Raw genomic sequence first — 110,565 nt, forward strand, 5'->3', positions numbered from 1 at the left:
TGAAGAGAGCGAAGAAGGCGGCGGCGGTCGCGAACTGGGTGACGGCGAGGACGTCGCGGATGCTCAACCAGGTCTGGACTCTGGTGCTCAAGGCCGCGCCGAGTAGATAGCCGGCGCCGAGCCCCGAGATCAGATAGCCGAGCACATAGCCGGGTGCGTGCAGGCGATCGACGGTGAACGGGACGAGCAGGGCGGTCAGGCCGGCGTTCGCGGTGAGGAAGATCGTCTGGCCGAGCAGGATCCCGCGCAGTACTCGGTTGCGGGCGACGTACTGGAAACCGGCGAGCGGGCTGTCGCTGGTGCTTGGGGTGGTCGCGTGGCGATGGGTGCGGACCGTCGCGATGACTGCAGCGGAGATCAGGTAGCTGGCGATGTCGACGACCAGGACGAACTTGATGCCGGGCCCGGCGAGGAGAAGGGCGCCGAGCGGTGGGGCGGCCAGGCGGATCGCACTGCCTGTGAAGGCATTCAGCGCGTTGGCCGCCGCGAGTTCGTCGCCGGTGCCGACGACGGCGGGAAGCAAAGCCCGCGAGGCCGGGCGGAACACCATCGTCGCGACATTCTCGGCGAGGATCGCCAGGTAGATCGGCCAGAGGCGATCCGTGTCGGCGAACAGAATCAGCGCGACCGCGGCGGCGCTGACCAGATCCGCGATCCACATCGCGCGGGTGAGATCCCAGCGGTCGAGCAACGCCCCTGCCCACGGCCCGAGGACCAGCGCGGGGAGTGCCTCCAGGGCGAGCGCGAGGCCGGTCGCGACCGTGGAGCCGGTCAGGTCGAACACGTAGAACGGGATGGCGACGATCAGCAACCACGAGCCGATGCCGGACACGCCGCCGCTGATCCACAGCCGGCGGAAGTCACGGTTCCCCAGAGTCTTCATGGAGCGAGACGCTATCTTGTGAAGATAGATTCGAGCAAGAGTGTTTTCTCAGAATATGTCTTCTGGGAATAGAGTGGCGGGTGTGGAACTGGGTGAAGTCCTCCGCGAGCGTCGCAAGGCGGCCGGCCGCACGATCGCGTCGGTCGCCGTCGACGCCGGTCTGTCCGTGCCGTACATCGCCAACCTGGAGAACGGTCGCGGCAATCCGACGGTCGCTGCTCTGGACCGGCTGGCCACCGCTCTGGGTGCTCGGCTCGAGGTCGGCATCGCCGACGAACCGGTGGCAGAGCCGCCCTCGATCGGCGCCGGGTTGCTGAGCGGGTCTGATCGATCCGCGCAGGTCATCAACACCCTTGCCGCCGCTCAGTCCCGATCCCGGCCCGCCGTTCGGGCCGACGTGATCCGGACTCTCGACGCGTTGGCCGGCGCGCTGGGTCGCGCGCCGGTGGATGCCGATCTCGGCCGGCTGCTGGATCTTCTGCTGCTCGCCGAAACCGGGTCCAGTGCGACGCGCGCACCGTAGGGTCCGATCATGGACATTGGGGCGCGGATCGCGCGGGCGCAGTTGGCGGGTCGGGCGGCATCGCGGCGGCAGATCGTCGCGGGACCGTTGACCGGACTGCTGCACGACGACGACACCTGGTACCTGTCGGGAATGGTCGCCACCGAACCCGGTGAGCCGTTCGATCAGGACGCCGTACCGGAAGCGCTGGCGATCATTCGCAGGGCGTTCGCGGCCGAGGGGCGGTGGCTGAGCGCTGAGTTGATCGACGAGGCCAGTCCCGGCCTGGCCGACGTACTCGAGGCCAACGGCATGACGATCGCCTCGCGGCCTCCACTGCTGGCCGTGGAGCCGGCCGGTCTTCTGGAACCTGACCTTCCGGACGTCGTCGTGTCCGTGGTGAGCTCCGAGGAGGAGCAGGCTGAGGCGAACGCCGTCTCCGTCGAGGCCTACGAGTCCGAGGACGCCGCGGTCGCCTTCGAGCCCGATCCTGCGGGCGGTGGGTGGATCCTGCTGCGCGTCGACGGTGTTCCCGTGGCGAGTGCATCCTGGGGCGCAGTCTCGGACGGCGTCACCGAGATCGCCGGTGTCAGCACGATCCACAGTCATCGCCGCCGGGGTCTCGGCGCGATCGTGACGGCGTACGCGACTCGGCAGTCCTTCGAGTTGGGCGGCGCCACTCTCGCTTGGCTCACCCCCGGCGACGACGGCTCGGACCGCATCTACCGCCGCCTCGGCTTCACGCCCAGGGCCACCGCCGTCCACCTCGGCGACCCCGGCGGCCACCTCGCCGATCTCCGCTGATCCACGATGCAACCTCGGTGGACCCCGGCTCCGTACTGAGGAGGCCTCGAACATCGCGCGGATCCGGATCGCACCGGCAGGCAGCCGCAACTTCCATGAGATCACGGTCAAGGACGGCTGGTACGCACTGTCGTGGTTCGACCCGGACCCGCACGGCACCGGCAAGTACACGCTCACGGAGTACGACAAGGCGGGCGCGGTGCTGAAAACCGTCCACAACTGACGACCTCAGCCTGGCTGCAGGAGGCGTACGGCGCTGGCTCGGAGGGCGGCGGTGGCTTTCCGGGCCGGCAGCCGGTTGGTGGCTACTGCCTCACCCGCCGTGTGGCCGAGGGCGATCAATGCCGCGACCAGCCAGTTGAGCGGCAGGTCGCGGGTGATCTCGCCGGCGCGCTGACCGCGGCGGATCAGCCGTTCGAGCCGTTCCACGACCGGATCGTGGCGCTCGTCCTGGCCGGCGGACTGCGGTAGGTGAAGGAGCAACGGATGTTTCTCGAAGCTCCGCCAGCCGAGGTCGATCAGGTCGAGCAGCGTGTCCAGTGCCGGTCCGTGGCCGAGATCGAGAGCGTCGATCGCCGCCATCGTCTCCCGGGTGAGTTCGTCGATGACGGCGTCGAGCAGGACGTCGCGGGACGCGAAGTGGGCGTAGACGGTCTGCCGGGTGACGCCGGCGGTCGAAGCGACGGCTTCCATCCCCGCGTCGGGCCGCTGGTCCAGCAGCGTGATGGCGGCCGTCAGGATCGCGGTCCGGCTCCGATCCGCGTCCGCGCGGCGCCTGCGTCGTACCGGCTCTTTGTTTGACACCTTGTCAAGGTTAGTGGATGCGATTATCTTTGACAGCATGTCAGAGTTAAGCGCACGAGAGTTCGTCGCGGACTTCTTCGACTCGTTCACGCGCGAGGTCGTGGCGGGCGGTGACGCCGAGGCGGCGGTGGATCGTTACTACACGCCCGACGTGGAGCAGACCGCCGACGGTGTCACGCTGGACCGGCAGCGGCTGGTCGCGCACCTGCGCCCGATCCGGAAGAACCTGCTGACCTGGGAGTACGACGTCCACGAGGCGATCCGGACCGCTGACCGGCTGGCGGCGCGGTTCACGATCCATGCCCAGCTGCGACAGGGCCGGACGATCTCGACCGAGGTCTACCTGTTCGGGGAACTCGCACCCGACGGCCGGATGCGCCGTACGACGCAAGCGACCCGGGACGTGACAGCTCGATGAGCACGCAGGAATTCCGGGTGCTGGGGATGAGCTGCGGTCACTGTGTGAACTTCGTGACCGACGAGCTGAAGACGTTGCCTGGTGTGGTTTCCGTACTGGTCGATCTGCCGACGGAGACCGTCACGATCACCAGCGATCAGGCCCTCCAGCCGGCCGCCATCCGAACTGCGATAGAGGCGGCCGGCTACGAGCTCGCCGACGCTCGCGGTCCCAGGGAGGCCCGCGCCTGCTGATCCGCTGGCGGGTTGTGTGGTCACTAGCGGCATATAGCCGGTCAGCGGGCAAACAACCCGCCAGTGGGCAAACCTGCCAGTGAGCAACCTAGCTTGTGGGCGCGGATCAGGCGCCGCTGATGTACAGCCGCCAGTAGTAGCGAGGCGGCCAGCCGCTGGCCTCGAACTCGCACCAGGCGCCGGTGGAGCCGTCGCGGATCTCTGCCGCACGTGCCTCGCACCTGTCGTAGGTACTGAAGGTCTCGTTGGTCGGTCCAGCGGATGCGGTCAGCGGAGCGCTCACGAAGAAGCCGGCTGCTGCAACCGCGGCCAGTCCGGTCATGATCAGTCTTCTCTTGGCTCTGGTCATGTCATCGACCCTAAGCAGAAAGGGGCCGACGGCACCGACCTTTCGGTTCTCGTGAAAAGGCTGTGATCACTCCGTACGACGGTTGATCATCTGCGTCGCCCGCCTCCACCACGCCGTCCACTGTGATGTTCTGGGTGACGACCAGTTCGCGCATCAGCTCTCCTCGTAGGTTCAGCTGGTACGTCGGAACCGGTCGCCACCCCTCGGCATCGGGAGCTCAGCGGACGGTGAAGCCCGCCTTGCGGAACGCATCGGCGAGGGACGTCTCGTCCATCGGGGTGTCGGCCTTGGAGCCGCCGCGGTCCTGACCGCCCCTGTTCCGGTCGCCCTGACCACGTCCACCCTGTCCGCGTCCGCCGCCCTGACCGCCGGCCCCGCGTCCGCCCTGACCGTCGCCCTGACCGCCAGGCCCGCGTCCGCCCTGACCGCCGGGCCCGCGTCCGCCCTGACCGCCACCCGCCCCGCGTCCGCCGCCCTGGCCGCCAGGCCCGCGTCCACCTTGACCGCGGTTGCCCTGGTTGGCGCCGGCGCCGCGGTTGCCCTGGCCGCCGGACGTGCGGGGGCCGCTGCCGACCTCGTCGTCGAGGCGGAGCGTTAGCGAGATCCGCTTGCGGGGAATGTCGACCTCGAGGACCTTGACCGTGACGATGTCGCCGGGCTTGACCACCTCGCGCGGGTCCTTGACGTAGTTCTTCGACAGCGCGGACACATGGGCGAGCCCGTCCTGGTGTACGCCGATGTCGATGAACGCACCGAACGCGGCCACGTTGGTGACCTGGCCCTCCAGCCGCATCCCCGGCTTCAGGTCGGCGATCTTGTCGACGCCCTCGGCGAAGACCGCGGTCTTGAACGCCGGCCGCGGATCCCGCCCGGGCTTCTCCAGCTCGGCCAGGATGTCCGTCACCGTCGGCAGCCCGAACATGTCGTCGACGAAGTCCGCCGCCTTCAGCCGCTTCAACTCCGACGACCCGATCAGCGACTTCACGTCCGCCCCGGTCGCGTCCAGGATCCGCCGTACGACGGGGTAGGCCTCGGGGTGCACGCTGGACGCGTCCAGCGGGTCGTCGCCGTCGGGGATCCGGAGGAATCCGGCCGCCTGCTCGAACGCCTTCGGCCCGAGCCGCGGCACCTCCTTCAGCGCCGTCCGGGACGTGAACGGCCCGTTCTGATCGCGATGCAGGACGATGTTGTCGGCCAGCCCCTGGGTGATGCCGGAGACGCGGGTGAGCAGCGGCGCCGACGCGGTGTTGAGGTCGACACCGACCGCGTTCACACAGTCCTCGACCACCGCGTCGAGCGAACGGGACAGCGAGTTCTCGGCCAGGTCGTGCTGGTACTGCCCGACGCCGATCGACTTCGGATCGATCTTCACCAACTCGGCCAGCGGGTCCTGCAGCCGGCGCGCGATCGAGACCGCGCCGCGCAGCGACACGTCCATCCCGGGCAGTTCCTGGGAGGCGAACGCCGACGCCGAGTACACCGATGCGCCGGCCTCGGACACAACCGCCTTGGTGAGCTTGAGCTCGGGGTGCTTGGTGATCAGCTCCGCGGCCAGCTTGTCCGTCTCGCGCGACGCCGTACCGTTGCCGATGGCAATCAGATCGACGTTGTGCGCGGCGGCCAGCGCGGCCAGCGTGGCGATCGACTTGTCCCACTGGTTCTGCGGGACGTGCGGGTAGATGACGCCGGTGTTGACCACCTTGCCGGTGGCGTCGACGACGGCGACCTTCACGCCGGTCCGGAAGCCCGGGTCCAGGCCCATCGTCGCGCGGGTGCCGGCCGGAGCGGCCAGGAGCAGGTCACGCAGGTTGGCCGCGAACACCCGGATCGCCTCGTCCTCGGCGAGCTGCCGCAGGCGCATCCGCAGGTCGATGCCGAGGTGGACCAGGATCTTCGTCCGCCAGGCCCAGCGGACCGTCTCGACCAGCCATTTGTCGGCCGGGCGGCCCTGGTTCTCCACGCCGACCTTGCGGGCGACGGTGGTCTCGTACTCGGTCGGGCCGTCGGCCTCGACACCGGCGGGCAGCGGCTCGACCGTCAGCGTCAGTACGTCTTCCTTCTCGCCGCGGAACATCGCGAGGATCCGGTGTGACGGCATCTTCGTGAACGGCTCGTCGAAGTCGAAGTAGTCCGAGAACTTCGCGCCGTCGGTCTCCTTGCCCTCGCGCACCGCCGACGCGAGCCGGCCCTGCGTCCACAGCCGCTCACGCAGCTCGCCGATCAGGTCGGCGTCCTCGGCGAACCGCTCGACCAGGATCGCGCGGGCACCGTCCAGCGCCGCCTGCGGGTCCGGGACCTCCGCGTTGACGAACACGGCGGCCGCGGCGAACGGCTCGACGTCCGGGTCGGCCATCAGCCCGTCGGCGAGCGGCTCGAGGCCGTTCTCCCGGGCGATCATCGCCTTGGTCCGCCGCTTCGGCTTGAACGGCAGGTAGATGTCCTCGAGCCGGGACTTGGTGTCGGCCGCGAGGATCGACGCCTTCAGCGCGTCGTCGAGCTTGCCCTGGCTCTCGATCGACTCGAGCACCGTCTGGCGGCGTTCCTCCAGCTCACGCAGGTAGCGCAGGCGTTCCTCGATCGTGCGCAACTGCGCGTCGTCGAGCATCCCGGTGACCTCTTTGCGGTACCGCGCGATGAACGGGACCGTCGACCCTTCGTCCAGCAGCGTCACCGCTGCCCGCACCTGGTTCTCGCCGACCTCCAGTTCCCCGGCGATCCGCTGCTCCACCGACTGCACGACCACTGTCCGATTCCCCTCTACCGATCAACTGACCGACGAGCATCCACCGCCCCGTCGGCCCATATCCTTCCCCATCCCACCCCCCACCCCGAAACCCCCGTCCCACCCCCTGTGGACAAGCCCCGGGACCCCAGTACGCCGAACTCCCCGCGACCGGGGTGGTCGCGGGGAGTTCGGCGTACGTTGTCAGGCGGCGTCGAGGACCAGGTCGTCAGTCTCGGTCTCGGTCTCCTCGGCCTGCTTGGCGGGGCGCATCAGCGTGTAGGCGATGGCCACGGCAGCGGCGACGATCGCGGCAGCGATGGCGAACGACAGGTGGTAGCCGTCGGTCAGGGCCTCCAGCGCCGGCTTGGTCGAAGCGACCGCCTCGGTGCGGGTTGCGGACAGCGTGGCCAGGACGGCCAGGCCCAGGGCGGCGCCAACCTCGGCGGTGGTACCGATCAGACCGGAGGCCAGCCCCGCGTCCTCAGGCTTCACGTCAGCCATCGACAGCCCCATCAGAGCCGGGAAGCAGACGCCGCCACCCAGGCCCAGCAGCACCAGCACCGGCAGCACGTGGACGAAGTAGTTGCCACCGACCGGAGCCTGCGTGAAGAGCAGCAGTCCGACCACGATCAGCGTCAGTCCGGCGATCAGCGGACGACGGGGGCCGAATCGCATGACCAGCTTCTCGGAGTACCTCACCGACAGCAGCCCCATCACCACAGTGGCCGGCAGGAACGCCAGTCCGATCTCCAGAGCGGAGTACCCGAGCACCCGCTGCAGGTAGAGCGAGCCGAGGAAGAAGATGCCGAACATGCCCGAGCTGGACAGCGCCTGGACCAGGTTCGCACCGGTCAGGTTGCGGGAGCGGAAGATCCGCAGCGGCACCAGCGGGTTCGCGGCGGTCGCCTCACGGACGATGAAAGCGGCCAGCAGGGTCAGCGTCACCAGGCCCAGTACGACGGTCCGCGGTGCGGTCCAGCCCAGCTCGGCGGCCGGCTTGACGATGGTGAACACGCCGACCATCAGCGCGGCAGTGATCAGGACGGCGCCCGGTACGTCGGTGCCGCGGCCCAGGCCGAGGCCCTTGTCCTTGTCGATCAGCTTGACGGCCAGTACGGCGGTCAGCGCGCCGATCGGCAGGTTGACGAAGAAGATCCAGTGCCAGTTGATCGCCTGGGTCAGCACCCCACCGGCCAGCAGACCGATCGAGCCACCGGCCGACGCGACGAAGGCGTAGACGCCGATCGCCTTGGCCTGGTCCCGCGGCTCGGGGAACAGGGTCACGATCATGCCCAGGATCACCGCGGAGGTCAGTGCGCCGCCGACACCCTGGACGAACCGGGCGATGACGAGCACCTCCTGGGACTGGGCCAGTCCGCACAGCACCGAGGCGGCGGTGAAGATGACCAGGCCGGCGGTGAAGATGTTGCGGCGGCCGAGCAGGTCGCCGAGCCGGCCGGCCAGCAGGAGCAGGCCGCCGAATGCGATCAGGTAGGCGTTCACCACCCACGCCAGCGAGGAACTGGTGAAGCCGAGGTCGTCCTGGATGGCCGGCAGGGCCACGTTCACCACGGTGACGTCGAGCACGATCATCAACATGCCCGCGCACAGCGTGTAGAGGGCCAGCCAGCGCGAGCGGCCGCCCTGCGCGGCCGGCGAAGTCGCCAGGGTTTCGGTCGTCGCGTACATCTTGGGGTCTCCTTGAGTCCTTGTGAGGGCCTTTACACCCTTACGTCGGACCAGGAGGGCTCAGATTGACACGTCCCCAGAATCTTTTTTCGAGCCCGTGTGACCAACCCGGGACAACCAGTACCCGACCAGGGCCGGAACCAGGCCGGAACCGACCACCAGCAGCGTCGGGAGCTGGGAGGCGAGCGCGAACCAGGTGAGCAGGACGATCACGCCGCCGGCCACCGGGAGTGAGCGGCGGAGCAGGAAGAGGTTCGCCGACCGGAAGAGCGTCTTCATGGTCGTGTCGTCGTCCGCCTCGGGCAGCAGCGCGAGCGCGCTCAGGTAGAGCCCGAGGATCATCCCGGTGAGCGGGATCAGCACCGCGAGGGCGAAGACCCGCGCCCCGCCGCCGGAGTACGCCCAGAACGCGATCCCGAAGGCGAGCAGCAGCCCGCCGAGGTAGAGCCCGAGCCCGGTCAGCCAGAACCGCCGGAACGCCCAGCCGAACTCCTTGAAGAACCGCCGCAGCAGCGACGGCCGGTCCTGACTGATCGCGTCCGGCAGCACCCGCTGCAGCGCGAACGCCGCCGGGAACAGCGTGACAATGCCGAACGAGAGCACCAGGAAGACCAGCTGCAGCATCAGCAGGTCGCCGATGATCGACAGCTTGGACAGCACAGTGCTGGTCCGGCCGGCGCCTTCCACCGATTGCCTCCTCGTTCCGTGTGAGCGTGCCTGATCGTATGATCACGAACAATCACGCGCCACATACTGCGCCAGACTGGGCCACAGCACAGGGGACCGCATGCTTGCACCGGAGCGCCACGAGCTGATCCTGCGGGGCCTGCACCGGCACGGCCGGCTCCGGGTGGCCGAGCTGGTCGCCGAGCTCGGCGTTTCCGCGATCACAGTACGCCGGGATCTCGCCGAACTGGATTCGGCCGGACTCCTCCGCCGGGTCCACGGCGGCGCTCTCGGCATCACCTCGGCCGACCACACCGCCGGCGGCCGGCCCACGATCGGGATCGTCGTACCGAGTGCGGCGACGTACTACTCCGACGTGATCCGCGGCGCCCAGGCGATGGCGGACCGGCATGGCGCCCGCCTGGTGCTCGGGGTGTCGAGCTACGACGCGACGATCGAGCAGGAGCGGATCGACAAAGTGCTGGGGGTCGGGGTGACCGGTCTGCTGCTCAGCACTGCGCTCGGCGACGCGGACGCCGACAAGGTCGGCTCGCGCCTGGACGACATCGAAGTACCGCTGGTGCTGATGGAGCGGGCGTTCGGATTCCCGCAGGTGGCGCGCGAGTACGACTACGTCCGGACCGACCACGAGTACGGCGCGATGCTGGCGCTGCGTCACTTCGCGGCCCTCGGGCACCGGCGGATCGCGGTCAACCTGCAGGCGACGGTGACGGCGTACTGGCTGCGGCGTGGGATCGAGGCGGCCGCGTCGACGCTCGGGGTCGAGCTGTTCCTGTCGCCGGTCGACCTGCCGATGGAGGGGAAGGATGCGGCCACGCTCGCGCAGCTCGACGCGTTCCTGGCCGAGTGCGAGTCGTTCGGCACCCGCGCGGTCCTGATCCACTCCGACGAGCACGCCGCGCGGCTGGTCGAGCGGGCGATGGAGCTCGGGCTGCGGGTTCCGGAGGATCTGGCCGTGATCGCGTACAACGACGTGACCGCCGCGCTGGCCGTCGTACCGCTGACCGCTGTCAGCCCGGCCAAGTTCATCCTCGGCGGCACCGCCTGCGAGCTGCTGCTCCGCCGCCTCGAGGCCGGCGCGCCCCGTCCGGCCGCGGTCCAGCACCTCAGCCTGCTCCCGGAACTGCGGATCCGATCCTCCTGTGGAGCGCTCCAACCGGCCCTGCACTGATCGGTCCGGTTCCGGATTTGATCGAATGTGATCATTCGAGCGTCAAGGTATTGACGAGGAAAGCCCTTTCCCATACTTTCGCTGCACCTGGTGCTGGCCCGGCCCCCCGGACCCGCCCGAAACAGGTTCGGCAGCGAAGGAGTTCCCCTGTGAGACGTGGTGTGGGACTGACCTTGCTGGCGGCGGCGCTCAGCGTCGTGGTCAGCAGTTGTGGCAACGGGGTGATCGACAAGAGCACGGACGGGGTCCCTCCGGCCGAGGCCACCGGCACCCTGCGGATACTGCTTCCGTCCTTCCCGCCCAGTACCAAGGGCCGGGAGGAGTTCCAGAAGGTCGTCGACGATTTCCACCAGGCCTATCCGAAGATGAAGGTCGAGCCGGACTTCGCGACGTACAAGAATCTGAACGAGAAGCTGTCCACCTCGATCGCGGCCGGCATCCCGTACGACGTGATGGTCACCGGCGTCGGCTGGGTCCAGCCGTTCGCGTCGAAGCGGATCTTCGAGGATCTCGGCAAGTACGGCGTGACCCCGGACGTGATCAAGCAGAAGAGCCTCGGGGCGCTGATCCCGGCGGCGACGTACGACAACAAGCTGTACGCCTTTCCGTTGATCGCCGACACCCGCGCGGTCGCGTTGCGCAAGAGTGCGTTCCGTGAAGCCGGCCTGGACCCGGACAAGCCGCCGACCTCGCTGGCCGACATCAAGACCGCGGCCGAGAAGCTGACCAAGCGGGACAAGAACGGGAACATCACCCGCAGCGGCTTCGACCTCGCGTCGGCCACCGGCTTCCGGCAGTCGTTCACCACCTTCCTGGCCTCCACCGGTACGCCGCTCTACGTGGGCGGCGAACCGAACTTCAACAACAAGGCGGGCCTGGACACCTTGTTGTGGATCAAGTCGATGATCAACAACGTCCAGCCGTACGGCCAGGCGAACGCCGCCCAGCAACCCCTCGTGCTCACCGGTGAGGCCGCGATGGGGATCGTCAACGGCGGCGTCGACTGCTCGGACAAGGGCATCGGCCAGAAGAACTGCGACGACCTGAAGTTCTTCCGTTTCAACAGCGGCAAGGAGATCGAGTACGTCGGTGGCGACCTGGCGTCGATCGGATCACGCGCGCGGCACAAGGACGCGGCCTGGACCTTCATCCAGACCCTGACCAAGAAGGACACGCTGGACGCGCTGGCCAAGCTGAACAAGAAGATCCCGGCCTACCCGGACGCGAGCAACTCGCCGCAGGCGAAATCGAACCCGTTGAGCCAGTTCGTCGCCGACGGCCTGCAGTACGCCGTCAACGAGAACGAGGTGCCGTCCAACTGGCTCGAGATGCGCGGCAACTTCGACATCCAGCTCACCCAGGCGGTCCTCGGACAGAAGGATCCCGCCAAGGCGCTGGCCGACCTGGCAGGACAGTCCCGATGAGCACAACACTTGAACGTCCAGCACTGGACACCCCGCGCAAGGTAGCTCCGGCCAAGGACAGCGGCACGCTGCTCCGCAGTCAGGTCCGGACCGGCTGGGCCCTGCTGACCCCGGCCCTGCTCCACTCCAGCATCTTCATCGTCATCCCGGTCGTCGCCGTACTGGTGCTGAGTCTGACCGACTACAGCTTCGGTGATACCTGGTCCTGGGTCGGTTTCGGCAACTACTCCGAACTGTTCCGCGACGTCGACTTCCAGGCGTCGCTGTGGCACACGGTCCTGTACGCGATCGTGGTGATCCCGATCTCGATGGCGATCTCGCTCGCGGTGGCGATCGGGCTGAACCAGAAGATGAAGGGACTCGGGTTCTTCCGGACCGCGTTCTACATCCCGACCGTGACCGCGACGGTCGCGGTGGCCACGATCTGGCTGTGGATCTACAACCCCGGCTCCGGGCTGGCGAACGGGTTCCTCAGTCTGTTCGGGTTCGCGCCGAACCGCTGGCTGGCCGACCCGGCGACCGCGCTGCCGTCACTGATGGTGGTCGGCATCTGGCAGGGCCTCGGGACCAAGGTGATCATCTACCTGGCCGCGCTGCAGGGCGTCTCCCGCGACCTGCTCGAGTCGGCCGAGCTGGACGGCGCCAACCGCTGGCAGAAGTTCGCCAACGTGACCTGGCCGGCGATCGGTCCGGTGCAGTTCTTCGTGCTGATCACCTCGATCGTCGGCACGTTCCAGGTGTTCGACCTGGTCTACGTGATGACGCAGGGCGGTCCGGGTTCGGAGACCCGGGTATTGGTGATGGACATCTATCAGAACGCGTTCCAGGACCTGAAACTCGGCTACGCGTCCGCCGAGACCGTGATCATGATGCTCGTGATCGCGGCCTTCATCAGCGTCGGGCGCCTGATCCAGAGGGCGGATGCCAATGACTAGCGTTACGTTGCCGGCAGTGGATTCCCGCAAGCCGTCGGCGTTCCGGCCCGGCCGGATCCTGCTGTACGTCGTGCTGCTGGTCGGCGCGATCCTGATGATCACGCCATTCGTCTGGATGCTGCTGACCGCGTTCAAGAACAATCTGGAGATCGCCACGTTCAGCTGGCTGCCCAAAGAGCTGCGCTGGCGCAACTTCACCGAGGCGATGCAGACCGCGCCGTTCCTGCGCTACTTCCGCAACAGCCTGTTCATCGCGGTCGGCGAGACCGCCTTCACCCTCGCGGTGTGTACGACGGCCGGCTACGCGCTGGCCAAGATGCCGCTGCGCGGCGGCAAGATGCTGCTGAACTACTTCATCCTGCTGCTGCTGGTGCCGTTCCAGATCATCCTGGTGCCGCTGTTCCTGATCGTGAAGTCGATCCCGCTGTTCGGCGGGAACAACATCCTCGGCCAGGGCGGCATCGGCTGGCTGAACTCGTGGTGGGGCCTGATCATCCCGCTCGGCGCGGCGCCGCTGTTCACCTTCCTGGCCCGGCAGTTCTACGTCTCGCTGCCGGACGAACTGGCCCAGGCGGCCCGGGTGGACGGGCTCGGTGAGTTCGGCATCTTCTGGCGGATCATGACGCCGCTGATCAAGCCGGCCCTGATCACGATCTGCGTGTTCCAGATCGAGGCGGCCTGGAACGGGTTCCTCTGGCCGCTGATGATCACCACGTCGGACACGATGCGCCCGCTGCAACTGGGGCTGGCGATCTTCTCGCAGAACCCGGCCGAGATCCAGTGGCCGTACCTGATGGCGGGTACGGCGCTCGCGACGCTGCCGATGATCGTGCTGTTCGTCTTCGCCCAGAAGCGGTTCGTCGAAGGAATGGCGAACGTTGGCATCAAGGGCTAGCAGCCCTGGTCCTCGAACAGGTGCTCACCCCGCCCCGGGTGAGCACCTGCGAGGCCCCCCAACACATGCGGTGGTCCCGAAGAAACACCGGAGCTTCCCCCAAGTGGCCCCCCACCAGGTCGCTCACCCGTTTATCGGCACAGTGTGGCCGCCGTTACATCATTCGTGCGGTTTTTTCGTGGACTCCCCGCACGATTTCTGTAGGTCCCTGCTAAATTCCCACCAAATGTGACCTGCCGCGTCACCGCGGTGACACTAGGTGAGAACCGTGACGGAGAATGATGGACATCAGCACCGATCCGGTCCAGCGATCCGCGCTCGTCACCGGCGCCAACAAGGGCATCGGTCTGGCTGTTGCCGAAGGATTGCTCAAGCTGGGGATGACCGTCTTCCTCGGTGCCCGGGACGTCGACCGCGGTACGGCGTCTGTGGCGGCACTGACGGCACTCGGGCTCGACGCACGGTTCGTCCAGTTGGACGTCACGGACCAGAGGTCGGTCGATGCGGCGTCGGCCACGATCGCTGACGACGCCGGAGCGCTCGACATCCTGGTCAACAACGCGGGCACCCTCGTCACCCCGATCCGCCCGCCGAGTGCGACGTCGCTCGACGAGATCCGGCGAACCTACGAGACCAACGTGTTCGGCGTGGTCGCGGTCACGAACGCGATGCTGCCACTGCTCCGCAGGTCGGCTGCCGCGCGGATCGTGAACCTCACCAGCGACCTCGGTTCGCTGACCCTGGCGTCGGCCGACGAGAACTTCCCGCAACTGCTGGCCTACAACTCCTCGAAGACCGCCCTGAACGCCGTCACCGTCGCGTACGCCAACGAACTGCGTTCCGAGGGAATCCTTGTCAACGCCGTCTCACCTGGATCGGTCGCAACGGACCAGAACGGGCACGCCGGCGTGCTGACCACCGAGCAAGGCGCGCGGTTGCCGATCCGGATGGCGACGCTGGCTTCGGGCGGTCCGACCGGGATCGCGGTCACGGCGGACGAAGACCTCGACCACCATCTGCTGGCCTGGTAGCGGTCTGTCAGCCGAGGTGAACGTGGACCACGTGGCGCACCATCGGGGTGAGGTCGGTGGTGGCGAGGAGGTCCAGGGCTCGGGTGGCTCGGAGGGTTGCGAGGCCGTGGATGTTGGTCCAGAGGGCGATGGCGCGGTCGCGGGCATCGTCGGGGTCAACCTGGGCAACCAGGTCGATGAAGACCTGGAAGAGCGGGAGTGATTGCTGGCGGAGATTCCCGCCGGCACCTTCCAGCAGGTCGTGCCTGAACAGCAGGTCGAACATGCCCGGCCGCTCGGCGGCGAACTCCAGGTAGCGCCTGGCTGCGGCGACCAGCAGCTCCTCAGGCGACTCACGGCGTACGCCGGCGGTTTGGAGACGACTCGCGAGATCGGTCAGGCCGGTGGCGGCGATGGCCGCGAGCAGTGAGTTGTGGGTGGGGAAGTAGCGCCGAGGAGCGCCGTGCGAGACGCCCGTACGCCGGGTGATGGCGCGCAACGAAAGGTTCGCCAGGCCGTCTTCCTCGAGCAACTCGACGCCGGCTTGAACGAGCCGATCACGCAACGGGACACCAGTCACGTAGACATTGTCTAGCATTCACCCTTCTCCTGCCGTACCTGAGGGTTGCCTCTTGCGTTGCCGGGTGGCAGCGGGATAGGAGGTCCTCATGTACGCCGAGGCCCTGGAGGCTGGTCGGGCTGCCCTTTCGCAGGGTGCCTGGCCGGTCGCCCGCGCGCGGTTCGAAGGAGCTCTCGAGGTTTCGGCAACCCCGGAAGCCTTTGAAGGACTGAGCTGGGCTACCTGGTGGCTCGAGGACGCGGCGGCTTGTCTGGATGCGCGTGAGCAGGCGTACCGGTTGTACCGCCAGGCGGGTGATATGCGGGGTGCGGCCAGGATGGCGTTGTGGCTGGGCGATGACCACAACGAGTTCTACGGGGCAGGGGCGGTTGCCGAGGGATGGTTCAACCGAGCCGCGCGGCTGCTCGACGAGCTGGAGTCCTGTCCGGAGCTTGGCTGGCTTCGGGTGTTCGACGCACACGCCGCGCTCGGGCGCCACGACACCGAGCGCGCGCGTGAACTCGCTGGTGAAGCACGCGAGCTCGGCCGGAGGCATCGCGCGGTGGATCTGGAGATGTTCAGCCTGGCCACCGAGGGGCTTGCGCTGGTGGAAGACGGGGCCGTCGAGCAGGGGATGCGGTGTCTCGACGAGGCGACGGCGGCCGCGCTCGGCGGAGAGTACGAGAATCTCGCGCCGGCCGCGTGGACGTGTTGCCGGCTGATGTCCGCCTGCGAGGAGATCCGCGACTACGAGCGCGGCGCCCAGTGGTGCCGGCAGATCGAGGAGTTCAGCCGGCGGATGGAGGCCCGGTTCGTCACCGGTGTCTGCCGGGCGCACTACGCGGCGATCCTCGGCTGGCACGGTCGATGGAGCGAGGCGGAGCTGGAGCTGATCGGTGCTCGCGAAGACCTCACCGCGAAACGCCCGTTCTGGCGGGCCGAGGCCGTCGTACGCCTTGGCGAGCTGCGACGCCGGCAAGGGCGGACGGCTGAGGCAGCAGCGTTGTTCGAGGAGGTCGCGTCCCATCCGCTCGCCCGTCGCGGCGTGGCCGAGCTCTGCCTCGATCGGGACGACCCGGCCGCCGCGCGGGACGTGCTGCACCGGATGCTGCGGCGGATTCCGGCAGGATCGGTTGCTCGTGCCTGGCCGCTCGAGCTTCTCGTCCGGGCCGAGACGGCCTTGGGTGACAACGAGTCGGCGGCGATCCACCTGGCGGAGTTCGGCGCGATCGCCGCGACAGTGGCCACGCCGCCGTTGCGTGCGGCGGCACGGTTCGGCGAGGGACTTCAGGCGGCCGCGGCCGGCGATCACGCGAAGGCGTGCCGCTGCTTCGAGGATGCGGTCGACCTGTTCGACGGCATGGCTCCCTTCGAGGCAGGGCATGCCCGGCTGGAGCTCGCGCGGAGTCTGCTGGCCCTCGGCCGCACCGATGCTGCTCGTCGAGAGGCCCGTACGGCGCTTGCAGCGGTCGCCGTACCGAGGCGGGACCAGGCCGAGTTGCTGACCTCTCTCGGTCTGCAGGGCACGGTGCTGAGTTTGCGGCAGGTCGAGGTACTGCGTCTGATCGCGGGCGGCCTCGGGGATCGGGAGATCGCCGGCCGCCTGGTGATCAGCGAGCACACCGTGCACCGGCACGTGGCGAACATCTACACCCGGCTGGACTGCTCGACCCGCGCCGCGGCCGTCTCCCGAGCGACCCAGCTGGGCCTGCTGTAGATGGCCTGAACAGGTGAAGCGCTCGCGGCATCGGGTGGTCGATGCTGCTGAGCATGGAGCTGCTGACGCAGTACAAGGAATCGGTGCGGGACACCTGGTCCACCGGGGACTACGACGCGATGCTGCGGGAAGAAGGGCTGTACGAGGCAGGAGCGCGCCTGGTGCGGACCGTCGCCGTTCAGCCTGGTGAGGATGTCCTCGACGTGGCCTGTGGGACCGGGAACGCCACGATTCCGGCCGCGGCGGCGGGAGCGCGGGTCACCGGGCTGGATCTGACTCCCGCGATGCTCGCGATCGCGCGCGAACGTGCCGGGGATCGCGACATCGAATGGGTCGAGGGAGACGCCGAGGATCTGCCCTTCCCGGATGAGCATTTCGACGTCGTACTGTCCACGTTCGGGTGCATGTTCGCGCCCCGGCACGAGGTCGTCGCCGACGAGATCGCCCGGGTACTTCGGCCGGGCGGCCGGATCGGACTGTGCGCCTGGACGCCGGAAGGGTCGATCGGCGAGTTCTTCCGGATGGTCGGTGGGTATGTCCCACCCGCGCCGGAGTTCGTCGATCCGCCACTGGCCTGGGGCGATGAGGACCACGTCCGGGAGCTGTTCGAGGGCACCGGGATCGAGCTCGAGTTCAGCCGTGAGCTCGCCGGGCTCCATCACGAGTCGCCGGAGGCCGCGGCTGATTGCTACGGGACGAAGTTCGGCCCGGTCATGCTGGCGCGGCAGGCATTGGGCGATCGATGGCCGGCTCTTCGGAACGACCTGATCGACCTGTTCACCCGGGACGGCAGGCCGAGCGGGACTGGCGTCGTACTGCCGTCCGAGTACCTCGTGATCCAGGGGCGGAAGTCAGGCGGGGCGGTGAGCCAGTAGGGAGTAGGAATTCGGAAGCCGGCCGGACCAGGCGGCCGCCTTGGTGCCGTCGGAGGGTCGCCAGAACGGTTCGGCGTACTCCTCGAGTACGTCGAGGCGCAGGCCGGCCGCAGTGATCGCGGTGACGACGTGGCCGAGATTCCATTGCCATTCGCGGGCGCCGTTGCCGGGGAACGTGTCGTTGACGTTCGTCTCGGCGAAGTAGCCGCGGTCCGGCCGGATCCGCGGCTCGTCCTCGTCCCAGGTCCACAGTGGAACCGTCGGATGCGCCTCGTACACGAACAGGCTCCCGCTCGGCCGCAGCACCCGAGCCACGTCCCGCGCCCACGCACCGATGTCGCGCATCCAGATCAACGCACCCTTGCCGGTGTAGACGAGATCGATCGACCCGTCCTTCACCGGTACGCCGGGAACCTCGGCGACGACGTACCGGCAGGCAACCCCCAGCTCGACCGCCCGCCGCTGAGCCGCCCCCGCCGCGACCGAGCTGTAGTCCACCCCGATCACCCGCGATGCCCCACCGTTCACGAGCGCGACGTCGTCCAGTCCATGCCCACTCTGAAAGTGCACCACCACAGGCTGATCGGCGAGCAACGGCCCCAGCAACTCCATCTCGCGCGGAAAGAAGTGCCCCCCATCCCGAGCCTCCGCCAACAGCTCGTCGTACTCCCGAACATGCTTGCCCGAAGCCCGTTCCCACACGACCTGATTACCCCGCACCACCTCATCCATCCGAAGAGTCTCCCAGGATTTCGTAACGCAGGCTGAGAATTCCGTCTGGGCTGGGGTCGGCGGTGATGAGGCGGAGTTGGGTGGGTAGTTGATCGAGCGTGAGTTCGGGGCCGTCGAAGATGGTGGGGACTCCCTGGCCGCCGATGGCGGTGGGGAGGAGGACGAGGTGGAGTTCGTCGATCAGGTCGGCGCGGAGGAGGGCGCCGTTCAGCGTGCCGCCGGCTTCTGAGACGACATGGGTGACGCCGAGGACGTCTCGCATGCGGTGGAGTGCGAGCGCGAGGTCGACGCGGTCGTTGCCGGCGACCAGATAGGGGATGGTTTCGCGGCGGAGAAACGCGAGGTACGACGGTGGGGTCGCGCGAGCGACGAGGAGCAGGAGATCAATGCCTTCCCCGCCCTTCTGATCCCAGTGCACGCGGCCGCGACCGTCCACGACCGTGAACCACTTCCGGTGGTCCGGATGGTCCACGACCTCTGGCGGCAGATAGTCCTCGAACAGCCCGTCGTCGTCCGCCGGTGGAAGCTCCAGCGGCGCGGCATCCTCGGTGACGAAGGTGCCGCTGCCCTCGAGGATCGCGGTCGGCGCGTACAACTCCTCGAGCAGAGCCATCCGCGCCGCATACACCGCGCCCGCGCCATCCGGCTGCATCGAGTGCCAGACGCGGCCGGCCTCCTCGGACAGCAGCAGCCGATCGCGCCCGAGTGTCACCCGGCCGTCCACCGACGCCGTCACGGATACCACCACACGCGCCCGAGCAGTCATGCCTGACTTCTATCAACGGCCGCCGACAGTTACTCGTTGTGCAGCACCTCGGCGATCGTCGCCCGGGCAGCCGACCGGGCCGGGAGCAGCGCGCCGAGGCCGGCGATGACGATGCCGGCCAGGACCAGCAGCGCGAGGAGTTGCGGCGGATAGACGTCGAGCATGAAATCGGGTACTTCGACCTGCGCGCCGTTCGCCATCGCCGGAACGACGAGCCGGTGAGCGACAACTCCGAGCGGGATCCCCAGCAATCCCCCGATCGCTCCGAGCGCGGCCATCGAGGTGACCACCATCAGCGTCACCTGGGCCGGCGTCATACCGATCGACTTGAGCATGCCGAGGTCGCGGCGCCGCTCGCGGGTGTTCAGTACGACGGTGTTGAACACGCCCAGCGCGGCCACGGTCCCGAGCATCAAGGTCAGCAGGATGACGGTCACCAGGACGACCGTGACGAAGGTGCCTGCGTCCTGACCTGGCGTCTGCTCCAGCCCCGGATCGCCGGCCTGCACGGCCTTGACGTAGGTGTCGATATCAGTGCCCGGCTGGAGCTGGACCTCGTACAACTGGGCCCGCGTCCCAGGTGCGACGAGCTGCAGTGTCGCCCAGTTGGACAGCACCTCGTCGCCGGAGTTGTAGAGGGCCTTGCCGACAATCTGCACCTGCATGCTCTTGCCCTGCGAGTCCAGCGTGATCGTGTCGCCGACCGCAAGCGCCCGCTGCCGCAGGAACCGCTCGGATACGACCACCTGGCCCGGTCCGTCGAACCACTGCCCTTCCAGCAGCCGGTAGCCAAGGTGCTCGAAATCCCCACGATAGAAGGACACTCGGAGGTCCTGACTCGTCCCGGCCAGCCGCATCGGGAGGTCCGCGCTCGCCGTCACGTACTGCACTCCGGGCGTGGACCGCAGCAGCGCCTCGTCCTCCGGATCGCTCAACTTCGCGACCGGCGGCCCGTCCTCCGACGGCGACTGCGGTCCCGTACCCGCGAACATCGTCAGGTCGACCGCACCCACGCGACTGGCGGCCGTCTGGTAGTCGGTCAACGACGTCCCGAGTCCCACCGCCAGCGTCACGCTTGTCACCCCGAGTACGACGGCAGCCAGCGTCAGCGCACTGCGCGCCGGGCGGGCGAACGGCAGACCGAGCCCGAGGCTGACCGACCGCGGCAGTCGGGTACCGCTCAGCCAGCGCTGCGCACGCAGACCGCGACCGGCACGCGGCGCACTGCCCGCGCTGATCGCCTGCGCGGCCGACAAGCTACGAGCGCGCAGTGCGGGCACCAGAGCGGACAATGCGACCAGGACAGGTACACCGACCATCGCAGCCACGTCGACCCACAGCGGTACGCCGACCCCACCGGCGCCGTAGTTCTCGAAAGCCCTTGTCAGCAAGGACTCCGCTAGCAGATTGCCCGCGACAACCCCTAGTGCACACCCGACGATCGCTGGGATCGAGACCATCGCCAGATAGACCGTCATCACCTGTGTGGGCGTGAAACCGAGCGCCTTGAGTACGCCGATGTGCCGGAAGCCGGCCACCACCGCACCACTGACCACGTTGACCACGATCAGCGCGGCCACCGCCAGTCCGAGCCAACCGAACACCATCAGGAACGGCACGAACGTGTTCGGCTCACCGGTAGCGAGTGCCTTCAAAGCAAGGTACGACTGCGTCCCCAGCAGAGCCCCGGACGGCAGGCCGGTCGTCACGGCGGTCTGGCCGGCGGTGATCTGCTCGTTCGTCGCGGCATCGGCGAAGCGATACAACATCTGGCTCGCCGTCGGATGCAACGCCGTCATCTGCTCCGGAACGACCCAGGCATCGGCCGACATGCTCACGCTGTAGGCGAACCCGACAACCGTCAGGGTCGGTCCACCGTCGGCGATGGCGAGCTTGGAGTCGAGAGTCATGGCCCCCGGGCCGTTGCTCGACTCGACCGGGTTCCGGTTCAGCACGATCTCGCCGGGCTTGTCCGCCCACCGGCCGTTCCACACGTTCAGCCGGTCGACCGGCCCACCGGCATCCCCCCGCCCGACTGTCACCAGCGAGTCGGGCTGACCGGGCTGCTGCCCCGAGCCAAGCGCCACTGTCGCCATGGCGAACGGGCCGGCCACTGCCTCGGCCGACTTGCTCGCTTCGGTGAGCTGCGAGTCCGTGACCTTGGTCCGGTCGTACGACGCGGCCAGGTGGGCACCGCTTTGCCGGTTGTACGCCTGGTCGAACGGACCACTCGATGCGGCCAGGAGTCCGAGTGCCACCACGATCATCGTTGTCGACAATGCGACAACGACACCGATCACGATCGTCTGCAGCCGCCGTCGTCGTACTGCTGCTCGCGACACCGGCCAGACGGCGCTCACGGCGTACGCTCCAAGGCGCGCTCGCCGGCGATCTGCCCGTCGACGACCTCGATCACGCGGCTGGCGCAGCGGGTCGCGAGTTGCTGGTCGTGCGTGACCAGCAGCAGGGTCTGACCGATCTGGTTGAGGTCGAGCAGCAGGTCCATCACCTGCTCGCCGGCGCGGGTGTCGAGTGCGCCGGTCGGTTCGTCGGCGAGCAGGACGGCGGGACGGTTCATCAGCGCCCTGGCGACGGCGACCCGTTGCCGCTCGCCACCACTGAGCTGGGCCGGATAGGTGTTGCGGCGACCGGCGATGCCGAGTTCCTCGAAGAGTTCGAGGGCCCGTTTGCGGGCCTGCGAGGCCGACGTCCCGGTCAGCTGCGCGGCCAGCGCGACGTTGTCGAGGGCGGACAGATCGTCGAGCAGGTTGAAGAACTGGAAGATCATGCCGATCCGGCGGCGCCGGTAGAGCGCGAGGCCCTTCTCGTTCAGCGCGCCCAGGTCCTCGCCGTGCACCGTGACCGTCCCCGAGGTCGGACGGTCGAGGCCGGCGACCATGCTGAGCAGCGTGGACTTGCCGCTGCCGGACGGTCCCATCACTGCCACAGCCTCGCCAGAGTGGATCTCTAGCGAAACCCCGTCGAGCGCGACGGATTCGCCGTACTCCTTGCGTACGGCGGTGAGCCGTACGACCGCCTGTCCGTTGCCTTCGTCATCGGTCATGGGTTCACGCTAGGAGCACCGGTGCCTGCCGGGCGTCAGCCTGCGGAGGTAACGTCCGCGGCGGGTCATCCTGCAGATGTACGCGTGCGGATGATGCGGAACCCGGACCGCCACTGGGACAGTGGTCCTTGTGTGGAACATCGTCTGGCTGATCGTTGCGGTGGTGGCGGTGCTCGCCGCCGGACTGCTCGCGGTCGCGTTGATCCGGGCCCAGCGGGCGCACGTCCGGGCGCTGGAGGAACGCGGCTGGCTGCTGGAACGCGAACGGGAGACGGCCGCGCGAAACGCGGTCGACGCCGAACGGGCCCGGATCGCCCAGGACCTGCACGACATCGTCAGCCACAACGTGAGCGTGATGGTGATCCAGGCCGGTGCTGCCCGCCACGTACTCGCGACCGAACCGGCCGATGCCGAGGCCGCGTTGCTGGCGGTCGAAGCGGCCGGCCGCGACACGATGAAGGAGCTCCGGCACCTGCTCGGCCTGCTCGTGCCGTCGGCCGACGGCGCGGACGAGACACTGGCCCCGCAACCGAGTCTGAGCCGGCTCAGTCCGTTGATCGACCGGATCGCGTTCGCCGGACTGCCGGTCGACGTACGGATCTCCGGGGAGCCGCGACCGCTTCCGGCCGGCGTCGACGTCACGGCGTACCGGATCATCCAGGAGGCGCTGACGAACGCGCTCAAGCACGGCGACGGCGTACAGGCACAGGTGACAGTCCGGTATGCCGACCACGCGCTGCGGATCGAGATCCTGAACTCCGGGCCGAGCGTGCTGTCCGGCGGACGTCCACCGGGGCCGGACGGCGAGGGGCGCGGGCTGCTCGGGTTACGACAGCGCGTGGCGGTGTACGGCGGGGACCTCGATGCTCGGCGTCGACTCGGTGGTGGGTTCCGTGTGCGGGCCAAGATCCCGTTGGAGCGCCCATGAGCGCGCCGCGGGTTGTGATCGCGGACGATCAGGCTCTGGTGCGGACCGGGTTCCGGATGATCCTGACCGCGCGGGGCATCGAGGTCGCCGGTGAGGCGGCCGACGGCGGCGAGGCCGTCGACGCGGTCCGGCGGCTGCAGCCTGACGTCGTCTTGATGGACATCCGCATGCCGTCGATGGACGGTCTGGAGGCGACCCGGCGCATCCTCGCCGAGTCGCCTGACTGCCGGGTGCTGATCCTCACCACGTTCGACCTGGACCGCTACGTGTACGCCGCTCTGGCCGCCGGAGCCAGCGGATTCCTGCTGAAGGACGTCACGCCCGAGCACCTCGCGGCCGCCGTCCGCCTGGTCAACACCGGTGATGCGCTGCTCGCTCCGTCGATCACGCGACGGCTGGTCGAACGGTTCGCGACCGGTGATTCGGTGTCGACGCCACCCGCCGTACATCGGGCCCTGGCCGCGCTGACGCCACGGGAGCTCGAGGTACTGACGCTGATGGGACACGGCCTGTCCAACGCTGAGCTCGCCTCCGAGTTGACCCTCAGCGAGGCGACAGTGAAGACTCACGTCGCCAGGATCTTCGCCAAGTTGTCGCTCCGCGATCGCGCCCAGGCCGTCGTACTCGCGTACGAAACGGGTCTGGTGGCCCCCGGAGCCTCGACGTGACGACGGTCTGCACTGGGGTTTGGGACATAAGGGGAATTGGTTGATGAGCGACGGACCGAGCGTCTGCATTCTGTGTGCCGAGAAGGGACCGTTCCGGCGGCGCGGGGAGAAGGGCGGCTACGGGATCGAGGAGTGCCCTGCCTGCGGGCTCGTGCAGCTCGTGCCCACACCGACGCCCGAGACCCTGCGAGCCCTCTACGAGGGCGACACGTACTTCGACGGCGAGGCAGGGACCGGGTACTCGGAGTACGAGGACCAGGAGGAGGAGTACCTGGCGACGTTCCGTGAGGACGTGCGCCGGATCGGTGAGTTCATCCCCAGCGGCCGGATCCTCGAGGTCGGCTGCGGGTACGGCTACTTCCTGCAGGCCGCGGAAGAGGCCGGGTACGACGCGTACGGGATCGACCTCTCGCCGATGGCCGTCGAGTGGGCCGCGAAGCGCCACCCGGACCGCGTGTTCCTCGGTCTGCTCGACGAAGTGCCCGAGATCCAGGACCAGAAGTACGACGTGATCTTCGGGTCGCACCTGATCGAGCACCTGACCGAGCCGGCCGACTTCCTCCGCCAGGCCGGCAAACTGCTCCGCCCCGGCGGCCTGGTCGTCATGGTCACCCCGAACATCAAGAGCCTGCTGTCCCGCGTCTCCGGCTCCCGCTGGGTCTCCTACAAGATCCCGGAGCACGTCAGCTACTACGACCCGGGAACCATCACCACCCTGCTGAACCGCACCGGCTACACGGTCCGCAGCGTCGACAGTGCGTACCAGTACTACGCCCTGCCGTTCATCGGCACTCGCGTCCGCGAACTCCTGAACCCGGTCTCCCGCCTGGTCCCACCGGTGGAGCGTCTGGCCGCCCTCCGCGACCGCAAGATCCGGGTCACCAGCGGTTCCATGCGCGTTCTGGCCGCCTGGGACGGCGACTGAGAATGACCCGTGCCGCGGAGAGAATCGCGGCATGCGTCTCGTCCTGACGATGGCGAAGAGGCTGCCGGACCAGGCCGTCGCCACGCTGGTCGACGAGGTCAAGCGTGGATTCGACGGGCACGACGAGGACTACTACAACAGCATCGAACTGGCCATCGACGACTACCGTGCCCGGTTCTCGCCGTCGACGAGGGCGGTGCGGGATCCCGATCTGGAGCGAGTGCTCTGGCTGCGCAAGGACGGCCGTGCCAAGGCGTCGACGTACGGCTCGTCGGGTCTGATCGTGACGGCGCCGGCGTCCGCGGTGGCTGCGGTGGCCGTTGGGTTCGATCAGGCCGCGCAGAGCGACGACGGCCGGCGTACGCACCGGGTCGAGTCGACGGATCGGCAGGTCGTCGTCGAGTGGACCGACAGTCCCGGCCTCGGTTTCCGGCTCGATCGCGTGGCGACGCAGCAGCTCGCCGACCTTCAGGCGAAGTACCCGGGGCTGACCGGGTGGATCCAGGGGCCGGACCGGCTGGCCGGCATCTACTTCGCGGCGGCGGACATCGAGTTGGACGCGCTGCTCACGGACCTGCCGAAGCTCGTGACGACTGAGCAGTTCAAGAAGCTCGAGCTCGGCTGGGGACCCGTCCGGGCACCCCAGGCGATTTTCGCCCAGGCGTTCACGCCGCAGATCCGGACGCTGATCGGGCCGCTGATGCAGGTCCCCGGCGTGACGCGGATCGACATCCGCGACGACGACGGCGTACCGAAACCGGAGTCGGTCACCGTCAAGGACCGCGCCGGGTACGTCGTCACCGTCGCGAGCCTCCGCACGGTCTGGGACTCGTACCTGTCGATCCAGCTGATCAGGAGACCGTCCAAGTACGTCGGGCAACCGGGCCACTGGGTCTTCCGGGGCTCGCTCTTCGACGCCGGCCCGGAGTACCGGATCCACACCGCGCTCGCCGACGTCGCCGGCGTGACTCAGGTGCAGGTCGGACCGGAGTCCGCCAACCTGACCATCGCGAAGGACATCACCGACCAGGACCTCGCTCGGGCCTTCAAGGCGATGGCCGGGCTTCCGGCCACGCACACGATCGATCTGGCGGTGAGTGGTGATCCGGAGACCCTCGACATCACACTGATCGGACGCGTGACCAGTCGCAAGTACGCCGCTCCGAGTCCCGCGCCGGCCGAAATCGATCCGGCCTTGCTCTCCCGGGTGTCGACCGCCTGGGCCCCCGCCGCCGACTGAAGATCTGCCGGGTGGGTACCCGGAACAGATCAGTTGGGAGGTCCGGGATGACGACGACGATAGGTAACCTGCCCGAGGTCGTCTCGCCAGAGGAGTGGCTCGCCGCCCGGCGGCAGCTGCTGGCGAAGGAGAAGCTGCACGAGCTGCTCCTCGGCCGCGGACGGATCGGCGACGTGCGGCAACTCGGCGTCTAGGACCGTCTTGCCAGGTGGAGCGTCAGGTCGGAGATCAGGGTCACCTCGTCCGGGAGCACCGTGGCGATCCGCTCGAAGACCTGCTCCCGGGTCGTGCTGCGGAGCAGCAGGTACGCCGAGAGCGTCGACAAGTGCCCGATGTAGCCCGCTGCCGTCAACGTCGTTCGCCGTTCGACGGAGGTCCGGCGTACGTCCGTGAAGCGGTCCGAGCGACGCAGTTCCGTCCCGGGCCACTCCTCCGAGGTGCCATCGGGTGGCGGAATGCCGTCGTCCTCCAGGAACTCCGACCTGGCGACGCGGACAGCCTCGTCGAGATCCTTGTCCGCGAGATACAGCGGTCTGTTGAAGGACACGAAGATCCCGCCAGGGTTGAGCAGCGCAGACACGCGCGTCCAGCGATCGGTCGGGTCGGTCCAATGCAGTGACGCTGCTGCGAAGACCAGGTCGAACGTGGAAGTCAGCGGGAGATCCTCGAACGCGCCCTGAACCGCGGTGACACTCGACGGCACATGCTTGCGCAACTGCTCCAGCATCGCCGCATCCGGCTCTGTGGCCGTCACCGCGATCCCCGTCGCGGCAAACACCCGGGTGGCCTTTCCGGTCCCTGCCCCGATCTCCAATGCGGTGTTCACCGTCCGACCGGCGTACTCCAGCACCTTGTCCACGAGCTCGTCCGGATACCCCGTCCGGAACCGCTCGTACGCCGCAGCCGCAGCCCCGAAACTCAACGCCCGCTCAACCATGCCTTGATGCTTCACCGTCCCGGCGTATGGCGCACCTGAGTTAGCTCACGAAGTGCGTCCGGGACTTTGAGAGGGGCGCCTCCCGTCTCTCGACCTGCAAGTGCCCGACGCAGCAGACCGACGTCCAGCGATGCCGGGTCGACGGCCGTGAGAGTCGCCCGCAATCTGTCGGGCTGGTCGCGGAAGATCATGGTCGCGAGCTGAACTTCAACGGGTACGACGGGGATCTGTGTCCCGTTCCAGTCGAGGACTGACCGCTCGCTCCACACTGCTCCGGCGGGGGTTTCGACCAGCAGATCTGTCGGCGCCGGACTATCGATGTACGCCAGCTCAACGGTGAACCCGGCCAGCGTCCACCGGCCGAATGTCCAGCGGGCCTGGCCGGGGTCGTCGAACGTCAAGGTCGGTTCGTCCAGGCTGCTGAACCAGAGGGGATCGGCCGGGCTCGATCGATCCGTCCGGCTTGGAAGCACGGTCGCCGCCGTACGGACGCCAGCGGATGTCGACACCGCAACATCGATGTCACCCGGCTCGATGGCTGCGCCGTGGAGTGCCGTCGCTGCGCTGCCAACCAGCATCCAGTCCACGTCGGTCCCCGCCAGCCGCACGGCAAGCTCCCGAAGCGCGTCCGACCATCCACCGTCCATGCGCCGACACTGCCACCCACCACCGACAACGCGGAATGTGATTGCTCGGGTGGGGGCGGTTTGGCACGATGCCGGCCATGCGTGGTGTGGAAGCGCCTGCGTGCTTGCTGGTGACGGGCATGCCTGGGGCTGGGAAGTCGACGGTGACCCAGCTGGTTGCCGAGCGGCTGCCGCGGTCGGCTCGGCTTGGTGGCGATGAGGTCAACCAGATGATCGTGAACGGGTTCGTCTGGGCGTTGGGTGAGCCAGCCGACGAAGCGGCGCGCCAGGTGGAGCTGCTGCATCGCAACCTGTGCGCGCTGGCCGGCAACTTTGCCGACGCCGGCTTCACGCCGCTGATCGACGCGATGATCCCGTCCCGCGCGAAGCTCGACTTCTTCCTCGACCTGCTCTCGCCTCGCCGGCTCCTGTTCGTCGTCCTCGCGCCGGGCATCGAGGTGTGCCGGCATCGCAACGAGATCAGGGATCCTGCCGAGCGGTTCGACTTCGACGGGTACGACGCCCTGGAAGCCGACATGCACCGCGAGTTCGGTGACGCCGGCTGGTGGATCGACACCTCGGCCATCACCCCCGCCCAGACCGCCGACCGCATCATCGCCGAAGCCCACCACCGCGCCCGCGTGAACTGATACCGGCCGCGCTCGACCTGGGTTTCAACAACGGCAACGGTCGCAAGGACGAACTCAACGAGAACCGCGGTGCGGTCGGTTGGGGAGAGGCGTACGTCCTGCAGTCCTACCTACTCATGTGGGAGGCCTACCGGGACCTGTACTACCTCGACAAGACGATCGATCACGCCGACCACATGCTCGCCACCCGCGACTCCGTGCGCGGCGTGACCGACTGGCGAGGCCTGTCGCTGCCCGCGTGGCGCATCTACTGGCCGTACTCCGCGGGCGGGTTGGCTCTCGCCGACGTGCTGGGACGCCCGTCGCTGCGGCTCCGGACCGCGTGGACGTTCGCGGAGAGCCTTGGCGTCACCGTGTCCGCCGGGACCAATCCGGGCACCTTCAAGATCACGACGTACCACCGCGACAACCATGTCGGCCGGACCCACGACAACCTGACGATGGACCCCACTTCGGCCGACTTCGCCGTACCCGGATCAACGCGGCCTTCGACGGCCGGGTCGATCTGCTGACAGCCAAGGACCTGCGGCCGTCGCCGGACGTCACCAGCGACGACCTGACCCAGCTGTGCCGCACGTTCAGTCAACGGGTCTTGGTCACGACACCGGATGGGAGGCCGACGGTCACCACGAACGTGGACGGGAGCGGGCCGTTGTCCAACCCGGCGTACGAGACGATCATCCCGGCCTGGCTCGGCGTGGCGTCGTTCGGCGACACCCAGGCACTGGTCCGCGCTGCCGCCGAGCGGTTGGCGGTCAACAATCCGGCGCCCGACGTCGTCCCCATGTTCTCGACGGCCTACCTGAACTGGGCCGCTCGCACCGGCGCCCGCCTGCGCTGAGCCCAGTAGGTGGGTGATGCTTCAGATGCCCTCGGCGAACGCGCTCCGGATGCTGTCCCCGTACGCATCGTCCGCGAGCGCGGGTAGGTGCGCCTGGCCCAGTTCGAAGTGCCGACGAGCGGTGGCATCATCACCGAGGCGTCGGTAGTCCACGGCCAAGTTCAGATGGAGGGACGGCAGGAGGGCGTTCTTGCCGCCAGGATTGCCTCTCTCGATGGCTCGCTGGTCGGTCAGTTCGTCCATCAGAGCGAGCGCCCGGAGGTCCCACGCGAGTTCGTCCTCGGGGTTCTCCTGCACATCAGCCAGCGAGTGAGCAAGGAAGACCTTGGCGAACGCATCGTCTCCGCTGTCAACCTCAGCAACCAGGGGCTCCATGAGGGCCTTCGCTTCAGGCGAGCGACCCTGTTCGCGAAGGGCAATCCCCGCACGAATAGTTGCGTACGCAGACAACTCGGGCGGCGTAGTCATGCTGCGTAGCCTATGGGTATGGCTGAGGTGATTCCGATTGCGCGTAGTCGTCCCATCTCGCGTGGGTCCGAGCGAGCGATGTTGGAGAGCATGCTCGACTTCTACCGGGCCACTGTGGTCAACAAGGTGGCGGGGCTGACGGATGATCAGGCGTTCACGGCGGTGGTTTCGCCGTCGAGCCTGACGCCGGCGACCGTGGTGAAGCATCTGGCTGGGACCGAGCGGTTCTGGTTCAGCATCGACTTCGCGAATCTCGACGTGGAATGGCCGTGGCTGGAGGAAGATCTGCACGGCAACTTCCGGATCGAGCCTGGCGACACGTTGGCTGCGATCGTCGATGACTATGTCCGGGAGTGCGAGAACTCTCGACGCGCGATCACGGACGCTGACCTCGAGGAGTCCGCCCGCGGTGAGGACATGGACTTCACGCTGCGGTTCGCGATGATCCACATGATCGAGGAGACCGCCCGCCACTGCGGTCACCTGGACCTGTTGCGCGAGGCAACAGACGGCACCGTTGGCACGTAGCCGTAGGTGCATGTCCGCACGCCCCGCTGGTCGGTATCGGTGCGCGCTAGCCCTCGGAGAGCGCTTCGATCACGTCCTTGGAATGGGTCAGCGGCACCCTGCTGCCCTCGAGCTCGATCCGCGAGTCGCTCTCGGAATGGATCAGCTCGAGCACCCTGACGTTCACTCGCTGGTGAACCTTCACCTCCAGCCCCGCCCTTGCGACGTTGAAGACCATCGCACCGGGCTCCTTGCTGCGCGACCGGCCCGCGAAGCCGTAAACCCCGTCGGCGGTCACGCCGACCAACATGTACTCGGGCATCCCGTGGGCGGCCGCGTTCACGCGCATGCCACCGATCACGCCCGCGAAGTCACCGACGGCCTCACCGACCGAGCCACCGACTCCGCCCAAGGTGCCGCCCGCCAAACCGCCGGCGAAGAGCGAGCCGGTCTGGCCGCGGGGGTTGAACTGGCCTGCGGCGATCACCTCATCGGCGATCCCCTCGCGCGTCAGAGCCTGCTGAACCGCGCGCTCGATCGTTTCCTCGGACATCGCTCCTCCTGGCGCTCGGTTGACCAGCCGTAGCGCTCCCAGACTCGCAGGTATAGCTCCGAGTTGACAGGACGCCCGTTGACGGCGCCGGGGATGCGCTGTGGAGCCCCTGAACGAGAGGAGGCCGGCCGCGGATGCGACCGGCCTTCTTCCTTGCTCATCCCTGTAGAGCCCAAACCACGGTCTGACCTGCGGTTTCCTGACTCCGGGGAGTGGCGGAGGATACGAGATTCGAACTCGTGAGGGGTTGCCCCCAACACGCTTTCCCATTCCTCGGGTGCCGTGTCCGGGCAGGGCCTCTGGCGAGGTCAGGCATCTCACCCACCCGGGGTGACGCAATCCGACCCACCCACGGCGAGACTCACCAGGGACATCGGGTGGCGGGGCCCGCGCCCGCGGAGGTACCGATGCCTGGCCGGCGGTACGGGCGGGGGGATCATGAGCGACAACCAACCGAACATCGTGTTCTTCTTCTGGGACAACTTCGGGTGGGGTGAGCTCGGCTGCTATGGCGGTGGAGTGCTGCGGGGTGCGCCTACTCCGCGGATCGACGCGCTGGCCGATGAGGGCCTGAAGTTGTTGAACTTCAACGTCGAGGCGCAGTGCACGCCGAGCCGGTCGGCCTTGCTGACCGGGCGTCATGCGATCCGCTCGGGTACCCAGACCGTGGATGTCACCGGCGGGCCCGACGGGATGACCCGGTGGGAGGTGACGATCGCCCAGGCGCTGTCCGACGCCGGCTACTCCACCGGGATGTGGGGCAAGTGGCACCTGGGCAGCGATCCCGAGGAGCGCAGCCCGGTGGACTTCGGCTTCGACGAGGCGGTGTGGAGCCCGCGCACCGCCGATGAGGTGCTCTGGACTATGCAGTCGTACTTCCCGAACGGTCCGGTGACCGCCACCCCGTATGCCGGACAGACGCAGATCCCGCTCGTCCCGGAGCCGATCTACTCGCGGAGGAAAGGCGAGACCGCTGAGGTCGTCTCGACCTACGACGCGGAGTTCCGGGCCGGGTTCGACCGCAAGATCACGGACTGGGCCTGCGACTTCATGGCGCGCTCACACGAGGCGGACAAGCCCTTCTATGTCTACCTGCCCTACACCCAGGTGCACATTCCGCCGATCCCGGACCCGGAGTACGCGGGCAAGACCAAACGCGGGAACTGGGCCGACATCCTCACCCAGATGGACGACTTCACCGCAACGATCCTCGACAAGCTCGACGAGCTGGGCATCGCCGGGGACACGATCGTGGTGTGGGCCTCCGACAACGGCGCCGACACCACGTTCCGCTTCCCGGCGATCGACCCGGACCCGGCCGGCGGCCAATGGCACGGCTTCTCCGGGCCCTGGCGGGGCGGGCTGTTCACCGCGTTGGAGGGCTCCAACCGGACACCGTGCCTGGTCCGCTGGCCCGGCAACGTCCCCGCCGGCAGGGTCAGCAACGAGATCGTGCACGAGGTCGACTTCTTCACCACGCTGGTGAAAGCCGGTGGCGGCGCAGTGCCGGGTGACCGGCAGATCGACGGCATGGACATGTCCGGCTTCCTGCTGGGTGATGCCGAGGAGTCCGGCCGCGACATGGTCCTGTGCCTGCAGGGCAACCGGCTGCAGGCGGCGAAATGGCACCAGTGGAAGGTCCACCTCTTCCAACAGGACGACTTCTACTCCACGTGGGTGCCGTACAACGTGCCGATCCTCTACAACCTGGAATGGGATCCATCGGAGGAGCACCCGGTCGACTTCCCGCACGCCTGGGTTCTGCACCCGATTGCCGCAGCGGCCGGAGCCTTCCTGAAATCGCTCGTGGCGGAGCCGCCCATCAAACCGGGTACACCCGACCCCTACGAGCCACCCACGCCCGGTGAGCTCCGTCCGGAAACGCACCTGCAGATCGGGCCGATCATGCAGTACATCACCACGCTGGTCAGATCTCATGACGAGCTTCCCGACCCGCGCACCGGTATCGAGCACTCTTCCGGATGAGCGAGGGCACGGCAGGCACTCCGGCACGGGCACCGAAGGACGAGGGCGCGGTCACCGACCTGTGCATTCTGTTCGCCTGCTTTGCGGGACGATCGCAGGCGGCGAAGACCCGCAGGGAGCTGGGCAAGCGCATCGTGCAGAGCGGGGACGCGATCCTGGACGAGGTGGTCGTGACCATCAGCTCGAAGCGTAGGACGCTGGTCTACGACCCGCGCCGAACCCTGGCCGGTGTCCTGACCCCCGCGCTGACGTGGGGCGTCTTCGGTCTGCTCGCCGGGGGGTTGCGAAGCCTGGTGGTCTGGGCCGTGCTGGGCGCAGTCTGCGGCGGCCTGTACGCCTACTACTTCGAGCACCTGCTCGCCAAGGACGAACTGCGGCGCATCGGTGGCCGACTGCCCGGCGACTCCTCAGCCATCGTCGCGTTCGTGCGCGGACCCGATCCCCGGCGGATCCTGTCGACCGCCGCAGCCCTCCAGCCGGTGACCGTGAGCGTCGCCGCGGTCGCAGCGGACCTGTCCGGACGTGTGTACCTCGGCGCAGCACCATCGAAAGGGGCTACGGTCACCCGGGACGGCGCCGCACCGGACACTGGCCAGGGCGCCGAGCTGAGCATGCTGCTGGTGCGGTTCGCCGGCGAACACACGGCGCGACAGACCCTGGTCACCGTAGGATCCTCCCCCACGCACCAAGACCAGAACGAGCCACAGGTCGAGCTGGTCATCGAGACCAACCCGCACGGCAGCCGCCGGGTCGTGAACCCCACCACGGGAAGCGCGGCCGTCGCGAAGAGCGATGCGATCAGCTGGGGGCTGTTCGGCCTGGTGTGGGGCGTCATCGTGGGCTTCACCGGCGACGGCGGGATCCTGGGCTCCATCGAGAGCGGCCTCGTCACAGGCATCCTGTGGGCCCTGTTCGGCGTGGTCGCCGGCGCGCTGTATGGCCTGTGGGCGGGCCGCGGGCTGTCCGCCGGGCGACTGAAGAGACTTGGCGCCTTCGTGCCACCCGCCACCTCGCTGGTCGTGGCCTGGGCGGAAGGATCTCCTGACCCGGAAACGATCGAGCGGTGGGCCGGATCCGAATCGCGGCGACTGACTCTGCGTTTCACCCCGGCGGGACACGGCGCCGTACTGGAGATGTGAGCGCACCGTGACTGCTCTAAACCACGGCCCCATGACGTGTGTGACGACTCGTGCGCCCGCGGACATCGCCGACGTCTGTCGGCAGCCATCGCCAAGCCGCCCCGGATCACCGATGAGGACATAGCCCGACTCGGTCGAAGAGGCGCAGCGCATCATGGAGACGGCGGCAGAGCGGCAGGGAGAAGCGCTCGCACTGCGGTGGGTCGATGTGGAGATCCTGAGGCGGCACCGCTCAGAGCAGGGCGAACAGCGGCGGAAAGCCCGGCGGGAGCGGGTAGCCGGCGACTGGGTGTTTGTGTCGCCAACCGGGGAGCCCCTGAATCCCAACACCGACTGTCACGAGTGGAAGGCGGCGACAGGGACGGCGCAGCCGGAGTCCTGGCAGCGGGGCTACGGGACAACTGACACGGAATGACACCGGGGCGGCTCCTTGACTAGGGAGCCGCCCCCGGCTGTGTGTCATCCTCCCGGACCTCGGAACCGCGGTCTGACCTGAGATTTCTCTGGTCCGGGTGAGTGACGGAGGATACGAGATTCGAACTCGTGAGAGGTTGACCTGGCCTAATTGCGCGCGAATTGCACGACAGGCCGGAACCGGTCGACCTCGGCTTTCAGCTGATAGCTCGGTTACCACTCGTCGGCTACGCGCATCGGATGCTCGCGCAGGGAGGCTTTGAATGCGGCGCTGCGAGGACCGACCGATCGTGTCAGGAGGAGGTCATCGGAGACCCAGGTGCTCCCATCCGCTCCGGCCAGGATCGTCGCACCGGGGGCAAGCTCCCAGCCGGCCCGACTGTAGAACTCGACAAGGTGCGGGCCACAAGTCAGGACCCCCACATCTGCTTGGCCGGCGTCGATGCGGGCAACCGCAGCGGCAACCAGCCGTCCGGCCCAGCCCTCACCTCGAAAGGCAGGGAATGTCATCACCGCTGTCGGGCTCTGCACGACGTAGTGCTCTCCGCCAACTGACACGGTCGTAGTGATGATCTCAAGGTGGCTGACGAGCTGGGAACCAGCCGCGTACAGCAGGTGGTGAGGCCTCAAGTCAGGATGAGAGGTCCAGTCACGGAACCGGTTCGGTCCGGTGAATCCCTCCGGCCAGCTGATGCGCAGGAACGACAGTACCTGCGCCTTGAGAACCTCCGGCAGATGTTCGTCGGCACACTCGCGGAGTTCGATGTTCGTCTGCACGTCGACAGGGTTCTAGTCTCACGGCACGCTTCGCAACTCGTTTACGGTGTGGGATGTGCCTGCGCAGGCGAACTGGGACACCTGGGACAGTCCCCGCGTAGGAACAACTGAGACGGAACGACTCCGGGGCGGCTCCCAGATTGGGAGCCGCCCCGGCTGTTGTCATTCTCCCGAAGGACCGAAACCACGCTCTGACCTGCGGGTTTGTGCCTCTCGGGGAGTGGCGGAGGATACGAGATTCGAACTCGTGAGGGGTTGCCCCCAACACGCTTTCCAAGCGTGCGCCCTAGGCCTCTAGGCGAATCCTCCAAGCGGAGAGGATACGCGAGCGGCGAGGGTTTCGGAAAATCGGGGCCGTGAGCCTGGGGCGCCGCGGTCCTAATTGTGCTGCTGGTGGTGGGGCTCCTCATTTAGGGTCGGTCGCATGGATGCACCGGATCCGAACGTCGTCCATCCGATGCCCGAGGCCGAGCGGGTCGTGCTGCTGAAGGCGGTGGTGAAGTCGCCGCTGATCGACGTGGGCGACTACTCGTACTACGACGATCCGCGGGATCCGACCGGGTTCGAGACGAACAACGTGCTCTACCACTACGGACCCGAGCGGCTGCGGATCGGCAAGTACTGCGCGCTCGGCGAGGGCACGACGTTCATCATGAACGGCGCCAATCACCGGATGGACGGGCCGTCGACGTTCCCATTCCCGATCATGGGTGGCGCGTGGGCGGAGCACTTCGACCTGATCACCGGGCTGCCCGGTCGCGGTGACACCGTGGTCGGCAACGACGTGTGGTTCGGCTACCGCAGTCTGGTGATGCCCGGGGTGACGATCGGCGATGGCGCGATCATCGCGTCCGGTGCGGTCGTGGTCGACGACGTACCGCCGTACGGGATCGTCGGCGGGAACCCGGCGAAGCTGATCCGGCGCCGGTTCTCCGACGAGGACGTCGAACGGCTGCTGCGGATCGCCTGGTGGGACTGGCCGACCGAGCGGATCACGGCGAACCTCCGGGCGATCATGGCCGGCAGCATCGAGGAGTTGGAGCGATGAGCCTGGTACTGCGGCCGATCGCGGTCGAGGACGTCGACGCTCTGCAGGAGCTGATCGAATCGGATCCCGGCTACACCGAGCGGGTCACGGGATATCCGCCCGGCCCGGCGGATGCGCAGAGTCTGCTGATGATGCGGCCCGACGGGCTGGCCGAGGACGCGAAGGTCGTGCTCGGGTCGTTCCAGGACGGCCGGCTCGTCGCCGTCGCCGACCTGCTCAGGGGGTTCCCGAACGACCACACCGCCTACATCGGCCTCGTCGAGGTCCATTGGAACCATCAGGGGCTGGGCCTCGGCAGGGCGACGTACGACCTGATCCAGCGGTACGTCGAGACGTCGTGGCCGGAGGTGAGGACGCTGCGACTGGCGATCGTGGCGACGAACGCGCACGTCGCGACCGCGTTCTGGTTGCGGCAGGGTTTCGAGCCGACCGGTGAGGAGCGGCCGTACCGGTACGACAAGCTGGAGACGATGGCGCGGCTGTACGAGAAGCAGTTGCCCAGGGCGCCGTTGTCGGTCAACCGTCCGGCCGGCGGGTGACCACAGCGGAACTGCGAGAACTACGCAAGCAGCGTGGGGGCTAGCGTCCTCCATTGCTCCACCGGCTGCGGACCGGTGACGCCGGTGATGACGTTGACCGTCACGTGGTCGGCGCCGGCGTCCAGGTGCTCGGTCAACTTGGCCTTGATGTCCGCCGGCGTACCCCACGCGGCGAGTGCATCGACCAGGTGATCGGGCAACTCGGTCAGGTCCTTCTCGCTGAATCCCTGCCGCTTGAGCGAGGCGGCGTACCCAGGGATCTGTGGGAAGAAGCTGATCGTGTTCCGTGCGATCGCCCTGGCCTTGTCCGCGTCGGTCTCCAGAACGACGAGATGGCTCACCGCGAGCAGCTTGTCCGGTCCGAGCACCTTGCGCGCCTCGGCGGAGTACGCGGCGGAGACCAGGAACGGGTACGCGCCCGCGGAGCGGTCGCGCGCCAGCTCGAGCATGCGCGGCCCGAGTGCTGCGAGCACCCGACGCTCTTCCGGTACGTCGACCTCGTCGAGGAACGCGGTGATCTTCGCCAGTGGCTTGGGACCGTGCGCACCCCCGAGCCCGACGGTGAAGCGTCCTGGGGCGGACTTCTCGAGCGAGGCGTACGCCGTACTGACGTCGGCGGCACTGTATTTGTCGACGGACAGAATCCCGCTGACGAACCTGATCGAGTTGGTTGCGCCGATCAGGTCGGCGATGGTCTGCAGCCCCGGCAACGGACCGCCGGACAGCCAGATCGCGGGGTACCCGAGCTCCTCGGCAGCCTGCGCCGCCGCCAACGACTCCGGGCTGCTGGTCAGCCCGGTCGTGATCCCGAACGGACCGAATTGATGATTCGTCACCCAGTCAGCTTGATCCTCGTCCGGCCCCGGTAGCTACCGTGTTCGCTCAGAGCGTTGTCCGTGCGGACCGATTCCCGGTTGGCCGTCGGCATCCCGTACACTCTTGGTCGGTTCCCCGCGTGGCGGTATCTCGCCCAACTCCCCCAGGGCCGGAAGGCAGCAAGGGTAAGTGAGCTCTTCCGGGTGCGCGGGGAATCCTCATGTCCGGGCCCTTTAGGCTGGTCAGGCCGAACCTGACCGTGAGGGAGCCCGATGAGCGACGAACGCCGCTACCTGCAGGAACTGATCATCGCCGAGCTCGGCGTTTCCCCGTCATACGACCCGGACACCGAGATCGAGCGCCGGGTCGAGTTCCTCGCGGACCGCCTCCGGCTCACCGGCGCCAGGTCGTACGTGCTCGCGATCAGCGGCGGTGTCGACTCCGCGGTGGGCGGCCGCCTCTGCCAGCTCGCGGTCGAGCGCGTCCGCGCCGAGGGCGGCGAGGCGACGTTCGTGGCGATGCGGCTCCCGTACGGCGTCCAGGCCGACGAGGACGATGCCCAGCGGTCGCTCGAGTTCATCAAGCCCGACGAGACCCTCGTGGTCAACATCAAGCCGGCCACCGACGCGATGGTCGACACGGTCCGGCACTCCGGGTTGGGCGATCGCGAAGACTTCCACATCGGGAACGTGAAGGCCCGGCAGCGGATGATCGCGCAGTATGTCGTGGCTGGGGCTCGTGGTGGTCTCGTGGTGGGGACCGATCATGCTGCCGAGGCGGTGATGGGGTTCTTCACGAAGTACGGCGACGGCGCGTGCGACCTGACGCCGCTGTCGGGGTTGACCAAGCGGCGGGTGCGGGAGGTCGGTGCGCGGTTGGGCGCGGCGCCGGAGATCACCGGGAAGGTGCCGACTGCTGACCTGGAGACGAACAACCCAGGGTTGCCCGACGAGGCGGTGCTCGGGGTCACGTACGACGAGATCGACGACTTCCTCGAGGGCCACGAGATCGACGAGAAGGCAGCTGCGACGATCATCGCCACCCACCGTCGCACCGCCCACAAACGAGCCCTCCCGATCGCTGTGTAGGCAGGCGGCAGTTCCCGAGTCGTGGATGTTGGCTCATGAAGTCGCAGGTTCGCTGCCCGAATCCACGACTCGACGGCCTCGGGATGCGTGGCCGAGGATCGGTATCACGAACCTCGATCAGCATGCGCGGCGGACTAGGCCCGGCCAACCTCCCGTGTCAGGAGCATCCGAGCCGCGAGGCGGTCCAGGCGGACTGGGGCTATTCCGCGGTAGGCGGGTTTCAGGACGGCGGCGAGTGGGCCGGCCTGGGTGAAGGTGTGGGTTACCAGGCCGGAGTCGCCGATCGTCCAGACGCCGGTTTCGCGGAAGCCGGGGACCTGCCAGTGGATCTCGATGCGGTCCGGCTCGATCACGGCGTACTCCAGCCGGCCGCTGAGCCCCGGGCGCACCTGAAGCTTGTACGTCGTTCCGACCGCAGGCACCGCTGGGCCGGAGAGGGAGACGAACGCCTCGTTCCACTCAGGCAGTGCGAGTACGTCGAGGAGTACGGCGCGGATCGCGTCGCGGTCGGCGGGGATGGTGAGGGTTGCTTGTTCCATGTCAGGTGTCCTGTTCTGCCGCGCGTCGGCGGGCGAGCGCCTCCCCGGCGGGGAAGGCGCCGGCCAGGACGCGCAGCGTTTCGATGGTCTGATCAACGGGTTGGTCGGCGACGAGATCGTCAATCGCCTTGTGCAGAACGTTTTCGGCCGCGACGATCCGCTGGCTGAGCTTGCGGCCTTCCGCGGTCAGGCTGAGTGCGAGGTAGCGCCGGTCCGACGGATCCGTGTCGCGTTGAACCAGTCCCTGCGCGACCAGCCGATCCACCAAGCGGCTCGGGCTGTTGCCCGTCTCGCAGACGAGCAGCCCGCCGAGGGCGCTGAGGGTCAGCGGCCCGTGGTCGCGCAGCACCCGCAGTACCTCGGCCTGCGACGGCGTCACCCCGAGTGGCCGTAGTTCCGCGGCCAGCAGTCGGTTGCCCTCGCGCTGGATCGCCAGGATCAGGTACCGCAGTTCCTCCGCCGTCTTCACTGCGCCCCTGCCCCCACGGCTTGGGCGAGCAGCCCAGCTGCCGCCGGGTCATGGGCGGCCAGTACGACGAGGTCCGGGTGCAGCGCCCGCAGTTCGTTGACCTGGGCAACGGTACGCCGGAGTGCGGACTTGGACCCGACCCCAGGGAGCTCACCGGCGGCGAGCAGATCGGCGTCGTAGGTGAGATCGCCGACCATCAACAGCGGCGGCCCACCGGGGCGGCGGACCAGCAGGGACAGGGATCCGGGCGTGTGGCCGGGAGTCGGTAGCAGGACCAGGCTGCCGTCACCGAACAGGTCGTGTCCGGCGCTGAACGGTGCAATCGTGGAGTCGTCGAGTGGTTCGGGCCGAATCAGGTCCCAGCGCAGGCCGGGCAGTTCGATGTGGGAGCGGAGGAACCCGCGGGCGGCGGCGAGCGGTCGGCGCATCGAGGTCCACTCAGGTTCGCTGATCACGATCCGGGCGTGCGCGAGCTCGGGCAGGCCGCCGATGTGGTCCTGGTGGAGGTGGGACAAGACTGCGGTGTGGACGTCGCGGATGTCGTACCCGATGGCCGCGAGCTGCCGGGTCAGCGTCTGCTCCGGACCGATCTCGAACTGCGCCAGCCGGTCGTAGATCACGCCGTTCAGGCCGCCCGGGAAGTACCCGGGGTCGGTCACGGAGGCGAGGTCCTGCCCGGTGTCGAACAGCACGAGTCCGTCGGCGTGCTGGACGACGTACGCGTTGATGGGTCGGGGCTGCGTCCACTGTCGTGAGGTCGCGAGCCAGACATAGAGGTTCTTGGTCGTCGGCCCGACATGTTCGGGCCGGATCTTGACGGTGCCCGTGCTCACCACGGACACCCGGTCGATCGTTGTCATGAACAATAGATTACACGACATATATGTCGTGTCAACTGTCTCTCGACACCCGCGGGATCGTGGCCAACCTGACAGCATCGCTGGCACAGTGTCTGCATGAAGGGTCTGATGCAGAACTTCCAGCTGTCCTTGGACAGCATCTTTCTCCGGGCCGAGCAGTTCTACCCGGACAAGACCGTCTACACCGGCGGTCCGGCGCCGGCGAGGCTCACGTACGGCGAGTGGGCCGACCGGACCAGACGACTGGGCGGCGTCCTCGACACGCTCGGCATCAGCGCGGACGGACGGGTGGGCACCTTCGCCTGGAACTCCGGGCGTCACCTCGAGTTGTACTTCGCCGCGCCCTGCACCGGCCGTGTCCTGCACACGCTGAACATCAGGCTCTTCCCCGACCAGGTCGTCTACATCGCGAACCATGCCGAGGACGAGGTCGTCTTCGTCGACCGTTCCCTGCTCGGGCTTTTCCTACCGCTCCTCGACCGCCTCCCGCTGGTCCGGCACGTCGTGGTGATGGACGATCTGCCCGCCGGCGCGTCCGGTGTGGAGGTGCCGGACGACCCGCGGTTCCACGACTACGAGGAGCTGCTGGCCGCTGCCGAGCCGGTCGAATTCCACGTCGAGGATGAGAACCAGGCCGCCGCGATGTGTTACACGAGCGGTACGACGGGCAACCCCAAGGGCGTGGTGTACTCGCACCGGTCCACCTGGCTGCACTCGATCGGCGTACTGACGAACGCCGGGATCGGGCTGGACGAGACGGACACGGTGATGCCGGTCGTGCCGATGTTCCACGCGAACGCCTGGGGTCTGGCGCACGCGGCGCCGATGGCGGGGGCGAGCCTGGTCTTCCCGGGTCCGGACATGACTCCGCAGGGGATCCTGAAACTGCTGCAGGAACAAGAGGTCACGTTGTCGGCCGGTGTGCCGACGATCTGGCAAGGCTTGTTGCCTTTGCTGGACGGGGTGGAGCTTCCCAAGCTCCGCCGGATCCCGTGCGGTGGGTCCGCCGTACCGCTGGCGTTGTCCGAGGCCTTCCGGGAGAAGCTCGGTCGGCCGATCCTGCAGGCGTGGGGGATGACTGAGACGAGCCCGGTGGCGACGGCTTCGCACGTACCGGCCCGGAACAAGGATCTGGCCGAGGACGAGCAGGCCCATCTGCGGTCGCGGCAAGGGCTGCCGCTGCCCGGCGTCCAGGTGCGGATCGTCGAGCCGGGGTCGATCACGCCGTTGCCGTGGGACGACGAGGCCACCGGCGAGCTGCAGGTCCGCGGGCCGTGGATCGCGGCCGAGTACTACCAGCCCGACGAGCCGGTCCAGCTGACCACGGAGGACGGCTGGATGAAGACTGGCGACGTCGCCGCCATCGACCGGTTCGGCTCGGTCCGCTTGGTCGACCGCACCAAGGACCTGGTCAAGTCGGGCGGCGAGTGGATCAGCTCGGTCGAGCTGGAGAACCTGCTGATGGCTCACCCCGACGTCAAGGAAGCAGCCGTCATCGGCGTACGTCATCCGAAGTGGGACGAACGTCCGCTGGCCTGCGTTGTCCTGCAGGAAGGCGCCACCGTCACCGGCGACGAGATCCTCGAGTACCTCCGCCCGCAGGTCGCGAAGTGGTGGCTCCCGGACGCCGTCGAGTTCATCGACGAGGTCCCGAAGACGTCGGTCGGCAAGTTCTCCAAGAAGGACCTGCGCACCCGCTTCGCCGACTACCACCTGGAGTAGGCGTCAGGAGAAGTCGACTCCGAAGTGGTTGCGGAGGTGGGTGAGGGTCGCGTCGACGAACTCGGCCGGCCAGTCCTCGCCGGTGACCTTGGCCAGCGCGGTGCCGCGCGCGATGAACTGCCGGCAGATGTACTGGTTGGCCGCGACGATCTCGGCAGGATCGGAGCCGGCTGCCGGGATCGCCTCCAGTGCGGCGCGTTGCTCGTCGGACAGCAATGCGTTGAGGCGCTTGGCTCCGCCGGTACGGAGTACTCCGCGCTCGGCCAGCATCAGGTTGATCAGCTGATCGCGGACCGCGCCGACGCCTTGGTTGGCGACGATGCGTTCGTCCCGACCGAGGACGGTGACCAGGTTCCCCAGGAAGTAGAAGAAGAGGTGGACCGGGCCTGCCGGCCAGTACGGCGTACCGGGGCGGCCTTGTTTTGCTGGGATATCGCCGTCCGGGAACAACGTGCCGTCCCGGTCGAACAGCACCCGTACTCCGTCGTACTGGAACCGGTCGAACGTGGCGAGCGGGTGGATCACGAGGTCGACGTGCAGCCAGTCGGAGGTGATGCCCAGCCCGCCGACGAGGCCGGGGATGCGATCCGCCCAGACGGTCGGCCCGGCTAGTGCGGTCATCAGCTCGAGCCAGTTCTCCTCGAACCAGTCGACGCTCTCGTCGGTGACGACGCAGTGCACGTCGACGTCGCTGAAACGATCCGCCTGGCCGGAGCCGTAGCTCCCGACCAGGTAGACCGCCAGAATCCGTTCGTCCGCGGGTAGCGCGGTGCCGGCGCGTTCGATGACCTCTTGTTGCTTCTCGTCCCCAGTAGTCACCCGAGCAGCGTAGGCTCACCCACCGCGCAGTGGCTGCTCGGTGCGTTGCGCCCGGCGGAACGCGACCGCCCAGTGTGCACGGGACCTTGCCGATCACCGGGGGTGCTGGAGCGGCGGCACGGCGTGGGGGAGGAATTGTCGGGCGGCGGCGCTAGGGTTGCGGGCGTGGAAGCACCCCTTGCGTTGTACCGCCGGTATCGCCCGGAGACGTTCTCCGAGGTGATCGGTCAGGACCATGTCACCGCGCCGCTGCGGAACGCGCTGAGCAACAACCGGGTCAACCACGCCTACCTGTTCTCCGGGCCGCGCGGCTGCGGCAAGACCACCAGTGCCCGGATCCTGGCCCGCGCGATCAACTGCGAGAAGGGCCCGATCGCCGAGCCGTGCGGGGTCTGTAAGTCCTGCACCGACCTGGCCCGCGGCGGTCCCGGCAGCATCGACGTGATCGAGATCGACGCCGCATCGCACGGTGGTGTCGACGACGCCCGCGACCTGCGGGAGCGGGCCTTCTTCGCGCCGGTCGAGAGCCGCTACAAGATCTACATCATCGACGAGGCGCACATGGTGACCACGCAGGGCTTCAACGCCCTGCTGAAGCTGGTCGAGGAGCCGCCGCCGCACCTCAAGTTCATCTTCGCCACCACGGAGCCGGACAAGGTGATCGGGACGATCCGGTCCCGGACCCACCACTACCCGTTCCGCCTGGTCCCGCCGAAGGCCCTCGGCGACTACATGGCCTCTCTGTGCGAGTCCGAGGGCGTTGCGATCGAGTCGGCCGCGTTGCCGCTGGTCGTGCGTGCGGGCGCAGGTTCGGTGCGTGACTCGCTGAGCGTGCTTGACCAGTTGATCGGTGGTGCGGGGCCGGACGGCGTCACGTACGAGCTGGCCGTCGCGCTGCTCGGGTTCACGCCGGACTCCCTGCTCGACGCCTGTGTGGATGGGTTCGCGGCGCACGACAGCAGGGCCGTGTTCGAGACGGTCGAGAAGGTCATCGAAACCGGCCAGGACCCGAAGCGGTTCGCCGAGGATCTGCTCCGGCGGCTGCGTGACCTCGTCGTACTGTCCGCCGTGCCGAACGCGGTCGCCTCCGGCCTGATCGAGGCCGCCGAGGACCAGGGCGAGAGGCTGCAGACCCAGGCCGCCGGGATCGGCGCGGCCGAGCTCACCCGGGCGGCCGACATCGTCGCGGCCGGACTGCTCGAGATGCGTGGCGCTACTGCTCCTCGGCTTCAGCTCGAGCTGATCTGCGCGAAGGTGCTGCTGCCCGGCGCCGACGACTCCACCAACGGCATTCAGGCTCGCCTGGACCGGATGGAACGCCGCCTCACGATCGGTGTACCCGCAGGTACGCCGGAGTCCGCTCCGCCCGCGCCATCCGGTGTCGCGCCTGCGCCGTCTACTCCTGCGCCGTCTACTCCTGCGCAGTCTTCGCTGCCGCCCGCGGAGGCGCCTGCGAGTGCATCGACCAGTCGTGCGGCCGCCCGAGCCGCGGCGTCTGGTGGGGAGCCTTCCAGCGGTGGTACGCCGGTCGGCGCGGCTACTGCGGATGCCGTGGCCAGCAGCGATGGTCCAGCTAGCCGGAAGGGCGCTTGGGGACAAGAGCCAACGACTGCAGGCCAACCCGCACCTTCGTCAGGAAGCTCGGCGTCGACCGCTTCGGCGCCGCCAGAATCAGCTCCGGCGGCCTCCGCGCCGCCAGCTCCGACGGGTGCAAGCGCGGCGGGGACGCCGGCGGGTGGGGCTGTTGGGTTGGTAGACATCCGGCGGCTGTGGCCCGAGGTGCTGGAGGCTGTGAAGGCCAAGCGCCGGTTCGCCTGGATCATGCTGAGCCAGAACGCCCAGGTCATCGCCATCGACGACCAGACTCTGACGCTCGGCCTGGTCAACGCCGGTGCTCGTGAGAGCTTCGCGCGGTCCGGCAGCGACGAGATTCTCCGCCAGGCCATGATCGACACCATCGGCCTGAACCGTCGTGTGGAGGCAGTAGTCGACCCCTCCACCGACCCAGGCGCCGGCGGCGGTCACCAGCCGGCCGCTCCCCGCCCCAGCGGCCCCCAGGCCGGCGGCGGCTCAACCACGCCCGCAGGCGGCGCGGGCGGCGCGCCCGGCGCAGGTGGCGCGAGCGGCCCGGGTACTGGACCTGCGACGTCACCCGGTCCGAGCGGCGGCCCCGCGCCCGGCGGACCTACCTCGGCAGGTGGTCCCGCATCAGATGGATCGGCGGGCAGTCCCGGCTCAGCTAGTGCGCCCAGTGCGGCGGACGCGACCCCGGCCGGCTCAAGCGCCGCCACAGGGGTAGGCACAGGGGCAGGCACGGCTCCCGGTGGTGGCTCTCAGGGCTCGTCACGGGATGCGTCGGCGGGCGGCTCGGGCGCGTCGGGTCGGGGCTCGCGGGGTGCCTCGAATGGCGCCGCTGGGCAGTGGTCCGACGGTCCAGGTACTGCGATCGCCGTACAGGAGCCACCGGACCCGGAGTACGACGTACCGCCAGAGCCTGATCCATGGGAGGACGGGCAAGCCTCAAGACGGCCGGCGCCCGATCGCCGAGAGCAGGCGGCCAGCAAACGCCGGGCGGCGGAAGCAGCCGTGGCCGCTGAGCAGGCCCGCCGAGCCGCAGCCGCACCTGTCGCCCCAGAAGTCCCTCTCACTCCCGAGGAAGAAGCCGACGCGATCGGCGAGGACGACGTGGTCCTCGAGGACGACTCCCGCTCCCACACCGACCTCCTCCGCGAAACTCTCGGTGCCCAGATCATCACCGAAGAACCCAACTAGCAGCAGCACCGGCCGCGGGAAGTTGTCGGTGCGGCGTGGGAGGTTGCTGGGTATGGGGTTCCAAGGGTGGAGCGACGCGGCGTTCGATGTGATGGTCGATCTCGACGGCGATCCGAGTCCTGTTCAGCTGGAGTCGCATCGGGACGACTTGGAGCGGTACGTGCGCGGCCCGTTGCAGGAGCTGTGTGACGAACTGAACGAGACGGGCGAGTTCGGCAAGTTCTGGTTGGGCGGGATGTCCGATCGCCCCGCGGCCTGGCAGCGGCAGCACGCGACGAGTTGGATCGCGCGGCGGATCCGGATCTCGTTCACGTTCGACCTCGATGGGTTCGCCCTCGGCGGTGGCTCGGCGCATCCCGAGAGCGATCAGGTCCGGCGGTACCGCGCGATGGTCGACGCCGAGGACAGCGGCGGCGAGCTCGCCGGGATTGTCGAGACGCTCGGCCGCACCGGTTTCGAGCTCACCGGGCCGACCGCGGTGCGGATGCCGCGCGAGTACTCGTCCGATCATCCGCGTGCCGACCTCCTCCGGCGGCGATCCGTGTACGCCGAGATGCCGATCGACACCCATGACGTCGGCCTGATCGGCAAGGCGCTCCGACCGCTCATCGAGCTCACCACGTGGTACACCGACTACGTCGTCACCACCGGCTGGGAGAAGCCGTAGTCGTCCACAAGGGGTGTGGATCCAGCCGGGCGGTTTCCACAGCATTCACAGCCTGTGGAAGGGGATGTTCACAGGGTTGTGGATAACTTGGGGAGACTGGTCGGTTTCTGGTGCGGAGTGGGGTTGTCCTGGGGACCGGCTAGTGTTGAGGCTCGGGGTAGTCAGAGAGCGGTTGGGACGAGGAGATCGCAGTGTTCGACGGTGGCGGTGCTGGGGGCTTCGACATGTCCAATCTGCTCGCGCAGGCGCAGGCGATGCAGAACCAGCTGATGGAGGCCCAGGCCGACCTGGAGAGCCAGGAGATCGAGGGCTCGGCGGGCGGCGGGCTGGTGACCGCGCTGGTGTCAGGGACCGGGGAGTTGCTGAGCCTGACGATCAAGCCGCAGGCCGTCGACCCGGACGACACCGAGACGCTGGCCGACCTGGTCGTCGCCGCGGTGCGCGACGCCTCGGAGAACGCGAAGGAAGTCGCGGCCCGGGCGATGGGCCCGCTGGCCGGCGGCCTCCCGGGCTTCGGCGGCGGGCCGGACGCGCCGGACTTCGGCGGCGCGGGGATCCCCGGACTCGGTGGATCCGGAGCGCCGGCCGGTTTCAGCCTGCCAGGTTCGACGACCCCCGCGGTCGAGTCCGGTGAAGAGACCGACGACCCGGGCAAGGGCGGATCCACGGGCGGGCCCAGTTCGGGCGGTGCCGGGTTCGTGAACCCGGGCAACGGGACCGGCCAGCCCGGTCAGAACCCGGGCTGACGTGTACGAGGGGGCCGTCCAGGACCTCATCGACGAGCTCGGCCGGTTGCCCGGTGTCGGTCCGAAGTCCGCGCAGCGGATCGCGTTCCACCTGCTCGCCGCCGACGAGACCGACGTACGGCGGCTCGCGCATGTGCTCGTGCAGGTCAAGGAGAAGGTCAAGTTCTGCGAGATCTGCGGCAACGTCGCGGAGGAGGCGCAGTGCCGGATCTGCCGCGACCCGCGCCGCGACCTGAGTCTGATCTGTGTGGTCGAGGAGGCCAAGGACGTGGTCGCGATCGAGCGGACCCGCGAGTTCCGCGGCCGGTACCACGTCCTCGGCGGCGCGATCTCGCCGATCGAGGGGATCGGTCCGGACGAGTTGCGGATCAAGGAACTGATGCAGCGGCTGGCCAGCGGAGAGGTGACCGAGATCATTCTGGCCACCGATCCGAACCTGGAGGGTGAGGCGACGGCGACGTACCTGAGCCGCTTGCTGCGGCCCATGGGCTTGCGCGTCACCCGATTGGCTAGTGGACTTCCTGTAGGCGGTGACCTCGAGTATGCCGATGAGGTCACACTCGGACGGGCGTTTGAAGGGCGACGATCGATCGATGACTGATTCAACCGATATTGCAGAGCGCGCGCTGGGCACCGACTCCGAGGACCTCTCCGAGTTCGCCGAGCAGATCGCCGACCAGGTGCAGAGCTTCCTGATCTCGGTGCGCGACATCGCCGCACAGCCGGACGAGGACGGTGTCGACGAGGGCCTCGCCTCGCTGCCGTACCTGCTGCTCGAGGTGAGCCAGTTGCTGCTCGCCGGCGGCCGGCTCGGCGCGTTCGAGGACTTCGTCCCGGACGAGCGGTTCGAGTCCGACGCCGGGCCGGACCCGGACCTGGACGCGATGCGCGACCGGCTCGCGGTGCTGTTCGAGGGCCTGGACGAGTACGCCGAGGTCTTCGACCCGTACGCCGCTCCGCCTGAGATCACCGTCAACCGGTTGTCCGACGACCTGACGGCGATCGCCAACGACCTCGTGCACGGCCTCGCTCACTACGAGGAGGGCCGGATCGTCGAGGCGCTGTGGTGGTGGCAGTTCTCCTACGTGTCCACCTGGGGTGCCGCGGCGAGCGCCGTACTCCGGGCGATCCAGTCACTGATCGCGCACGACCGGCTGGAGCCGGCCCACGACGCCGAAACCGAAGCCACCGACCGCGAGCTGGTCGAGGTCGCGGAGGAAGCCGTCCAGCGCCGGTAGTGCCAATGGACTCGCGGGCCGGTTGAATGGCCCGGTGTCTGTCTACGAGGTGATCCAGCGGCTGCCCGATTTGGCGACGGTGCGGCGGGTCAGTCGTGCGCTCGCGGTGCTGGATCTGGTGCTCAGCGACAGTCCGGACCACTTGCGCTACTTCTCGTTCGACGGCCGGTGGTCGGAGACGGAGGAAGCCGCGCTGATGCGCAATGGGTCCGGTGACGAGTACTCGATCGTCTTCTCGCCGGGCGGTGCGTTCGCCTACGGGTTCGACCATGAATCTCCGGTGTCGCCGTACGGGAACGACATGCAGACCTGGCCGGGACTGCTCGACGGCGTGCCGGAGGTCTTCCACGGTGCGCGGGACGAACCGGCGTTCCGCGACGTGGCGCCGCGTGCCACGGTGTGCTTCTGGCGTACGACGTACGACGACGCCTGGCGTTGTGGACCGGTCGAAGGTGTGGACAAGGACGGCGCGGACTGGCTCTTCGAGGTGATCGCGGACGGGCGGCCGGAGGCGTACCTGACCTTCGCCGAGGACTACTACCAGACGGACCTCGACCTCGAGCCGATCCGCCATGTCTACGCGCTGATGCCACTGACCGAGTACGTCGTCACCTCGCTCAACCCGCAACGTCGTCTGACCGATCTCGCCGAGAGCATCGCCGAGATCGGCTACCCGCGCTCCTGAAGCGCGTTAGCGTGACTGTCCGATGACTACGCAGGCAGGCGATCCCACGACGATCGGGTCGTTCGCGATCCAGGGCCGGCTCGGTCGCGGCGCGATGGGTTCGGTGTACCTCGCCCGCTCGCCGGGCGGACGCCAGGTCGCGGTCAAGGTGGTCCGCGACGAACTGGCCGACGACGCGAGGTTCCGGGCCAGGTTCGCACGCGAGATCGAGGCCGCGCGGAAGGTCAGTGGTGCGTTCACGGCCGCCGTCGTCGACGCCGACCCGGATGCAGAGCATCCCTGGCTGGCCACGGAGTACCTGCCCGGTCCCACGCTGCAGAGGGCGATCGAGACCTCCGGGCCGATGACGCCGGGCGGCGTACAGGCGCTCGCGGGAGGACTCGCCGAAGCGCTGGTGGCCATCCATCGCTGCGGTCTGGTCCACCGCGATCTCAAGCCGTCGAACATCGTGCTGACCGGCAACGGCCCGCGGGTGATCGACTTCGGCATCGCCCGTGCGCTCGAGGAGGTCAGTCTGACCGCGACCGGCCTCGTGATCGGTACGCCGGGCTACCTGTCGCCCGAGCAGATCACGGGTACGGCGATCGGCCCGCCCAGCGATGTGTTCGCGCTGGGCGCGGTGCTGGTGTTCGCGGCGTCCGGCCGCGGTCCGTTCGCAACCGGCAACCCCGCGTCGCTCCTCCACCGCATCATCCACGAGCAGCCCCACATCCCGCCGCTCCCCAGCCCACTCCACGACGCCATACGCCGCTGTCTCGTCCAAGACCCCGCGCAACGCCCAACTCCCTCGGACGTGCTCCACCTCCTCGGATCCCCTGCAAACACAGGGCTTCTCGCCCCACCCGCCGACACGATCCGCCTCCCGCCACCACCGACCAAGCTCCTCCCCGAACCACCGCCGCCGCAGCCAAAGCCCCGGCCACGTCCCCGGCCGCAGTCAGTTCAACCGGCCGGTGCCACCTTCACGACCAGCAGGACCCGGCCGGTCGTCTTCGCAGCGCTCCTGACCGTCCTGACCATCGGCTTCTTCCCGAGCGACGAGACCAGGCAGACAATGCACCCCGCGGTCGCCCTGTTCTTCCTCGCGCTCGACGTGTTCCTCCTCTACCTCACGATCCGCAGCTGGCGCCTGGTCCTGCGACGCCGAGTCCAACTACGCCTCACTCCTCAAGGCGTCACGATGGTCAGAGGCTCCCAGCAAGCCAGCGTCCCGTGGCAGGCAGTGACCCGCCTCCGCATCGCCGGGGACCCTCGCCGCCCCTGGCTGATCGCCTGGATCGACCCGCTCTTCCAGTCCGCCCTGCCCAGCCCACGCCGCAACGACCACGGCGGCACCCGCCTCTACCCGATCGCCCACGGCGCCACCCACAAACGCCGCCTGCACCAACTGAACGAACTCCGGGCCGCCCTCAACTGGTACGCCGGCCCCCGCCACGACAACTCACCCTAGGCTTGCAACACATGAACAAGCTCAGCGTCAGGCAGGCCACGGAGGCTGACCAGGAGGCGGTCGTCGGCCTCCTGACCGCGGCCTGGGGTGGGTCGGTCGTGGTCGCCCACGGGACGGTGTACGACGCGGCGACGCTGCCCGCGCTCGTCGCGGAGCAGGACGGCCGGATCGTCGGTCTGCTCACCTACACGGTGGCGGATGGCGACCTGGAGGTCGTCACGATCGACGCGCCTGTTCGGCACCTGGGTGTGGGGAGTGCCCTGCTGACCGCCGCGATCGAGGTTGCGCGGGAGGTGGGGGCTCGGCGGCTCTGGTTGATCACGACCAACGACAATCTGGACGGTCTGCGGTTCTACCAGCGGCGAGGGTTGCGGATCGTTGGCGTCACCCCCGATGCGATGGACGCGGCCCGTGCGGTCAAGCCCTGGATCCCGGCGACCGGCGAGTACGGCATCCCGCTCCGCGACGAACTCGTCCTCGAACTCCGCCTCGATCTCTGACCTGCTCGCGAGGGCTAGTCCGGGAGCATCGGCACCGTGAGGCCCTGGTCGCGACCCAGCAGGATCCCGCGGGTGATGGCGTTGGTGCCGAACTTGTCCTTGACCAGGTCGAGCGCGCTGTCGAGTTCGTCGTTCGCGGCCTTGTCGAAGGGGAGGGCGAGTTGCAGGGCGGCCTCGTTCTCCAGGTTGCCGACCGAGATGCCGATCATCGTGATCCCCTGGCTCGCGATCAGTGGCCGGGCCGCGGACAGCAACGCCCGCGCGGTGATCAGGATCGCCCGCGTCTGATCGGTTGCCTGGGGCAATGTGTGTGATCGCGTCGCCCGGCTGAAGTCGTCGAACCGCAGTCGCAGCGTCACCGTCCGCCCGGACCGCCCCGCCGTCCGCATCCGCCGCGTCACCCGATCGACCAGTCCGGCCAGTACGGCGTCCAGTGTCGCCGGCGACTTGGGGGAGCGGCCCAGCGCTCGCTGCGAACCGATCGACCGCCGGCGCCGCCCGACCTCGATCGGCCGCGGATCGCGGTTGTGCGCCAACGCATGCAGATGCCGTCCGGACGCCCGGCCGAGCATCGCGACGAGCGCGGCCTCGGGCAGCATCGCGACGTCGCCGACCTTGGTGAGCCCTCGGGTTCGCAGCTTCTCCGCGGTCACCTCACCCACACCCCACAACCGCTCGACGTCCAACGGATGCAGGAACTCCAGCTCGCGGTCCGGCTGGACCTCGAGCAAACCGTCGGGCTTCGCCACCCCGCTGGCGACCTTCGCCAGGAACTTCGTCCGTGCCACCCCGACCGTGATCGGCAGCCCGACCTTCGACAGCACCTCGGCCCGCAGTCGCCGGGCGATGTCCAGCGGCGTCCCGGCGATCTTCCGCAGCCCGCCGACGTCGAGGAACGCCTCGTCGATCGAGATGCCCTCGACCAGCGGCGTGGTGTCCTCGAACACCTTGAACACCGCCTTGCTGGCCTCCGAGTACGCCGACATCCGCGGGTCCACCACGATCGCGCCGGGGCAGCGGCGCAACGCCTGTCCGCCGTTCATCGCCGTCCGGACGCCGTACGCCTTGGCCTCGTAACTGCAGGCGAGGACGACGCCGGCACCGACGATCACCGGCCGGCCGCGCAGGCGCGGGTCGTCCCGCTGCTCGACCGACGCATAGAAGGCGTCCAGGTCGGCATGCAGGATGGTTGCCCCGCCTGATCCCGCCACGAACATATGTTCGCATACTCGCAGGGCCGAAGATAGGGAGAAATCCCGAGGCGGTCACCGTAGGTGTCAGGACAGAATGCTGCTTATGGACCTGACCGCATATCGCGATCTCTGGAAGACCCACGGAGTGATGGCGCTGCTGGCGTCGGCCCTGATCGCGAGGCTGCCGGTGATGGCGACGATGGTGCCGTTGTCGTTCCTGGCGAAGGATGCCGCTGGCAACTTCGGCTGGGCCGGAGTGGTCGCGGGTGCCTACTCAGTCGGTATGGCGGTCGCCAGCGTCGTGTGGTCGCGTCTCGCCGACCGCAGAGGAGCACGGCGGGTCCTGCTCGGCACTGGGATGGCGTGGGGTGGACTGATGGCAGTGGTCGCGCTGCTGCCGTACAGCTGGTACCGGGTGCTGCCGATCGCGGCTGCCCTCGCCGGCATGTTCGTCGCCCCGGTCACGTCGGCGCTGAGGGCGAGCTGGCCGAAGCTGGTGCAGGGTGCGCGGCTGCGCGCGGTCTATGCACTGGACGCGACCGCGCAGGAGCTGTTGTTCCTGATCGGTCCGATGCTCGGTGCCATCGCGGTCAGCTTCGCCAGTCCACGCGCCGGAGTGCTGGCGTGTGCGGTGACGGCGGCCGCGGCGATCTGGTGGTTCGCTCTCAAGCAACAGCCGCGGACGCCGCACGACGAGTCCGACGGACCCCGCCCGACCGCGCTGCAACTTCTGCTCCACCGGCACAGGTTGCCGCTGCTGTTCGCCTTCGCCTGCATGGTCACCGGCTTCGCATCAATGTCGCTGGGCATCGTCGCGTTCGCCGACGAGCACGGCAACCGCCTCATCGCCGGAGTACTGGAGATGGCGGCCGCGGCCGGCAGTCTGTGTGGCGGCCTGGTCGGCGGGGCGCTCCCCGGCCGCCGGGACTCCTACGTCTGGCGCCGGATGCTGGCCATGACCGTCCTCACCGCCGCGTGCGTGTTCGCCACGTTCTCGGTGGTCGCCTTGGCCGTGATGCTGTTCGCGGCAGGCTGCCTGATCGCGCCGACGATCGGTGCGATCTACGAGCGGATCGGCGCGATGACGCCGGCCTCGGCACGGACCGAGATCTTCGGCTGGATGCTCAGTGGCGGCATGATCGGGTCCGCGGTCGGCTCGGCCGTTGCCGGCACGGTGGTCGAGTCCTTCGGCGTCCGCTACGCGTGGGTCCTGATGGCAGTCCTGGGGTTGCTGGCGACCCTGTCCCTGATCCGCGTGCCACCCCACCGGCCGGCCGAGTCCGCAAGCCTCGAGGAGCTCGCGGTCCCGGCGTAGAGCATCCGGTACCGAGCCTCCAGTACGCCGGAGTCCCCGGCCCACATCGAAATCAGCCGCAACGCACGCCGGTCCAGGAACGCTCCGCGGCCCGCGGCGACGGGATGGATCCGCAGAGCCACCTCGTCGATCAGCCGCCACCGCAGCAGCGAACGGATCAGCGTGAGGCTGCCGACGACGTGCAGATCGGATCCGGGCAGCCGCTTCAAGGCCGACAGCACCCGGCGCGGATCACCTTGCAGTACTTCGGTGTCCGGCCGAGCACTCACGGGCTGTGAGGAGACGACGAGAGTCCTCGAGAGCTCGAGTCCCGTGGCGGCGTACTGCTCGAAGGTCTTGCGGCCGAGCAGGACGGTCTCGGAGCCGGTCACCAGTTGGTCGATCACGGCGCCGTGGGCGGCCTGGGGCAGCCAGCGCTCCGGCTGGTCCACGATCCCGTCCTCCGACATACACAGTCTGGCGACGATCGTTCGCATGCACTGCCCCCTCCAGGTTGGTTCACCTGTCAGATGCAGGGGAGCAGCGAAATGTTGTCAGCTCTGCCGGCGGCCGCGATGGATCTCGGTCTCCAGGGCATCCAAGCGGTTGATCCAGAACTTGCGGTACCGGTCCAGCCAGGTGTCGATCTCGCGCAGTGGCCCGGGGTCCACGGCGTACAGCCGCCGAGTGCCGGCGACGGTGACGGTCGCGAAGCCGTTGTCGCGCAGTACCCGCAGATGCTGGGAGACGGCCGGCTGGCTGATGCCGAACTCGGCGCCGATCGCCGCGGCGATGCTGCCGGCCGGCAGTTCGCCGTCGGCCAGCAGTTCCAGGATCCGGCGCCGGACCGGGTCACCGAGGATGTCGAACGCGTGCACGGATCGCAGTATTTCAGTGATGACTTATATGAACAAGGGGCATCGCCGGCCGGACGGTTTGCGGTCGGTCGTCAACGCGGCCACGGAACCTTCGGCGCCGTCCGGATCGGCCGGACAAGCGGACCGGGTGCTGGTCAGCCGGTAGGCAACGAGCGAGTCACGGCTAGAATGACCGCGAATGACTACGCCTGGTGCAACGCGGCACGGCGTACCGCATCCAGTGGTTTGAGGAGACACAGCTGTGGGACGCGTCGTGCACAAGTACGGCGGTTCTTCGGTCGCCGACGCCGATTGCATCAAGCGTGTGGCCCAACGGATCGTCGCGACGAAGAAGGCCGGGAACGACGTGGTGGTGGTCATCTCCGCCATGGGCGACACCACCGATGAGCTGATGGACCTGGCCCAGCAGGTGTCCCCGTTGCCGCCGCCGCGCGAGCTGGACATGCTGCTCACCTCCGGGGAGCGGATCTCCGCCGCCCTACTGGCGATGGCGATCGCCAACCTGGGCTACGAAGCGCGAAGTTTCACCGGCTCGCAGGCCGGTGTGATCACCACGTCCGCGCACGGCAACGCCCGGATCATCGACATCACGCCGGGCCGGATCGAGGGAGCGCTGTCCGAGGGCCACATCGCGATCGTGGCCGGGTTCCAGGGCGTCGCCCAGGACACCAAGGACATCACCACGATGGGCCGCGGCGCCTCCGACACCACCGCGGTCGCGCTGGCCGCCGCGCTCGAGGCGGACTACTGCGAGATCTACACCGATGTGGACGGCATCTTCACCGCGGACCCGCGGATCGTGCCGGCCGCCAAGCAGATCCCGAAGATCTCCTACGAGGAGATGCTCGAGATGGCCGCGTGCGGCGCCAAGGTGCTGCACCTGCGCTGCGTCGAGTACGCGCGGCGCTACAACGTCCCCGTCCATGTGCGCTCCTCCTTCTCGCAGAAGGAAGGCACCTGGGTCGTCGATGCGAAGGAACTGGATCAAATGGAACAGGCGATCATCTCCGGCGTGGTCCAGGACCGCAATGAGGCCAAGATCACCGTGGTCGGCGTACCGGACAAGCCCGGTGAGGCGGCCCGGATCTTCGAGACGGTCGCCGGTGCCGAGACCAACATCGACATGATCGTGCAGAACGTGTCCGCGGTCGCCACCAACCGCACCGACATCTCCTTCACGCTGCCCCGCGTCGACGGCGCCCGGGCGATGTCCGCGCTGGCCCGGATGAAGGACGAGGTGGGCTACGAGCAGTTGCTCTACGACGACCAGATCGGCAAGGTGTCGGTGGTCGGTGTCGGAATGCGCTCACACCCGGGCGTGTCCGCGAAATTCTTCTCCGCGCTCGCCGACGCCGGCGTGAACATCGAGATGATCTCCACCTCGGAGATCCGGATCTCGGTGGTCGTGGACGAGAACCTGGTGGATGCCGCCGTGACCGCGGCGCACACCGCATTCGATCTGGACGACGAGCACACCCAGGCCGTCGTGTACGGAGGAACTGGACGGTGACCCCTGTGAGCGCTGTGGAGAACACGATCGAGGACCGGACGGGTCTGCCTTCCCTGGCGGTGGTCGGTGCGACCGGCGCGGTCGGGTCGGTGATGCTGACTCTGCTCTCGACCCGGGAGAACGTCTGGGGAGAGATCCGGCTGATCGCGTCCGAGCGCTCTGCGGGCAAACGTTTGAAGGTGCGCGGCGAGGAGGTCGAGGTCGTCGCGATCAGCGAGGACGCGTTCGACGGCATCGACGTGGCGATGTTCGACGTACCGGATGCGGTGTCCGCGCAGTGGGCGCCGATCGCGGCCGCCAAGGGTGCGGTGGTGGTGGACAACTCCGGCGCGTTCCGGATGGACGCGGACGTCCCGCTGGTGGTGCCGGAGGTGAACGCCGAAGCGGCCCGGAACCGGCCGCGCGGCATCATCTCCAATCCGAACTGCACGACGCTGTCGATGATCGTCGCGATGGGTGCGCTGCACCACCGCTTCGAGCTCGAGGAGCTGGTCGTCGCGTCGTACCAGGCGGCCTCTGGTGCCGGGCAGGAAGGCATCGACGCGCTGTACGACCAGCTGATGAAGGTGGCCGGCAATCGCGACCTCGGCACCACGCCGGGCGACGTTCGCCGCGTGATCGGCAACGCGCTCGGCCCGTTCCCGGCGCCGCTCGCGCTGAACGTCGTTCCGTGGGCCGGTTCGCTCAAGGACGACGGCTGGTCGTCGGAGGAGCTCAAGGTCCGCAACGAGTCGCGCAAGATCCTCGGCCTGCCCGACCTGAAGGTGTCCGCGACCTGCGTCCGGGTGCCGGTCGTCACCACGCACTCGTTGTCGGTGCACGCGCGGTTCGCCCAAGAGGTCGACGCCGACGAGGCCCGCGAGGTACTGCGGGACGCCCCGGGCGTGCTGCTGTTCGACAACCCGGCGGAGGGTGAGTTCCCGACCCCGGCCGACGTGGTCGGCACCGACCCGACCTGGGTCGGCCGGATCCGCAAGTCGCTGGACGACCCGAACTCGCTGGAGCTGTTCGTCTGCGGCGACAACCTGCGCAAGGGCGCGGCGCTGAACACCGCGCAGATCGCCGAGGTCGTCGCCAAGGAATTCACCGCGACCGCGTCCTAGAAATCCCTTGTAGCAAAGGCCCGTCGCCTGCCCGCCCGCCCCGGCGAGCAAGCGACGGGTGTCTTTACAGCCAGTTCTCCCGTGCGGCGTGCAGGGCGAGCTGGAAGCGGGTGCTTGCGCCGGTGCGGTTCATCAGGCGCTCCAGGTAGCGGAAGAAGGTACGTCGGCTGATACCCAGCGTACGGGCAATCGTGTCGTCCGCGGCACCCGTGGCGAGCAACGCGAGCAGGCGGCGCTCGATCGGTTCGAGCCGGTCGTCCTCCGTGCCGACCGACGCGTGCAGCGGCAGCGCGTTGCGCCAGCACAGCTCGAACATCCCGATCAGGGCGGTCAGCAGACTGCTCGGCCGGATGATCAGCAGCGACCGGTTCACATCGGTGTCGCGCACCGACATCGACACGAACGCGATCGAACCGTCGATGATGGTCAGCTTGGCCGGTACGTAGGGCAGGACCCGCGCCTGCTCGCCGGCCTCCACGCAGGGCAGGATGTTCTCGGTCAGGTACCCCGGCACCTCGACCGACTCCGGTGAGTACACGACCCGGTAGGAGACGCCCCGCTTGAGGTGGTCGATCTCCTCCTGGTTCGGCCCGCCGATGTAGTACGGCGGCGAGTCGATCGCCAGGATCTCCCGCTGCGCACCGCCCTTGATCTGGTGGATGCGTTCGACGATCGCGCTGCCGGTGACGACCTCGATCAGGTGCGTGGTCGACTCGTTGTGCACGGTCCGGCGGAACTCGTCGTACGCGTTCAGCACCTCGATCCGGGCCTGCTTCAACTCGGACTCGCGACGCAGCGTCATCGCCTCGAGGCCGGCGTCGGGTGGCACCGGCAGGAAGCGGGAGTGGTCCGAACCGGACCGCCGCGCCAGGCCCGCCTGCACCAGCCCACCGAGGGTGGCGTCGATGGTGGCGTCGCGGTCGGGGACCGCCTCGTCCAGTTCGGTGATCGACGACGGACCGGTCCGCAGCAGGTGCTGGTAGACCTTGATCTCGTCGTTGCTGAGTCCGAGCACCTTCAGATGGTCGGCACGCTCCGTGTCCGTTGTGCTCACAACTCTCTCCTCCCTTCCGAGTGCTGTCACTGTCCGCTACCGCCCCTCCAGAGTAGGACGGTCGATCCAGTGCCGATCGCACTGTCCGTGTCGCCCTGAATGCACCCAGCGATATTTGTTGTCCTGTCAGCATTCTTGTGCCGTGTCACCATCTGGCCACCATTTCTGCGCAGTTGTGAGCGAGAATTGAGGTCCAGCAGCCCGGCGACGGACCACCTGAGCGCCGCCGGGCTGCTGTTCCAATTCTGGCCCGAGTTCGCTGTTCCGTCAGCGGAGCCCGTTTCGGTTGGGTCTCGATCCCGGCGCATCGGTGCCCTCGCACTCCCGTGCCATCACCGGCTGTGCTGGAGGGTGTACAAACTGTGCATCTCCATCGTGAGGCCGATGAGGAGGAGAAGCGCCGATGCGACCGGTTCCGCCCCGTTCCGCCGCTCGCTGTGGTGCTGCCGTCCCCAGTGTCCGGTCGTGGCTCCCCGTCCTTGGGTCACGCTGCCGGGCAGTGTCTTCCGTCACCGGCCTCGGGTCCGTCTCGACGTCTGCTGCGCGCACCTGCTGGCGATCGCAGCCGATCCGGGGACGTGCCCACGGCGCGATGACCGCCGCCCTGGTCATCGTGCCTGCCGATCCGGTCTCCGCCCGTCCCGTCTCCGCCCAGCGCGGACGGGTCACCGGATCGCCGGTTGCGGTCGTGTCGCCCCTGACACGGCCCGGGCCCCGGGAGGTGCCGAGCGGAGCTCCGTGGATGGTGAGGCTGTCCATAGCGCGCGGGGACCTCGGGTCCCCCGTCCGGCTCGCCCCGGCCAGGAAGCACCGCCTGGGGCCCACCGCCGGCTGACACCGGTCCAGACCACTGGTGTCGTGGTGCGGCATATCACGCCGCCGGTGTGAACTTCGGTGCCCCGACGGACGTCGTACAGGGGAATTGACCGCGATTTGATTTTGCTCTCTGGTGTTCGCGAGAGTGCTTCGCGAGAGTGCTTGGTGAGCATGGGTCGCGCGCCGATTGCATGCCCTGGAAGGCGTTTTGGCCGTCGCAGGTTGTCAAATGTATATTCCCGATAACGATCGGCGACGGACGACTTTCTTCCAGTGGTTCACCCAGTCGGGCGCGACGTTGGTAGCTGTCTGTACGTCGTTGCTCACTATGGAGGACCACCGTGTCGTCGGCCAAGTGCCCGGTCCGCTACTCTGCTCCCGGTCTGCGTGGCTGCGAACGGCAGGAGTTCGGTCGGCGCGGACTCGACTTCCGGCAGAGAGAGGCGTCGCCTGAATGAACGCGACTAGCGTCGACGAGGAGTTCAACCCGTCGGTGCATGTGTACGAACCGCACAAGGTCGGCCTGCCGCCGTTGCGTCCCTATTTCAAGGCGCTGTGGCAGCGGCGGGAGTTCGCGGCCGAGATGTCCCGGACGAACATCCGGGCCGCCAACACCAACACCTTCTTCGGACAGGTGTGGCTGGTGCTGAACCCGTTGCTCCTGGCGGCTGTCTACTACCTGCTGACGGAGATCATCGCGGGCGGTGCCAACAAGACCGGCGGCGCGGAGCGGTTCGTGCACATGTGTGGCGGCCTCTTCGTCTTCTATTACTTCTCCGGTGCGATGACGGCCGGAGCGACCAGTGTCGTCGGCGGCGGCAAGCTGCTGATGAACATGTCGTTCCCGCGGATGCTGCTGCCGCTGGCCGCGTTGCGGACGGCGTTCTTCCGCTTCTTGCCGACGATGGTCGTGTATCTGGCGATCCACCTGATCATGGGACAGCCGCTGCGGTGGCCGATGCTGCTCGCGCCGGCGTTCCTGATCATGCTGACGTTCTTCGCAGCCGGCATGGGCATGGTCTTCGCCGCGCTGCAGGTGTACTTCCGGGACACGACGTCCTTCCTGCCGTACTTCGTCCGGATCTGGCTGTACCTGTCCCCGGTGCTGTGGTTCGCCGAGCAGGCACCGGCCAGGTTCAAGGGCTTCATCCAGTACAACCCGCTCTACTCGCTGATCGGCGGCTGGACCGACCTGCTCGTCCGCGGTGACATCCCGCCGCTGAAGATGTGGGTCGGAGCCGGGTTCTGGGCGGTCCTCGCCGCCGTGGTCGGCTCGTTGTTCTTCATGTCGAGGGAGCGTGAGTTCGTTGTCCGTCTCTGAGGCTGAGAAGAAATCGATGCAGAAGACCGAGCCGGCCGCGCCCGCCGTCAAGGTGCAGGACGTGTCCATCACCTACCGGACCACGTTCGAGCGGGTGCCGACCTTCAAGAGCGCGATCGTCCGGTTCGGCCGCGGCGAGCGGGCGATCCGCGAGGTCAAGGCCGTACAGAACGTCTCCTTCGACGTGAACCACGGCACCACCATCGGCATCATCGGTGCCAACGGCGCCGGCAAGTCGACGCTGATGCGGTCGATCGCCGGCATCCTGCCGCCGACCTCGGGCCGGATCGAGGTGCACGGCCGGGTCAGCACCCTGCTGTCGCTGGGCGTCGGCTTCAACGCGGCCCTGTCCGGCCGCGAGAACGTCGTCCTCGGTGGACTGGCCGCTGGCCTCAGCCGCAAGGCGATCCAGGAGCGGTACGAGGAGATCGCGGAGTTCGCCGAGCTCGGTGACTTCATGGAGATGCCGATGCGGACGTACTCGTCCGGCATGTTCAGCCGGCTGGCGTTCTCCGTCGCGGTCCACATGGACCCGGACATCCTGCTGATCGACGAGGCCCTGTCGGCCGGCGACGCGTCCTTCAAGACGAAGGCCGCGGCCAAGATGAACGAACTGGTCACCAACAGCCGGACCATGTTCCTGGTCAGCCACGCGATGAGCAGCGTCCGGGACCTGTGCAACGACTGCATCTGGCTGCACAAGGGCAAGGTGATGATGCGCGGTGAGCCCAACGAGGTGATCACGGCGTACACCAAGTTCCTCCAGGTCGGTGAGAAGGAATCCGTCTCTCTCGAGGACCTCTGACCATGCCCAATGCCGGGCCCCACGCCGGGTCACGCAGTACGGCGCCTGACGTGGGGATCATCACGACCGGTCACGACGTCGCCGACGCGCGCCTGCACAAGATCACGGCGGCCCTGCACCACCGGGGCCTGAGCGTCGAGCTGTGGGGCCTGGGCGAGGCCGAAGGCGGGCCGGTCGGCGCGGTCGTCCACGCGGGTCCTCGGGGCAACCTGGTCCAGCGGATGGCCCGGACCGCGGTGTTGCCGTGGCGGACCAAGGCGAAGGTGGTGATGACGGTCGATCCGGACATGATCCCGGTCACCCGTCTCGTCACCAGCCTGCGCCGTCGCAAAATGGTTGCCGACGTTCACGAGGACTACGACCTGCTGCTCGCCGACCGGGCCTGGGCGAGGGGACCGGCCGGCCTCCCGGCCCGGCTGATCGTCCGGGCGGGTTCCAAGCTGGCCGCCGGCGCCGACCTGACCGTCGTCGCCGACTCGCATCTGGCCCCGCACGAGGCGAAGCGGCGGCTGGTCGTCCAGAACCTCCCCTACGTGCCGTTCCTGGCCCCGACGCCGCCTTGGGGCCAGCCGCGGGCCGTGTACATCGGGGACCTGCGGGCCAGCCGTGGCTTGTTCGACATGGTCGAGACCGTCGCCGCGGCGCCGGACTGGTCACTCGACCTGGTCGGCCCGGTGGCGCCTTCGGACTGGGACCAGCTTCAGGCCCGGATCGAGCAGTCCGATCTGGCCGGCCGGGTCCGGTTGCACGGGCGCCAGCCTCCGGCCGACGCGTGGCGGCTCACCCAGGGTGCCTGGGCCGGCCTGGCGATGCTGCAACCGACACCGGCCTTCGTGGAAGCGATGCCGTCGAAGATCTACGAGTACCTCGCCAGCGGTCTTCCCGTCCTGTCCACCCGGCTGCCCCGGCAGACCAGGGTGATCGAGGAGTCCGGTGGCGGAGTCCTGGTGGACTCGGTGGCAGAGGCGTCCGAGATCCTGCAGCGCTGGTCCGCGGATCCCGGTGAGCTGGAGAAACTGCGCGACCACGCGCTTCAGTGGGCGGCCGACCATCTGCCCGCGACCACGCCGTACGACGAACTGGCCGACGCGATTCTCAACTTGCTAAGAGGAAGTGCATGAAGGACCGCCCACACATGCTGTATGTCGCCTGGGGCTTTCCGCCCTGTCGAGGAGGCGGTGTCTACCGGGCCCTGGCCACGGCCAACCGGTTCGCCGCGCTCGGCTGGAAGGTGACGGTGCTGACGGCCGATCGCGAGACCTTCCACCGGTTCACCGGCGCCGACCTGACCCTGGAGGAGCGGGTCGACCCGTCCATCGAGGTCGTCCGGGTGCCGTTCGACTGGCCGATCCTCGAGGCCGACCTGCGCCGGTGGTCCAAGCGCCGTGCCCTCAACCCGAAGGTCTGGAGCAAGTGGCGGACCAAGCAGGACCACGTGCCGTTCCCGGAGACCGGGTACGGGCCGTGGCGCTCGGTCATCGAGAAGGCCGCGGAGCGGATCCACAAGGCGCACAAGGTCGACCTGACGGTCGCCACCGCGAACCCGAACGTCGCGTTCACCCCGGCGTACCTGCTGCACAAGAAGTACGGCGTGCCGTACGTGATGGACTACCGCGACGCGTGGCTGCTGGACGTGTTCACCGGTGACCGGCTGCACGAGCCGAAGAGTCGTGCGGCCCGCTGGGAGAAGAAGCTGGTCGACTCCGCGCGCGAGATCTGGTTCGTCAACGACCCGATCCGGGACTGGCACGAGAAGCTCTACCCGGCGCACGCGCACAAGATGCACACGGTCTCCAACGGCTTCGACGCCGACCTGGTGCCGGACACCACGGACCGCGGTCCGGCCGGCGATCGGCCGTTGACCTTCGGGTACGTCGGTACCGTGTCGCCGAAGGTTCCGCTGACCGAGTTCGTCGAGGGCTGGCAGTTGGCCCGCTCGCAGTCCAGCGAGCTGGCCGGCGCGAAGGCGAAGATCTACGGCTATCTCGGGTACTACGCCCAGCCGCGCGCCGACATGCTTGCCACGATCAACAAGGCCACCGACGACGGGGTCAGCTACGAAGGTCCGGTCGGCAAGGCAGAGATCGCCCGCGCGTACGACGAGTTCGACGTCCAGCTGCTGATGCTGGGCAAGGGGCGGTACGTGACCAGCGGCAAGGTGTTCGAGTACCTGGCGACCGGGTTGCCGATCGTGTCCGTGCACGACCCGGAGAACGCGGCGTCCGACGTACTGCGTGGTCATCCGTTGTGGTTCCCGGTGACGGACGTGACGCCGGAGGCGATCGCGGACGCGCTGATCGAGGCGGCGCACGCGGCCCGGACGGCGGACGAGGGGATCCGGGCGAAGGCGCGTGAGTTCGGTGCGTCGTACCGGCGGGATCTGCAGCTGGATCCGCGGATCGAGTCGCTGGCCGCATCCGTGCAGGGGGTGGCGGCGTGAAGACCGTCGTCCTGCTGAGCACCCGGCGCCTTCCGCCGACGTACTTCGACACTGTCCGCGAGGACCTCGGCAACCAGGAGCTGTCGCTCGACGTCATCGCCTGGATGCCGCCGTCGGGCTACGTCGCCGACAGAGTCCACACCTTCACCCTCATCGGGCCCGGCCGGATGCCCAAAGCCCCAGCCCCGGAACTCGAGTCGGATCCGCTGGCCGAGGCCGATCCGGTCGAGGAGGCTCCGGACGCGGTCATCGCTCCTGAGGCCGTCGCCGAGCCAGAGTCCGTGGTCGGTGAGGCCGAGGTCGCACCTGCTGCGGCTGCGCTCCCCGCCGATGCGGCGGAAGATGAAGCTGCCTCCACCACCCCGGCGGGCGCTGCTGCCTCCTCTCGGGGTGCGGGGGAGGCGCGGCCTGTGGGGATCACGCGGGTTCGGAAGGCTTTGGGGTGGCGGTATCGGAAGGCTCGCAAGGTTGCGGGCAAGGTGTTGCCTAAGGCAATCAAGACGTCGGCGCCGGTGAAGTTCCTGCGCGGGAACCGGGCCGGCAAGGACCTGGGCAAGACGTACTGGGGCCGGATCGACGGCCGTCGCGACGTACTGACCACGATCGAGAAGGCGGATGTCGTCATCGCCCTCGACGCCGGTGCGATCTGGGCCGGCTGGAACCTCGGCCAGCGCCGCGGCAGCGTCCCGGTCGTCCTCGGTCTTCCGGCCGCCCGCCGCGAGCTGGATCAGCTGAAGGCCACGACAAAGGCCGCTGCAGGTAATGGATGACACGATGACGGTGACGCGTTCGATCCGCGAGCACCTGCCGGCGCCACTCGCCCGGACCGCTGGAGCGGTCCGGCGGCGCCTGCGTGGTGTGCGCTACTCGTTCGCGCAACTGCCGGCGTTCCCGCCGGTGGCCACGACCCCCGTGCGGATGCTGGTCGGACCGACCAACTCCGCCGGTCAGGGGCACGCCTGGGCCCAAGCCGCCCAGACGATCCCCGGGGTCGGCGCCGCCGTCTCGTTCACGTTGCAGCGCAAGGCGCAGTTCCAGTTCGTCCACGACTACGGCGTACCGCTCGCCTGGTTCGGCCAGCCGCGTTGGCAGCGGGCCCAGGAGCAGCACGTCGTCGGTTCGTACACGCACGTGATGGTGGAGTCGTTGCGCCCGATCTTCGGTGCCCGCGGCTTCCCGGACGCGTCGCCCGACATCGCGACCATGGTCGATGCCGGCATCAACGTTTCCCTGCTCTTCCACGGTTCCGACATCCGGCTGCCCAGCCGGCACGCGAAGCGCGAGCGCTGGTCGCCGTTCGTCCCCGGTGACGAGCTGACCGAGCGCCTGGAGACGCAGGCCCGTCGGCACGCCGAGCTGGTCGAGAGCCTCGGCCTGCCGGTGTTCGTGTCCACGGTCGACCTGCTGGACGACGTACCGGACGCGCGATGGTTGCCGGTGGCGATCGATGCGACGCGCTGGCAGCAGGCGGCCCGCCCGCTGTTCACCGGCGAACGACCGGTCGTCGCGCACGTCCCGTCGAACGCGAAACTCAAGGGCACCGAGGAGATCGATGCCGTACTGACCCGGCTGCACGAGTCCGGCGCGATCGAGTACCGACGCATCACCGGCGTACCGCACGATCGGATGCCGAGCGTCATCGGCGACGCCGACATCGTTGTCGACCAACTTCGGATCGGCCTGTACGGCGTGGCCGCCGCGGAAGCACTGGCCGCCGGGCGGATTGTGGTGTCGTACGTCGGTGACGCCGTGCGCCACCGGGTTCGTAGTCTGACCGGACGAGAGGTGCCGATCGTGGAGGCGGATCCAGACACCCTGGGTGATGTCGTCACGGGCCTGATCGCCGATCGTGACGCCGCCGCCGAGTGGGCGGCCGCCGGCCCCGGCTACGTGGCGGAGTTGCACGACGGAAGCCGGTCGGCCGAAGCACTCACCACCTGGCTCACTTCGAAGGAGACCCTGTGACGTCCCGCATCGCGCCCACCGCCGACGTCGACCACAGCGCCGTGATCGGCGACGGTTCGTCGATCTGGCATCTGGCCCAGATCCGCGAGAACGCGGTGCTGGGCGAGAACTGCATCGTCGGCCGCGGCGCCTATGTCGGGACCGGGGTCCGGATGGGCAAGAACTGCAAGATCCAGAACAACGCCCTGGTCTACGAACCGGCCTCGCTCGAGGACGGCGTGTTCATCGGTCCGGCCGTGGTGCTGACCAACGACTACTTCCCGCGCGCGGTGAACCCGGACGGCTCACTGAAGAGCGGGCACGACTGGGAGCCGGTCGGCGTCACGATGAAGGAAGGCTGCTCGCTCGGTGCGCGCAGCGTCTGCGTGGCGCCGGTCACCATCGGCCGCTGGGCCACCGTCGCCGCGGGTGCGGTGGTCACCAAGGACGTGCCAGACTTCGCGCTGGTCGCCGGGGTTCCGGCCCGCCGGATCAAGTGGGTCGGCAAGGCCGGAGTTCCGCTGCTCGACGTCGGGAACGGCGAGTGGAAGTGCCCGGCCACGGGCGAGACGTACATCGAAACCGACGGACGGCTACGGCCGGCCGATGAAGACATGGAGGAGAACTGATGGTGCAGCCGATTCCGGCCGCGAAGCCGATCATCGGGGAGGAGGAGCGCGAGGCCGTCGACCGGGTGATGCAGTCCGGCATGCTTGCCCAGGGCCCCGAGGTGGCGGCGTTCGAGCAGGAGTTCGGCGCAGCGCTCGTCTCCGGCCGAGCCTGCGTCGCGACGAATTCGGGCACGTCGGGTCTCCACCTCGGCCTGCTGGCCGCGGGCGTCGGGCCGGGTGACGAGGTCATCGTCCCGTCCTTCACCTTCGCCGCGACCGCGAACAGCGTCGCGCTGACCGGCGCCACCCCGGTGTTCGCCGACATCGAGCCGACGTACTTCTGCCTGGACCCGGCCGCGGTCGAGGCCGCGATCACCGAGAAGACCAAGGCCGTCATGCCGGTGCACCTGTTCGGTCACCCGGCGAACATGACCGCCCTGCAGGCCATTGCGGACAAGCACGGCATCCAGATCTACGAGGACGCCGCGCAGGCGCACGGCGCGACCTGGGACGGCGCGCAGGTCGGCGGCTTCGGCGAGTTCGCGATGTTCAGCCTGTACCCGACCAAGAACATGACGTCCGGTGAGGGCGGCATGAACTCGGTCGCGAACGCCGACATCGAGCGCCGGATGCGCCTGCTGCGCAACCAGGGCATGCTCAAGCAGTACGAGAACGAGTTGGTCGGCCTGAACAACCGGATGACCGACCTGCACGCCGCGATCGGCCGGGTGCAGCTGACCAAGCTGACCGGCTGGACCAAGCAGCGGCAGGAGAACGCGGCCTTCCTGGACGCGAACCTGCAGGGTGTCGCCGTACCGGCCGTGGCCGCCGAGGCGACGCACGTCTACCACCAGTACACGATCCGGGTGACCGAGGATCGCGACGGCTTCGCGAACGCGCTGCGCACCGAGTACGGCGTCGGCTGCGGTGTCTACTACCCGATCCCGAACCACCGGCTCCCCTCGTTCCAGCGCGAGCTGGACCTGCCGGAGACCGAGAAGGCCGCGGCGCAGGTGCTCTCGCTGCCGGTCCACCCCTCGCTGTCCGAGGAAGACCTGAACCGGATCGTTTCCGCGGTGAACACCGTGGCGAAGGCTGGTGCGTGAGATGGCGAACCTGCGAGCCGGACTGATCGGCCTGGGCATGATGGGGCGCCACCACGCCCGCGTGCTCGCCTCCCTCGAGGGCGTCGACCTGGTCGCCGTCGCCGACCCGGGTGGCGACAAGTTCGGCGTGGCCGGCGGTCGCCCGGTGCACGAGAACATCGAGCAGTTGATTGCCGAGGGCATCGACTACTGCATGGTGGCCGTCCCGACGCAGTACCACTCGGAGATCGCCAAGCCGCTGGCCGAGGCCGGCGTACACGCGATGATCGAGAAGCCGCTGGCCGGGTCCGCGGCCGAGGCGACCGAGATCGCCAAGGCGTTCGAGGCGGCCGGCGTGATCGGCGCGGTCGGCCACATCGAGCGGTACAACCCGGCGCTGCAGGCGCTGCGGGTGCGGCTGGAGGCCGGCGAGCTGGGCGACATCTACCAGATCACCACCCGCCGCCAGGGCCCGTTCCCGGCCCGGATCGCCGACGTCGGCGTGGTGCTCGACCTGGCCACCCACGACATCGACCTGACCGCCTGGGTGACCCAGTCGCCGTTCATCGCGGTGTCCGCACAGAGCGCGCACAAGTCCGGCCGGCAGTACGAGGACCTGATCGCGGTGACCGGCAAGCTTGCCGACGGCACCGTGACCAGCCACCTGGTCAACTGGCTGTCCCCGATGAAGGAGCGGCTCACCGTCGTCACCGGTGAGAAGGGCGCGTTCATCGCCGACACGCTGCTGGCCGATCTGTCCTTCCACGCCAACGGCACGGTCGCCACCGCGTGGGACGACGTCGCGCACTTCCGCGGTGTCAGCGAGGGCGACATGATCCGGTACGCGATCAGCAAGCCGGAGCCGCTGCGCACCGAGCACGAGGCGTTCCGGGACGCGGTGCTGGGCAAGGAGACCGACATCGTCACGCTGAAGCAGGGTCTGCAGACCGTCGTCGTCGCCGAGGCCGTGATCCAGTCCGCCGCCGAGGACCGCACCATCAAGGTCGCCCAGGAGCTCGCGCAGTCATGAAGGTCCTGAGTGTCGTCGGGGCACGACCACAGTTCGTCAAGCTGGCGCCGGTGGCGGAGGCATTCGCCGCCACCGAGCACCAGCATGTGATCGTGCACACCGGGCAGCACTACGACAAGAACATGTCCGACGTGTTCTTCGCCGACCTGCGCATCCCGGACCCGGACGTCCACCTGGGCGTCGGGTCCGGCAGTCACGGTGTCCAGACCGGCGCGATGCTGGCCGCGATGGACGCCGTACTGGACGAGCACCAGCCCGACTGGGTGCTGGTGTACGGCGACACCAACTCGACGCTGGCCGGGACGCTGTCGGCGGTGAAGATGCACCTGCCGGTGGCGCACCTGGAGGCCGGGTTGCGGTCGTTCAACCGGCGGATGCCGGAGGAGCACAACCGCGTCCTGACCGACCACGCGGCCGACATCCTGCTGGCCCCGACCCAGGTGGCGATGGACCACCTGGCCAACGAGGGCCTGACGGACAAGGCGCGGCTGGTCGGAGACGTGATGACGGACGTGTGCTTCCGGGTCCGCGACGCGGTCCAGGACAAGCCGCTGGACCTGCCGTTCAAGCGCGGCGAGTACGTCGTCTCGACCATCCACCGGGCCGAGAACACCGACGACCCGGCGCGGCTGGCGGCGATCATCGACGGTCTCGCGGCCGCTGGTGCACCGGTGCTGCTGCTCGCGCATCCGCGGCTGGTCGCGCGCTGCGCGGAGTACGGCATCAAGCTCGACCGTCCGGACGGTTCGCTGCACGTCCGGGAACCGCTGGCCTACCCGGAGATGGTCGCGGCCGTGCTCGGCTCGGCCGGTGTGGTGACCGACTCCGGTGGTCTCCAGAAGGAGGCGTTCCTGCTCGGCCGGGTGTGCACCACTTTGCGCACCGAGACCGAGTGGGTGGAGACCCTGGACGACGGCTGGAACGTCCTGACATCCGACGTGAGCAAGTTGCCCGGACTGGCCGCCCGGCCTGTCCCGGCATCAAACCGCCCCATGCCCTACGGAGACGGCCACGCCGCAGGCCGGGTCGTCTCCGCTCTCGCGGAGTAGACATATGACGAAGGCCGCCGAGGAAGACCAGAGCCAACAGCCAGCGCCGGGGACCCAGTCCCCGGCGTCGGCCGTTGCCGACGTCACGGCGGATACCGGTGTCTCCAGTCCGGAGGTGCCACGCAAGCGACTGCCCAGGGTGGAGTCGCTGACCGGCCTGCGGTGGTGGGCGGCGTTCTTCGTGTTCTGCCACCACATGTCCAACCTGGCGCCGCTGCCGATCTTCGACTTCCTCAAGTGGGGCACGTCGGGGGTGACGTTCTTCTTCGTGCTGTCCGGTTTCGTGCTGACCTGGTCGGCCCAGCCGGGGACGAAGATCCGCACCTTCTACCGGCGCCGGTTCGCCCGGATCTGGCCGGCCCACATCGTCGCGCTGATCGCGGCCTTCTTCGTGTTCTACCGGGTCGATCCGCCGGCCGACATGCCCTGGATCAAGCCGATCTCGCTCACCGTGCTGCTGCTGTCGGTGCTACTGCTGCACGGCTGGACGAACGATCCGACGATCCTGTACGGCGGCAACCCGGCGTCCTGGACGTTGTCGGTGGAGGCGTTCTTCTACGCGTACCACCCGTTCGTGCAGCGGGCCACGGCCAGGCTGAAGGTGACCGGTGGCCTGATCTTCTGTGTGGCCATCCTCGTGGTCTCGGGAGCCTACCGGCTCTCGTTGTTCCATTTCCCCGGTGTCATACCGGTGTTCCCTCAACCGGTGCTGCACTCGACGTCGTTCCTGTTCGGCATCGCGCTGGCGATCACGCTCCGGTCCGGCTGGAAGCCGCGGATCCCGGTCTGGTTCGCGTTCCTGGTCGCCGGGTTCGGCCTGTTCACCCTGTACTACTCCGGCGAGCACCCGGCCAAGGTCCCCTTCGGCATCACCATCGGCCTGACCCAGAAGGAGATCCTGACCCTGCTGTACGGCTTCCTGATCTTCGCCGTCGCGATCCGCGACACCCGCGGCGGCAGGTCCTGGCTACGCAGCAAGCCGCTGGTCGCGCTCGGCCAATGGTCCTACTCCTTCTACCTGATCCACGCCACCGTCCTGTACGCGATCGTGGAGATCTACGGTCCGGTCGGCAGGGCCGGCTGGTTCAACCTGACCTGGTACGCCGGTGTCTGCGCCCTCTCGATCCTCGCCTCGTGGCTGATGTACAAGTTCGTCGAGCATCCGCTGGAACGGAAGCTGCGAGGCCCCCGATGAAGAATCACTACCTAGTGGAGTTCCTGTGCGTGTCAGTGTTGTTGCCTTAGGCAAGATCGGACTGCCGTTGGCGGTCCAGTTCGCGGCCAAGGGCCATCAGGTCGTCGGTGTCGACATCAACGAGAAGTTCGTCGAGCTGGTCAACGCCGGCCAAGAGCCGTTCCCGGGTGAGGCCCACCTGGCCGAACTGCTGGCCGAGACCGTGGCCGACGGCCGCCTGCGGGCGACCACGGACTACGCCGACGCCATCCCGAACAGCGACGCCGTCGTCGTGGTCGTGCCGCTGTTCGTCGACGAGGAGACCGGCGAGCCGGAGTTCGGCTGGATGGAGAACGCCACCCGGTCGCTGGCCGAGCACCTCAGCCCCGGCACTCTGGTCAGCTACGAGACCACCCTGCCGGTCGGCACCACCCGCAACCGGTGGAAGCCGATGATCGAGGAGATCTCCGGTCTCACCGAGGGCCAGGACTTCCATCTGGTGTTCTCGCCGGAGCGGGTGCTGACCGGCCGCGTCTTCGCGGACCTGCGCAAGTACCCGAAGCTGATCGGCGGCCTGTCCGAGGAGGGCGCCAAGCGCGCCACGGCGTTCTACGAGGCCGTGCTGGACTTCGACGACCGTCCGGACCTCGAGCGCGGCAACGGCGTCTGGGACCTGGGGTCGGCCGAGGCGGCCGAGCTGGCGAAGCTGGCCGAGACCACCTACCGCGACGTCAACATCGGCCTGGCGAACCAGTTCGCCCGGTTCGCCGGCCAGAACGGCATCGACGTCCACCAGGTGATCGAGGCGTCGAACTCGCAGCCCTACAGCCACATCCACCGGCCCGGTATCGCGGTCGGCGGCCACTGCATCCCGGTCTACCCGCGGCTGTACCTGTGGACCGACCCGGAGGCCACGGTGGTCCGGGCCGCCCGCGAGGCGAACCTCGGCATGCCGGAGTACACCGTCGGCCTGCTCGAGGGCGCGTACGGCGACCTGACCGGAGCCAAGGTGGTCGTGCTCGGTGCGGCATACCGTGGCGGTGTGAAGGAGACGGCGTTCTCCGGGGTCTTCCCGGCCGTGGAGGCGCTGAAGTCCCGTGGTGCGGAGGTTTCCGTGCACGACCCGCTGTACACCGACGAGGAGCTGCAGCAGCTCGGCTTCACGCCGTACGCGCTGGGCACGCCGGTGGACGCGGCGGTGCTGCAGGCCGACCACCCGGAGTACGCGCAGCTGACCCCGGCCGAGCTGCCGGGCGTCAAGGTGCTCGTCGACGGTCGTGACCGCACCAACCCGGCCCGGTGGGCGGGCGTGCGCCGGCTTGTGATCGGAAGGTCGGTCAGCCAGTGACACATGCCGACCTGCGGGTCGTGATGATCGTCGCCAACGACGTCACCAACGACAGCCGGGTCCGCAAGGAGGCCGCAGCGCTGGCCGAGACCGGAGCAGAGGTGACCGTGCTCGGTGTCTCGGCCAGCGGCCTGCCGTCGAGGGAGATGCTCGACGGCGCGCTGATCGTCCGGGTGGCGGTTCCCTTCAGTCTGCGCGAGGAACGCAAGCGCAGCCGCAAGGCCCGCCGGGACTGGCGGCCGCCGTTCGCCGGCTACCGGTACCAGGGCACGTACGTCGCCCGCGACCAGCGGATCGACGCCGGGCTGCAGGAGCTCAAGGCGGACTCCGGGCATGCCATCGCCGCGGCCAAGGCGGGCAAGGGCAATCCGATCAAGTACAAGCTCGGCGTCGGCGGCCGGCTGCTGCGCCGTTCGCGGTGGCAGGCGGCGCGGAAGGCGACCTGGGTCCGCAAGGGCGTCGGGAACAAGGTCGACGTGCCGTTCAAGTTCGGCTGGCGCGCGTACGACGGCGTGATCCACCGGATGCCCTGGCCGGCACCGTGGCGCAAGCTGCACCCCGAGGCGCTGGACCTGGAGCTCGCGTTCGGTGACCTGATCGACCGGCTCGAGCCCGATGTGGTGCACGCGCACGACATGCACGTGATCGGCGTCGCCGCTCGCGCCGCCGGCCGGGCGAATCTCCGCGGCAAGGACCTGAAGGTCGTCTACGACGCGCACGAGTACGTGGCCGGGCTGTCGCAGTACGGCGCCCGGACCCGCCGCTCGATCGCGGCTTGGGCGAACCACGAGGCGGAGTACATCAATGCAGTGGACCGGGTGGTCACGGTCAGCCCGGCGATCGCGCGCACGCTGACGAAGGATCACCACCTCGACCGCGAGCCGACGGTGATCATGAACACGCCGAACCCGGCGGACGTGTCGGTCGAGGTGTCCGACATCCGCAGCCGGATCGGTCTGGCGTCCCAGGTGCCGCTGCTGGTCTACAGCGGCGGCGTCACCCGGGCCCGTGGCATCCACACCGCCGTCCGGGCCCTGGTGGACCTGCCGGACGTGCACCTGGCCATCGTGTGTGTGCCCGGTGTCGCGACCGACGCGGTCAAGGAGTTGCAGACCCAGGCCGCGGACCTCGGCGTCGAGGACCGGTTGCACTGCCTCGATCCGGTCGAGCCGGAAGAGGTGGTCGCGTTCCTGCGCACCGCCGACGTCGGCCTGATCCCGATCCTGCGGTACCCGAGCCACGAGATGGCGCTGCCGAACAAGCTGTTCGAGTACGCCTTTGCCGGGCTGCCGGTGGTGGTCAGCGACATGCCGAGCATGAAGGAGTTCGTCGACCGGACCCGGATCGGCGAGGTGTTCGTCGCGGCGGACGCGCACGACCTGGCGTCGAAGGTGCGGATGGTCCTCGGTGACCTGGACAGCTACCGCGAGAAAGTGGCGGATCCGGGGTACCAGCAGGAGGTCTCCTGGGCCGGGCAGGCCGACAAGCTCCGCGGCCTGTACGGCGAACTCGTGGGCCGCAGGCTGGAGCGGGTCCAGCCCGGTGATCGGGTCGAGAAGAAGCAGAAGCGTCTGCTGATCGGTCCGGTCAACAGTGCCGGTCAGGCCTGGCTGTGGGCGACCGCGCTCGAGCGTGAGGTGCCGGGGCTCGTCGCAGAGTCCCTCACCACGGGCAGCGGCGCGTTCGACTTCCGGGTGCACCGCACCGGGTCGTACCGGCAGTACCGGTCCGATCTGCGGTGGCAGCTGGAGCTCACGGCGTACGTGCTGCGCGAGGTCACCCACGTGCTGCTCGAGGCCGGACGGCCGATGTTCGGGCAGCAGCGCGGGCAGATGTTCAACATCGACATCCCGATCCTGGAGCAGGCCGGCATCAAGCACGGCCTGATCTTCCACGGGTCGGAGATTCGTGACCCGTCGCTGCACCGGGCCAAGTACCAGTACTCGCCGTTCCGCGACCCGGACGACGAGCTGAGCCAGCGGCTGCAGTCGGCGAACGACCTGCTGCGGACTCAGCTGGATGACTACGAGGGTCCGGTGTACGTCACCACTCCGGACCTGCTGGAGTTCGTCGACAACAGCATCTGGCTGCCGTTGGCCGTCGACGTCGACGAGTTCGCGTCGACCCAGCCGGTGCTGGACCGGGAGGTGCCGGTGGTGCTGCACGCGCCGTCGGCCAGTGCGCTGAAGGGATCGGCGTACGTCGACCCGGTGCTCACCGATCTGGATGCGCGGGGCCTGATCAAGTACCAGCGGGTCCAGGGTCTGCCGCACTCCGAGCTCGCCGAGATGGTGCGCAGCGCGGACATCGTGGTCGACCAGCTGCTGCTCGGGTCGTACGGCGTCTTCGCCTGCGAGTCGATGGCGGCCGGCCGGGTCACCGTCGGGCATGTGGCGGACCCGGTCCGCGACCTGCTGCCGACCGGCCTGCCGATCGTGGAGGCCAACCCGGACGACCTGTCGGAGGTGATCGAGCGGCTGATCTCCGAGCGCGACCCGGCCCGCAAGGTCGCCGACGCCGCGCCGGAGTACGTCCGCGAGCTGCACGACGGCCGCAGGTCGGTCGAGGTGCTGCGGCCCTTCATCACCGGCGAGAGGTGACATGCGGGTTCTGATGATCGCGCAGTCCCCGATCGCCGGCGACTCGCGCATCCTGCGGGAGGCGACCGCGCTGGCCGGTGCGGGGCACACGATCCACATCATCGGCCGCGACGTACCCAATGCCTGGCTGGAAGAACAACACAGCGAGGTCGGGCCGGGCGTCACGGTCGAGTCGGTCTCCCGCTCGGCCGGACTGCGGGCCGGCAACGGCGGCCTCGCGGTCGGCCACGGCCGGAACGGGCCGAAGGTCCTGGTCCAGCGGTTCGGCCGGTGGTTGCTGCTGCCGGAGCACCGCAATCGGACCGAGAAGCAGTGGCGTACCGCCGCGGCCCCGCGAGTGGCCGCGGCGGGTCCGTTCGAGGTCGTGCACGCGCACGACTTCAACACCCTCGAGCTCGCCGCCGAGTACGCCGGGAAGTGGTCGGCCAAGCTGGTGTACGACACACATGAGCTGTGGTTCGATCGCGCGTTGCCCGGGCGGCCGACGCCGTTGTGGCGGGCGCGGGGGCGGAAGCTCGAGGTTTCCCTTGCTGGTAAGGCGTCCGTCGTCATCACCGTGTCGGACGGGATCGCAGCCCGGTTGCGCGAACGTGGGTTGAGCGACGTTCGCGTCGTACGGAACACGTTCCCGCGGGCGGACGACGTACCGCCGCCATCGGACGCGCCGGAGGGTTTGCTGTACGCCGGTCGCATCGGTGCGGGTCGTGATCTGCCGACCGTGGTGGCTGCCGCGCGTCAGTTGGCGCCGTTCCGGACCGTGCTGATGGGGTCGGTGGATCCCAACTACCGCCTGGATCTCGGGCCGGTGGAGACCGTGGCGGAACGCTCGATCGACGAGGTCGACGACACGCTCCGGTCGTACGGCATCTCGCTGGTCACGCTCACCAACACCTGCGAGAACCACCGCCTTGCCCTGCCGAACAAGCTCTTCCACGCGGTCCGGGCGGGTGTTCCCGTCGTAGCCGCCGACCTCCCCGAAATGCGCGCCGTGGTCACGGCCCACAAACTCGGCACCCTCTACGAACCAGGCAATCCGGCCTCCCTCACCACCGCCGTCCGCGCCTTGATCGAGAACTACGCGACGTACGCCGAGGGAGTCCGCACAGCAGCCGCAGACCTCAACTGGGAGTCCGACTCCGCCCACCTGGTCGCGGCGTACGCCGAGCTCGTCAGCCGCCCAGGCTGACCACGAACGCTCTCCGTCGCACGCCCCGCCGCCGCCCGCTCTGGTGGGTTGACCCACCAGCGTGTGGGTTGGCCAGCCGTGTGCGCTTGGCCAACCCAGGCTGAGGTGGGTTGACCCACGAGCGTGTGGGTTGGCCAGCCGTGTGCGCTTGGCCAACCCGGGCTGAGGTGGGTTGACCCACGAGCGTGTGCGGGTCGGGATGGGGGCAAGCGAGCGGATCGGGCCCAACTCCACGTCTGCTCGTCGACGATCGACAGTCCGGAGCAGGCCGAGGACGCCGTCGAGAACGCGCGCCCGGCGAGCCGGGGTGCCGTCTTCGCCGCCGTCGGTCCCATCGGAGGCTCGGCCCGTCGCCTGTACTCCGCCTGGAACGCGGCGGTTCGGGGCACGACGCGCGACCTGAGCGTTGTGGGCGGTTGACCTCCAGTCGGCTTGAGGTGGTTGCATCCGGCGCATGACTTTCAGCGGACAGCGCGTTCTTGTCACCGGGGCCGGCCGCGACACCGGCCGGACGCTCGCTCTCGCCTTCGCGGCGGCCGGGGCTGAGGTACTCGCCACCGCCCGGACCAAGGCCGCGGCGGACCAGACCGTCGACCTGATCCGCGCCGCCGGTGGTACGGCGACCTCCGCCGTACTCGACCTCGCCGACCCGACGTCGATCGATGCGCTCCGCATCGATCGTCTCGACATCCTGGTGAACAGCGGTGCCCGCTACCTGAGCGCAGTCGCGAACCCGGCCGACATCGCCGACACGATCGCCGGGGTGGCGACCGGGACCGTGCTGCTCACCGAGCGGATGCTGCCGCTGCTGCGAGCCTCCGAACGCCCGGACATCGTCAACCTGGTCTCCGCCACGGGGGAGCCCGGACAGCATCGCTCGGCCGCCCACGCGGCGTACTACGCCGCGAAGCATGCCCAGGCCGGGTACGCCGAGATCCTGTCCGAGCGGTTGCGGCCCGAGGGGATCCGGGTGATCTCGTTGTTCCCACCGGATTTCGTCCAGGACGGACCCCGGGAGACCGGCGCCACCCTGACCGCGCAATCAGTGGTCGACTGCGTGATGTTCGCGGTTGCTCAACCGCGCGACTGTTTCATCCGAGCGCTCCACTTCGAGCAGCGAGCTCCTCGGCCGTGATCAGATCCGTGTGGGTGCCGCGGGAGCCGCAGGCCCAGGCGCCCGCGATCGATCCGGCGACGGCGGCGTCGTACCAGCCCACGCCGTCGAGCCAACGGGCCAGGAACGCCGCGACGTAGGCGTCGCCGGCGCCGTTGGTGTCGACGACGGGCCGGTCGGGGAGCTCGACCGCCGGGACGTGCTGTGGCGGCCGGTCGGTGAAGTGCAGGTAGCTGCCGTCGGCCCCGGCCATCGCGACCACGAGCCGCGCGCGGCCCTTGGCGAGGATCCAGTCGACCGCATCCAGGGTGAGCGCGCTGGTCGAGACGAAGACGATGTCCGCGGCGGTGGCGAAATCCTTGTGGTAGTCGTTGCGGCCGTCCCAGTCGTGCAGGTCGGTCGAGATCGAGCAGCCCCAGGCGAGCGCGTCGGGCAGCGCCTGCCGGGCGAAGTCCATGATCGACACGTGGACGTGCTCGGCCTGGGCGCAGCTCGTCCGCCACAGGTCCGGGTCGACCTGCAGTCCGGCCGGGTGGCGTCCGTCGTACAGCGCCAGGCGCCGGCCGTCGGGGGTGACCAGGTTGACCGAACGCCGGGTGCCGCTGGGATGGAACGCGACCTGCAGTGGCAGCCGGAGGTCGTCGTACAGCTTGCGGATCCGGTAGCCCTCTTCGTCGTCCCCGATCACGTCCGCGAGCCCGGTCCGCAGCCCGAGCAGGTGGCATCCGAGCGCGACGCCGTGACCGGTGTGGCCGACGTACGACTCGACCGGCTCGACGTGGATCGTCTCCACGTCGTCCAGGGGCAGCCCGGGCACGCGAACGATCGTGTCGATCCCGACCCCGCCGATCACAAACACATCCAGCTCCACCCGTCCCGTATACCCGACTTTCGCCCACGATCACAGGTGTCTTTCAGGAGCTGAACACACTCATTGCTTGATCGGCGCGCCGGTCTTGGCCTGGAGTTCGTCGAAGGTGACGCCGTCGGCGAGCTCGACCAGCCGCAGACCGTCCTCGGTGATGTCCAGTACGGCGAGGTCGGTGATGATCCGATTGACCACGCCACGCCCGGTGTAGGGCAGGTCGCACTCCTCGAGGATCTTGTGCGAGCCGTCCTTGGCGACGTGTTCCATCAGCACGATCACCTTCTTGGCGCCGTGCACCAGGTCCATCGCACCGCCCATGCCCTTGACCATCTTGCCGGGGATCATCCAGTTGGACAGGTCGCCCTTGGCCGAGACCTGCATGGCGCCCAGGATGGCCGCGTCGATCGCGCCGCCGCGGATCATCCCGAACGACAGCGACGAGTCGAAGAACGAGGCTCCCGGTAGCGTCGTCACGGTCTCCTTGCCGGCGTTGATCAGGTCCGGGTCCTCGTCGCCCTCGACCGGGTACGGGCCGACGCCGAGGATGCCGTTCTCGCTCTGCAGGACGACGGTGACGCCGTCCGGGATGTAGTTCGGGACCAGCGTCGGCAGGCCGATGCCGAGGTTCACGTACGAGCCGTCCTCGAGCTCGGAGGCGGCGCGGGCGGCCATCTGCTCACGGGTGAGTGGCATCTCAGGCCTCCAGCTTCTCGCGCGCGGCCTCGTACGCCTCGCGGGGTTGGACGGTGCGCTTCTCGATCCGCTTCTCGATGTTCTTGCCGACCGCAACCACCCGCTGGACGTAGACACCGGGCAGATGGATCTCGTCCGGGTCCAGCTCACCAGGCTGGACCAGCTCCTCGACAGAGGCGATGGTGACCCGGCCGGCCATCGCGGCCAGCGGGTTGAAGTTGCGCGCGCTGCGGTCGAAGACCAGGTTGCCGTGGGTGTCGCCCTTCAGTGCGTGCACCAGCCCGAAGTCGGTGGTGATCGAGTCCTCCAGCACGTACGTCGTACCGTCGATCTCGCGGGTCTCCTTCGGCTCCGAGGCCTTCGCGACCGAGCCGTCGGGGTTGTACTTCTGTGGCAGCCCGCCGTCGGCGACCTGGGTGCCGACCCCGGCCAGGGTGAAGAACGCGGCGATCCCGCAGCCACCGGCCCGCAGCTTCTCGGCCAGGGTGCCCTGCGGGGTCAGCTCGACCTCGAGCTCACCGGTCAGGAACTGCCGGGCGAACTCCTTGTTCTCCCCGACGTACGACGATGTCATCTTGGCGATCCGCTTGTCCGCGAGCAGGATGCCCAGGCCCCAGTCGTCCACGCCGCAGTTGTTCGAGACCACGCTGAGCCCGCTCACCCCCTTGTCGTGCAGGGCGGTGATCAGCTCCATCGGGTTGCCGCACAGCCCGAAGCCGCCGACCGCGAGGCTCGCGCCGTCGCCGATGTCGTCGACCGCGGCCTGCGGTGAGTCGTACGTCTTGTCCATCAGGCTGCTCCGTTGCATGTCTGAGCTGGGTCGTTCCCGACTCTAACCAGCAGGGGACGACTCCCGCGATGTGGCCGCGACCACAGATGTGCCGCCGTACCACCCGGACATGTGGTCGGGTGCTATGCGGATGCCTCGGAGGCGTTCAGTACGGCGAGCTCGTGCACCGCCTCGAAGTGGGCGTCCTCCAGCTCCGGGAACAGGAGGACGGCCGAGAGGTGGGTTCGGGCGGCCGGGAGGTTGCCGCACAGACGCTCGGTGCGGGCCAGGCCTATGCGGGCCGCGGCGGCGGTCTCGGGGAGGTCTGCACGCTCACTGACGTCCAGAGCCTGGCTGTAGTCGTCCCGCGCGTCTTCCAGCTTGCCGAGCCGTCGATAGAGGTCGCCGCGCTGACACAGCAGTACGCCGACCTCCTCGTCCAGGCCGAGTTGCTCCGCAAGAGCCAGAGACTCGGTGGTCAGGTCCAGAGGCTCGTCCACGGTCTGCCGGAGCGCGCCGACCGCCAGGAACATCCCCCAAGCGTCGTCGAGCATCCGGAACCGCCCGAGCGCCGTTCGCAGCGCCTGAGCCGCCTCATCCGGAGTCTCCGCCGTCAGTCCCGGATACCCGCGGCAGAGCTCGACGGCGGCCCGCGCCCAGGCGTCACCGCCCTCGTTCCGCTCCAGCACCTCTTCGACCAGCTCGGCCGACTCGAACGGTCCGAACACGAGTGACCACAGCAGCACGGTCACGGAGTACCGGAAGGGTCCGGTCGTCGCCGCCACGATCTGCTGGGCCAGCTCCAGCTGCTCCTGCTCGGCCGATGCAGCACCGTGCAGCACAGCCAGCAGGTACTCCTCGTCCAGCCCGACCGGCACGCTGCGTCCGAGCATGCTGAGCACCCGCTCCGCGGCCGCGGCGGCCTCGTCCTGGAGCCCGCGCGACCACCAGTAGGCCGAGTACCGGGCGACCAGCCGGAGGGCGGTGCGCAGGTCGCTCTCGCAAGCGCGCTCGATCGCGCTGACGACCTGGTCCGCCTCAAGGCTGTGCAGACCGCCTGAGCCCCCTGAGTTCACGTACCTGATTGTCCCTCGCGGGTGGTAACCCCACGTCACCGGGTCAGAAACGCAATACGCCCCATCGGTCCGGGAGGTGCATGTCCTCGACGTACTGCGGTGACCAGACCCAGAACTCCAGGTCGGTTCCCTTCACGTACGTCCCGTCGACCACCTCGTGCGGCCACTGGCAGCGCATCAGGTTCATCCGCCACTCGTCGCCCGCGTTTGGAGGGGTCGCCCGGCCGGCGTTGTACGACGCCAGGTCGGCCCACGGTACGGCGAGCTCCACCGACCACCCGATGTCGGTGTCGGACGGGTCGTTGACCGTGCCGTCGACGTGGATCGCGGTGCGCAGGCCGGGCAGGTTCGTCGGGTCCACCGGTACGCCGCCGTCGACGTACGGCTTCGGCAGGGTCAGCTCCCAGATCGTGCCGAGCGGGTTGATCTCGAACTCGTAGTAGTTCTGCCCGTCGCCGTCCGGGTCGAGGAACAGTTCGAAGTTGTTCTCGTGGAAGAGCTTGGTGTTCTTCTCCCGCATCGTCGACCACACGTGCGGCTCCTCGAGCAGCCCGCCGACGTACAGGTACTCGTCGTCGTACATCAGCTTGGCCCGGGACTGGTAGCGCGGCGCCGGGCCGGATCCGGTGATCGGCACGAAGTCGGTGGTCCACGGCGCGACGTCCCAGGCGGGATCGGTCAGGGTGCCGTCGAGTTTCGGCGCGGCCGGCGTCCGCGGGCAGTCGTAGACGGGCAGGTCAGGCATCAGCACGCTCCAGCAGTCGGGCGACGAGATTGGCGAGCAGGAAGGTGATCGTGGTGAGTGCCGGGACGACGGCCAGCGTCCACGGCGACGACAGGTTCCCGGACTGGAACGCGATCACGAGGATCAGCATGAACGCGACCCCGAGGAAGGCGATCAGCCGGGCATGCGGCAGCGCGAGCCGGCTGAGGGCGAGACCGCCGAGGACGATGGTCACCACCACGATCAGCACCAGCAGCGGGAAGCCCAGCGGGCCGCAGTTCGTGGTGTCGCGGAACCGTTCGCAGCCGCGCTCACTCAGCCACACCAGCCCGACGGTCGCGAACCCGCACAGCAGCCCGACGACCGCCACGATCAGCAGCGGCGGCAACGGCGGGGCGTCGTACCGGTCCTCGTCGTCTTCGGAGCTCATTGCGGCAGGTTATCGGGATCAGCCGGCCCCCAGGGAGTGGGCGATCGCATCGCGCACCTCGGCATCCGTCGGTGTGGGTACGCCGCGCTCGGCGGCGAGTTCGGCCAGGGAGACCATCGTGACGTCGTGCAGCCCGCAACTCGTGAATGTGTGAAAGACGTTCATGGCGGGATCCACATTGACCGAGAACCCGTGGCTGGTCACACCCCGGCGGATCCGCATCCCGATCGAACAGAGCTTGCGGTGGTCCTCGGTCCACACGCCGACCAGGCTGCTCGCGCCCTTCGGCGTCTCCCGCTGTACCAGCGGGAACCCGAGCGAGCCGAGCGCCTCGATCAGCCCGTTCTCGAGCCAGCGCACGATGTCCACCGGCCCACGCTGTTTGAGGTCGATCACCAGGTACCCGACCAGTTGCCCGGGCCCGTGGTACGTCGCGAAGCCGCCGCGGTCGACCGCCACCGACGGGATCGCGGCCGCTTCCGCGGGCAGGTCGTCCAGCGACGTCCGCGGTCCGTAGGTGATCACCGGCGGATGGCTGAGCAGGAACAGCCGGTCCTCGGCCTTGCCCTCCACCCGCTCCTCGACCCAGTCGCGCATCTCCTTCGCGGCGACCTCGTAGTCCACTTCGCCCAGATCCACTCGCTGCATGTCTTTCAGCGTACGTTTCGACGTATGCGATTCGACCGCTACACCGTGACCCTGCTGACGTTGCGACCGGACGCGCCGCTGATGACGGACGACGAGGCGGCTGCCCTGCAGGACCGGCACCTCGCGCACGGCGCCGACCTGCAGGAGCGCGGGCTGATCCTGGCCCGCGGGCCGCTGACCGACCAGGACGACGAGCGCTACCGCGGCTTCTCGATCTGGTCGGTGGACGCTGCCACCGCCCGCGCGCACGTGGAAGCCGATCCCGCGGTGCTGGCCGGCCGGCTGGCGGTCGACGTCATGACCTGGATGATGCCTGCCGGCAACCTGCAGTTCGTCAAGGTGCGGCCGCCCCGGTCGATCGCCGAAGCATCGGAAGACTGACAACGAAAAGAGTGCCCCTCAAACGCGAAGAGGCCCCTCTACGAGGGACCTCTTCCACGTGGTCGGGCTGACAGGATTTGAACCTGCGACCTCTTCGTCCCGAACGAAGCGCGCTACCAAGCTGCGCCACAGCCCGAAGTCGCCGTTAGCTTACATGCGCCGACCGTGGGGACGAAATCGGGTTTATCCGCGGCACCAGGGTCAGCAGTGTCGCCTCCGGCCGGCATGCGAATCGGATCGGCGCGTACGGCGACGTACCCAGCCCGGCGGACACGTGCAGGGCCGCCTGACGGTCGCCGGAGCCCCATGTGGACAGGCCCTTCACCCTGGACGTGTCCAGATCGCAGTTGGTCACCAGCGCGCCGTACAGCGGCACCGCCAGTTGTCCGCCGTGAGTGTGGCCGGCCAGCACCAGCGGATAGCCGTCGCTGACGAATCCGTTCAGGACGCGCTGGTACGGCGCGTGCGTGACGCCGATGGACAGGTCGGCCGTCGGGTCCACCTCGCCCGCGACCTCGTCGTACCGGTCGCGCTTGATGTGCGGGTCGTCGGTGCCGGCGAAGTCCAGTCGCAGGCCGTTGACCTTGAGGGTCGCCTTCGCATTGTTCAGGTCGGTCCAGCCTGCGCCGGTGAACGCGCGCCGCATCTCCTCGTACGGGAGGTCCGGGCCGTGTGGCTTGTGCCGCTGCTTGTGCGCGGGCAGTAGGTACTTCCCCGGGTTCTTGAAGTGCGGCTTCCAGTAGTCGTTGGAGCCGAACACGAACACCCCGGGTACGTCGAGCAGGTCGCCGTACGCCCGGAGCAGCGGCCGCACCGCGGCCTCATGAGAGATGTTGTCGCCGGTGTTCACGATCAGGTCGGGCTCGAGCGCGGCCAGGTCGTTGACCCAGTTGATCTTGCGCTCCTGGGCCGGCATCAGGTGCAGGTCGGACAGGTGCAGCACCTTCAGCGGCTCCGAGCCCTCGGGGAGCACCGGGACCGTCACCCTGCGCAGTGTGAACCAGCGCACCTCGACGGCGGCCGCGTACGCGACGCAGGCCGCTCCCACGGCGCCGACGACCGCCGTGGCCTTGAGGGTGGTGGTGGCAAGCCCGCGCAAACTCATTCCACCAGCCTGCCACAATGCTGGTCATGTCCAACTCCGGTATGAAGCAGCGCCTGCACGACGACATGACCGCCGCCCTGAAGGCGCGCGACGAGATCCGCAAGTCGACCCTGCGGATGGCGCTCACGGCGATCACCAAGGCGGAGGTGGCCGGCAAGGAGGCTCGGGAGCTGTCCGACGCCGAGGTCGTCGACGTCCTGAGCTCGGAGGCGAAGAAGCGCCGCGAGTCGGTGGTCGCATACCGCGAGGCCGGTCGCGCCGAGCTCGCCGACAAGGAACAGGCCGAGGCGGACATCCTGGCCGAGTACCTGCCGGAGCAGCTCAGCCAGGAGGAGATCGTTGCCCTGGTCACCGAGGCTGTCGCCGCCACCGGCGCGGCCGAGCTCGGGCCGCGCGGCATCGGCAAGGTCATGGGTGCCCTGCAGCCCAAGGTCAAGGGCAAGGCCGACGGCGCCGTCGTCTCCGCCGAGGTGAAGCGCCAGCTCGGCGCCTGAGCACGGCCTAGCCGGGACCGCGGCCTCCGCCGCCGCAGTTCGGGTACTTCGGGTTCCACGGCGGGCAGTTGGGGTCGATCGTGATCGGGCCGCCGGGGGGTTTGGTCGTGTTCGGGGGTTTCTGAGTGTTCTCGGGCTCGTTCTTCTTGCTGCCGTTGGAGACGAAGATCGTCACCTTCGAGCCCTCCGGCGCGCCGTCGCGCTGCCGCGGGTCGGTGTAGGCGACGGTGCCCGCGGTCTCCTCGGAGTTGACCGTGCCGGGGGCTATCTCGACATCGAAGCCGGCCTGACGCAGCTTGTTCGCGGCGTCGTCCGGGTTCATGCCGTTCACGAACGGCAGGTCCTTCACGTTCCCGCGCATGGTCTTGTCCGACGGCTTGGTGAAGTGGGTCGTCGGGAGGCCCTGGAGCGCGCCCTGCAGGGCGGTCTCCCACAGCGGACCCGCGGTCCCTGAGCCGGAGGCCTCATGGATGTCCGTGCCGTCCAGCGTCTGGCCGACCAGCCGCTTGTACGGCGGCGACGCGTCGGCCACGACGGCGGCGGAGGCGAGTTTGGACGAGTAACCGGCGTACCAGACGGCCTTGGCGTCCTGGATCGTTCCGGTCTTGCCGGCCAGATCGCTCGGGCCGAACTTCAGGTGCTGGCCGGTCCCACCCGGCTCCATCACCATGTGCAGCACCTCGTTGACGCCGTCGGCGACCTCCGGGGCCAGCGCCTGCTTGCAGTCCGCGCCGGGCGTGCTGATCGCCTTGCCGGACGCGTCCTTCGCCGAGGTGACCAGCCACGGCTTGCAGTACATGCCCCGCGCCGCGAAGGCGGCGTACGCGTTCGACAGCTGCAGCGGGGTCACGTAGCCGACGCCCAGAGTCATCGACGGGTACTGGCCGAGCGGGTTACCCGATTGGGCGTCGTACATGCCGAGCTTCGACGCGATCGTCGCGATCGGGCACAGTCCGACCTGCTGGGACAGCTGCAGGAAGTAGGTGTTGGTCGACCTCTGCGCCGCCTGGATCATGGTCGGATCCGCCACGTTCGTGGTCGAGTTGCCCGGGGTGTACCCCTGCTCGGCGGTGACGTGTCCGGTGCAGGTGGTCCACTTCTTGCCGCCCAGCGGGAGGCTGTTGGGCGAGTTGATCTTGTAGGTGAGCGGGAAGCCCTTCTGGATCGCGGCCGCGATCGTGAAGGCCTTCATCGTCGAACCGTTCTGGAAGCCGCCGTACCCGCCGGCGTAGGACTTCTCGACGTTGTAGTTGTACGACGTCTGGCCCTTCTTGTTGCCGTACGGCTTGCTCTGCACCATCGCCTTCACCAGCCCGGTGCCGGGCTCGACGATGGTGATCGCGGCGATCGCCTGGTCACCCTTCTTGGTGTGCTGGTCGATCGACTTCTGCGCGGCCTTCTGCATCTTCGGGTCCAGCGAGGTGCGGATGGTGAGACCGGCGGTCTTCAGGTAGTTCGCCGCGGTGGTCCGGTCCTTGCCGAAGGCCTTGTTGTCCTCGAGCTGGGAGACGACGTACTCGCAGTAGAACGGGTACGGGCCGTTCGCGCAGCCGAGCTTGTTCGGCCGGACCTTGGCCGGGTTGATCACCGGGGTCCTCAGCGCCGCGTTCGCCTGGGCGAGCGAGATCACCTTCAGCTCGAGCATCCGGCGCAGTACGACGTCGCGGCGGTCCTTGGCGCGCTTCATGTCGTTCGTCGGGTCGTAGCCGGTCGGGTTCTTCACCAGGCCGGCCAGCAGCGCGGCCTGCGGCAGCGTCAGTTGGGAGGCGTGCACGGAGAAGTAGTGCAGCGAGGCGGCCTCGATGCCCCAGGCACCGTCGCCGAAGTTCGCGAGGTTGAGGTACTTCTCCAGGATCTCGTTCTTCGAGTACTGCTTCTCGACCGCGACCGCGTACCGCAGTTCGGCGACCTTGCGCTGGTACGTGTCCGCCGTGGCGGCCGCGACCTCCGCGGGCGTGTTCGCCTTCTCGACCAGGCTGATCTTCACGTACTGCTGGGTGATGCTGGAGCCACCCTGCTGGACCGTGCCCTCGGACTGGTTCTGCAGCAGCGCGCGCAGGGTGCCCCTGGCGTCCAGCGCGCCGTGCTCGTAGAACCGGTCGTCCTCGATCGCGACGATCGCCTTCTGCATGATCGGCGCGACCTGGTCGAGCGAGATCGGCACCCGGTTCTGCTCGGCCAGCGTGGCGATCAGCGATCCGTCGGCGGCCAGGATGGTGCTCTTCTGCTTCAGCGGGACCTCGTCGAACTGCTGAGGCAGGTCCTCCAGAGTCTGTGAGGTCTTCTCGGTGGTGAATCCGGCCAGGCCGGCGAACGGGATGGCAAGACCGGCGGCCAAGGCCCCCGACAGCACGCTCACCCCGAGGAACAGAACCACAGATTGGACGACTCCCCGGTCGCCCTTTTCCCTGACGCGCATGGTTATAGAGACTACGGGATCGCCTGGTTGGGTTACCTGGGCGATTGTGAGTTCCATCACGCCCTGCGGGCGTGTCGGAAAGGGTTTCATCCAAAAGGAGGAGGGCCCGAGCGAAGCGCTCGGGCCCTCCGGTCGTACCTCGGTCAGGCGGCGTACTGGTGTGCGTCCACCTGGGCCGGTTCGAGGGCCAGGTCGAGCACCTCGCGGACGTCGCTGACCGGGTGGACGGTCAGCTCCGCGAGCACGGACTCCGGTACGTCTTCCAGGTCCGGCTCGTTCCGCTTCGGGATCAGGATCGTGGTCAGCCCGGCCCGGTGTGCGGCGAGCAGCTTCTGCTTCACCCCACCGATCGGGAGGACCCGTCCGGTCAGTGACACCTCGCCGGTCATCGCGACCTCCGAGCGGACCGGCCGCCCGGACAGCAGCGACGCCAGTGCGGTCGTCATCGTGACACCCGCCGACGGTCCGTCCTTCGGGACGGCACCGGCCGGGACGTGGATGTGGGCGTTCCGCTCGGCCAGGTCGCCGACCGGCAGCCCCAGCTCCGCGCCGTGCGAGCGCAGGTACGACAGGGCGATCTGCGCCGACTCCTTCATCACGTCACCGAGCTGTCCGGTCAGCGTGACTCCGGTCGGGCCGGTCTCCTTGTCGGCCAGCGACGCCTCCACGAAGAGCACGTCACCGCCCGCACCGGTCACCGCCAGCCCGGTAGCCACACCCGGAAGCGCCGTACGCTCGACGGACTCCGGAGTGAACTTCGGCGAACCCAGGTAGCTCTTCAGGTCGCCGGCGCCGATGGTCAGCGCACCAGTGTCCTCGCCGAGTGCCATCCGAGCCGTCACCTTGCGCAGGACCCGGGAGATCCCACGCTCCAGCTGCCGTACTCCGGCCTCGCGGGTGTACTCGCCGGCCAGCAGTCGCAGCGCCGAGTCCTCGATGGTCACCTCGTCCGCCGTCAGGCCCGCCCGCTCCAGCTGACGCGGGAGCAGGTGGTCACGGGCGATGACGACCTTCTCGTCCTCGGTGTACCCGTCCAGCTGCACCAGTTCCATCCGGTCCAGCAGCGGCGCCGGGATGGAGTCCAGCACGTTCGCCGTGGCCAGGAAGACCACGTCGGACAGGTCCAGCTCGACCTCCAGGTAGTGATCCCGGAACGTGTGGTTCTGGGCCGGGTCGAGGACCTCCAGCAGAGCGGCCGTCGGGTCACCCCGGTAGTCCGCACCCACCTTGTCGATCTCGTCCAGCAGCACCACCGGGTTCATCGACCCGGCCTCGGTGATGGCCCGGACGATCCGGCCCGGCAGCGCACCGACGTACGTCCGCCGGTGACCGCGGATCTCGGCCTCGTCCCGTACGCCGCCCAGCGCGACCCGGACGAACTTGCGGCCCATCGCCCGCGCCACGGACTCACCCAGCGAGGTCTTACCCACACCAGGCGGACCGACCAGGGCCAGTACGGCGCCACTGCGGCGTCCACCGACCACACCGAGGCCACGGTCCGCGCGGCGGCGCCGTACGGCCAGGTACTCGGTGATGCGCTCCTTGACGTCGTCCAGACCGGAGTGGTCCGCGTCCAGCACGGCTCGCGCGTCGCGGATGTCGTAGCTGTCCTCGGTCCGCTCGTTCCACGGCAGTTCCAGAACGGTGTCCAGCCAGGTGCGGATCCAGCCGACCTCGGGGGACTGCTCCGCGGTCCGCTCCAGCTTGTCGACCTCGGCGAGCGCGGCCTTGCGCACGTGCTCCGGCAGGTCGGCAGCCTCGACGCGGGCCCGGTAGTCCTCTTCCTCGGACTCGGCCTTGCCGTCCAGCTCGGCCAGTTCCTTGCGGATCGCGGCCATCTGCTGGCGCAGCAGGAACTCCCGCTGCTGCTTCTCCATGCCCTCCTGGACGTCCTTCTGGATCGTCTCGGAGACCTCGAGCTCGGCGAGGTGGTCCTTCACCCAGCCGATCAGCTTCTCCAGCCGCTCGGAGACGTTCGCGTTCTCCACCAGCCAGGACTTCTGCTCGTTGGTCAGGTACGACGCGTAGCCGGCCAGGTCGGACAGCTCCGCGGGATCGTTCACCTGCTTCACGGAGTCGATGACCTGGTAGGCGCCGCGACGCTGCAGCACCGAGGTCATCAGGGTCTTGTACTCGCGGGCGAGCTCGGCCGACCTGGTGTCGGTGATCTCGTGCAGCTCGGTTGCGCCTACCCACAGCGCGGCACCCGGACCGGTGGTCCCGGCGCCGATCAGGACCCGCGAGGTCCCGCGGATCACGGCCGCCTGGGCACCGCCCGGCAGCCGGCCGATCTGCTCGATCTCACCGAGCGTCCCGGCCTTGGCATATTTCCCGTCCAGCCGCGGTACCAGCAGCACCTGGTCCTGGCCAGAGGCCTGCGCGGCGTCGATCGCCGCCCGTGCCTCCGGGTCGGCCAGTCGGACCGGCACGACCATCCCCGGCAGGACCACGACGTCGTCCAGCGGCAGAACAGGAAGATTCAACGTATCGGTCACGCTGTCACACCCTTACGAAAGATTGAGTCTGACAGGCTCAACCATTGCCCCCACCAGGTCATTCCCGGTGGGGGCGGCGTTCGCTCACGGTGAACCAGGCCTGGCGGCCGAACGGGACCGCCAGACCCGGAACGTGATCAGCTGACGACGTTGAGTGCGTTCACCAGCCCGGCGCCGTAGAAGCCGGACCCGGTGGCGCCGCCCTCACAGACGGCCTTGTACGTGCCCTTACCGTCAGGGTCGTCGATCCCACCCGGCGGACACGGCAGCATCTCCGCCGCGCGGACGGCGGCTGTGAAGAGTTGCTGCCCGGACACCTCGGGGTGCTTGCTCTTCACCAGAGCGAGAACGCCCGCGACGTGCGGAGTGGACATCGAGGTGCCCTGCATGTAGCCGTAGCCGTCCAGCACGGTCGACAGCACCCGGCCGTCCGCGTCCGGCGTCTGCGGGATCTGGAAGAGCCGGTCGCCACCCGGGGCGGTGATGTCGGCCTTACCCGTTCCGTAGTTCGAGTTGTAGTAGCGGTCCTTGAACGCTCCCACCGAGCTGACGCCGTTCACGCCAGTGGCCTCGGCCGGGAAGATCTTGCAGTTGCTGTCGGTGACCCGCACCTGCGCAGGGCCGTTGGTCGGGCTGAAGGAGTCGACGACGTTGTGTGCCAGGTCCCAGTTGTCGTTGCCCAGCGAGGCGACCGCGACGACCGACTTGCCGTTCGCGTAGCTGATCGCCCGCTGCATCACGGCGGAGACGGCCTTCTGATCGGGATCGGTGGCGCACCACCGCAGCCACGGATCCACCGCGAACGACGCGGTGGCGATGTCCACGCCGTGGTCCGCGGCCCAGACATATCCGCAGACCGCGAACTCGGGGTAGATGAAGCCGTCCGCGTCGCCGACCTTGATCGACGCGACCCGCACGTTCGGTGCGACCCCGGCCACGCCGATCCCGTTCTTGGCGGCCGCGACGATGCCGGCCACGTGCGTCCCGTGGCCGAAGTCGTCGGTCCACGCGGCCTCGGACGTGTCCGGCACGCCTTCGTTCGCGCAGCCCGCCGAGGCGGCCCGGTCGATGTTCGGCGCGAGGTCCGGGTGGGTCGCCTGGATTCCGCTGTCGAGGACGCCGACCAGGACGCTGTGACTGCCCGGGTTGACCTCGTTGGCCTGGTCGGCGTGGATCAGCTTCATGTTCCACTGGTTCGCGGCCAGTGGCTCACCCGCCGACGTCGACCGACCGGCGCGGTTCAGCGGGATCTGAGTAGGTACCCGCTGGAACTGACCGCCGGTGGTCCGTTTGGCGTCGGCGAGGTCGTTGAGCGCGCGGGTCGCACCGGCGCCGGCGACGCCGGGCGCCTGCCGGACCTTGATCGCGAAGTCGGCCTGCGGTGAGCGTGCGAACACCACACCGATCTGCGGCCAGCGTTGACCGATGGTCCCGCCGTTGGCGGTGATCGCGGTCTCGGCTGCGGTCAGGGGAGCGCCGGGCGGGACGAGCACGGCGAAGTGCGCGCCGCCGGCCGCCAGCGCGCTGGTAGCCGGCGTCGATGGTTGCGCGGCGCCGGCTGTCGTCGTACTCACGATGCTGACGGCTGTCAGCGTCGCGGCGGCCAGGAGCCGTCGCGAGGTTGGGCGAAGTACTGACATGTTCGGGTGAACCTCCACAGGGTTGGGGAATGGCGCCGCGGAGGTCAGGTTAAGAACCGTCCGGTGCCACTCGGGCCGCCTGTGCAGGAGCGTGCAGAAGCTTGACAGCCGCAGCCTCAAACGGCTGTGAGAAGGTCGCCGATGAGGCGCAGGCCGGTGAGGTCGTGGACGTCGTCGGCGAGGGCCGGGACCTCCACCGTCGGGATCGCGCGGTGACCGCGGCGGAACCGATCGGCCCGCTTGTGGTCCCCGACGACCTGCTGCATCCTGTCGGCGTGCAACCGCAGTACGGCGGCGGTCAGCGGCGACTTGTCCGCCTCCTCCAGTCGCTCCGCCGCGCCCAGTGACCGCTCGGCCGACAGATCCGGCACGTGGGTGTTGGTCACGCGGTTCAGGACCACGCCGGCCAGCGGCATGCTCTCCTCGCGCAACCGCTCGGTGAAGTACGACGCCTCCCGCAGCGCGTCGTTCTGTGGAGCGGCGACCACCAGGAACGCCGTGTGCGGCTCGCGCAGCAGCGCCACGGTCCGCTCGGCCCGCTGCCGAAAGCCGCCGAACAACGTGTCGAACGCCGCAACGAACGTCTGTACGTCGGTCAGCACCTGCGCACCGAGAACCTTGTTCAGCACCGACATGGCCATGTTCACCCCGGCCGACATCAGCCGGAACGGCCCGCGGGCAGGTGCCAGCAGCAACCGCAGGAACCGTCCCTCCAACAGGGAGGCCAACCGCTCCGGCGCGTCCAGGAAGTCGAGCGCCGACCGCGACGGCGGGGTGTCGACGACGATCAGGTCCCAGTCGCCGGACTGCTCCGCCTGCTTGTGCAACTGGCCGAGCTTCTCCATCGCCATGTATTCCTGCGTCCCCGCGAACGACGACGACAGTGCGACGTAGAAGGGATTCGCGAGGATCTGCTCGGCCTTCTCCGGCGTTGCGTGGGCGATCACGACCTCGTCGAAGGTCCGCTTCATATCCAGCATCATCGCGTCCAGCCGGCCGCCGTTCGCGGGATGGACGCCGGCCACCTCGCGGGGGGTGTTGTCCAGTTCGGTCAGCCCGAGCGACTGCGCCAGCCGCCGGGCCGGGTCGATCGTCAGTACGACGACCTTCCGCCCGCGTTCCGCGGCCCGCAACCCGAGCGCCGCGGCCGTGGTCGTCTTGCCGACCCCACCGGCGCCGCAGGTGACCACGATGCGCGTCCCCGGGTCGTCGATCAGCGCATCCAGATCCAAAGCGGTCATCCGCGGAACTCCTCGGCCAGATCGATCAGGGTGCCGTGGTCGATGCCTTCGGGCTGCAGCGCGAGCTCGGTCACCTGCTTGCCGAGGGCATCTATTCGGTCGCGGTTCTCGCGTTCCAGCCCGATCCGGACGGCGTGGTCGTGCGCCTCCGCGATCAGGGTGTCCACCAGCCCTTTGCTCACGGCGACACCGGCGGCGCGCAGCCCTCGGGAGATCTCGGCGGCGGGCAGTTTCTCCTTCACCGCAAGGGCGATCGACTCGTCGTCGAGCGGGCTGTTGCGGACCATGTTCACGACGATCGAACCGATCCGCAGGTCCAGCTCCTCCAGGTGCTCGACCGCGTCCAGCGTCTCCTGGACCGGCATCTCCTCCAGCAGCGTGACCAGGTGGATCCGGGTCACGTCCGAGCGCAGCATGCCCATGATCGCGTCCGCCTGGTTGCGGACCGGCCCGACCTTGGCCAGGTCGGCGACCTCGTGGTTCACGTTCAGGAACCGTGCGATCCGCCCGGTCGGCGGTGCGTCCAGTACGACGGCGTCGTACGCGAGCCGCCCGTGCGCCTTCCGCCGGGTCGCCTCGTAGACCTTGCCGGTCAGCAGTACGTCGCGCAGGCCCGGGGCGATCGTGGTGACGAAGTCGATCGCGCCCACCTTGTCGAGCGCCTTCCCGGCCCGGCCCAGGTGGTAGTACATGTCCAGGTACTCCAGCAGTGCGGCCTCGGCGTCGACGGCCAGTGCGAACACCTCTCCGCCGCCCGGACCTTGCGCGATCCGGGTCTCGACGTACGGCAGTGGCGGGATGTCGAAGAGCTGGGCAAGCCCTTGCCTGCCTTCCACCTCGACCAGCAGGATCCGCTTGCCCTGCTCGGCCAGCGCGAGTGCCATGGCAGCCGCAACGGTCGTCTTCCCGGTGCCGCCCTTGCCGGTCACCACGTGCAGCCTCGCCATGGTCTCCAGGGTAGGACGTGGGCCACACCACACTCGCTGCGGCGCCCGTTAGAGTCCACCTCATGAAGAAGTTCGAGTACTTCACCGCACCGCTGCTGGTTCACTCGACCAAGGAGATCCTGGACAACTTCGGCCAGGACGGCTGGGAGCTGGTCCAGGTCGTCCCTGGCTTGAACCCGGAGAACCTGGTCGCCTACTTCAAGCGGGAGATCGAGGACAAATGAGCCACCCCGAGGAGAAGCTGACCGAGCTCGGCCTCAAGCTGCCCGACGTGGCCAAGCCGGTGGCGGCGTACGTACCGGCCGTTCGGACCGGCAACCTCGTCTACACGTCCGGCCAGTTGCCGTTGCGCGACGGCACCCTGATCGCCACCGGCAAGGTCGGCGGCGAGGTGAGCGCCGAGGTCGCCAGCGACTGCGCCCAGCAGTGCGCGCTGAACGCGCTGGCCGCGATCAAGGCGCAGATCGGTGACCTGGCCACCGTGGCCCGCGTCGTCAAGGTGGTCGCCTTCATCGCCTCGACGCCCGACTTCACCGGTCAGCCGCAGGTCGCCAACGGTGCGTCCGAGCTCATCGGCCAGGTCTTCGGCGAGGCCGGCCAGCACGCGCGGAGCGCCGTCGGCGTACCGGTGCTGCCGCTGGACGCGCCGGTCGAGGTCGAGCTGATCGTCGAGGTCGCCTGACGGCTCGGCATGGTCCGCGATCTGGATTCCGAACCGCTGTCCGGACGGATGGCGCAGGCCGCCCTCGCCTACGTCCGTGAGGCCCGTACGCCGGTCGACCCGCGGCCGGCGTCGACGGTGATCCTGCTGCGCGACACTGCCGCCGGACCGGAGGTCTACCTCCTCCGGCGGCAGCAGTCGATGGCGTTCGCGGCCGGGATGACCGTGTTCCCCGGCGGGCGGGTCGATCCGACCGACTCGACCGTCGCCGACTCGTGGTCCGGCCCGCCGCCGGCGTGGTTCGCGGCCCGGATGGGGTGCTCGGCCGAAGCCGCGGCGGCCTTTGTCGCGGCCGCCGTACGCGAGACGTTCGAGGAGTCCGGTGTACTGCTGGCGGGGCCGTCGAGTGAATCGGTCGTCGACGACACCACCGGCGACGACTGGGAGACCGACCGGGTCGCCCTGGAGTCGCGCGAGCTGGGGTTCGCCGACTTCCTGCATCGGCGCGGGCTGGTGCTGCGGGCCGATCTGCTCGGCGCGTGGGCGCACTGGATCACCCCCGAGTTCGAACCACGGCGGTACGACACCCGCTTCTTCGTCGCCGCGCTCCCGGCCGGCCAGATCACCCGGGACGTGACGAGCGAGTCCGACCAGGTCGCCTGGATGCGCCCGGCCGACGCCGTCGCCGCTGTGCACGCGGGTGAGCTGCTGATGCTGCCCCCGACGTACGTTTGCTGCCGCGACCTCACGCCGTACGACGATGTCGCGACGATCCTGGCCGCGGCAGGTGACCGCGAGATCCAGCCGGTGCTGCCCGCCGTACGGGTCGAGGGCGACCAGGCCTATTTGGAGACCACATGACTGTCGAGCAGGTGACGCCGTACGCCGCCCGCGTGCTGGCCGCCAACCCGGGGCCGATGACGCTGGACGGCACCAACACGTGGATCCTGCGAGCGCCTGACGCGGATCGGTCCGTGGTGGTCGATCCCGGTCCGCTGCTGGAGGAGCACCTGCAGGCCGTGCTCGATGCCGCCGGCGACGTGGCCGTCGTACTGCTCACGCACAAGCACCCGGACCACTCACAGGGCGCGGCCTGGTTCGCCAACCGTGCGAACTGCGCGGTCCGCTCGGTCGACCCGGCGTTCCGCATCCCCACCGACCACGCTCACGGCCTCGCCGAGGGGGACGTAATCACCGCCGGTGACCTCCGCATCGAGGTCCTGCCGACACCCGGCCACACGCTCGACTCGGTCTGCTTCTGGCTCCCGCAGGACGGCTCACTCCTCACCGGAGACACCGTCCTGGGCCGCGGCACCTCCGTCGTAGCCCACCCAGACGGTGCCCTAGGCCCCTATCTCGAGTCCCTCGAGCGCCTCCGAGCCTTCGCCAACTCCCCAGCCGGCGTCGACCGCCTACTCCCCGGCCACGGCCCCGTCATCGACGACCCAACCGCCGTCCTCACCTATTACCTGAACCACCGCCACGAACGCCTGGCCCAGGTCCGTGCGGCAATAGCCGCAGGCCACACCACCCCAGAAGCAGTCGTCGAGCACGTCTACACCGACGTCGACCGCAGCCTGTGGCCCGCAGCCGAGAGATCGGTCCGGGCCCAGCTGGACTACTTGAACGGTTAGCGGGCTCGGCGTTGGAGGCGGTCTACGTCGAGCAGTACGACGGAACGTGGCTCCAGGCGGACCCAGCCTCGGGAGGCGAAGTCGGCGAGGGCCTTGTTGACGGTCTCGCGGGAGGCGCCGACGAGTTGGGCCAGCTCCTCCTGGGTGAGGTCGTGGTGGACGTGTACGCCGTCGTCGGCGGTCCGGCCGAAGCGGCTGGCCAGGTCGAGCAGGGCCTTCGCGACCCGGCCCGGGACGTCGGAGAACACCAGGTCGGCGACCACGTCGGAGACCTTGCGCAGCCGGGAGGCGAGCTGGAGCAGCAGGCCGCGGGCTACCTCGGGGCGGCCGGCCAGCCAGCGCAGCAGTTCGTCGTGGGTCAGGGACATCAGTGAGGCGTCAGTAACCGCGGTGACCGTCGCAGAGCGCGGTCCCGGGTCGAACAGGGAGAGCTCGCCGAACATCTGCCCCGGGCCGAGGACCGCGATCAGGTTCTCCCGGCCGTCGGCCGAGGTCCGGCCCAGCTTGACCTTGCCCTCGACGACCACGAACAGCCGATCACCGGAGTCGCCCTCGTGGAACAGCACCTGGCCGCGGCGCAGCCGGTTCTCGGTCATCGAGGCGGCCAGGGCGTCGGCCGCCTCGTCGTCGAGCTGACTGAACAGCGGTGCCTGTCGGAGCACTGCGGCATCCACTTTGGGCCTCCTAGGACCTTCGACCACGACTTACGGGTGGGGGTTCGACCCCTCCCGGCACCGGGTCGTGTACACCCGGTTGCCCCAAAACCGTAGCCCCTCGGGTGTCGGACCCGCCACGTAGGCTGTCCTGCATGCCATCCCCGCGTGTCGCGGCTCCGGTCCCAGGGCCGCTGCCGACAGTACCTCTGAAGCTCCCCCGCAAGGCGCCGGTCTTCGTCGACGAGACGCACACCCAGCTGGTCCGCCGGGCCCGGAAGATGCACAAGGTGCTCACCGAGACGTATCCGGACGCTCACTGCGAGCTGGACTTCACCACCCCGCTCGAGTTGCTGGTGGCCACCATCCTGTCGGCCCAGACCACCGACGTGCTGGTGAACAAGGTGACCCCGGGCCTGTTCGCGAAATACCCGAACGCCCAGGCCTACGCGGAGGCGGACCGGGAGGAGCTGGAGGCGATCCTCAAGCCGACCGGCTTCTTCCGGGCCAAGACCAACAGCGTGATGAAGCTCGGACAGGCCCTCGTCGACGAGTACGACGGCGTCGTACCGAACAAGCTGACCGAGCTGGTCAAGCTGCCCGGCACCGGCCGCAAGACGGCGAACGTGGTGCTCGGCAACGCCTTCGGCATCCCAGGGATCACCGTCGACACCCACTTCGGCCGGCTGGTACGCCGGTTCGGCTGGACCACCGAGCAGGACCCGGTCAAGGTCGAGCACATCATCGGTGACCTGTTCCCGAAGAAGGACTGGACGATGCTCTCGCACCGGCTGATCTTCCACGGCCGCCGTCGCTGCCACGCCAAGAAGCCGGCCTGCGGCGCCTGCCCGGTGGCCCAGTGGTGCCCGTCGTACGGCACCGGCCCGACCAACCCCGAGGCCGCGGCGAAGCTGGTGAAGGTCCCGGCATGACGGTGCGTACGACGCTGTGGGCGGTCGGCTGGCTTGTCGCCGGACTGCTCCTGGCGTCGTGTGGATCCGACCAGCCCAGCGCGACCGACCCGACCACTCGGTCCTCGGTCGCCGGTGCCGACAAGCTGGCGGCCTGCCCGTCGACCGAGTCGAAACCGCCGGTCAGCAACGGACTTCCGGACCTGAGCCTGCCCTGCCTGGGCAGCGGGCCCGACATCAGGCTCGCGGACCTCCGTGGCCCACTCGTCATCAACGTCTGGGCCCAGTGGTGCACGCCGTGTCGCGAAGAAGCGCCGTACCTGGCGGATCTGGCGAAGCGGGCGACCGGGAAGGTGCAGCTGCTGGGGATCGACTACGACGATCCGCGGGCCGAGCTGGCGGTGAAGTTCGCCGGCGATCAGCAGCTGAGCTACCCGCACCTCGTGGACCCGGACAAGCAGTTGCGCCAACCGTTCAAGATCGGCGGGCCACCGATCAGCGTGTTCGTCAACTCCGACGGTGCGATCGCCTACGTCCACCACGGACCGTTCACGTCGCAGCAGCAGCTGGACCAACTGGTGCGGGACAAGCTGGGAGTGGCGTTGTGACGTTCGAGGGTGTGGAGATCCCGGACTGGCTGCAGTCGCTGGCGAAGGCGTCCGAGGAGGTCGACCCGAACCTGTTGTCCCGCTTCCTGCCGCCGGACGATCCGTCCGTGCGGCAGTCCGCCGTTCTGATCTTGCTTGCCGATGGCAACGATGGGCCGGAGGTGCTGCTGACCGAGCGGGCCTGGACGTTGCGGCGGCACGCCGGGCAGATGGCGTTCCCGGGTGGCGGCGTCGATCCGGAGGACGGCACCGGTGACGAGGGCCTGGTGCGGACCGCCTTGCGGGAGGCCGAGGAGGAGACCGGTCTGGATCCGGCCGGCGTCGTACCGTTCGCGATCTGGCCGCCGCTCTGGGTGCCGGTGAGCAACTTCGGGGTGTCGCCGGTGCTGGCCTGGTGGCGGGAGCCGTCGCCGGTCGCAGTGGTCGATCCGGCCGAGGTCGCGTCGGTGCACACCGTGCCCGTCAGCGCGCTGGTCGATCCGGCGAACCGGATCAGCTGCCTGCACCCGTCCGGATTCACCGGACCGGCGTTCACTGTCGGCGACCTGTACATCTGGGGTTTCACCGCCGGGCTGCTGGACAAATTGCTGGTGCTGGGCGGCTGGGCGCGCGACTGGGACCCCTCGGTCGTCGTACCGTTGCCCGACCGACTGGTCGAGGCGGCCTGGCGGAGCGAGGGGCGACGACCGGAGGACGTGCGGCGGCTGACCGCCATCGAGCACGACCTCGGCCGTCCGGACGGTGACGAGTCGGAAGGTGTGGAGTGAGCAAGCTCGACTACGCGCTGCTGATCATCACCGCGCTGGTGGCGATCTCGGGGTACATCGAGGGGTTCGTCCTCGGTGCCTGCGCCACGATCGGCCTGCTCGCCGGTGCCGCGGTCGGCGTCTGGGGCGTACCGCGGGTGCTGGACAACTTCTCACCGAGCGTCTCGGTCTCGTTCGCCGCGCTGGTGCTGGTCGTGGTGCTCGCCTCGATCGGGCGGACGATAGGTGCCGTCTTGGGATCCAGACTCAGGAACAAGATGACCTGGCGGCCGGTGAAGGCCGTCGATGCCCTCGGTGGTGCCGCGCTGGCGGCGGTCTCGGTGCTGATCGTTTCGTGGGTGCTCGGTGTCGCGGTGAGCGGCGCGCGGATTCCGAGCGTGACGTCCGCCGTCCGTGGGTCGCAGGTGCTGGCGAAGGTCGACCAGGTGCTGCCGAGCCGCGCCGACCAGGCTCTGCAGGCGTTCAACGACGTCGTGAACACCGACCTGTTTCCGCGCTTCCTCGACCCGTTCGTGCCGGAGCGGATCCGCGAGACGCAACCGCCGGATTCCGCGATCGCCCGGCAGCCGATGGTCCGGCAGGCCTACACCCGGATCGCCAAGGTCACCGGGGTCGCGAGTTGCTCGCGCGGCCTCGAGGGCAGTGGGTTCGTGTACGCGCCGCAGCGGGTGATGACGAATGCCCACGTCGTCGCCGGTGTCGGCTCGCCGCAGGTCGAGGTCAACGGGAAGTCGTACGACGCGACCGTCGTACTGTTCGACCCTGAGGTCGACGTCGCGGTGCTGTACGTGCCCAAGCTGGACATAGCGCCGCTGAACTTCGACCTGAACGGCAAGGCGGACGACCCGGCGGTCGTGCTCGGGTACCCGGAGAACGGTCCGTTCGACTCCGAGCCGGCCCGGATCCGGTCCGAGGAGCGGCTCCGCGGTCCGGACATCTACGGCGACCGCACGGTCACCCGGCAGGCGTTCTCGATCTGGGCCTCGGTCCGGCCGGGCAACTCCGGCGGCCCGCTGCTGTCGTCCAAGGGCACCGTGTACGGCGTGGTGTTCGCGGCATCGGTCGAGGACAACCGGACCGGTTACGTCCTGACCGCCGAACAGGTCGCCGACGACGCCCGCGACGGCGCCAACGCCACCCAGGAGGTCTCCACCCAGACCTGCACGTGAGGTCGTGCAGCAGATCGGCGCCGCCGCCGCGCTGAAGGGGTGTGACGTTGACGATCGAGACGACGAGATCGGCGAGCTGCTCCGGGAGACCTTCACGGAGAAGGAACACCTCACCAGACATTTGCCCGAGGCAACCAAGAGGCCGGCTGTGGCTCCGATCCTGCTGGCCGCGGCCGCGATCGTGGCCGTCGTCGCGGGCGCTCTGGTCGGCGTCCGGTGGCTGACCGGCGCCTCTGACAGCCAGTACCTCGACGGGATGGTTCACGCGTCGCTTCGCGGAGATCTCAGTCGGCGAACTCGAGCCGTCGGGGAAGCTGGCGGTCATCGGGACCTCCGGTATGGGGGAGCGCACGCCCACTGCCTGCTCTACCCCCGGAGGGACGCCAGCCAGTCCACAAGCTGGGTATTGAACAGGTCCGGCGCTTCCTCGTGCGGGAAGTGGCCCGACGGGGTGAGCAGTTCGTGGCGCAGCGGTGCCGTGATCAGGCGAGGAGGGGTGACTGCAGTCGGCGACACCGCCGCGTCCTGCGCCCCGTAGATCTGCAGCACCGGTACGGCGATCGGCGTACGCATCCTGGCCGAGTACTTGCGCCCGTCGGGGCGCAGCCGGGACCGGGCGAACCAGCGGTGGTACTCGAGCGCACAGTGCGGTGCCGGCCAGACCTGCAAGGCGGCGCGGTAGCGGCGGGACGCCTCGGCGTCGGGGAAGCTGCCGCCAGGCGCCGCCCACGCGCGGAGGAGCTGTTCGATGTGCATGCCGTCCTGGGCGAGCAGACGACGCTCGGGCAGGATCGGCAGCTGGAACCACGCGGTGCGCGTCAGCGCCTTCGGCTGACCGGACCGGGCCAGCAGAAGCGGGTGTGGTGCCGAGACCGCGGCCAGCGCCCGGACCTGACGCGGCGCGAGTACGGCGGCCGACCAGCCGATGAAGCCACCCCAGCCGTGACCGACCACGACGGCGTCGGCGGCGCCGAGCGAGCGGATGACGCCGGAGACATCAGCGGCGGCGGTGTAGGGGTCGTAACCGCGTGGGGTCTTGTCGCTGGCGCCGTACCCGCGTAGGTCCATCGCGACGGCGCGGTAGCCGGCCGCGGAAACCACCGGCAGCTGGTGACGCCAGGCCCACCAGAACTCGGGAAAGCCGTGCAGGAACAGGACCAGTGGGTCGTCGGCCGCTCCGCATTCGGCGACGTGGAACCGTGCTCCGTTGGCCGCCACCAGTGAGTGCGACCAAGGCCCGTCGACCAGCAGGTCGACGACACCGGCCGGGCTCAGCGCCGTCCGCCGGGCTCAGGAGGGGCGGTGGGCGCAGGAGGGGCGGCGGGGAGGCTCACATCGTCGCCCTTGCCGATCGCCTTGAGTGCGTCGACCGACTCCTTCGACGTCTTGATCGCGCGCTCCGGACCCTTCGCGCTGCTGAGGGACCGCTTGCCGATCAGCACCAGGACGGCGGCGATCACCAGGTAGATGCCGGCGGTGACCAGGAAGGCGAGCGCCGGGTGCAGGCCGAGCGCGGTGAACGCGTAGGCCAGAGCGATGGACAGCAGGACGATCGCCAGCAGCGCCAGGAAGGCCGCGCCGGCGAACAGGCCCGCGCCGGTGCCGGCCTTGACCGCGGACTTCTTCAGCTCGGTCTTCGCCAGCTCGATCTCGCTGCGGACCAGGTTGGACAGGTCCTTGCTGGCGTTCGCGACGAGCTGGCCGACCGTGGGCTCGTCCCCGTTCTGCCCCATCGACATGGCACTCCTTCCACCGGTCCGTGCCCCGACACTACCGCCGCCGTTACCCAACCCCATGCATCTTGCGGAGCGCGGCTCAGTCGGCGTACGCGCGGTTGCGGCGGAACAGCAACGCGGCGGCGATCAGGGCGGACAACAGCGAGCCGACCAGGACTGCGGCCTTGGCCCGTTCGACCTGCGCGACGTCGTCGCCGAACGCCAGCCCGGCGATCAGCAGAGCGACGGTGAATCCGATGCCCGCGAGCACCGACACGGCGCCGACGTCCCGCCAGGACAGGTCGGAGTTCAGCTCGGCCCGGGTGAAGCGCGCGGTCACCCACGACCCGCCGAACACACCGATCATCTTGCCGAACAGCAGACCGGCGACCACCCCGATGGCGACCGGATCGGTGAGCATCTCGCGTAGGGCGTTCCCGCTCAACGTCACCCCGGCGGCGAACAACGCGAACAGCGGTACGGCGACACCCGCCGACCACGGCCGGAGCCGGTGCTCGATTCGTTCGGCGGGCGCGTGCTCCTCACCTGGATCGGGGACGACGCGAGTGACCAGGCCAAGGGCGACGCCGGCGATCGTTGCATGGATCCCCGACTCGTACATGAACCACCAGGCCCCGATCGCGATCGGCGCGTACAGGAACGGCGTACGGACGCGGCGACGCTGGAGCACGTACCAGACCGCGATCAGTGCGGCCGAGGCGAGCAGCGACAGCAGGTGGAAACCGTGCGCGAAGAACACGGCGATCACCAGGATGGCGCCGAAGTCGTCCACCACCGCGAGCGTGAGCAGGAAGGCGCGCAGTGCACTCGGCAGCGACGAGCCGACGATCGCGAGCACCGCAAGGGCGAACGCGATATCCGTTGCCGTCGGCACCGCCCAGCCGTGCGGCCGGCCGTCCTCGGCGGTCAGGTTGATCGCGAGGTAGATGATTGCCGGGAGCACCATTCCGGCCAGGGCCGCGGCCACCGGCACGACCGCCTCGCTGATCCGCGAGAGCGTGCCGACCACGAACTCACGCTTCAGCTCGACGCCGGCCAGGTAGAAGAACAACGTCAGCGCGCCGTCGGAAGCCCACGCCTCCACGGTCAGCGGACCGACCTGGGCGTCGCTCACCTGGTGATAGGTGTCCTGCCACGGAGAGTTGGCCCACACCAGCGCGACCACTGCGGCGGCGAGGAGCAGCAGACCACCGGTGGTCTCGGCCCGCAGGGTGTCGGCCAGGAAGGCACGTTCCCGCCCCAGGATGCGGGGGAACGCTCGCTTCTTCTGCCGGATCCTCGGGGGCTCACTCATGCATCGGGCCTTCGCTCGGGGTCACTCGGACGAACGCCGACCAGACTTCCCGGCACACCCGAAGCTGGATTCTACCTCGTGAGCCGCCCGGTCAGGTGGTCCAGACGCGGGGGTCGGGGCCCTTGGGGACGATGCCGGTCGGGTTGATGTTGTCGTGGGTGAGGTAGTAGTGGCGTTTGATCTGGTCGAAGTCGACGGTGTCGCCGAAGGCCGGGAGTTGGTACAGGCGCCGGGCGTACGGCCAGAGGTTGGGGAACTCGGTCAGCTTGTTGCGGTTGGCCTTGAAGTGACCGTGATAGACCGCATCGAAGCGGACCAGCGTGGTGAACAGCCGGATGTCGACCTCGCGCAGCGTGTCGCCGAGCAGGTACGGCCGATCCGCCAGCCGCTCCTCGAGTACGTCGAGCCGCGCGAACAGAGCGTCGTACGCCGCCTCGTACGCCTCCTGCGTGGTCGCGAAGCCGCAGCGGTACACGCCGTTGTTCACGTCCCGGTAGATGTCCTCGATGAGCTCGTCCATCTCGGCGCGATCCGCCGGGATCAGTTGCGGCGCACCCTCGCGATGGTGGTCTGTCCACTCGGTCGAGAGGTCGAGCGTGATCTGCGGGTAGTCGTTCGTGACGACCGAACCGGTCACGGTGTCGATGATCGTCGGCACCGTCACGCGACCCTCGTACGTCGGATCGGTCCGCCGGTACGCGTCGGCCAGGAACTCGATGCCGAGCACCGGATCACGCCCGTCCGGATCGAGGGTGAACCGCCAGCCGCGCTCGTCCCGGATCGGGTCGACGATCGCCAGGCTGATCGCATCCTCCAGGCCCAGCAGCTTGCGCACGATCACGGATCGGTGCGCCCACGGACACGCCAGGCTGACCACCAGCCGGTACCGGCCAGGCTCGACCGGCCAGCGGTCCTGGTCGTCGGGACCCTCGCCCGGACCGGCGGCAGCATCGCGCGTGATCCGGCCGGTGAATCGGTTGCCCTGGCGCTTCCATTCGCCGGACACTGAGCTTTCCTTCACGAACTGTGCGGGGCTCATAACGGTAAAACTACCCCCGGCGCTGGAATCGCCCGGCCGCGGACGGTCGCTGGCCGTGAGCCGGTAACTGACGTTACAGTCTGGCTGACAAGGTCGTCCGGGACAGCGCCGTCGCGGTCGGCCGGAGCAGCTCGAACGATCAGGACCACGACCGCGGCACGCGCCCCCCGGCAACCGGTTTGCCGGGCACATTCCCAGGGATACTGAGCTCATGGCCCGCCCACGGAACAACCCCGGCGATCTCGCCGAACTCCCCACGGAGCTTCGGACCGATCGCCCGAAGGGTGACCAGATTCGCGAGATTCTGGAGAAACTCACCCGCTCGCTCGCCGTCGGTACGGTGCTGCCGTCCGAGCGCGTGCTGGCGGAGCGGTTCGGCGTGGCCCGGATGACGGTGCGCCAGGAAGTCGACCGGGTGGTGGCCGAAGGACTGGCCGCCCGTCGTCCCGGCGGTGGCACCTTCGTTGCCGAGCCGCGGCCGACCCGGATCCTCGCGTCGTCGTTCAGCCAGGACATGATCGACCGCGGTATCACGCCGGGCGCCAAGGTGCTCGAGCACCGCGTCGGCGCGGCCGGCGAGGAGCTGGCCCGCGAGCTGGAGGAGCCGGTCGGTACCCCGGTGCTGCACCTGGTCCGCCTGCGGACCGCGGACGGCGAGCCGATGGCAGTCGAGCGCACGGCACTGTCGTTGCGGCGATGGCCGGGCCTCGACGAGGTCGACTTCACCGAGAAGTCCCTGTACGGCGTGCTGTCGTCACGCTGGGGTGTCGCCCTCGGGATGGTGTCCGCGTCGATCGTCGCGGCTCCACCGGACCCGATCGACGCCCAGCTGCTCGAGATCGACTCGACCACCCCGTGCCTGATCATCACCTCGGCCCCGCGGACCGCGAACGATCAGGTGATCGAATTCGGCCGCTCGGTCTACCGCTCGGACCGCTACGACATCACGGTGGCCTACCGCGCCACCTGACCGAGCTCGAGGTAGGCCTCGACCTCTTTGAGGATCAGGTCCATCGGCTCCGTCGCGTCCACCTGCAGATACCCCTGCGTCGGCCGCTTCGTCAGGTGCAGCCACCCTCGAAACCCCTGCTCGCCGCCGGCGTCCGCATCGCCGAGATCGACCGGCGGCAGGCCGACGCCTCGACGCTGGCTTCGCATCGGGACTCTGGCTCTGAGTCGACTGTCGATCACCGCGAGATCGTCCGTACGGGATTCCACGTACTTGTAGGCGACACCGCGCTCATCGGCGATCTCCCGGCCCGTCGCCATGATCTCCTCGTACTGGCAAGGGCTGTCGATCACCACGCTGAACCCCTGATCCACGAGGCTCCGAGTCAACGCATACATGACTGGGTAGGCGGCCCTGCCACTTCCTTCGGCCGGCACGCCACCATCGAGAACGGCGCTCCTGATGACATCGAGATCCACGACGATCGCGCCGTACCGGGCACCGACGTGTCGCGCGATCGTGGATTTGCCGGAGCCCGGAACGCCCGACATCTGCAGGAGAAACTGCCTGACATCGCTCATGGCCTGCTAGACGTTCAGACTGCGGAGGATGTTCGGGGTCTCGCCGGCGGCGGTGAGCCTGGTGACGATTTCCACCGTCAGCGCCTGCACGAGCAGCGCGCCGATCATCGTCGAGGTGGCGCCGGTCCGTTCCGGGCTGCCGTCGACCTCGATCAGCGCGTCACCCGGCACGCCGCAGTTGTCGATCACCACGTCCGCGGTCTCGAACAGCCGCTGACCACCCGGTGCTCGCGACGTCGTCGCCGTAGTGTGGGCCATCGACGTCAGCGCGATCACCAACGCACCACGCTTCCGCGCTCCGAGCGCGAACTCGACCGGTACGGCGTTCCGCCCCGAGTTCGACGCGATCAGTACGACGTCACCCGCGGCGATCTCGTTGATCTCCAGCAGTACGTCGGCCAGCCCGGGAAGCCGCTCGAGCAGCGAACTCTTCTGCAACCCCTCGTGCAGCATCAGCCCGGGCTCGAGCACCGCCCGAACGTCGGCCAACCCGCCGGCCCGTCCGTACAACTCCTCGGCGATCAGGTGGCTGTGCCCGGTCCCGAACACCCAGAACACCCGCCCCGCGAGCGTCGCCTCGACCACCAGACCCGCCGCGACCCGAATCGCCCCGACCTGCGTCTCCGCCGCCCGCCGCGCGACGTCCAACGCCTTCTCCATGTACTCCTCAGCCCCAGCCATGACGCCGAACCTACCGACCCGACGACGGCTCCACCAGGAACTCACCTGGACCTCTTCCGGAACTCTTCCGGCACTCTTCCGGACTGGAATCGTAGGACCGGCCAACGGATAGACTCCGGGCCGTGGACGAGCAGACGCCCAGCGTGTTGTTACAGACGCCCAGTTGGTTGCTGACCCAGAGCGCGGCGCACGCGCAACGGATCGTGACCGAGTCCTTCGCGGCCGCGGGAGCGCGGCAGTACCACTTCCGCCTGCTCGCGACGCTGGTCGAGTTCGGCCCCGCCAGTCAGGCGACGCTCGGCCGGCACACCGCCATCGACCGCAGCGACGTGGTTGCCGCCCTCAACGAACTGGTCGACGAAGGGTACGTCGAGCGTACCCCGGACCCCGCCGACGGACGCCGCAACATCATCACCATCACCGCCTCGGGCCGCCGCCGGCACAAACGCCTCACGACGCTGGTCGCGAAAGCCCAGGACGAGATCTTCGCCGCGCTGTCCCCGACGGACCGCAAACGCCTGACCACCCTGCTCGCCCGCGTCCTGTCCCAGCACCAGTGACCCAGCACTAGTGACGCACCACCAGTGACGCACCACCAGTGACTCACCGCCCGTGACCCACCGTCCGGCCCGGAATTGGTCCTCTTCGGCGCAGATCGGGGACTGCTCGGCGATACACCGGTTCCGCGCCGGGGTCTGCGGTTGGTAGAAAGGTAACCGGGCGCTCCAGCGCGCCGAAGCCAGCGAGGAGGAGTCGTCGACGTGACGAATGCAGAGTCACCCCAGTCCGAGGCACTGTCGAACCTGATGCACGAGGAGCGCAGGTTCGAGCCGCCCGCGGACCTGGCCGCCAACGCGAACGTCAAGGCCGATGCCTACGACCGCGCCGCCGCCGACTTCGAGGGGTTCTGGGCCGAGCAGGCCAAGCGCCTGACCTGGTCGGTGGAGCCGACCGAGACGCTGGACTGGAGCAACGCGCCGTTCGCGAAGTGGTACGCCGACGGCAAGCTGAACGCGGCGTACAACTGCGTCGACCGGCACGTCGAGAACGGCCTCGGCGACAAGGTCGCGTACTACTTCGAGGGCGAGCCCGGCGACACCCGGGAGATCACCTACGCCCAGCTCAAGGACGAGGTCAGCAAGGCCGCCAACGCGCTGCTCGAACTGAACGTCCAGCCCGGTGACATCGTCGCCATCTACATGCCGATGATCCCCGAGACCGTGGTGGCGATGCTCGCCTGCGCCCGGATCGGTGCCCCGCACACGGTCATCTTCGGCGGCTTCTCCGCGGACGCGCTCAAGGGCCGGATCCTGGACTGCGACGCCCGCGTCGTGATCACCTCCGACGGCGGCTACCGCCGGGGAGCGCCGGCGGCGCTGAAGCCCGCGGTGGACGCCGCGCTGGTGGACTGCCCCGACGTACGCAATGTGCTCGTGGTGAAGCGGACCGGCCAGGAGACCGCCATGGTCGAGGACCGCGACCTGTGGTGGGAAGACTTCGTCGGCAAGCAGTCTGCGGACCACACACCTGAGGCTTTCGACGCGGAGCACCCGCTCTACGTGATGTACACGTCCGGCAGCACGGGCAAGCCGAAGGGCATCCTCCACACGACCGGCGGCTACCTGGTCGGTACGTCGTACACGCAGTGGGGCGTCTTCGACCTCAAGCCGGACACCGACGTGTACTGGACCGCGGCCGACATCGGCTGGGTCACCGGCCACAGCTACATCGTGTACGGCGCCCTCGCGAACGCGACCACCTCCGTGCTGTACGAAGGCACCCCTGACACCCCGCACCAGGGCCGCTGGTGGGAGATCGTCCAGAAGTACAAGGTCTCGATCCTGTACTGCGCGCCGACCGCGATCCGCACGTTCATGAAGTGGGGCGCCGAAATCCCGGCGAAGTTCGACCTGTCCACGCTGCGGGTCATCGGGTCGGTCGGCGAGCCGATCAACCCGGAGGCCTACATCTGGTACCGCGAGAACATCGGCGGCAACAAGGCGCCGGTCGTGGACACCTGGTGGCAGACCGAGACCGGCATGCACATGATCTCGCCGCTGCCTGGCGTGACCGCAGGCAAGCCGGGCGCCGCGATGAAGGCGATCCCGGGCGTCAGCGTCGACGTCGTCGACGACGCGGGCAAGTCGGTACCGGACGGCTCCGGCGGCTACCTCGTCATCACCAAGCCGTGGCCGGCCATGCTGCGCACGCTGTGGGGCGACGACGACCGGTTCGTCGAGACCTACTGGTCACGTTGGCCGGGTGTCTACTTCGCCGGTGACGGTGCGAAGAAGGATGAGGACGGCGACCTGTGGCTGCTCGGCCGGGTCGACGACGTGATGAACGTATCCGGCCACCGCCTCTCCACCACCGAGATCGAGTCCGCCCTGGTCTCACACCCGAAGGTCGCCGAAGCCGCAGTCGTCGGCGCCTCCGACCCGACCACCGGCCAAGCGATCGCCGCCTTCGTCATCCTTCGCTCGGAGGCGGGCGACGGTGGACCGGACGTGGTCCAGGAGCTCCGCAACCACGTCGCCAAGGAGATCGGCCCGATCGCCAAACCGCGCCAGATCATGGTCGTCGCCGAGCTCCCCAAGACCCGCTCCGGCAAGATCATGCGCCGCCTGCTCCGCGACGTCGCCGAAAACCGCGAGGTAGGCGACGTCACCACCCTCGCCGACTCCACCGTCATGGACCTCATCAAGGCCAATCTGGAATCCGGCAAATCCGACGAAGACTAAGACTGCTGCTCTGCCTGTGAGCCCTCGGGTCATCCCGAGGGCTCACGCACGTGTTCATCCCCAGCGTCCTACGCAGCCACTCCTCCGCTGCACGCCACCGAATACATGGGGTTCCGAATACATGGGTCCGCATTCATGGGTCCGCGCCATCCGCCAGAAAGCTGTCTACAGAGCCGGCCGACCCATTCACCCGAGATGATTGCTATCAGCAACTGATTCACCGGATCGTCAACCCTGTAACGACATTCGCGCCGGCGTGCCGCGGCCGGCGGATTTGATGATGTCGAACATCTGTTCTAATGTAGTCGCATGACAGGGATTGCTCAGGCGGTCGGCAGCGGACAGGTCATCGCCGATGACCTCGACTGGCCGTGCGATGTAGCGGTGCCGGAGGACCTCGACATCCCTGCGGATCCTGACGATCCGAATGGACCGCGGTTCGTCAGTGAACAAGATGAGTGGGATGCCGAACTCGACGTCCTGCTCGGCCGCAACCGGTTCTCCCGCGTCGACACCCTCGAATGGGAGTTGTGGGACGGCCACGACCAAGACCAGGCCGAACGGGAACTGCTGCGCCGCAGTGCCCCGCCCTGGGTGTTGCTGCCGCCCGGCGGTGACCTCGCCAGCGCGCTGGAACAGACCCGTCCGGAAGCCATGTCACCGATGGCCCTGATCGAACTGATGAAGGCCGCCGACCGCCTGACCAGCTGGGCCGAAGCGATCAAGGCCACCGCCATGGCCTCCTTCTACCGCCAACGCCAGGCCGAACACCGCGAATCTCCGCGCCCGACCCAACTCGACACGAACGGCCGCCCGATCGACCCCGAGCGTTCCTGGTACGCCGAGATCGCCCTGGCCCTCGGGCTGTCGCCGAATACCGTCGGTCGGCCGCCGCGTCGACACCGCCCTGCGGCTCACCTCGACCCTGTCGGCCACCCACACCGCACTGCGATGCGGGGCCCTGACCTGGGGCAAGGCCTTGGCGATCTCCGAGGCCACCAGCCAACTGCCCGACCCCGCCGCCCAAGCGGTGCAGGCACACGTCCTGAAACGCGCCCCCGGCCAAACCCACCGGAACCTGCAGCACTCGCTGCGCCGCCAGGTCGCCAAACACACCACCCGTGAAATGGCCGAGGATCACCGCGCCGCCACCACCGACCGCACCTGCAAGATCGTGCCCCTGCCCAACGGCATGGCCGGCCTGTGGATCGTCCACACCAGCGACAAGATCCAGCAAATCTGGATCGCCATCCAAGCCATGGCCACCCTCGCCAAACGCGGCACCCCCACCACCGACCCCACGCCCGGCAACCCGAACACCACTGGTGTCGCCGATCCGGGCCACCTCACGCGGCCGGACGGTCCCGCATGCGCGGGACGTGGTGAGGCGCGGCAAGACGGTGCTGCCGGCCGAGGCAATGCCGAGCCACCCCCTGACGAGGGTGCCGCGGGCCGAGGCGATGGTCAGCTACGCACCAACGAGGGTGTTGCGGGTCGAGGCGATGCTGAGCCACGCTCTGACGAGGGTGCTGCGGGTCGAGGCGATGCTGAGCCACGCTCTGACGAGGGTGCTGCGGGCCGAGGCGATGCTGAGCCACGCTCTGACGAGGGTGCTGCGGGCCGAGGCGATGCTGAGCCACGCTCTGACGAGGGTGCTGCGGGCCGAGGCGATGGTCAGCCACGCCCTGACGAGGGTGGCGTGAACGGTGATGCGGCATCGAAGGACGCCCGGACTGCCGAGCAGCGCCGCGCCGACGTCGCAGCTGACCTGTTCGAACACATCCTCCACAACGGCTTGGACTGGCTCGGCCGCCGCCTACCCGACCAGCACCGCCGCCGACCCCACATCGAAGTCGTCGTCCCGGCGACCACCCTGCTCGGCCTCGACAACGACCCGGCCGAGCTGACCGGCTACGGCCCCATCCCCGCCGAGATGGCTCGCCGCATCGCCGCGGACGGCACCTGGCGACGACTCCTCACTGACCCCACCAACGGCACCGTCCTCGAAGCCTCCACCGCCCGCCACGACCCCGGCACGCTCGTCACCGAAACCCTGCTCGCCCGCCACCCCGTCTGCGCCTGGCCCGGCTGCAACCGCACCTCCCGCGACTGCGACCGCGACCACCTCACGCCTTTCGCGCGATCCGGCATGACCACCCTCAGCGGGCTCGCGCCGTACTGCGAATACCACCACGTCATCAAAGACACCCCCACCTGGGGCTGGACCACCACCAGCCACCCCGACGGGACCATCATCCTCACCACCCCCAGCGGCCACCGCTACACCACCGTCCCACCCGCCCGCGGCCCCATCACCCAACCACCAGCCACCCAACCACCAGCCACCCAACCAACCCGCGCCGCCACACCAACCCGCGCCGCCGAGTTGCCCTGTGCCGCGTCCACGGCGCCGCGTCAGCGGGCAGCCAACGCCGATCCGCCGCCGTTCTGACGATCGGGTGGTGGACGTGCACTGGCGTCACCAACCCGTGTCGTCACCGACCCGTGCCGGCGAACCAACCCGTGCCGGCGAACCAACCCGTGCCGGCGAACCAACCCGCGCCGCCGAACCAACCCGCGCCGCCGAGTTGCCTTGTCCCGCGTCCATGGCGCCGGGTCAGCGGGCAGCCAACGCCGATCCGCCGCCGTTCTGACGATCGGGTGGACGTGCACTGTCGTCACCAATCCGTGCCGGCGAACCGACTCGTGCCGGCGAACCAATCCGTGCTGTCGTCACCAATCCGTTCCGGCGAACCAATCCGTGCCGCCGAGTTGTTTGCCTCTCGTGCACGGGGCT

The 110,565-nt window shown here is 68.6% G+C and carries 114 protein-coding genes, 3 tRNA genes and 1 other RNA gene (1 of these 118 only partly in view); 70 read left to right on the forward strand and 48 right to left on the reverse strand.

Annotation, left to right across the window (positions count from 1 at the left end):
- Window positions 1-883: the 5' portion of an MFS transporter gene (locus ACIBG5_RS08450; RefSeq protein ID WP_396390886.1), read on the reverse strand. It extends 320 nt beyond the left edge of the window; only the first 883 of its 1,203 coding nucleotides appear in the window; its start codon is at window positions 881-883; its stop codon lies off the left edge, out of view.
- Between the two features lie 82 nt (window positions 884-965).
- Here ACIBG5_RS08450 and ACIBG5_RS08455 point away from each other — a divergent pair, with 82 nt between their 5' ends.
- Window positions 966-1,406, forward strand: coding sequence for a helix-turn-helix domain-containing protein (locus ACIBG5_RS08455; RefSeq protein ID WP_396390887.1), 441 nt, complete (start codon window positions 966-968; stop codon window positions 1,404-1,406).
- A gap of 9 nt (window positions 1,407-1,415) precedes the next feature.
- Complete coding sequence (locus ACIBG5_RS08460) at window positions 1,416-2,189, forward strand: GNAT family N-acetyltransferase (protein WP_396390888.1); 774 nt, start codon at window positions 1,416-1,418, stop codon at window positions 2,187-2,189.
- A gap of 228 nt (window positions 2,190-2,417) precedes the next feature.
- On the opposite strand, the gene ACIBG5_RS08465 is transcribed toward ACIBG5_RS08460, so the two are convergent.
- Window positions 2,418-2,993, reverse strand: a complete 576-nt coding sequence (locus ACIBG5_RS08465) for a TetR/AcrR family transcriptional regulator (RefSeq protein WP_396390889.1) — start codon at window positions 2,991-2,993, stop codon at window positions 2,418-2,420.
- A 37-nt stretch (window positions 2,994-3,030) separates the two neighbouring features.
- Between ACIBG5_RS08465 and ACIBG5_RS08470 the strand changes: the two genes are divergently transcribed.
- The gene (locus ACIBG5_RS08470) at window positions 3,031-3,411 is read left to right on the forward strand and encodes a nuclear transport factor 2 family protein (RefSeq protein WP_396390890.1); all 381 of its coding nucleotides are present in this window, start codon (window positions 3,031-3,033) and stop codon (window positions 3,409-3,411) included.
- Complete coding sequence (locus ACIBG5_RS08475) at window positions 3,408-3,644, forward strand: heavy-metal-associated domain-containing protein (protein WP_396390891.1); 237 nt, start codon at window positions 3,408-3,410, stop codon at window positions 3,642-3,644. The genes ACIBG5_RS08470 and ACIBG5_RS08475 overlap by 4 nt, the downstream gene beginning before the upstream one ends.
- Before the next feature lie 106 nt (window positions 3,645-3,750).
- Here the strand turns inward: ACIBG5_RS08475 and ACIBG5_RS08480 are convergent, their stop codons facing one another.
- From ACIBG5_RS08480 to ACIBG5_RS08495, 4 genes are all read right to left on the reverse strand, one after another.
- Window positions 3,751-3,993 carry a hypothetical protein gene (locus ACIBG5_RS08480; RefSeq protein WP_396390892.1) on the reverse strand — a complete coding sequence of 81 codons (243 nt, stop codon included), beginning with the start codon at window positions 3,991-3,993 and terminating at the stop codon, window positions 3,751-3,753.
- Window positions 3,994-4,210: 217 nt separating this feature from the next.
- Window positions 4,211-6,736, reverse strand: a complete 2,526-nt coding sequence (locus ACIBG5_RS08485) for a Tex family protein (RefSeq protein ID WP_396390893.1) — start codon at window positions 6,734-6,736, stop codon at window positions 4,211-4,213.
- A 183-nt stretch (window positions 6,737-6,919) separates the two neighbouring features.
- A complete protein-coding gene (locus ACIBG5_RS08490) occupies window positions 6,920-8,407 on the reverse strand; it encodes a DHA2 family efflux MFS transporter permease subunit (protein WP_396390894.1) in 1,488 nt (495 codons plus the stop codon).
- Window positions 8,408-8,467: 60 nt separating this feature from the next.
- Window positions 8,468-9,094: a DUF624 domain-containing protein gene (locus ACIBG5_RS08495; protein ID WP_396390895.1), complete on the reverse strand. Its 627-nt coding sequence runs from the start codon at window positions 9,092-9,094 to the stop codon at window positions 8,468-8,470.
- A 100-nt stretch (window positions 9,095-9,194) separates the two neighbouring features.
- On the opposite strand from ACIBG5_RS08495, the gene ACIBG5_RS08500 reads away from it, so the two are divergent.
- From ACIBG5_RS08500 to ACIBG5_RS08520, 5 genes are all read left to right on the forward strand, one after another.
- Entirely contained in the window at window positions 9,195-10,265 is a 1,071-nt protein-coding gene (locus ACIBG5_RS08500) for a substrate-binding domain-containing protein (protein WP_396390896.1), read from the forward strand.
- A gap of 149 nt (window positions 10,266-10,414) precedes the next feature.
- On the forward strand, window positions 10,415-11,689 hold the full coding sequence (locus ACIBG5_RS08505) for an extracellular solute-binding protein (RefSeq protein ID WP_396390898.1): 1,275 nt from the start codon (window positions 10,415-10,417) through the stop codon (window positions 11,687-11,689).
- A complete protein-coding gene (locus ACIBG5_RS08510) occupies window positions 11,686-12,624 on the forward strand; it encodes a carbohydrate ABC transporter permease (protein ID WP_396390899.1) in 939 nt (312 codons plus the stop codon). Before ACIBG5_RS08505 ends, ACIBG5_RS08510 begins: the two co-directional genes overlap by 4 nt.
- 16 nt (window positions 12,625-12,640) lie before the next feature.
- Window positions 12,641-13,519 (forward strand): carbohydrate ABC transporter permease, encoded by an 879-nt coding sequence (locus tag ACIBG5_RS08515; protein WP_396390900.1) that lies wholly within the window; start codon window positions 12,641-12,643, stop codon window positions 13,517-13,519.
- A 281-nt stretch (window positions 13,520-13,800) separates the two neighbouring features.
- Complete coding sequence (locus tag ACIBG5_RS08520) at window positions 13,801-14,550, forward strand: SDR family oxidoreductase (protein ID WP_396390901.1); 750 nt, start codon at window positions 13,801-13,803, stop codon at window positions 14,548-14,550.
- 7 nt (window positions 14,551-14,557) lie between these two features.
- On the opposite strand, the gene ACIBG5_RS08525 is transcribed toward ACIBG5_RS08520, so the two are convergent.
- Window positions 14,558-15,127, reverse strand: a complete 570-nt coding sequence (locus ACIBG5_RS08525; protein ID WP_396390902.1) for a TetR/AcrR family transcriptional regulator — start codon at window positions 15,125-15,127, stop codon at window positions 14,558-14,560.
- 70 nt (window positions 15,128-15,197) lie between these two features.
- Between ACIBG5_RS08525 and ACIBG5_RS08530 the strand changes: the two genes are divergently transcribed.
- The gene (locus tag ACIBG5_RS08530; protein WP_396390903.1) at window positions 15,198-16,805 is read left to right on the forward strand and encodes a LuxR C-terminal-related transcriptional regulator; all 1,608 of its coding nucleotides are present in this window, start codon (window positions 15,198-15,200) and stop codon (window positions 16,803-16,805) included.
- A gap of 53 nt (window positions 16,806-16,858) precedes the next feature.
- Window positions 16,859-17,680 carry a class I SAM-dependent methyltransferase gene (locus ACIBG5_RS08535; protein WP_396390904.1) on the forward strand — a complete coding sequence of 274 codons (822 nt, stop codon included), beginning with the start codon at window positions 16,859-16,861 and terminating at the stop codon, window positions 17,678-17,680.
- Here the strand turns inward: ACIBG5_RS08535 and ACIBG5_RS08540 are convergent.
- Genes ACIBG5_RS08540 through ACIBG5_RS08555 form a run of 4 tightly spaced genes read right to left on the reverse strand, consistent with a single transcriptional unit; the run spans window position 17,657 to window position 22,242 of the window.
- Window positions 17,657-18,412, reverse strand: coding sequence for a class I SAM-dependent methyltransferase (locus ACIBG5_RS08540; RefSeq protein WP_396390905.1), 756 nt, complete (start codon window positions 18,410-18,412; stop codon window positions 17,657-17,659). The genes ACIBG5_RS08535 and ACIBG5_RS08540 overlap by 24 nt on opposite strands.
- Window positions 18,405-19,178, reverse strand: coding sequence for a RibD family protein (locus ACIBG5_RS08545; protein ID WP_396390906.1), 774 nt, complete (start codon window positions 19,176-19,178; stop codon window positions 18,405-18,407). Before ACIBG5_RS08545 ends, ACIBG5_RS08540 begins: the two co-directional genes overlap by 8 nt.
- A gap of 29 nt (window positions 19,179-19,207) precedes the next feature.
- Entirely contained in the window at window positions 19,208-21,538 is a 2,331-nt protein-coding gene (locus ACIBG5_RS08550) for an FtsX-like permease family protein (protein ID WP_396390907.1), read from the reverse strand.
- The gene (locus ACIBG5_RS08555; protein WP_396390908.1) at window positions 21,535-22,242 is read right to left on the reverse strand and encodes an ABC transporter ATP-binding protein; all 708 of its coding nucleotides are present in this window, start codon (window positions 22,240-22,242) and stop codon (window positions 21,535-21,537) included. The genes ACIBG5_RS08550 and ACIBG5_RS08555 overlap by 4 nt, the downstream gene beginning before the upstream one ends.
- Before the next feature lie 130 nt (window positions 22,243-22,372).
- On the opposite strand from ACIBG5_RS08555, the gene ACIBG5_RS08560 reads away from it, so the two are divergent.
- Genes ACIBG5_RS08560 through ACIBG5_RS08580 form a run of 5 tightly spaced genes read left to right on the forward strand, consistent with a single transcriptional unit; the run spans window position 22,373 to window position 26,197 of the window.
- Entirely contained in the window at window positions 22,373-23,170 is a 798-nt protein-coding gene (locus tag ACIBG5_RS08560; protein WP_396390909.1) for a sensor histidine kinase, read from the forward strand.
- Window positions 23,167-23,838 carry a response regulator gene (locus ACIBG5_RS08565; protein WP_396390910.1) on the forward strand — a complete coding sequence of 224 codons (672 nt, stop codon included), beginning with the start codon at window positions 23,167-23,169 and terminating at the stop codon, window positions 23,836-23,838. The genes ACIBG5_RS08560 and ACIBG5_RS08565 overlap by 4 nt, the downstream gene beginning before the upstream one ends.
- A gap of 43 nt (window positions 23,839-23,881) precedes the next feature.
- Window positions 23,882-24,763, forward strand: a complete 882-nt coding sequence (locus ACIBG5_RS08570; protein ID WP_396390911.1) for a class I SAM-dependent methyltransferase — start codon at window positions 23,882-23,884, stop codon at window positions 24,761-24,763.
- 31 nt (window positions 24,764-24,794) lie between these two features.
- Window positions 24,795-26,003: a hypothetical protein gene (locus ACIBG5_RS08575; RefSeq protein WP_396390912.1), complete on the forward strand. Its 1,209-nt coding sequence runs from the start codon at window positions 24,795-24,797 to the stop codon at window positions 26,001-26,003.
- 47 nt (window positions 26,004-26,050) lie between these two features.
- Window positions 26,051-26,197, forward strand: coding sequence for a hypothetical protein (locus tag ACIBG5_RS08580; RefSeq protein ID WP_396390913.1), 147 nt, complete (start codon window positions 26,051-26,053; stop codon window positions 26,195-26,197).
- Here ACIBG5_RS08580 and ACIBG5_RS08585 read toward each other — a convergent pair.
- Both ACIBG5_RS08585 and ACIBG5_RS08590 read right to left on the reverse strand, forming a co-directional pair.
- Complete coding sequence (locus ACIBG5_RS08585) at window positions 26,194-26,940, reverse strand: class I SAM-dependent methyltransferase (RefSeq protein ID WP_396390914.1); 747 nt, start codon at window positions 26,938-26,940, stop codon at window positions 26,194-26,196. The two genes, ACIBG5_RS08580 and ACIBG5_RS08585, sit on opposite strands and share 4 nt — an antisense overlap.
- Before the next feature lie 11 nt (window positions 26,941-26,951).
- The gene (locus ACIBG5_RS08590; RefSeq protein WP_396390915.1) at window positions 26,952-27,587 is read right to left on the reverse strand and encodes a hypothetical protein; all 636 of its coding nucleotides are present in this window, start codon (window positions 27,585-27,587) and stop codon (window positions 26,952-26,954) included.
- A gap of 77 nt (window positions 27,588-27,664) precedes the next feature.
- Here ACIBG5_RS08590 and ACIBG5_RS08595 point away from each other — a divergent pair, with 77 nt between their 5' ends.
- From ACIBG5_RS08595 to ACIBG5_RS08605, 3 genes are all read left to right on the forward strand, one after another.
- Window positions 27,665-28,216, forward strand: coding sequence for an AAA family ATPase (locus ACIBG5_RS08595; RefSeq protein ID WP_396390916.1), 552 nt, complete (start codon window positions 27,665-27,667; stop codon window positions 28,214-28,216).
- Window positions 28,132-28,728: a hypothetical protein gene (locus ACIBG5_RS08600; protein ID WP_396390917.1), complete on the forward strand. Its 597-nt coding sequence runs from the start codon at window positions 28,132-28,134 to the stop codon at window positions 28,726-28,728. The genes ACIBG5_RS08595 and ACIBG5_RS08600 overlap by 85 nt, the downstream gene beginning before the upstream one ends.
- 80 nt (window positions 28,729-28,808) lie before the next feature.
- A complete protein-coding gene (locus tag ACIBG5_RS08605) occupies window positions 28,809-29,057 on the forward strand; it encodes a hypothetical protein (RefSeq protein WP_396390918.1) in 249 nt (82 codons plus the stop codon).
- Window positions 29,058-29,078: 21 nt separating this feature from the next.
- On the opposite strand, the gene ACIBG5_RS08610 is transcribed toward ACIBG5_RS08605, so the two are convergent.
- Entirely contained in the window at window positions 29,079-29,525 is a 447-nt protein-coding gene (locus tag ACIBG5_RS08610; protein ID WP_396390919.1) for a hypothetical protein, read from the reverse strand.
- 18 nt (window positions 29,526-29,543) lie between these two features.
- Here ACIBG5_RS08610 and ACIBG5_RS08615 point away from each other — a divergent pair, with 18 nt between their 5' ends.
- Window positions 29,544-30,053 carry a DinB family protein gene (locus ACIBG5_RS08615; protein WP_396390920.1) on the forward strand — a complete coding sequence of 170 codons (510 nt, stop codon included), beginning with the start codon at window positions 29,544-29,546 and terminating at the stop codon, window positions 30,051-30,053.
- A gap of 46 nt (window positions 30,054-30,099) precedes the next feature.
- Here the strand turns inward: ACIBG5_RS08615 and ACIBG5_RS08620 are convergent, their stop codons facing one another.
- Together ACIBG5_RS08620 and ACIBG5_RS08625 are read right to left on the reverse strand one after the other, a co-directional pair.
- Window positions 30,100-30,585 carry a hypothetical protein gene (locus tag ACIBG5_RS08620; protein WP_396390921.1) on the reverse strand — a complete coding sequence of 162 codons (486 nt, stop codon included), beginning with the start codon at window positions 30,583-30,585 and terminating at the stop codon, window positions 30,100-30,102.
- Window positions 30,586-30,798: 213 nt separating this feature from the next.
- Window positions 30,799-30,932 (reverse strand) — tRNA-OTHER (locus ACIBG5_RS08625).
- Between the two features lie 91 nt (window positions 30,933-31,023).
- On the opposite strand from ACIBG5_RS08625, the gene ACIBG5_RS08630 reads away from it, so the two are divergent.
- Entirely contained in the window at window positions 31,024-32,571 is a 1,548-nt protein-coding gene (locus tag ACIBG5_RS08630; protein WP_396390922.1) for a sulfatase-like hydrolase/transferase, read from the forward strand.
- Window positions 32,568-33,710 (forward strand): hypothetical protein, encoded by a 1,143-nt coding sequence (locus ACIBG5_RS08635; RefSeq protein WP_396390923.1) that lies wholly within the window; start codon window positions 32,568-32,570, stop codon window positions 33,708-33,710. Before ACIBG5_RS08630 ends, ACIBG5_RS08635 begins: the two co-directional genes overlap by 4 nt.
- A 627-nt stretch (window positions 33,711-34,337) precedes the next feature.
- On the opposite strand, the gene ACIBG5_RS08640 is transcribed toward ACIBG5_RS08635, so the two are convergent.
- Complete coding sequence (locus tag ACIBG5_RS08640) at window positions 34,338-34,901, reverse strand: GNAT family N-acetyltransferase (protein WP_396390924.1); 564 nt, start codon at window positions 34,899-34,901, stop codon at window positions 34,338-34,340.
- A 221-nt stretch (window positions 34,902-35,122) separates the two neighbouring features.
- Window positions 35,123-35,210 (reverse strand) — tRNA-Ser (locus tag ACIBG5_RS08645).
- Between the two features lie 115 nt (window positions 35,211-35,325).
- Between ACIBG5_RS08645 and ACIBG5_RS08650 the strand changes: the two genes are divergently transcribed.
- Window positions 35,326-35,949 (forward strand): CatB-related O-acetyltransferase, encoded by a 624-nt coding sequence (locus ACIBG5_RS08650; RefSeq protein WP_396390925.1) that lies wholly within the window; start codon window positions 35,326-35,328, stop codon window positions 35,947-35,949.
- The gene (locus tag ACIBG5_RS08655; RefSeq protein ID WP_396390926.1) at window positions 35,946-36,488 is read left to right on the forward strand and encodes a GNAT family N-acetyltransferase; all 543 of its coding nucleotides are present in this window, start codon (window positions 35,946-35,948) and stop codon (window positions 36,486-36,488) included. Before ACIBG5_RS08650 ends, ACIBG5_RS08655 begins: the two co-directional genes overlap by 4 nt.
- Window positions 36,489-36,508: 20 nt before the next feature.
- On the opposite strand, the gene ACIBG5_RS08660 is transcribed toward ACIBG5_RS08655, so the two are convergent.
- A complete protein-coding gene (locus tag ACIBG5_RS08660) occupies window positions 36,509-37,324 on the reverse strand; it encodes a TIGR03620 family F420-dependent LLM class oxidoreductase (RefSeq protein WP_396390927.1) in 816 nt (271 codons plus the stop codon).
- A gap of 106 nt (window positions 37,325-37,430) precedes the next feature.
- Between ACIBG5_RS08660 and ffs the strand changes: the two genes are divergently transcribed.
- Together ffs and nadE are read left to right on the forward strand one after the other, a co-directional pair.
- Window positions 37,431-37,527, forward strand: an RNA gene (ffs, locus tag ACIBG5_RS08665) — signal recognition particle sRNA small type.
- A gap of 49 nt (window positions 37,528-37,576) precedes the next feature.
- Window positions 37,577-38,392, forward strand: coding sequence for an ammonia-dependent NAD(+) synthetase (gene nadE / locus ACIBG5_RS08670; protein WP_396390928.1), 816 nt, complete (start codon window positions 37,577-37,579; stop codon window positions 38,390-38,392).
- A 134-nt stretch (window positions 38,393-38,526) separates the two neighbouring features.
- On the opposite strand, the gene ACIBG5_RS08675 is transcribed toward nadE, so the two are convergent.
- From ACIBG5_RS08675 to ACIBG5_RS08685, 3 genes are read right to left on the reverse strand one after another with little or no spacing between them, the layout of a single operon-like run.
- A complete protein-coding gene (locus ACIBG5_RS08675) occupies window positions 38,527-38,931 on the reverse strand; it encodes a hypothetical protein (protein WP_396390929.1) in 405 nt (134 codons plus the stop codon).
- A gap of 1 nt (window position 38,932) precedes the next feature.
- Window positions 38,933-39,400, reverse strand: coding sequence for a MarR family winged helix-turn-helix transcriptional regulator (locus ACIBG5_RS08680; RefSeq protein ID WP_396390930.1), 468 nt, complete (start codon window positions 39,398-39,400; stop codon window positions 38,933-38,935).
- Window positions 39,397-40,260: an N-acyl homoserine lactonase family protein gene (locus ACIBG5_RS08685; RefSeq protein WP_396390931.1), complete on the reverse strand. Its 864-nt coding sequence runs from the start codon at window positions 40,258-40,260 to the stop codon at window positions 39,397-39,399. The genes ACIBG5_RS08680 and ACIBG5_RS08685 overlap by 4 nt, the downstream gene beginning before the upstream one ends.
- Before the next feature lie 96 nt (window positions 40,261-40,356).
- Here ACIBG5_RS08685 and ACIBG5_RS08690 point away from each other — a divergent pair, with 96 nt between their 5' ends.
- Window positions 40,357-41,982, forward strand: a complete 1,626-nt coding sequence (locus ACIBG5_RS08690) for a long-chain fatty acid--CoA ligase (RefSeq protein ID WP_396390932.1) — start codon at window positions 40,357-40,359, stop codon at window positions 41,980-41,982.
- A gap of 3 nt (window positions 41,983-41,985) precedes the next feature.
- Here the strand turns inward: ACIBG5_RS08690 and ACIBG5_RS08695 are convergent, their stop codons facing one another.
- On the reverse strand, window positions 41,986-42,801 hold the full coding sequence (locus ACIBG5_RS08695; RefSeq protein ID WP_396390933.1) for an aminoglycoside 6-adenylyltransferase: 816 nt from the start codon (window positions 42,799-42,801) through the stop codon (window positions 41,986-41,988).
- Between the two features lie 165 nt (window positions 42,802-42,966).
- Between ACIBG5_RS08695 and ACIBG5_RS08700 the strand changes: the two genes are divergently transcribed.
- The 8 genes from ACIBG5_RS08700 (at window position 42,967) to ACIBG5_RS08735 (ending at window position 50,859) form a co-directional block, all read left to right on the forward strand.
- The gene (locus tag ACIBG5_RS08700; RefSeq protein ID WP_396390934.1) at window positions 42,967-45,573 is read left to right on the forward strand and encodes a DNA polymerase III subunit gamma and tau; all 2,607 of its coding nucleotides are present in this window, start codon (window positions 42,967-42,969) and stop codon (window positions 45,571-45,573) included.
- A 52-nt stretch (window positions 45,574-45,625) separates the two neighbouring features.
- Complete coding sequence (locus tag ACIBG5_RS08705; RefSeq protein WP_396390935.1) at window positions 45,626-46,240, forward strand: DUF2461 family protein; 615 nt, start codon at window positions 45,626-45,628, stop codon at window positions 46,238-46,240.
- A gap of 191 nt (window positions 46,241-46,431) precedes the next feature.
- Window positions 46,432-46,986, forward strand: a complete 555-nt coding sequence (locus ACIBG5_RS08710; protein ID WP_396390936.1) for a YbaB/EbfC family nucleoid-associated protein — start codon at window positions 46,432-46,434, stop codon at window positions 46,984-46,986.
- Between the two features lies 1 nt (window position 46,987).
- A complete protein-coding gene (recR, locus tag ACIBG5_RS08715) occupies window positions 46,988-47,587 on the forward strand; it encodes a recombination mediator RecR (RefSeq protein ID WP_350853180.1) in 600 nt (199 codons plus the stop codon).
- Window positions 47,580-48,224, forward strand: coding sequence for a DUF5063 domain-containing protein (locus ACIBG5_RS08720; protein WP_131361381.1), 645 nt, complete (start codon window positions 47,580-47,582; stop codon window positions 48,222-48,224). The genes recR and ACIBG5_RS08720 overlap by 8 nt, the downstream gene beginning before the upstream one ends.
- Before the next feature lie 34 nt (window positions 48,225-48,258).
- The gene (locus ACIBG5_RS08725) at window positions 48,259-48,909 is read left to right on the forward strand and encodes a hypothetical protein (protein ID WP_396390938.1); all 651 of its coding nucleotides are present in this window, start codon (window positions 48,259-48,261) and stop codon (window positions 48,907-48,909) included.
- Between the two features lie 22 nt (window positions 48,910-48,931).
- Window positions 48,932-50,359 carry a serine/threonine-protein kinase gene (locus ACIBG5_RS08730; protein WP_396390939.1) on the forward strand — a complete coding sequence of 476 codons (1,428 nt, stop codon included), beginning with the start codon at window positions 48,932-48,934 and terminating at the stop codon, window positions 50,357-50,359.
- Window positions 50,360-50,370: 11 nt separating this feature from the next.
- Window positions 50,371-50,859 carry a GNAT family N-acetyltransferase gene (locus ACIBG5_RS08735; protein ID WP_396390940.1) on the forward strand — a complete coding sequence of 163 codons (489 nt, stop codon included), beginning with the start codon at window positions 50,371-50,373 and terminating at the stop codon, window positions 50,857-50,859.
- Between the two features lie 14 nt (window positions 50,860-50,873).
- Here ACIBG5_RS08735 and dinB read toward each other — a convergent pair whose 3' ends face one another.
- Window positions 50,874-52,076: a DNA polymerase IV gene (dinB, locus tag ACIBG5_RS08740; protein WP_396390941.1), complete on the reverse strand. Its 1,203-nt coding sequence runs from the start codon at window positions 52,074-52,076 to the stop codon at window positions 50,874-50,876.
- Window positions 52,077-52,155: 79 nt separating this feature from the next.
- Here dinB and ACIBG5_RS08745 point away from each other — a divergent pair, with 79 nt between their 5' ends.
- A complete protein-coding gene (locus ACIBG5_RS08745) occupies window positions 52,156-53,367 on the forward strand; it encodes an MFS transporter (RefSeq protein ID WP_396390942.1) in 1,212 nt (403 codons plus the stop codon).
- Here ACIBG5_RS08745 and ACIBG5_RS08750 read toward each other — a convergent pair.
- Both ACIBG5_RS08750 and ACIBG5_RS08755 read right to left on the reverse strand, forming a co-directional pair.
- Complete coding sequence (locus tag ACIBG5_RS08750) at window positions 53,250-53,843, reverse strand: dihydrofolate reductase family protein (protein ID WP_396390943.1); 594 nt, start codon at window positions 53,841-53,843, stop codon at window positions 53,250-53,252. The two genes, ACIBG5_RS08745 and ACIBG5_RS08750, sit on opposite strands and share 118 nt — an antisense overlap.
- 57 nt (window positions 53,844-53,900) lie before the next feature.
- Entirely contained in the window at window positions 53,901-54,224 is a 324-nt protein-coding gene (locus tag ACIBG5_RS08755) for an ArsR/SmtB family transcription factor (RefSeq protein ID WP_396390944.1), read from the reverse strand.
- A gap of 19 nt (window positions 54,225-54,243) precedes the next feature.
- Between ACIBG5_RS08755 and ACIBG5_RS08760 the strand changes: the two genes are divergently transcribed.
- The 3 genes from ACIBG5_RS08760 (at window position 54,244) to ACIBG5_RS08770 (ending at window position 56,837) form a co-directional block, all read left to right on the forward strand.
- Window positions 54,244-54,369 carry a hypothetical protein gene (locus ACIBG5_RS08760; protein ID WP_396390945.1) on the forward strand — a complete coding sequence of 42 codons (126 nt, stop codon included), beginning with the start codon at window positions 54,244-54,246 and terminating at the stop codon, window positions 54,367-54,369.
- Window positions 54,370-54,465: 96 nt separating this feature from the next.
- Window positions 54,466-55,734 (forward strand): aspartate kinase, encoded by a 1,269-nt coding sequence (locus tag ACIBG5_RS08765; RefSeq protein ID WP_396390946.1) that lies wholly within the window; start codon window positions 54,466-54,468, stop codon window positions 55,732-55,734.
- Window positions 55,731-56,837 (forward strand): aspartate-semialdehyde dehydrogenase, encoded by a 1,107-nt coding sequence (locus tag ACIBG5_RS08770; protein WP_396390947.1) that lies wholly within the window; start codon window positions 55,731-55,733, stop codon window positions 56,835-56,837. Before ACIBG5_RS08765 ends, ACIBG5_RS08770 begins: the two co-directional genes overlap by 4 nt.
- Before the next feature lie 64 nt (window positions 56,838-56,901).
- Here ACIBG5_RS08770 and ACIBG5_RS08775 read toward each other — a convergent pair whose 3' ends face one another.
- Window positions 56,902-57,891 (reverse strand): helix-turn-helix domain-containing protein, encoded by a 990-nt coding sequence (locus tag ACIBG5_RS08775; protein WP_360457006.1) that lies wholly within the window; start codon window positions 57,889-57,891, stop codon window positions 56,902-56,904.
- Between the two features lie 1,270 nt (window positions 57,892-59,161).
- Here ACIBG5_RS08775 and ACIBG5_RS08780 point away from each other — a divergent pair.
- The 15 genes from ACIBG5_RS08780 to ACIBG5_RS08850 all read left to right on the forward strand — a co-directional run bounded on the left by ACIBG5_RS08780 (window position 59,162) and on the right by ACIBG5_RS08850 (window position 76,435).
- Window positions 59,162-60,028 carry an ABC transporter permease gene (locus tag ACIBG5_RS08780; protein ID WP_360457004.1) on the forward strand — a complete coding sequence of 289 codons (867 nt, stop codon included), beginning with the start codon at window positions 59,162-59,164 and terminating at the stop codon, window positions 60,026-60,028.
- A gap of 16 nt (window positions 60,029-60,044) precedes the next feature.
- Window positions 60,045-60,833 carry an ABC transporter ATP-binding protein gene (locus tag ACIBG5_RS08785; RefSeq protein ID WP_396390948.1) on the forward strand — a complete coding sequence of 263 codons (789 nt, stop codon included), beginning with the start codon at window positions 60,045-60,047 and terminating at the stop codon, window positions 60,831-60,833.
- 2 nt (window positions 60,834-60,835) lie between these two features.
- Window positions 60,836-61,954, forward strand: coding sequence for a glycosyltransferase (locus tag ACIBG5_RS08790; RefSeq protein WP_396390949.1), 1,119 nt, complete (start codon window positions 60,836-60,838; stop codon window positions 61,952-61,954).
- Window positions 61,951-63,273: a glycosyltransferase gene (locus ACIBG5_RS08795; protein ID WP_396390951.1), complete on the forward strand. Its 1,323-nt coding sequence runs from the start codon at window positions 61,951-61,953 to the stop codon at window positions 63,271-63,273. The genes ACIBG5_RS08790 and ACIBG5_RS08795 overlap by 4 nt, the downstream gene beginning before the upstream one ends.
- The gene (locus ACIBG5_RS08800) at window positions 63,270-64,043 is read left to right on the forward strand and encodes a hypothetical protein (RefSeq protein ID WP_396390952.1); all 774 of its coding nucleotides are present in this window, start codon (window positions 63,270-63,272) and stop codon (window positions 64,041-64,043) included. The genes ACIBG5_RS08795 and ACIBG5_RS08800 overlap by 4 nt, the downstream gene beginning before the upstream one ends.
- 4 nt (window positions 64,044-64,047) lie before the next feature.
- On the forward strand, window positions 64,048-65,238 hold the full coding sequence (locus tag ACIBG5_RS08805) for a hypothetical protein (protein ID WP_396390953.1): 1,191 nt from the start codon (window positions 64,048-64,050) through the stop codon (window positions 65,236-65,238).
- The gene (locus tag ACIBG5_RS08810) at window positions 65,235-65,846 is read left to right on the forward strand and encodes an acyltransferase (RefSeq protein WP_396390954.1); all 612 of its coding nucleotides are present in this window, start codon (window positions 65,235-65,237) and stop codon (window positions 65,844-65,846) included. The genes ACIBG5_RS08805 and ACIBG5_RS08810 overlap by 4 nt, the downstream gene beginning before the upstream one ends.
- Complete coding sequence (locus tag ACIBG5_RS08815; RefSeq protein WP_396392024.1) at window positions 65,843-66,934, forward strand: DegT/DnrJ/EryC1/StrS family aminotransferase; 1,092 nt, start codon at window positions 65,843-65,845, stop codon at window positions 66,932-66,934. The genes ACIBG5_RS08810 and ACIBG5_RS08815 overlap by 4 nt, the downstream gene beginning before the upstream one ends.
- 1 nt (window position 66,935) lies before the next feature.
- Window positions 66,936-67,943 carry a Gfo/Idh/MocA family protein gene (locus ACIBG5_RS08820; protein WP_396390955.1) on the forward strand — a complete coding sequence of 336 codons (1,008 nt, stop codon included), beginning with the start codon at window positions 66,936-66,938 and terminating at the stop codon, window positions 67,941-67,943.
- Complete coding sequence (wecB, locus tag ACIBG5_RS08825; protein WP_396390956.1) at window positions 67,940-68,992, forward strand: non-hydrolyzing UDP-N-acetylglucosamine 2-epimerase; 1,053 nt, start codon at window positions 67,940-67,942, stop codon at window positions 68,990-68,992. The genes ACIBG5_RS08820 and wecB overlap by 4 nt, the downstream gene beginning before the upstream one ends.
- A 4-nt stretch (window positions 68,993-68,996) precedes the next feature.
- On the forward strand, window positions 68,997-70,187 hold the full coding sequence (locus ACIBG5_RS08830) for an acyltransferase family protein (protein ID WP_396390957.1): 1,191 nt from the start codon (window positions 68,997-68,999) through the stop codon (window positions 70,185-70,187).
- A gap of 25 nt (window positions 70,188-70,212) precedes the next feature.
- Window positions 70,213-71,514, forward strand: a complete 1,302-nt coding sequence (locus ACIBG5_RS08835) for a nucleotide sugar dehydrogenase (protein ID WP_396390958.1) — start codon at window positions 70,213-70,215, stop codon at window positions 71,512-71,514.
- Window positions 71,511-74,114, forward strand: coding sequence for a glycosyltransferase family 4 protein (locus tag ACIBG5_RS08840; RefSeq protein WP_396390959.1), 2,604 nt, complete (start codon window positions 71,511-71,513; stop codon window positions 74,112-74,114). Before ACIBG5_RS08835 ends, ACIBG5_RS08840 begins: the two co-directional genes overlap by 4 nt.
- A gap of 1 nt (window position 74,115) precedes the next feature.
- Window positions 74,116-75,300, forward strand: coding sequence for a glycosyltransferase (locus tag ACIBG5_RS08845; protein WP_396390960.1), 1,185 nt, complete (start codon window positions 74,116-74,118; stop codon window positions 75,298-75,300).
- 454 nt (window positions 75,301-75,754) lie between these two features.
- Entirely contained in the window at window positions 75,755-76,435 is a 681-nt protein-coding gene (locus tag ACIBG5_RS08850; RefSeq protein WP_396390961.1) for an SDR family NAD(P)-dependent oxidoreductase, read from the forward strand.
- Here the strand turns inward: ACIBG5_RS08850 and ACIBG5_RS08855 are convergent.
- From ACIBG5_RS08855 to lipB, 7 genes are all read right to left on the reverse strand, one after another.
- Window positions 76,392-77,285 (reverse strand): carbohydrate kinase family protein, encoded by an 894-nt coding sequence (locus ACIBG5_RS08855; RefSeq protein ID WP_396390962.1) that lies wholly within the window; start codon window positions 77,283-77,285, stop codon window positions 76,392-76,394. The two genes, ACIBG5_RS08850 and ACIBG5_RS08855, sit on opposite strands and share 44 nt — an antisense overlap.
- A gap of 60 nt (window positions 77,286-77,345) precedes the next feature.
- Complete coding sequence (locus ACIBG5_RS08860) at window positions 77,346-77,975, reverse strand: CoA transferase subunit B (protein ID WP_131361416.1); 630 nt, start codon at window positions 77,973-77,975, stop codon at window positions 77,346-77,348.
- A 1-nt stretch (window position 77,976) separates the two neighbouring features.
- Window positions 77,977-78,765 carry a CoA transferase subunit A gene (locus ACIBG5_RS08865; protein WP_396390963.1) on the reverse strand — a complete coding sequence of 263 codons (789 nt, stop codon included), beginning with the start codon at window positions 78,763-78,765 and terminating at the stop codon, window positions 77,977-77,979.
- A 122-nt stretch (window positions 78,766-78,887) separates the two neighbouring features.
- On the reverse strand, window positions 78,888-79,820 hold the full coding sequence (locus ACIBG5_RS08870; RefSeq protein ID WP_396390964.1) for a tetratricopeptide repeat protein: 933 nt from the start codon (window positions 79,818-79,820) through the stop codon (window positions 78,888-78,890).
- A gap of 43 nt (window positions 79,821-79,863) precedes the next feature.
- A complete protein-coding gene (locus tag ACIBG5_RS08875) occupies window positions 79,864-80,565 on the reverse strand; it encodes a carbohydrate-binding family 9-like protein (RefSeq protein WP_396390965.1) in 702 nt (233 codons plus the stop codon).
- Window positions 80,558-80,974: a hypothetical protein gene (locus tag ACIBG5_RS08880; RefSeq protein WP_396390966.1), complete on the reverse strand. Its 417-nt coding sequence runs from the start codon at window positions 80,972-80,974 to the stop codon at window positions 80,558-80,560. Before ACIBG5_RS08880 ends, ACIBG5_RS08875 begins: the two co-directional genes overlap by 8 nt.
- A gap of 18 nt (window positions 80,975-80,992) precedes the next feature.
- The gene (gene lipB, locus ACIBG5_RS08885) at window positions 80,993-81,622 is read right to left on the reverse strand and encodes a lipoyl(octanoyl) transferase LipB (protein ID WP_396390967.1); all 630 of its coding nucleotides are present in this window, start codon (window positions 81,620-81,622) and stop codon (window positions 80,993-80,995) included.
- 24 nt (window positions 81,623-81,646) lie between these two features.
- Here lipB and ACIBG5_RS08890 point away from each other — a divergent pair, with 24 nt between their 5' ends.
- A complete protein-coding gene (locus ACIBG5_RS08890) occupies window positions 81,647-82,003 on the forward strand; it encodes a YciI family protein (protein ID WP_360442773.1) in 357 nt (118 codons plus the stop codon).
- A 59-nt stretch (window positions 82,004-82,062) separates the two neighbouring features.
- Here ACIBG5_RS08890 and ACIBG5_RS08895 read toward each other — a convergent pair.
- Window positions 82,063-82,139 (reverse strand) — tRNA-Pro (locus ACIBG5_RS08895).
- Between the two features lie 9 nt (window positions 82,140-82,148).
- On the reverse strand, window positions 82,149-83,102 hold the full coding sequence (locus tag ACIBG5_RS08900; protein WP_396392025.1) for a metallophosphoesterase: 954 nt from the start codon (window positions 83,100-83,102) through the stop codon (window positions 82,149-82,151).
- Between the two features lie 32 nt (window positions 83,103-83,134).
- On the opposite strand from ACIBG5_RS08900, the gene ACIBG5_RS08905 reads away from it, so the two are divergent.
- On the forward strand, window positions 83,135-83,602 hold the full coding sequence (locus tag ACIBG5_RS08905; protein ID WP_360442767.1) for a GatB/YqeY domain-containing protein: 468 nt from the start codon (window positions 83,135-83,137) through the stop codon (window positions 83,600-83,602).
- A 7-nt stretch (window positions 83,603-83,609) separates the two neighbouring features.
- Here the strand turns inward: ACIBG5_RS08905 and ACIBG5_RS08910 are convergent, their stop codons facing one another.
- The 5 genes from ACIBG5_RS08910 to ACIBG5_RS08930 all read right to left on the reverse strand — a co-directional run bounded on the left by ACIBG5_RS08910 (window position 83,610) and on the right by ACIBG5_RS08930 (window position 92,344).
- The gene (locus tag ACIBG5_RS08910) at window positions 83,610-86,021 is read right to left on the reverse strand and encodes a penicillin-binding protein (protein ID WP_396390968.1); all 2,412 of its coding nucleotides are present in this window, start codon (window positions 86,019-86,021) and stop codon (window positions 83,610-83,612) included.
- Between the two features lie 143 nt (window positions 86,022-86,164).
- Window positions 86,165-88,516, reverse strand: coding sequence for an endopeptidase La (gene lon, locus ACIBG5_RS08915; protein ID WP_396390969.1), 2,352 nt, complete (start codon window positions 88,514-88,516; stop codon window positions 86,165-86,167).
- Window positions 88,517-88,653: 137 nt separating this feature from the next.
- Window positions 88,654-90,156, reverse strand: a complete 1,503-nt coding sequence (locus tag ACIBG5_RS08920; RefSeq protein ID WP_396390970.1) for a S8 family peptidase — start codon at window positions 90,154-90,156, stop codon at window positions 88,654-88,656.
- Window positions 90,157-90,272: 116 nt separating this feature from the next.
- Window positions 90,273-91,397, reverse strand: a complete 1,125-nt coding sequence (locus ACIBG5_RS08925; RefSeq protein WP_396390971.1) for an ArsA family ATPase — start codon at window positions 91,395-91,397, stop codon at window positions 90,273-90,275.
- A complete protein-coding gene (locus ACIBG5_RS08930; RefSeq protein ID WP_396390972.1) occupies window positions 91,394-92,344 on the reverse strand; it encodes an ArsA-related P-loop ATPase in 951 nt (316 codons plus the stop codon). The genes ACIBG5_RS08925 and ACIBG5_RS08930 overlap by 4 nt, the downstream gene beginning before the upstream one ends.
- 62 nt (window positions 92,345-92,406) lie before the next feature.
- On the opposite strand from ACIBG5_RS08930, the gene ACIBG5_RS08935 reads away from it, so the two are divergent.
- The 4 genes from ACIBG5_RS08935 to ACIBG5_RS08950 are packed head-to-tail and all read left to right on the forward strand — an operon-like array spanning window position 92,407 to window position 94,639.
- Window positions 92,407-92,568: a DUF4177 domain-containing protein gene (locus ACIBG5_RS08935; RefSeq protein ID WP_165553378.1), complete on the forward strand. Its 162-nt coding sequence runs from the start codon at window positions 92,407-92,409 to the stop codon at window positions 92,566-92,568.
- Window positions 92,565-93,026 carry a RidA family protein gene (locus tag ACIBG5_RS08940; protein WP_360442747.1) on the forward strand — a complete coding sequence of 154 codons (462 nt, stop codon included), beginning with the start codon at window positions 92,565-92,567 and terminating at the stop codon, window positions 93,024-93,026. Before ACIBG5_RS08935 ends, ACIBG5_RS08940 begins: the two co-directional genes overlap by 4 nt.
- 9 nt (window positions 93,027-93,035) lie before the next feature.
- Window positions 93,036-93,866: an NUDIX hydrolase gene (locus ACIBG5_RS08945; RefSeq protein WP_396390973.1), complete on the forward strand. Its 831-nt coding sequence runs from the start codon at window positions 93,036-93,038 to the stop codon at window positions 93,864-93,866.
- Window positions 93,863-94,639: an MBL fold metallo-hydrolase gene (locus tag ACIBG5_RS08950; protein WP_396390974.1), complete on the forward strand. Its 777-nt coding sequence runs from the start codon at window positions 93,863-93,865 to the stop codon at window positions 94,637-94,639. Before ACIBG5_RS08945 ends, ACIBG5_RS08950 begins: the two co-directional genes overlap by 4 nt.
- Here ACIBG5_RS08950 and ACIBG5_RS08955 read toward each other — a convergent pair.
- Window positions 94,636-95,313: a Crp/Fnr family transcriptional regulator gene (locus ACIBG5_RS08955; protein ID WP_131361434.1), complete on the reverse strand. Its 678-nt coding sequence runs from the start codon at window positions 95,311-95,313 to the stop codon at window positions 94,636-94,638. The genes ACIBG5_RS08950 and ACIBG5_RS08955 overlap by 4 nt on opposite strands.
- 134 nt (window positions 95,314-95,447) lie before the next feature.
- Between ACIBG5_RS08955 and nth the strand changes: the two genes are divergently transcribed.
- Genes nth through ACIBG5_RS08975 form a run of 4 tightly spaced genes read left to right on the forward strand, consistent with a single transcriptional unit; the run spans window position 95,448 to window position 98,747 of the window.
- A complete protein-coding gene (gene nth / locus ACIBG5_RS08960) occupies window positions 95,448-96,224 on the forward strand; it encodes an endonuclease III (protein WP_396390975.1) in 777 nt (258 codons plus the stop codon).
- On the forward strand, window positions 96,221-96,811 hold the full coding sequence (locus tag ACIBG5_RS08965; RefSeq protein ID WP_396390976.1) for a TlpA family protein disulfide reductase: 591 nt from the start codon (window positions 96,221-96,223) through the stop codon (window positions 96,809-96,811). Before nth ends, ACIBG5_RS08965 begins: the two co-directional genes overlap by 4 nt.
- Window positions 96,808-97,578, forward strand: coding sequence for an NUDIX hydrolase (locus ACIBG5_RS08970; RefSeq protein ID WP_396390977.1), 771 nt, complete (start codon window positions 96,808-96,810; stop codon window positions 97,576-97,578). The genes ACIBG5_RS08965 and ACIBG5_RS08970 overlap by 4 nt, the downstream gene beginning before the upstream one ends.
- Window positions 97,575-98,747, forward strand: coding sequence for a MarP family serine protease (locus ACIBG5_RS08975; RefSeq protein ID WP_396390978.1), 1,173 nt, complete (start codon window positions 97,575-97,577; stop codon window positions 98,745-98,747). The genes ACIBG5_RS08970 and ACIBG5_RS08975 overlap by 4 nt, the downstream gene beginning before the upstream one ends.
- A gap of 366 nt (window positions 98,748-99,113) precedes the next feature.
- Here ACIBG5_RS08975 and ACIBG5_RS08980 read toward each other — a convergent pair whose 3' ends face one another.
- From ACIBG5_RS08980 to ACIBG5_RS08995, 4 genes are all read right to left on the reverse strand, one after another.
- Complete coding sequence (locus tag ACIBG5_RS08980; protein ID WP_396390979.1) at window positions 99,114-99,965, reverse strand: alpha/beta fold hydrolase; 852 nt, start codon at window positions 99,963-99,965, stop codon at window positions 99,114-99,116.
- Window positions 99,966-100,018: 53 nt separating this feature from the next.
- The gene (locus ACIBG5_RS08985) at window positions 100,019-100,480 is read right to left on the reverse strand and encodes a phage holin family protein (RefSeq protein WP_396390980.1); all 462 of its coding nucleotides are present in this window, start codon (window positions 100,478-100,480) and stop codon (window positions 100,019-100,021) included.
- A gap of 82 nt (window positions 100,481-100,562) precedes the next feature.
- The gene (gene nhaA / locus ACIBG5_RS08990) at window positions 100,563-101,777 is read right to left on the reverse strand and encodes a Na+/H+ antiporter NhaA (RefSeq protein WP_396390981.1); all 1,215 of its coding nucleotides are present in this window, start codon (window positions 101,775-101,777) and stop codon (window positions 100,563-100,565) included.
- A gap of 91 nt (window positions 101,778-101,868) precedes the next feature.
- The gene (locus ACIBG5_RS08995) at window positions 101,869-102,816 is read right to left on the reverse strand and encodes a glutathione S-transferase family protein (protein ID WP_396390982.1); all 948 of its coding nucleotides are present in this window, start codon (window positions 102,814-102,816) and stop codon (window positions 101,869-101,871) included.
- A gap of 211 nt (window positions 102,817-103,027) precedes the next feature.
- Between ACIBG5_RS08995 and ACIBG5_RS09000 the strand changes: the two genes are divergently transcribed.
- Window positions 103,028-103,786 (forward strand): GntR family transcriptional regulator, encoded by a 759-nt coding sequence (locus tag ACIBG5_RS09000; RefSeq protein ID WP_396390983.1) that lies wholly within the window; start codon window positions 103,028-103,030, stop codon window positions 103,784-103,786.
- Here the strand turns inward: ACIBG5_RS09000 and ACIBG5_RS09005 are convergent.
- Together ACIBG5_RS09005 and ACIBG5_RS09010 are read right to left on the reverse strand one after the other, a co-directional pair.
- Window positions 103,771-104,346: an AAA family ATPase gene (locus ACIBG5_RS09005; RefSeq protein ID WP_396390985.1), complete on the reverse strand. Its 576-nt coding sequence runs from the start codon at window positions 104,344-104,346 to the stop codon at window positions 103,771-103,773. The genes ACIBG5_RS09000 and ACIBG5_RS09005 overlap by 16 nt on opposite strands.
- 6 nt (window positions 104,347-104,352) lie before the next feature.
- Entirely contained in the window at window positions 104,353-105,027 is a 675-nt protein-coding gene (locus ACIBG5_RS09010) for a sugar isomerase domain-containing protein (protein ID WP_396390986.1), read from the reverse strand.
- A 122-nt stretch (window positions 105,028-105,149) separates the two neighbouring features.
- On the opposite strand from ACIBG5_RS09010, the gene ACIBG5_RS09015 reads away from it, so the two are divergent.
- The 5 genes from ACIBG5_RS09015 to ACIBG5_RS09035 all read left to right on the forward strand — a co-directional run bounded on the left by ACIBG5_RS09015 (window position 105,150) and on the right by ACIBG5_RS09035 (window position 110,220).
- Window positions 105,150-105,587 carry a MarR family winged helix-turn-helix transcriptional regulator gene (locus ACIBG5_RS09015; RefSeq protein WP_396390987.1) on the forward strand — a complete coding sequence of 146 codons (438 nt, stop codon included), beginning with the start codon at window positions 105,150-105,152 and terminating at the stop codon, window positions 105,585-105,587.
- Between the two features lie 246 nt (window positions 105,588-105,833).
- Window positions 105,834-107,768, forward strand: coding sequence for an acetate--CoA ligase (gene acs, locus ACIBG5_RS09020; RefSeq protein WP_396392026.1), 1,935 nt, complete (start codon window positions 105,834-105,836; stop codon window positions 107,766-107,768).
- A gap of 384 nt (window positions 107,769-108,152) precedes the next feature.
- Window positions 108,153-108,893, forward strand: a complete 741-nt coding sequence (locus ACIBG5_RS09025) for a hypothetical protein (protein ID WP_396390988.1) — start codon at window positions 108,153-108,155, stop codon at window positions 108,891-108,893.
- Window positions 108,894-109,093: 200 nt separating this feature from the next.
- Complete coding sequence (locus ACIBG5_RS09030; RefSeq protein ID WP_396390989.1) at window positions 109,094-109,471, forward strand: hypothetical protein; 378 nt, start codon at window positions 109,094-109,096, stop codon at window positions 109,469-109,471.
- Window positions 109,468-110,220 carry a DUF222 domain-containing protein gene (locus ACIBG5_RS09035; RefSeq protein ID WP_396390990.1) on the forward strand — a complete coding sequence of 251 codons (753 nt, stop codon included), beginning with the start codon at window positions 109,468-109,470 and terminating at the stop codon, window positions 110,218-110,220. Before ACIBG5_RS09030 ends, ACIBG5_RS09035 begins: the two co-directional genes overlap by 4 nt.
- Window positions 110,221-110,565: the final 345 nt, after the last annotated feature.

It is taken from the genome of Kribbella sp. NPDC050241 (assembly GCF_044459685.1).
GTDB lineage: Bacteria > Actinomycetota > Actinomycetes > Propionibacteriales > Kribbellaceae > Kribbella.

Bases quoted from the DNA above. Each gene is read 5' to 3' on its own strand.
- ACIBG5_RS09010 (WP_396390986.1), bottom strand. From the start codon at position 105,027: ATGGCTGGGGCTGAGGAGTACATGGAGAAGGCGTTGGACGTCGCGCGG.
- ACIBG5_RS08820 (WP_396390955.1), top strand. From the start codon at position 66,936: ATGGCGAACCTGCGAGCCGGACTGATCGGCCTGGGCATGATGGGGCGC.
- ACIBG5_RS08920 (WP_396390970.1), bottom strand. From the start codon at position 90,156: ATGTCAGTACTTCGCCCAACCTCGCGACGGCTCCTGGCCGCCGCGACG.
- ACIBG5_RS08935 (WP_165553378.1), top strand. From the start codon at position 92,407: ATGAAGAAGTTCGAGTACTTCACCGCACCGCTGCTGGTTCACTCGACC.
- ACIBG5_RS08520 (WP_396390901.1), top strand. From the start codon at position 13,801: ATGGACATCAGCACCGATCCGGTCCAGCGATCCGCGCTCGTCACCGGC.
- ACIBG5_RS08540 (WP_396390905.1), bottom strand. From the start codon at position 18,412: ATGGATGAGGTGGTGCGGGGTAATCAGGTCGTGTGGGAACGGGCTTCG.
- wecB (WP_396390956.1), top strand. From the start codon at position 67,940: ATGAAGGTCCTGAGTGTCGTCGGGGCACGACCACAGTTCGTCAAGCTG.
- dinB (WP_396390941.1), bottom strand. From the start codon at position 52,076: ATGTTCGTGGCGGGATCAGGCGGGGCAACCATCCTGCATGCCGACCTG.
- nadE (WP_396390928.1), top strand. From the start codon at position 37,577: ATGAGCGACGAACGCCGCTACCTGCAGGAACTGATCATCGCCGAGCTC.
- ACIBG5_RS08650 (WP_396390925.1), top strand. From the start codon at position 35,326: ATGGATGCACCGGATCCGAACGTCGTCCATCCGATGCCCGAGGCCGAG.
- ACIBG5_RS08635 (WP_396390923.1), top strand. From the start codon at position 32,568: ATGAGCGAGGGCACGGCAGGCACTCCGGCACGGGCACCGAAGGACGAG.
- ACIBG5_RS08555 (WP_396390908.1), bottom strand. From the start codon at position 22,242: ATGACCGATGACGAAGGCAACGGACAGGCGGTCGTACGGCTCACCGCC.
- ACIBG5_RS08945 (WP_396390973.1), top strand. From the start codon at position 93,036: ATGGTCCGCGATCTGGATTCCGAACCGCTGTCCGGACGGATGGCGCAG.
- ACIBG5_RS08780 (WP_360457004.1), top strand. From the start codon at position 59,162: ATGAACGCGACTAGCGTCGACGAGGAGTTCAACCCGTCGGTGCATGTG.
- ACIBG5_RS08850 (WP_396390961.1), top strand. From the start codon at position 75,755: ATGACTTTCAGCGGACAGCGCGTTCTTGTCACCGGGGCCGGCCGCGAC.
- ACIBG5_RS08480 (WP_396390892.1), bottom strand. From the start codon at position 3,993: ATGACCAGAGCCAAGAGAAGACTGATCATGACCGGACTGGCCGCGGTT.
- ACIBG5_RS08685 (WP_396390931.1), bottom strand. From the start codon at position 40,260: ATGACAACGATCGACCGGGTGTCCGTGGTGAGCACGGGCACCGTCAAG.
- ACIBG5_RS08655 (WP_396390926.1), top strand. From the start codon at position 35,946: ATGAGCCTGGTACTGCGGCCGATCGCGGTCGAGGACGTCGACGCTCTG.
- ACIBG5_RS08675 (WP_396390929.1), bottom strand. From the start codon at position 38,931: ATGGAACAAGCAACCCTCACCATCCCCGCCGACCGCGACGCGATCCGC.
- ACIBG5_RS08525 (WP_396390902.1), bottom strand. From the start codon at position 15,127: ATGCTAGACAATGTCTACGTGACTGGTGTCCCGTTGCGTGATCGGCTC.
- ACIBG5_RS08940 (WP_360442747.1), top strand. From the start codon at position 92,565: ATGAGCCACCCCGAGGAGAAGCTGACCGAGCTCGGCCTCAAGCTGCCC.
- ACIBG5_RS08875 (WP_396390965.1), bottom strand. From the start codon at position 80,565: ATGCCTGACCTGCCCGTCTACGACTGCCCGCGGACGCCGGCCGCGCCG.
- ACIBG5_RS08865 (WP_396390963.1), bottom strand. From the start codon at position 78,765: ATGGACAAGACGTACGACTCACCGCAGGCCGCGGTCGACGACATCGGC.
- ACIBG5_RS08905 (WP_360442767.1), top strand. From the start codon at position 83,135: ATGTCCAACTCCGGTATGAAGCAGCGCCTGCACGACGACATGACCGCC.
- acs (WP_396392026.1), top strand. From the start codon at position 105,834: ATGCACGAGGAGCGCAGGTTCGAGCCGCCCGCGGACCTGGCCGCCAAC.
- ACIBG5_RS08790 (WP_396390949.1), top strand. From the start codon at position 60,836: ATGCCCAATGCCGGGCCCCACGCCGGGTCACGCAGTACGGCGCCTGAC.
- ACIBG5_RS08575 (WP_396390912.1), top strand. From the start codon at position 24,795: ATGCGTCTCGTCCTGACGATGGCGAAGAGGCTGCCGGACCAGGCCGTC.
- ACIBG5_RS08545 (WP_396390906.1), bottom strand. From the start codon at position 19,178: ATGACTGCTCGGGCGCGTGTGGTGGTATCCGTGACGGCGTCGGTGGAC.
- ACIBG5_RS08925 (WP_396390971.1), bottom strand. From the start codon at position 91,397: ATGACCGCTTTGGATCTGGATGCGCTGATCGACGACCCGGGGACGCGC.
- ACIBG5_RS08595 (WP_396390916.1), top strand. From the start codon at position 27,665: ATGCGTGGTGTGGAAGCGCCTGCGTGCTTGCTGGTGACGGGCATGCCT.
- ACIBG5_RS08760 (WP_396390945.1), top strand. From the start codon at position 54,244: ATGACTTATATGAACAAGGGGCATCGCCGGCCGGACGGTTTGCGGTCG.
- ACIBG5_RS08615 (WP_396390920.1), top strand. From the start codon at position 29,544: ATGGCTGAGGTGATTCCGATTGCGCGTAGTCGTCCCATCTCGCGTGGG.
- ACIBG5_RS08805 (WP_396390953.1), top strand. From the start codon at position 64,048: ATGACGGTGACGCGTTCGATCCGCGAGCACCTGCCGGCGCCACTCGCC.
- ACIBG5_RS08690 (WP_396390932.1), top strand. From the start codon at position 40,357: ATGAAGGGTCTGATGCAGAACTTCCAGCTGTCCTTGGACAGCATCTTT.
- ACIBG5_RS08930 (WP_396390972.1), bottom strand. From the start codon at position 92,344: ATGGCGAGGCTGCACGTGGTGACCGGCAAGGGCGGCACCGGGAAGACG.
- ACIBG5_RS08910 (WP_396390968.1), bottom strand. From the start codon at position 86,021: ATGCGCGTCAGGGAAAAGGGCGACCGGGGAGTCGTCCAATCTGTGGTT.
- ACIBG5_RS08470 (WP_396390890.1), top strand. From the start codon at position 3,031: ATGTCAGAGTTAAGCGCACGAGAGTTCGTCGCGGACTTCTTCGACTCG.
- ACIBG5_RS08720 (WP_131361381.1), top strand. From the start codon at position 47,580: ATGACTGATTCAACCGATATTGCAGAGCGCGCGCTGGGCACCGACTCC.
- ACIBG5_RS08795 (WP_396390951.1), top strand. From the start codon at position 61,951: ATGAAGGACCGCCCACACATGCTGTATGTCGCCTGGGGCTTTCCGCCC.
- ACIBG5_RS08500 (WP_396390896.1), top strand. From the start codon at position 9,195: ATGCTTGCACCGGAGCGCCACGAGCTGATCCTGCGGGGCCTGCACCGG.
- ACIBG5_RS08965 (WP_396390976.1), top strand. From the start codon at position 96,221: ATGACGGTGCGTACGACGCTGTGGGCGGTCGGCTGGCTTGTCGCCGGA.
- ACIBG5_RS08750 (WP_396390943.1), bottom strand. From the start codon at position 53,843: ATGCGAACGATCGTCGCCAGACTGTGTATGTCGGAGGACGGGATCGTG.
- ACIBG5_RS08530 (WP_396390903.1), top strand. From the start codon at position 15,198: ATGTACGCCGAGGCCCTGGAGGCTGGTCGGGCTGCCCTTTCGCAGGGT.
- ACIBG5_RS08705 (WP_396390935.1), top strand. From the start codon at position 45,626: ATGGGGTTCCAAGGGTGGAGCGACGCGGCGTTCGATGTGATGGTCGAT.
- ACIBG5_RS08745 (WP_396390942.1), top strand. From the start codon at position 52,156: ATGGACCTGACCGCATATCGCGATCTCTGGAAGACCCACGGAGTGATG.
- ACIBG5_RS08510 (WP_396390899.1), top strand. From the start codon at position 11,686: ATGAGCACAACACTTGAACGTCCAGCACTGGACACCCCGCGCAAGGTA.
- ACIBG5_RS08475 (WP_396390891.1), top strand. From the start codon at position 3,408: ATGAGCACGCAGGAATTCCGGGTGCTGGGGATGAGCTGCGGTCACTGT.
- ACIBG5_RS09000 (WP_396390983.1), top strand. From the start codon at position 103,028: ATGGCCCGCCCACGGAACAACCCCGGCGATCTCGCCGAACTCCCCACG.
- ACIBG5_RS08950 (WP_396390974.1), top strand. From the start codon at position 93,863: ATGACTGTCGAGCAGGTGACGCCGTACGCCGCCCGCGTGCTGGCCGCC.
- ACIBG5_RS08995 (WP_396390982.1), bottom strand. From the start codon at position 102,816: ATGAGCCCCGCACAGTTCGTGAAGGAAAGCTCAGTGTCCGGCGAATGG.
- ACIBG5_RS08580 (WP_396390913.1), top strand. From the start codon at position 26,051: ATGACGACGACGATAGGTAACCTGCCCGAGGTCGTCTCGCCAGAGGAG.
- ACIBG5_RS08620 (WP_396390921.1), bottom strand. From the start codon at position 30,585: ATGTCCGAGGAAACGATCGAGCGCGCGGTTCAGCAGGCTCTGACGCGC.
- ACIBG5_RS08565 (WP_396390910.1), top strand. From the start codon at position 23,167: ATGAGCGCGCCGCGGGTTGTGATCGCGGACGATCAGGCTCTGGTGCGG.
- ACIBG5_RS08845 (WP_396390960.1), top strand. From the start codon at position 74,116: ATGCGGGTTCTGATGATCGCGCAGTCCCCGATCGCCGGCGACTCGCGC.
- ACIBG5_RS09005 (WP_396390985.1), bottom strand. From the start codon at position 104,346: ATGAGCGATGTCAGGCAGTTTCTCCTGCAGATGTCGGGCGTTCCGGGC.
- ACIBG5_RS08785 (WP_396390948.1), top strand. From the start codon at position 60,045: ATGCAGAAGACCGAGCCGGCCGCGCCCGCCGTCAAGGTGCAGGACGTG.
- ACIBG5_RS08630 (WP_396390922.1), top strand. From the start codon at position 31,024: ATGAGCGACAACCAACCGAACATCGTGTTCTTCTTCTGGGACAACTTC.
- nth (WP_396390975.1), top strand. From the start codon at position 95,448: ATGCCATCCCCGCGTGTCGCGGCTCCGGTCCCAGGGCCGCTGCCGACA.
- ACIBG5_RS08730 (WP_396390939.1), top strand. From the start codon at position 48,932: ATGACTACGCAGGCAGGCGATCCCACGACGATCGGGTCGTTCGCGATC.
- lipB (WP_396390967.1), bottom strand. From the start codon at position 81,622: ATGCAGCGAGTGGATCTGGGCGAAGTGGACTACGAGGTCGCCGCGAAG.
- ACIBG5_RS08490 (WP_396390894.1), bottom strand. From the start codon at position 8,407: ATGTACGCGACGACCGAAACCCTGGCGACTTCGCCGGCCGCGCAGGGC.
- ACIBG5_RS08590 (WP_396390915.1), bottom strand. From the start codon at position 27,587: ATGGACGGTGGATGGTCGGACGCGCTTCGGGAGCTTGCCGTGCGGCTG.
- ACIBG5_RS08535 (WP_396390904.1), top strand. From the start codon at position 16,859: ATGGAGCTGCTGACGCAGTACAAGGAATCGGTGCGGGACACCTGGTCC.
- ACIBG5_RS08610 (WP_396390919.1), bottom strand. From the start codon at position 29,525: ATGACTACGCCGCCCGAGTTGTCTGCGTACGCAACTATTCGTGCGGGG.
- ACIBG5_RS08585 (WP_396390914.1), bottom strand. From the start codon at position 26,940: ATGGTTGAGCGGGCGTTGAGTTTCGGGGCTGCGGCTGCGGCGTACGAG.
- ACIBG5_RS08985 (WP_396390980.1), bottom strand. From the start codon at position 100,480: ATGGGGCAGAACGGGGACGAGCCCACGGTCGGCCAGCTCGTCGCGAAC.
- ACIBG5_RS08830 (WP_396390957.1), top strand. From the start codon at position 68,997: ATGACGAAGGCCGCCGAGGAAGACCAGAGCCAACAGCCAGCGCCGGGG.
- ACIBG5_RS08735 (WP_396390940.1), top strand. From the start codon at position 50,371: ATGAACAAGCTCAGCGTCAGGCAGGCCACGGAGGCTGACCAGGAGGCG.
- ACIBG5_RS08460 (WP_396390888.1), top strand. From the start codon at position 1,416: ATGGACATTGGGGCGCGGATCGCGCGGGCGCAGTTGGCGGGTCGGGCG.
- ACIBG5_RS08860 (WP_131361416.1), bottom strand. From the start codon at position 77,975: ATGCCACTCACCCGTGAGCAGATGGCCGCCCGCGCCGCCTCCGAGCTC.
- ACIBG5_RS08570 (WP_396390911.1), top strand. From the start codon at position 23,882: ATGAGCGACGGACCGAGCGTCTGCATTCTGTGTGCCGAGAAGGGACCG.
- ACIBG5_RS08890 (WP_360442773.1), top strand. From the start codon at position 81,647: ATGCGATTCGACCGCTACACCGTGACCCTGCTGACGTTGCGACCGGAC.
- ACIBG5_RS08880 (WP_396390966.1), bottom strand. From the start codon at position 80,974: ATGAGCTCCGAAGACGACGAGGACCGGTACGACGCCCCGCCGTTGCCG.
- nhaA (WP_396390981.1), bottom strand. From the start codon at position 101,777: ATGAGTGAGCCCCCGAGGATCCGGCAGAAGAAGCGAGCGTTCCCCCGC.